Origin of the sequence: Schlesneria sphaerica (genome assembly GCF_044336245.1) — a bacterium.
GTDB lineage: Bacteria > Planctomycetota > Planctomycetia > Planctomycetales > Planctomycetaceae > Schlesneria > Schlesneria sphaerica.
In genome coordinates this window covers 773,700-889,042 of the sequence record NZ_CP172346.1, presented here as the reverse complement: position 1 = coordinate 889,042, position 115,343 = coordinate 773,700, and the positions used below count along the sequence as shown (strand labels likewise).

At 54.9% G+C, this 115,343-nt stretch carries 86 protein-coding genes, 34 tRNA genes and 2 pseudogenes (1 of these 122 only partly in view); 78 read left to right on the top strand and 44 right to left on the bottom strand.

What is annotated here, in order from left to right:
- A protein-coding gene (gene serS, locus ACGY09_RS03445) for a serine--tRNA ligase (RefSeq protein ID WP_397570477.1) crosses the window boundary here: on the top strand, positions 1 to 466 show its 3' end. 812 nt of this gene lie to the left of the window's left edge; only the last 466 of its 1,278 coding nucleotides appear in the window; its start codon lies beyond the left edge, outside the window; it ends in the stop codon at positions 464 to 466.
- A 258-nt stretch (positions 467 to 724) separates the two neighbouring features.
- Here the strand turns inward: serS and ACGY09_RS03440 are convergent, their stop codons facing one another.
- Positions 725 to 1,621, bottom strand: coding sequence for a lipid kinase (locus ACGY09_RS03440; RefSeq protein WP_397570476.1), 897 nt, complete (start codon positions 1,619 to 1,621; stop codon positions 725 to 727).
- Positions 1,622 to 2,138: 517 nt separating this feature from the next.
- A complete protein-coding gene (locus ACGY09_RS03435; RefSeq protein WP_397570475.1) occupies positions 2,139 to 2,420 on the bottom strand; it encodes a hypothetical protein in 282 nt (93 codons plus the stop codon).
- 391 nt (positions 2,421 to 2,811) lie between these two features.
- Between ACGY09_RS03435 and ACGY09_RS03430 the strand changes: the two genes are divergently transcribed.
- From ACGY09_RS03430 to ACGY09_RS03415, 4 genes are all read left to right on the top strand, one after another.
- Positions 2,812 to 4,272, top strand: a complete 1,461-nt coding sequence (locus ACGY09_RS03430) for a sigma 54-interacting transcriptional regulator (protein WP_397570474.1) — start codon at positions 2,812 to 2,814, stop codon at positions 4,270 to 4,272.
- 554 nt (positions 4,273 to 4,826) lie between these two features.
- A complete protein-coding gene (locus tag ACGY09_RS03425) occupies positions 4,827 to 5,081 on the top strand; it encodes a hypothetical protein (protein WP_397570473.1) in 255 nt (84 codons plus the stop codon).
- 489 nt (positions 5,082 to 5,570) lie between these two features.
- Positions 5,571 to 6,866: an O-acetylhomoserine aminocarboxypropyltransferase/cysteine synthase family protein gene (locus ACGY09_RS03420; RefSeq protein WP_397570472.1), complete on the top strand. Its 1,296-nt coding sequence runs from the start codon at positions 5,571 to 5,573 to the stop codon at positions 6,864 to 6,866.
- A complete protein-coding gene (locus ACGY09_RS03415) occupies positions 6,833 to 7,366 on the top strand; it encodes a CoA-binding protein (protein WP_373651594.1) in 534 nt (177 codons plus the stop codon). The genes ACGY09_RS03420 and ACGY09_RS03415 overlap by 34 nt, the downstream gene beginning before the upstream one ends.
- 230 nt (positions 7,367 to 7,596) lie before the next feature.
- Here the strand turns inward: ACGY09_RS03415 and ACGY09_RS03410 are convergent, their stop codons facing one another.
- Positions 7,597 to 8,355: a DUF1559 domain-containing protein gene (locus ACGY09_RS03410; protein ID WP_373651595.1), complete on the bottom strand. Its 759-nt coding sequence runs from the start codon at positions 8,353 to 8,355 to the stop codon at positions 7,597 to 7,599.
- Between the two features lie 1,403 nt (positions 8,356 to 9,758).
- Here ACGY09_RS03410 and ACGY09_RS03405 point away from each other — a divergent pair.
- The 4 genes from ACGY09_RS03405 (at position 9,759) to ACGY09_RS03390 (ending at position 13,761) form a co-directional block, all read left to right on the top strand.
- On the top strand, positions 9,759 to 11,243 hold the full coding sequence (locus tag ACGY09_RS03405; RefSeq protein WP_375314909.1) for a leucyl aminopeptidase: 1,485 nt from the start codon (positions 9,759 to 9,761) through the stop codon (positions 11,241 to 11,243).
- 65 nt (positions 11,244 to 11,308) lie between these two features.
- Positions 11,309 to 11,914: an imidazole glycerol phosphate synthase subunit HisH gene (gene hisH / locus ACGY09_RS03400; protein WP_373651597.1), complete on the top strand. Its 606-nt coding sequence runs from the start codon at positions 11,309 to 11,311 to the stop codon at positions 11,912 to 11,914.
- A 71-nt stretch (positions 11,915 to 11,985) separates the two neighbouring features.
- A complete protein-coding gene (locus tag ACGY09_RS03395) occupies positions 11,986 to 13,233 on the top strand; it encodes an MFS transporter (RefSeq protein WP_397570471.1) in 1,248 nt (415 codons plus the stop codon).
- Positions 13,234 to 13,281: 48 nt separating this feature from the next.
- The gene (locus ACGY09_RS03390; protein ID WP_397570470.1) at positions 13,282 to 13,761 is read left to right on the top strand and encodes a response regulator; all 480 of its coding nucleotides are present in this window, start codon (positions 13,282 to 13,284) and stop codon (positions 13,759 to 13,761) included.
- Between the two features lie 219 nt (positions 13,762 to 13,980).
- Here ACGY09_RS03390 and ACGY09_RS03385 read toward each other — a convergent pair whose 3' ends face one another.
- Both ACGY09_RS03385 and ACGY09_RS03380 read right to left on the bottom strand, forming a co-directional pair.
- A complete protein-coding gene (locus tag ACGY09_RS03385; protein ID WP_397570469.1) occupies positions 13,981 to 15,339 on the bottom strand; it encodes a carboxymuconolactone decarboxylase family protein in 1,359 nt (452 codons plus the stop codon).
- 208 nt (positions 15,340 to 15,547) lie between these two features.
- Positions 15,548 to 16,501, bottom strand: coding sequence for a DUF1559 domain-containing protein (locus ACGY09_RS03380; RefSeq protein WP_373651601.1), 954 nt, complete (start codon positions 16,499 to 16,501; stop codon positions 15,548 to 15,550).
- Between the two features lie 1,353 nt (positions 16,502 to 17,854).
- Here ACGY09_RS03380 and ACGY09_RS03375 point away from each other — a divergent pair.
- Positions 17,855 to 19,882 (top strand): TolC family protein, encoded by a 2,028-nt coding sequence (locus ACGY09_RS03375; RefSeq protein ID WP_397570468.1) that lies wholly within the window; start codon positions 17,855 to 17,857, stop codon positions 19,880 to 19,882.
- A 148-nt stretch (positions 19,883 to 20,030) separates the two neighbouring features.
- Here ACGY09_RS03375 and ACGY09_RS03370 read toward each other — a convergent pair whose 3' ends face one another.
- A complete protein-coding gene (locus tag ACGY09_RS03370; protein ID WP_397570467.1) occupies positions 20,031 to 21,521 on the bottom strand; it encodes a DUF1501 domain-containing protein in 1,491 nt (496 codons plus the stop codon).
- A gap of 75 nt (positions 21,522 to 21,596) precedes the next feature.
- Positions 21,597 to 24,317 carry a DUF1553 domain-containing protein gene (locus tag ACGY09_RS03365; protein WP_397570466.1) on the bottom strand — a complete coding sequence of 907 codons (2,721 nt, stop codon included), beginning with the start codon at positions 24,315 to 24,317 and terminating at the stop codon, positions 21,597 to 21,599.
- Positions 24,318 to 24,484: 167 nt separating this feature from the next.
- Here ACGY09_RS03365 and ACGY09_RS03360 point away from each other — a divergent pair, with 167 nt between their 5' ends.
- Entirely contained in the window at positions 24,485 to 25,204 is a 720-nt protein-coding gene (locus tag ACGY09_RS03360) for a hypothetical protein (protein ID WP_397570465.1), read from the top strand.
- Between the two features lie 189 nt (positions 25,205 to 25,393).
- Here ACGY09_RS03360 and ACGY09_RS03355 read toward each other — a convergent pair whose 3' ends face one another.
- From ACGY09_RS03355 to bioD, 5 genes are all read right to left on the bottom strand, one after another.
- Positions 25,394 to 26,341, bottom strand: a complete 948-nt coding sequence (locus ACGY09_RS03355; RefSeq protein ID WP_397570464.1) for a cobalamin-binding protein — start codon at positions 26,339 to 26,341, stop codon at positions 25,394 to 25,396.
- Between the two features lie 127 nt (positions 26,342 to 26,468).
- Positions 26,469 to 28,913, bottom strand: a complete 2,445-nt coding sequence (locus tag ACGY09_RS03350) for a DUF4159 domain-containing protein (protein ID WP_397570463.1) — start codon at positions 28,911 to 28,913, stop codon at positions 26,469 to 26,471.
- Positions 28,914 to 29,346: 433 nt separating this feature from the next.
- Positions 29,347 to 30,417 carry an EF-P lysine aminoacylase EpmA gene (epmA, locus tag ACGY09_RS03345; RefSeq protein ID WP_397570462.1) on the bottom strand — a complete coding sequence of 357 codons (1,071 nt, stop codon included), beginning with the start codon at positions 30,415 to 30,417 and terminating at the stop codon, positions 29,347 to 29,349.
- Between the two features lie 4 nt (positions 30,418 to 30,421).
- A complete protein-coding gene (locus ACGY09_RS03340; protein WP_397570461.1) occupies positions 30,422 to 33,982 on the bottom strand; it encodes a glutamine synthetase adenylyltransferase in 3,561 nt (1,186 codons plus the stop codon).
- Between the two features lie 442 nt (positions 33,983 to 34,424).
- On the bottom strand, positions 34,425 to 36,293 hold the full coding sequence (gene bioD / locus ACGY09_RS03335; RefSeq protein WP_397570460.1) for a dethiobiotin synthase: 1,869 nt from the start codon (positions 36,291 to 36,293) through the stop codon (positions 34,425 to 34,427).
- Positions 36,294 to 36,640: 347 nt separating this feature from the next.
- Between bioD and ACGY09_RS03330 the strand changes: the two genes are divergently transcribed.
- Positions 36,641 to 36,961, top strand: a complete 321-nt coding sequence (locus ACGY09_RS03330; protein ID WP_397570459.1) for a carbon storage regulator — start codon at positions 36,641 to 36,643, stop codon at positions 36,959 to 36,961.
- 123 nt (positions 36,962 to 37,084) lie between these two features.
- Here the strand turns inward: ACGY09_RS03330 and ACGY09_RS03325 are convergent, their stop codons facing one another.
- A complete protein-coding gene (locus ACGY09_RS03325; protein WP_397570458.1) occupies positions 37,085 to 37,984 on the bottom strand; it encodes a sigma-70 family RNA polymerase sigma factor in 900 nt (299 codons plus the stop codon).
- Positions 37,985 to 38,638: 654 nt separating this feature from the next.
- Between ACGY09_RS03325 and ACGY09_RS03320 the strand changes: the two genes are divergently transcribed.
- The 9 genes from ACGY09_RS03320 (at position 38,639) to ACGY09_RS03280 (ending at position 49,571) form a co-directional block, all read left to right on the top strand.
- A tRNA-Ala gene (locus tag ACGY09_RS03320) sits at positions 38,639 to 38,711 on the top strand.
- Positions 38,712 to 38,825: 114 nt separating this feature from the next.
- The gene (locus tag ACGY09_RS03315; RefSeq protein WP_397570457.1) at positions 38,826 to 39,926 is read left to right on the top strand and encodes a tyrosine-type recombinase/integrase; all 1,101 of its coding nucleotides are present in this window, start codon (positions 38,826 to 38,828) and stop codon (positions 39,924 to 39,926) included.
- Between the two features lie 214 nt (positions 39,927 to 40,140).
- Complete coding sequence (locus ACGY09_RS03310) at positions 40,141 to 40,434, top strand: DUF1580 domain-containing protein (protein ID WP_397570456.1); 294 nt, start codon at positions 40,141 to 40,143, stop codon at positions 40,432 to 40,434.
- Positions 40,435 to 40,525: 91 nt separating this feature from the next.
- Positions 40,526 to 41,071 carry a hypothetical protein gene (locus ACGY09_RS03305; protein WP_397570455.1) on the top strand — a complete coding sequence of 182 codons (546 nt, stop codon included), beginning with the start codon at positions 40,526 to 40,528 and terminating at the stop codon, positions 41,069 to 41,071.
- Between the two features lie 110 nt (positions 41,072 to 41,181).
- Positions 41,182 to 42,144 (top strand): hypothetical protein, encoded by a 963-nt coding sequence (locus ACGY09_RS03300; RefSeq protein WP_397570454.1) that lies wholly within the window; start codon positions 41,182 to 41,184, stop codon positions 42,142 to 42,144.
- Positions 42,145 to 42,485: 341 nt separating this feature from the next.
- Positions 42,486 to 44,873 (top strand): DUF3987 domain-containing protein, encoded by a 2,388-nt coding sequence (locus tag ACGY09_RS03295; protein ID WP_397570453.1) that lies wholly within the window; start codon positions 42,486 to 42,488, stop codon positions 44,871 to 44,873.
- A 650-nt stretch (positions 44,874 to 45,523) separates the two neighbouring features.
- Complete coding sequence (locus ACGY09_RS03290) at positions 45,524 to 47,830, top strand: hypothetical protein (RefSeq protein WP_397570452.1); 2,307 nt, start codon at positions 45,524 to 45,526, stop codon at positions 47,828 to 47,830.
- 210 nt (positions 47,831 to 48,040) lie between these two features.
- Positions 48,041 to 48,709: a hypothetical protein gene (locus ACGY09_RS03285; RefSeq protein ID WP_397570451.1), complete on the top strand. Its 669-nt coding sequence runs from the start codon at positions 48,041 to 48,043 to the stop codon at positions 48,707 to 48,709.
- Positions 48,702 to 49,571, top strand: a complete 870-nt coding sequence (locus ACGY09_RS03280; protein ID WP_397570450.1) for a hypothetical protein — start codon at positions 48,702 to 48,704, stop codon at positions 49,569 to 49,571. The genes ACGY09_RS03285 and ACGY09_RS03280 overlap by 8 nt, the downstream gene beginning before the upstream one ends.
- Before the next feature lie 32 nt (positions 49,572 to 49,603).
- On the opposite strand, the gene ACGY09_RS03275 is transcribed toward ACGY09_RS03280, so the two are convergent.
- Positions 49,604 to 49,834, bottom strand: a complete 231-nt coding sequence (locus ACGY09_RS03275; protein WP_397570449.1) for a helix-turn-helix domain-containing protein — start codon at positions 49,832 to 49,834, stop codon at positions 49,604 to 49,606.
- Between the two features lie 125 nt (positions 49,835 to 49,959).
- Here ACGY09_RS03275 and ACGY09_RS03270 point away from each other — a divergent pair, with 125 nt between their 5' ends.
- Positions 49,960 to 50,346 carry a hypothetical protein gene (locus ACGY09_RS03270; RefSeq protein WP_397570448.1) on the top strand — a complete coding sequence of 129 codons (387 nt, stop codon included), beginning with the start codon at positions 49,960 to 49,962 and terminating at the stop codon, positions 50,344 to 50,346.
- A 411-nt stretch (positions 50,347 to 50,757) separates the two neighbouring features.
- On the opposite strand, the gene ACGY09_RS03265 is transcribed toward ACGY09_RS03270, so the two are convergent.
- A complete protein-coding gene (locus tag ACGY09_RS03265) occupies positions 50,758 to 51,087 on the bottom strand; it encodes a hypothetical protein (protein WP_397570447.1) in 330 nt (109 codons plus the stop codon).
- 334 nt (positions 51,088 to 51,421) lie between these two features.
- Between ACGY09_RS03265 and ACGY09_RS03260 the strand changes: the two genes are divergently transcribed.
- From ACGY09_RS03260 to ACGY09_RS03240, 5 genes are all read left to right on the top strand, one after another.
- The gene (locus tag ACGY09_RS03260; RefSeq protein WP_397570446.1) at positions 51,422 to 51,631 is read left to right on the top strand and encodes a hypothetical protein; all 210 of its coding nucleotides are present in this window, start codon (positions 51,422 to 51,424) and stop codon (positions 51,629 to 51,631) included.
- 274 nt (positions 51,632 to 51,905) lie between these two features.
- Positions 51,906 to 52,586: a hypothetical protein gene (locus ACGY09_RS03255; protein ID WP_397570445.1), complete on the top strand. Its 681-nt coding sequence runs from the start codon at positions 51,906 to 51,908 to the stop codon at positions 52,584 to 52,586.
- Positions 52,583 to 52,849 carry a hypothetical protein gene (locus tag ACGY09_RS03250; RefSeq protein WP_397570444.1) on the top strand — a complete coding sequence of 89 codons (267 nt, stop codon included), beginning with the start codon at positions 52,583 to 52,585 and terminating at the stop codon, positions 52,847 to 52,849. The genes ACGY09_RS03255 and ACGY09_RS03250 overlap by 4 nt, the downstream gene beginning before the upstream one ends.
- Complete coding sequence (locus tag ACGY09_RS03245; RefSeq protein WP_397570443.1) at positions 52,846 to 52,980, top strand: hypothetical protein; 135 nt, start codon at positions 52,846 to 52,848, stop codon at positions 52,978 to 52,980. The genes ACGY09_RS03250 and ACGY09_RS03245 overlap by 4 nt, the downstream gene beginning before the upstream one ends.
- A gap of 919 nt (positions 52,981 to 53,899) precedes the next feature.
- Complete coding sequence (locus ACGY09_RS03240; protein ID WP_397571922.1) at positions 53,900 to 54,277, top strand: hypothetical protein; 378 nt, start codon at positions 53,900 to 53,902, stop codon at positions 54,275 to 54,277.
- 81 nt (positions 54,278 to 54,358) lie between these two features.
- Here ACGY09_RS03240 and ACGY09_RS03235 read toward each other — a convergent pair.
- A pseudogene (locus tag ACGY09_RS03235) lies at positions 54,359 to 54,604 on the bottom strand (UvrD-helicase domain-containing protein); the annotation flags it as partial.
- 319 nt (positions 54,605 to 54,923) lie between these two features.
- Between ACGY09_RS03235 and ACGY09_RS03230 the strand changes: the two are divergent.
- The 3 genes from ACGY09_RS03230 (at position 54,924) to ACGY09_RS03220 (ending at position 57,445) form a co-directional block, all read left to right on the top strand.
- Positions 54,924 to 56,216 (top strand): tyrosine-type recombinase/integrase, encoded by a 1,293-nt coding sequence (locus ACGY09_RS03230; protein ID WP_397570442.1) that lies wholly within the window; start codon positions 54,924 to 54,926, stop codon positions 56,214 to 56,216.
- Positions 56,217 to 56,309: 93 nt separating this feature from the next.
- On the top strand, positions 56,310 to 56,753 hold the full coding sequence (locus ACGY09_RS03225; protein WP_397570441.1) for a helix-turn-helix domain-containing protein: 444 nt from the start codon (positions 56,310 to 56,312) through the stop codon (positions 56,751 to 56,753).
- On the top strand, positions 56,750 to 57,445 hold the full coding sequence (locus ACGY09_RS03220) for an IS630 family transposase (RefSeq protein ID WP_397570440.1): 696 nt from the start codon (positions 56,750 to 56,752) through the stop codon (positions 57,443 to 57,445). Before ACGY09_RS03225 ends, ACGY09_RS03220 begins: the two co-directional genes overlap by 4 nt.
- Positions 57,446 to 57,818: 373 nt before the next feature.
- On the opposite strand, the gene ACGY09_RS03215 is transcribed toward ACGY09_RS03220, so the two are convergent.
- Positions 57,819 to 57,971: a hypothetical protein gene (locus tag ACGY09_RS03215; protein WP_397570439.1), complete on the bottom strand. Its 153-nt coding sequence runs from the start codon at positions 57,969 to 57,971 to the stop codon at positions 57,819 to 57,821.
- 241 nt (positions 57,972 to 58,212) lie between these two features.
- Here ACGY09_RS03215 and ACGY09_RS03210 point away from each other — a divergent pair.
- The 38 genes from ACGY09_RS03210 to ACGY09_RS03025 all read left to right on the top strand — a co-directional run bounded on the left by ACGY09_RS03210 (position 58,213) and on the right by ACGY09_RS03025 (position 66,458).
- Positions 58,213 to 58,284, top strand: a tRNA-Phe gene (locus tag ACGY09_RS03210).
- 49 nt (positions 58,285 to 58,333) lie between these two features.
- Positions 58,334 to 58,406 (top strand) — tRNA-Glu (locus ACGY09_RS03205).
- Positions 58,407 to 58,490: 84 nt separating this feature from the next.
- A tRNA-Ile gene (locus ACGY09_RS03200) sits at positions 58,491 to 58,561 on the top strand.
- A 61-nt stretch (positions 58,562 to 58,622) separates the two neighbouring features.
- A tRNA-Lys gene (locus ACGY09_RS03195) sits at positions 58,623 to 58,694 on the top strand.
- Between the two features lie 9 nt (positions 58,695 to 58,703).
- Positions 58,704 to 58,775, top strand: a tRNA-Ile gene (locus ACGY09_RS03190).
- A gap of 18 nt (positions 58,776 to 58,793) precedes the next feature.
- Positions 58,794 to 58,866, top strand: a tRNA-Lys gene (locus ACGY09_RS03185).
- Positions 58,867 to 58,877: 11 nt separating this feature from the next.
- A tRNA-Thr gene (locus ACGY09_RS03180) sits at positions 58,878 to 58,950 on the top strand.
- A 38-nt stretch (positions 58,951 to 58,988) separates the two neighbouring features.
- A tRNA-Gly gene (locus tag ACGY09_RS03175) sits at positions 58,989 to 59,059 on the top strand.
- Positions 59,060 to 59,119: 60 nt separating this feature from the next.
- Positions 59,120 to 59,193: transfer RNA gene (locus tag ACGY09_RS03170), tRNA-Pro, on the top strand.
- Positions 59,194 to 59,203: 10 nt separating this feature from the next.
- Positions 59,204 to 59,284: transfer RNA gene (locus ACGY09_RS03165), tRNA-OTHER, on the top strand.
- 10 nt (positions 59,285 to 59,294) lie between these two features.
- Positions 59,295 to 59,381, top strand: a tRNA-Ser gene (locus tag ACGY09_RS03160).
- Positions 59,382 to 59,397: 16 nt separating this feature from the next.
- Positions 59,398 to 59,469 (top strand) — tRNA-Gly (locus ACGY09_RS03155).
- Between the two features lie 7 nt (positions 59,470 to 59,476).
- Positions 59,477 to 59,548, top strand: a tRNA-Asn gene (locus tag ACGY09_RS03150).
- Positions 59,549 to 59,555: 7 nt separating this feature from the next.
- Positions 59,556 to 59,629 (top strand) — tRNA-Gln (locus ACGY09_RS03145).
- Positions 59,630 to 59,675: 46 nt separating this feature from the next.
- Positions 59,676 to 59,769 (top strand) — tRNA-Gln (locus ACGY09_RS03140).
- 12 nt (positions 59,770 to 59,781) lie between these two features.
- Positions 59,782 to 59,867: transfer RNA gene (locus tag ACGY09_RS03135), tRNA-Ser, on the top strand.
- A 20-nt stretch (positions 59,868 to 59,887) separates the two neighbouring features.
- Positions 59,888 to 59,958 (top strand) — tRNA-Ala (locus ACGY09_RS03130).
- A 10-nt stretch (positions 59,959 to 59,968) separates the two neighbouring features.
- Positions 59,969 to 60,040: transfer RNA gene (locus ACGY09_RS03125), tRNA-Val, on the top strand.
- A gap of 12 nt (positions 60,041 to 60,052) precedes the next feature.
- A tRNA-Leu gene (locus ACGY09_RS03120) sits at positions 60,053 to 60,125 on the top strand.
- A gap of 13 nt (positions 60,126 to 60,138) precedes the next feature.
- Positions 60,139 to 60,212, top strand: a tRNA-Leu gene (locus ACGY09_RS03115).
- A gap of 14 nt (positions 60,213 to 60,226) precedes the next feature.
- Positions 60,227 to 60,300 (top strand) — tRNA-Asp (locus ACGY09_RS03110).
- 7 nt (positions 60,301 to 60,307) lie between these two features.
- A tRNA-Leu gene (locus tag ACGY09_RS03105) sits at positions 60,308 to 60,382 on the top strand.
- 102 nt (positions 60,383 to 60,484) lie between these two features.
- Positions 60,485 to 60,557: transfer RNA gene (locus ACGY09_RS03100), tRNA-Glu, on the top strand.
- Between the two features lie 7 nt (positions 60,558 to 60,564).
- Positions 60,565 to 60,648: transfer RNA gene (locus tag ACGY09_RS03095), tRNA-Leu, on the top strand.
- Positions 60,649 to 60,832: 184 nt separating this feature from the next.
- Positions 60,833 to 60,908: transfer RNA gene (locus tag ACGY09_RS03090), tRNA-Leu, on the top strand.
- Between the two features lie 4 nt (positions 60,909 to 60,912).
- Positions 60,913 to 60,983, top strand: a tRNA-Val gene (locus ACGY09_RS03085).
- A gap of 93 nt (positions 60,984 to 61,076) precedes the next feature.
- Positions 61,077 to 61,147: transfer RNA gene (locus ACGY09_RS03080), tRNA-Ala, on the top strand.
- A gap of 11 nt (positions 61,148 to 61,158) precedes the next feature.
- Positions 61,159 to 61,246 (top strand) — tRNA-Ser (locus ACGY09_RS03075).
- Between the two features lie 10 nt (positions 61,247 to 61,256).
- Positions 61,257 to 61,328: transfer RNA gene (locus ACGY09_RS03070), tRNA-Arg, on the top strand.
- Between the two features lie 13 nt (positions 61,329 to 61,341).
- Positions 61,342 to 61,431: transfer RNA gene (locus ACGY09_RS03065), tRNA-Ser, on the top strand.
- A 79-nt stretch (positions 61,432 to 61,510) separates the two neighbouring features.
- Positions 61,511 to 61,582, top strand: a tRNA-His gene (locus ACGY09_RS03060).
- Positions 61,583 to 61,613: 31 nt separating this feature from the next.
- Positions 61,614 to 61,805 carry a hypothetical protein gene (locus ACGY09_RS03055; RefSeq protein ID WP_397570438.1) on the top strand — a complete coding sequence of 64 codons (192 nt, stop codon included), beginning with the start codon at positions 61,614 to 61,616 and terminating at the stop codon, positions 61,803 to 61,805.
- A complete protein-coding gene (locus tag ACGY09_RS03050) occupies positions 61,802 to 62,197 on the top strand; it encodes an HNH endonuclease (RefSeq protein WP_397570437.1) in 396 nt (131 codons plus the stop codon). The genes ACGY09_RS03055 and ACGY09_RS03050 overlap by 4 nt, the downstream gene beginning before the upstream one ends.
- Positions 62,198 to 62,315: 118 nt before the next feature.
- Positions 62,316 to 62,389: transfer RNA gene (locus ACGY09_RS03045), tRNA-Thr, on the top strand.
- A gap of 263 nt (positions 62,390 to 62,652) precedes the next feature.
- Positions 62,653 to 62,724, top strand: a tRNA-Cys gene (locus tag ACGY09_RS03040).
- A 900-nt stretch (positions 62,725 to 63,624) separates the two neighbouring features.
- Complete coding sequence (locus tag ACGY09_RS03035; RefSeq protein WP_397570436.1) at positions 63,625 to 65,262, top strand: TROVE domain-containing protein; 1,638 nt, start codon at positions 63,625 to 63,627, stop codon at positions 65,260 to 65,262.
- Between the two features lie 357 nt (positions 65,263 to 65,619).
- On the top strand, positions 65,620 to 66,066 hold the full coding sequence (locus ACGY09_RS03030) for a transposase (RefSeq protein WP_397568161.1): 447 nt from the start codon (positions 65,620 to 65,622) through the stop codon (positions 66,064 to 66,066).
- The gene (locus ACGY09_RS03025) at positions 66,060 to 66,458 is read left to right on the top strand and encodes a transposase (RefSeq protein WP_397568160.1); all 399 of its coding nucleotides are present in this window, start codon (positions 66,060 to 66,062) and stop codon (positions 66,456 to 66,458) included. Before ACGY09_RS03030 ends, ACGY09_RS03025 begins: the two co-directional genes overlap by 7 nt.
- A gap of 62 nt (positions 66,459 to 66,520) precedes the next feature.
- Here ACGY09_RS03025 and ACGY09_RS03020 read toward each other — a convergent pair whose 3' ends face one another.
- Complete coding sequence (locus tag ACGY09_RS03020) at positions 66,521 to 67,279, bottom strand: HNH endonuclease (protein ID WP_397570435.1); 759 nt, start codon at positions 67,277 to 67,279, stop codon at positions 66,521 to 66,523.
- Between the two features lie 579 nt (positions 67,280 to 67,858).
- Positions 67,859 to 68,467: a hypothetical protein gene (locus ACGY09_RS03015; RefSeq protein WP_397570434.1), complete on the bottom strand. Its 609-nt coding sequence runs from the start codon at positions 68,465 to 68,467 to the stop codon at positions 67,859 to 67,861.
- A gap of 278 nt (positions 68,468 to 68,745) precedes the next feature.
- Between ACGY09_RS03015 and ACGY09_RS03010 the strand changes: the two genes are divergently transcribed.
- Together ACGY09_RS03010 and ACGY09_RS03005 are read left to right on the top strand one after the other, a co-directional pair.
- Positions 68,746 to 69,534: a hypothetical protein gene (locus ACGY09_RS03010; RefSeq protein ID WP_397570433.1), complete on the top strand. Its 789-nt coding sequence runs from the start codon at positions 68,746 to 68,748 to the stop codon at positions 69,532 to 69,534.
- A 16-nt stretch (positions 69,535 to 69,550) separates the two neighbouring features.
- Positions 69,551 to 70,294 carry a hypothetical protein gene (locus ACGY09_RS03005; protein ID WP_397570432.1) on the top strand — a complete coding sequence of 248 codons (744 nt, stop codon included), beginning with the start codon at positions 69,551 to 69,553 and terminating at the stop codon, positions 70,292 to 70,294.
- A 171-nt stretch (positions 70,295 to 70,465) separates the two neighbouring features.
- Here ACGY09_RS03005 and ACGY09_RS03000 read toward each other — a convergent pair whose 3' ends face one another.
- Positions 70,466 to 70,933: a hypothetical protein gene (locus ACGY09_RS03000; RefSeq protein ID WP_397570431.1), complete on the bottom strand. Its 468-nt coding sequence runs from the start codon at positions 70,931 to 70,933 to the stop codon at positions 70,466 to 70,468.
- Between the two features lie 394 nt (positions 70,934 to 71,327).
- Between ACGY09_RS03000 and ACGY09_RS02995 the strand changes: the two genes are divergently transcribed.
- The 6 genes from ACGY09_RS02995 (at position 71,328) to ACGY09_RS02970 (ending at position 80,315) form a co-directional block, all read left to right on the top strand.
- Positions 71,328 to 73,346: a hypothetical protein gene (locus ACGY09_RS02995; protein ID WP_397570430.1), complete on the top strand. Its 2,019-nt coding sequence runs from the start codon at positions 71,328 to 71,330 to the stop codon at positions 73,344 to 73,346.
- Positions 73,343 to 75,985: a HEAT repeat domain-containing protein gene (locus ACGY09_RS02990; protein ID WP_397570429.1), complete on the top strand. Its 2,643-nt coding sequence runs from the start codon at positions 73,343 to 73,345 to the stop codon at positions 75,983 to 75,985. Before ACGY09_RS02995 ends, ACGY09_RS02990 begins: the two co-directional genes overlap by 4 nt.
- A 388-nt stretch (positions 75,986 to 76,373) precedes the next feature.
- Positions 76,374 to 76,847 carry a helix-turn-helix domain-containing protein gene (locus tag ACGY09_RS02985; RefSeq protein ID WP_397570428.1) on the top strand — a complete coding sequence of 158 codons (474 nt, stop codon included), beginning with the start codon at positions 76,374 to 76,376 and terminating at the stop codon, positions 76,845 to 76,847.
- Positions 76,848 to 76,978: 131 nt separating this feature from the next.
- A complete protein-coding gene (locus tag ACGY09_RS02980; protein WP_397570427.1) occupies positions 76,979 to 78,523 on the top strand; it encodes a recombinase family protein in 1,545 nt (514 codons plus the stop codon).
- Positions 78,520 to 79,416: a ParB/RepB/Spo0J family partition protein gene (locus ACGY09_RS02975; RefSeq protein WP_397570426.1), complete on the top strand. Its 897-nt coding sequence runs from the start codon at positions 78,520 to 78,522 to the stop codon at positions 79,414 to 79,416. Before ACGY09_RS02980 ends, ACGY09_RS02975 begins: the two co-directional genes overlap by 4 nt.
- Positions 79,413 to 80,315, top strand: a complete 903-nt coding sequence (locus ACGY09_RS02970) for a plasmid partitioning protein RepB C-terminal domain-containing protein (protein ID WP_397570425.1) — start codon at positions 79,413 to 79,415, stop codon at positions 80,313 to 80,315. Before ACGY09_RS02975 ends, ACGY09_RS02970 begins: the two co-directional genes overlap by 4 nt.
- An 87-nt stretch (positions 80,316 to 80,402) precedes the next feature.
- Here the strand turns inward: ACGY09_RS02970 and ACGY09_RS02965 are convergent, their stop codons facing one another.
- From ACGY09_RS02965 to ACGY09_RS02855, 23 genes and pseudogenes are all read right to left on the bottom strand, one after another.
- Positions 80,403 to 82,418 carry a hypothetical protein gene (locus ACGY09_RS02965; protein ID WP_397570424.1) on the bottom strand — a complete coding sequence of 672 codons (2,016 nt, stop codon included), beginning with the start codon at positions 82,416 to 82,418 and terminating at the stop codon, positions 80,403 to 80,405.
- The gene (locus tag ACGY09_RS02960; RefSeq protein ID WP_397570423.1) at positions 82,402 to 85,749 is read right to left on the bottom strand and encodes a tetratricopeptide repeat protein; all 3,348 of its coding nucleotides are present in this window, start codon (positions 85,747 to 85,749) and stop codon (positions 82,402 to 82,404) included. The genes ACGY09_RS02965 and ACGY09_RS02960 overlap by 17 nt, the downstream gene beginning before the upstream one ends.
- Positions 85,742 to 86,581, bottom strand: coding sequence for a hypothetical protein (locus ACGY09_RS02955; protein ID WP_397570422.1), 840 nt, complete (start codon positions 86,579 to 86,581; stop codon positions 85,742 to 85,744). Before ACGY09_RS02955 ends, ACGY09_RS02960 begins: the two co-directional genes overlap by 8 nt.
- Positions 86,582 to 86,630: 49 nt before the next feature.
- Positions 86,631 to 89,999, bottom strand: a complete 3,369-nt coding sequence (locus tag ACGY09_RS02950) for a Swt1 family HEPN domain-containing protein (RefSeq protein ID WP_397570421.1) — start codon at positions 89,997 to 89,999, stop codon at positions 86,631 to 86,633.
- Positions 90,000 to 90,013: 14 nt separating this feature from the next.
- The gene (locus ACGY09_RS02945) at positions 90,014 to 93,112 is read right to left on the bottom strand and encodes a DUF1156 domain-containing protein (RefSeq protein WP_397570420.1); all 3,099 of its coding nucleotides are present in this window, start codon (positions 93,110 to 93,112) and stop codon (positions 90,014 to 90,016) included.
- A gap of 5 nt (positions 93,113 to 93,117) precedes the next feature.
- Positions 93,118 to 94,818, bottom strand: a complete 1,701-nt coding sequence (locus ACGY09_RS02940) for a DUF262 domain-containing protein (protein WP_397570419.1) — start codon at positions 94,816 to 94,818, stop codon at positions 93,118 to 93,120.
- An 85-nt stretch (positions 94,819 to 94,903) separates the two neighbouring features.
- Positions 94,904 to 95,527, bottom strand: coding sequence for a hypothetical protein (locus ACGY09_RS02935; protein ID WP_397571921.1), 624 nt, complete (start codon positions 95,525 to 95,527; stop codon positions 94,904 to 94,906).
- 849 nt (positions 95,528 to 96,376) lie between these two features.
- A pseudogene (locus ACGY09_RS02930) lies at positions 96,377 to 97,219 on the bottom strand (dynamin family protein); the annotation flags it as partial.
- 209 nt (positions 97,220 to 97,428) lie between these two features.
- Positions 97,429 to 98,538 (bottom strand): YhcG family protein, encoded by a 1,110-nt coding sequence (locus ACGY09_RS02925; RefSeq protein WP_397570418.1) that lies wholly within the window; start codon positions 98,536 to 98,538, stop codon positions 97,429 to 97,431.
- The gene (locus tag ACGY09_RS02920; RefSeq protein ID WP_397570417.1) at positions 98,535 to 102,047 is read right to left on the bottom strand and encodes a helicase-related protein; all 3,513 of its coding nucleotides are present in this window, start codon (positions 102,045 to 102,047) and stop codon (positions 98,535 to 98,537) included. The genes ACGY09_RS02925 and ACGY09_RS02920 overlap by 4 nt, the downstream gene beginning before the upstream one ends.
- Positions 102,048 to 102,050: 3 nt before the next feature.
- Positions 102,051 to 102,275 carry an HTH domain-containing protein gene (locus ACGY09_RS02915; protein ID WP_397570416.1) on the bottom strand — a complete coding sequence of 75 codons (225 nt, stop codon included), beginning with the start codon at positions 102,273 to 102,275 and terminating at the stop codon, positions 102,051 to 102,053.
- Between the two features lie 242 nt (positions 102,276 to 102,517).
- On the bottom strand, positions 102,518 to 103,102 hold the full coding sequence (locus ACGY09_RS02910; RefSeq protein ID WP_397570415.1) for a DUF4230 domain-containing protein: 585 nt from the start codon (positions 103,100 to 103,102) through the stop codon (positions 102,518 to 102,520).
- A gap of 442 nt (positions 103,103 to 103,544) precedes the next feature.
- The gene (locus ACGY09_RS02905; RefSeq protein WP_397570414.1) at positions 103,545 to 104,372 is read right to left on the bottom strand and encodes a RecB family exonuclease; all 828 of its coding nucleotides are present in this window, start codon (positions 104,370 to 104,372) and stop codon (positions 103,545 to 103,547) included.
- A complete protein-coding gene (locus ACGY09_RS02900) occupies positions 104,369 to 104,878 on the bottom strand; it encodes a hypothetical protein (protein ID WP_397570413.1) in 510 nt (169 codons plus the stop codon). The genes ACGY09_RS02905 and ACGY09_RS02900 overlap by 4 nt, the downstream gene beginning before the upstream one ends.
- Before the next feature lie 91 nt (positions 104,879 to 104,969).
- On the bottom strand, positions 104,970 to 106,418 hold the full coding sequence (locus ACGY09_RS02895) for a hypothetical protein (RefSeq protein ID WP_397570412.1): 1,449 nt from the start codon (positions 106,416 to 106,418) through the stop codon (positions 104,970 to 104,972).
- A 91-nt stretch (positions 106,419 to 106,509) separates the two neighbouring features.
- Positions 106,510 to 106,716: a hypothetical protein gene (locus ACGY09_RS02890; protein WP_397570411.1), complete on the bottom strand. Its 207-nt coding sequence runs from the start codon at positions 106,714 to 106,716 to the stop codon at positions 106,510 to 106,512.
- 127 nt (positions 106,717 to 106,843) lie between these two features.
- Positions 106,844 to 107,116 carry a hypothetical protein gene (locus ACGY09_RS02885; RefSeq protein ID WP_397570410.1) on the bottom strand — a complete coding sequence of 91 codons (273 nt, stop codon included), beginning with the start codon at positions 107,114 to 107,116 and terminating at the stop codon, positions 106,844 to 106,846.
- Positions 107,113 to 108,075: a hypothetical protein gene (locus ACGY09_RS02880; protein ID WP_397570409.1), complete on the bottom strand. Its 963-nt coding sequence runs from the start codon at positions 108,073 to 108,075 to the stop codon at positions 107,113 to 107,115. The genes ACGY09_RS02885 and ACGY09_RS02880 overlap by 4 nt, the downstream gene beginning before the upstream one ends.
- A gap of 177 nt (positions 108,076 to 108,252) precedes the next feature.
- Entirely contained in the window at positions 108,253 to 109,746 is a 1,494-nt protein-coding gene (locus tag ACGY09_RS02875; protein WP_397570408.1) for an AAA family ATPase, read from the bottom strand.
- A 122-nt stretch (positions 109,747 to 109,868) separates the two neighbouring features.
- Entirely contained in the window at positions 109,869 to 110,057 is a 189-nt protein-coding gene (locus ACGY09_RS02870; protein WP_397570407.1) for a DUF2997 domain-containing protein, read from the bottom strand.
- Entirely contained in the window at positions 110,057 to 110,272 is a 216-nt protein-coding gene (locus tag ACGY09_RS02865) for a hypothetical protein (RefSeq protein ID WP_397570406.1), read from the bottom strand. The genes ACGY09_RS02870 and ACGY09_RS02865 overlap by 1 nt, the downstream gene beginning before the upstream one ends.
- Before the next feature lie 32 nt (positions 110,273 to 110,304).
- Positions 110,305 to 110,778 carry a DUF1257 domain-containing protein gene (locus ACGY09_RS02860; RefSeq protein ID WP_397570405.1) on the bottom strand — a complete coding sequence of 158 codons (474 nt, stop codon included), beginning with the start codon at positions 110,776 to 110,778 and terminating at the stop codon, positions 110,305 to 110,307.
- Positions 110,779 to 110,929: 151 nt separating this feature from the next.
- Positions 110,930 to 111,487, bottom strand: coding sequence for a hypothetical protein (locus ACGY09_RS02855; protein ID WP_397570404.1), 558 nt, complete (start codon positions 111,485 to 111,487; stop codon positions 110,930 to 110,932).
- A gap of 233 nt (positions 111,488 to 111,720) precedes the next feature.
- Between ACGY09_RS02855 and ACGY09_RS02850 the strand changes: the two genes are divergently transcribed.
- Together ACGY09_RS02850 and ACGY09_RS02845 are read left to right on the top strand one after the other, a co-directional pair.
- Complete coding sequence (locus ACGY09_RS02850; RefSeq protein ID WP_397570403.1) at positions 111,721 to 112,794, top strand: helix-turn-helix domain-containing protein; 1,074 nt, start codon at positions 111,721 to 111,723, stop codon at positions 112,792 to 112,794.
- Positions 112,795 to 113,109: 315 nt separating this feature from the next.
- Positions 113,110 to 114,510 carry a phage/plasmid primase, P4 family gene (locus tag ACGY09_RS02845; RefSeq protein ID WP_397570402.1) on the top strand — a complete coding sequence of 467 codons (1,401 nt, stop codon included), beginning with the start codon at positions 113,110 to 113,112 and terminating at the stop codon, positions 114,508 to 114,510.
- A 312-nt stretch (positions 114,511 to 114,822) separates the two neighbouring features.
- On the opposite strand, the gene ACGY09_RS02840 is transcribed toward ACGY09_RS02845, so the two are convergent.
- On the bottom strand, positions 114,823 to 115,266 hold the full coding sequence (locus tag ACGY09_RS02840; protein ID WP_397570401.1) for a hypothetical protein: 444 nt from the start codon (positions 115,264 to 115,266) through the stop codon (positions 114,823 to 114,825).
- Between the last annotated feature and the right edge of the window lie 77 nt (positions 115,267 to 115,343).

Sequence of the window (115,343 nt, the reverse complement as noted above, 5' to 3'; positions counted from 1 at the left end):
TATCTACCGCGTCCATCAGTTTACGAAAGTCGAGATGTTCGGCTTTACGGCTCCGGATGTCGCGGCTTCTGACGCGCTTCATGCCGAGATCGTGCAGATCGAAGAAGAGATCTTCCAGGGGCTGGGAATTCCCTACCGCGTGCTCGACATTGCATCGGGTGACCTGGGAGGATCAGCCTACCGCAAGTTTGATCTCGAGGCCTGGATGCCAGGACGAGGGGAAGCGGGTGAATGGGGCGAAGTGACCTCGGCGTCGAATTGCACCGACTTCCAGGCTCGTCGGTTGGGAATCCGCTGCAAATCGCCTGACTGGAAGGGAACTCGATACGTCCACACACTGAACGGAACCGCCATCGCAGTGACGCGTGCGATCATCGCGATTCTCGAGAACTACCAGCAGGCAGACGGCAGCATCGTCATCCCGGAAGTCCTGCGTCCGTGGGTTGGTAAAGAGAAAATCGGCTAGAGTCGCTGCACCTGCCTGTGTCTGATTCCATCTCGATTCGAACAGCGGATGGAAAGCAGAGGAGGGAGGAGCTGAGTCTCATTTCCATTGTCGGGGGGCAGAGCATGTCGTGCTCTGCCCCTTCGACTTTTCGAGAGTTGCGATCCCATGAGAGGCAGGACAGAATCAGTGTAGAAACTCTGCGAGGTCACACTCCCGTTCACGGGGTTCGGATTGGGAATCCAGGTTGAGCACGGGACCCGACAACACTACCGCAAGTCACGACTTTGATTCTGCGATCACGCCGTTAGGAACGAAAACGCGAACCGCCTGGGAAAGGACGCGAAATTCTGCCGGTGTCTGCGTCGTGATCTCCCCGTCCGTATTCAGCTTGCGAGGTCTACTCGTTTCAATCGTGAACTCTGTTCCCCTCAGCGTCCGAGCATGAGGCGATCGCGACAAGTCACCCCGATACATCGCCATCAGCAGCGGAATGATCTGCCACCAGCGCTGAATCTCGAGACTGTAGAAGTCCAGTCGGTTGTCGACGATGCTGGCATCGTCGGCAATGGTCAGACCCCCGCCGTAATAACGTCCGTTACCAACCGCGATTTGAATCGTTCGTACCTGTATCGATTCCATCTCCGAGCGAATGGAGGCGGTGAAGGGCCGCGACGCCACGATGACCCGTGCAGCGGTCAGCAGATACGCCAGAATTCCCCAGCGACTTTTGGAGCGTTTGGAAAGCTGCTCTGTGACTTTGACTGAGACTCCCAGACTCGCAACGTTGAAGTAATGTTTTCCATTGACCCACCCGACATCGATCGGGTGCATTTGACCTTCAAGAATGACCTGACACGCCGCAGCGGGGTCCGTAGGAATTCCCAGCGTTCGTGCCAGATCGTTGGCTGTTCCCGAGGGGACGATTCCCAGTGGAACCGAGCATTCGACTAGACCATCGAGGGCGGCATTCAGGGTCCCATCGCCCCCCACGATGATAATCTGATCAACGTTATCACGGTGCTGCCGGATGAGTGAAACAAGCTGATCGACGTCTGGCGGAGACTCTTCGATAAGTTCGATGCCGTTCTGTGAGAGCTCCTTGGCAGCCGCATCAAAAGCGGATGCACCATTGCGTGAGTTACAATTACCAAGCAACAACGCGCGGCACTTCATCGTTCGATCGTCCCCGTCTCATTCAGGCGGCAAGAGACCAATGACCGCTCGGGCTTACCTGATTGGCAGTACGCGGCCATGGGGACCATTAAGCAATTGTGTTGCCAATTGGTGGCGCGCGGAAATCAGGCCCCATTCGGGTGCGGTGATCGCTCAATTCAGCCCACCAGTGACGCGTTCGCATCCTGCGCGGAGGAAAATCCACCACACAATTCATCAGCGGCGAACTGTCAACATCGTCGACCGGTAAACCGTTGCGTGGGGGATGTACCTGATATCAGAATCGGGAGGCCCCGCACATCCCGTCCAGAGGGAGGGAAATACGCTCGATGGTGCAAAGACGGGGCTCTTCAATCCGTGCGAATCTTCGACGTCCGTAACGGGACCGAACAATCAGGGATCGGACAGCGATTGTGGCTCAGCCTTGATCGATGTCCGTCGTCGTCCGTCGTACAGATCACAGGACGAGCGAACGATGCAGTTCGGAATTACGGACATCGTGATCACCCCAATTCTGCTAGGGCAACTTGGTGATCAGTCCTTTGTAGGCACGCGTGGTGTATCCGTTGCAGTAAAAATCTGGACTCCGCTCACCGTGGGAGGAATGGAAGCCGTTCGCGGGGTGTTCTGCCACTGGCCACTTCAGCGGCAGCCAGGGTGCACGATTGGTCTGCGTCACCAATTGAGGCCGGCTTCGATTCCAGGTGCGTCCTCCTGCGGCCGCAGGACGGCAATCGGTCGTCAAAATCAGTCCAAGAGCGATCATGGTGCTCAGCAAAACCGGTTTCCGATTCATCATTTTGCCCTGGATACGCACGAGGAGGACTGACTTCGAACAGACCTTCCCTCCATCGGCAGAATCAGCAGGTGGACCTGATCAATTATTCGCACGTCATCAAATCGCTTGCAGGAAATTGTGCGTGCCGGCGAACGATCCGTGTGGCGAAAAGTCCACGTGCCGCAGCGCGCGCGTGGGGATTCGGCTACGTGCGATCTCCTCCTTTACGGCCGGGTGTTTGCATTTAAGTGGCTTGATATCAATGAGTTGAGAAGAGTTTCGAGGGCGATTTGTCCTTCGGCACTCGATTTGTATGAGGGTGGGGCTGGGCTGCGTGCGAGAGCCGATTCTCCTGCAGGAGTTCGTCTTACGGTTCCCGCGAGGGAGTGCCTGGATTCTTGAGTAGAGCGAAATGACAAAGCCACTGATTGTCGTCCTGAGCAACGACCAACTCATGGCGTCTGAACTTCCCGGCCTCTTTCAGGGGCGGGCAGAAATTCGCGCGTGTGGATCCTCTGAGGAATTGCTCCATCTCGCGTCGACCACGCCCCCCGCGGCGATCGTCGCCGACTTTCGTAATGCTTCCAGTGGCGGGCATCGCGAAGTTCAGATCCTGGACCAAATCATCCAGCGATTACCTGCAGTTCGTCTCGCTGTCGTCACATCCGTGCAGTGCCCCGAACCGCTCCGTCGACGTGCGGCAACGACAGCAATCCTGCTGCTGGTGGGACGCCTGGATCGATCAGCGCTGCTCGAGGCGTTTGCGCCGCTTTTTTCTTCTGACTCTGCAGTGATGAATCACCACTCCAGTGCTCAGACAACCTTGTTGGGGCAGGGGCTGAACATTGCTGAGACTCCGCCGCTCGGAGCGTTGATGGGGATCAGTCGTCGTTTCGAAACGAATTCACCGCAATTGAAACAGATGCTGGCCGATCTTGAGATTGCTGCCCGGCACGACGTGACAATTCTACTGATCGGCGAGACCGGCGCAGGCAAAACGTTCCTTTCGCGCCTGATTCACGAGGTCTCCCCTCGCCGTCACGATCCATTCCTGCCCGTCGCCTGTGGCGCGCTGCCGAGCGATCTGATCGAAAGTGAGCTTTTCGGCCATTCCAAGGGCTCATTCACGAGTGCTCATCAGGACAAAGAAGGAAAATTCATCGCTGCGCGCCGTGGCTCGATCCTGCTTGATGAGATTGACGCTTTGCGGCCGGAACAGCAGGTCAAGTTGCTGCGTGTGATCGAAACCGGCGAATTCGAACCGGTCGGATCGAATGAGACGCTGGTCTGTCAGGCCCGCTTGATCGTGGCCAGCAATCTTGAACTTCAGCAACTTGTCGAAGCCAATCGATTTCGTCCGGATCTGTACTACCGCTTGAACATGTTGAAGTTCGTCATTCCCCCCCTGCGGCGGCGTCAGATTGACATTGTTCCGCTCGCGAAAAAGTTCATCCGGCAATTCGCGATCCGGCATGGCGTACGGATCGAAGAGATCGATCCGGGGTTGTTTGACTCGCTGCTGGAGTATCCCTGGCCAGGCAACGTCCGCGAGCTCGAACACGTGATTCAGCGGGCCGTGATCTATTGTCGCGATGGCCTGTTGGCGAAGTCGCACCTCCCTTCGCATATCCTGTCCGGAAACGCGGGGCCGACGAATGATCCTACAGTGGAACTCCCCCGGACGCCGTTCGTCGATAAATCGATCGATAGTACGCTGGGACGCCGCGTCGCCTTCAATGAAAAGGAAATCATTGAGCAGTCGCTGTTCAAGAACAGTTTCAGCCGAACGAAGACAGCCCTGGAACTCGGTATCAGTCGCGTCACTCTTTACAACAAGATGAAGAAATACGGTCTGCAGCACGAGAAGCGTTGAACCGTTCGGTCTCGGGAGCGGCGCGTGACCCCTTATGCGGGCCGGATGGTCACGGCGCAATTTCCGGCCAATCCCTACGCTGTTTGCTGGTCCTAGGATGTCGGCATGACCTGACCCTTTTGCGCCGCAGTCGATTCTCCAATCACCCGCAGGGCCGGGAAAGCGGCGCAGAGCGCGACGCCATGTGGTCCGTACTTCCCGAGCAAGAGCCCACTCGGATGAGCAACTCGGGACGCGACCTCGTTCTGTTGAGAAATGGCCTGCGGGGACTCGCAGGCGTGGCGTCTCGGCGTCTGACCTCGAACTGACCGACAGTTCCCCGGCACATGACGTGGGCGGACGCTGCACAAGCCCATCCTTCCTGCGAGTGGGGGGCCTGCATGAATGGCGTATCCAGCGAAAATTGCAAACGTCGGCCGCGCTCATTGCGTGACGATCCGCCGCAATGCCGATAAGCTGCTCTGTTGAAGGCGAATCAGGTATGCAAGGACCTGGGTCTGTGGTTCGACCACTGCGGTCAATTCCCTCACATTGAATGAAGGATCAATTTTGTCATGACGGGTTACACAGTTCACACGGGGTCGACGAAGAAGTTTTCAGCAAGCTGGGATCGCATTTTCAGCGGTTCACCAACGGGCAAAAAGACCGGCGAACAGGCGGAATCCAAGAAGGCCCCTGCCAAGGTGGCCAAGAAGTCAGCCGCACGGAAAGCTCCTGCTTCTGACATGAGTCTCCCGGTGAAGAAGTCGGCTCTGAAAAAGGCCGCAGTGAAGAAAGCGGCGCCCCGGAACAGTAAACGAGGCAGTTGAGTCAAGTTTTAGCGATGATGCCTGTTATTCCCGACATCAGCGATCTGAGCCCGGTTGCGACGCTGTTCTGTCTCATCTGAAGCGAATCGTTCGCCGATAGGAATTGTGTCGAGAATCCTCTCCCGGCGAGATCATCGAAGCAGAAGCCCCCACCGCTCGCTTTGGATGGTTTTCCCCGGTTGAATTGTGACACCTTCCCGATCGCACGATTGGCCAGGCTTCCCACGGACGGTGACGAACCGAGCCGTTTTCATAGAACAGCCGTCGGCAGAGACTACTCTGCCGACGGCTGTTCCACTTTACCGCTTGAGGGTCAGGGCCACGTCGCAAGCGAGCGAGCACCCGCTGCCAACTTCCACGACTTTGAAACGGCCACTTGAAACGCACAATTTCAGCGGTGTTTTCATCGGGTCTGTTCACTCCATGGCAAAAGACCTGATACATTCCTGACAGCTTTTGTTTCGAGATTTCACCGAGGAACATTTATCCATGTCGTCGGACGCGAGCCGCAAGTTCGGATTTGAAACCCGCATGCTCCACGCAGGTCACATTCCCGACCCGCATGTCGGCGCGCGTGCAGTTCCGATCTACCAGACCACCTCGTACGTATTTCAGGATGCGGACCAGGCAGCGGAACTATTCGACCTGAAGCTTTACGGCAATATCTACACCCGAATCAGCAACCCCACGACCGCCGTCTTCGAAGAACGGCTGGCGTCACTGGAAAATGCGACAGGCTCGGTCGCACTGGCGAGTGGCATGGCGGCACAATTTGCCGTATTCATGACGCTGCTGGAACCCGGGGACGAGATTGTCGCCTCTTCGCAACTCTACGGCGGCACGGTTACCCAACTGACTCACACGCTCAAGAAGCTGTCGGTCACCGTCCGGTACGTCGATCCCAGCGATCTGAAGGCGTGGGAAGCGGCGATCACACCGAAAACGCGCTGTCTGTTCGGGGAAACGATTGGTAACCCCGGCGGTGCGATCCTCGATCTGGAGGCATTAGCCGCTCTGGCGAACAGCAAAAAAATTCCGCTGATCGTCGACAACACCTTTGCAACGCCCTACCTCTGTCGCCCGATCGACTGGGGGGCAACAATCGTGACGCATTCGGCGACGAAATTTCTGGGGGGGCATGGAACGAGTATCGGCGGCGCCGTCGTCGATTCGGGCGAATTTAACTTCTCTCGCTTTGCAACGATTGCAGATCCGTCACCTTCTTACCATGGCCTGCGGTTCTATGACACTTTCGGTCATTACGGCTTCCTGATGAAGCTGCGGACGGAAACGCTGCGGGATACCGGGGCCTGCATTTCACCCATGAACGCCTTCCTGCTCATTCAGGGACTCGAGACCCTCTCCCTGAGAATGGACCGCCACGTCAGCAACGCGATGGGTGTGGCCAGTTTCCTGTCCGAGCACCCCAAGGTAGCCAAGGTCAACTATGCGGGTCTGCCGGATAGCCCTTACCACGATCTCGCGAAGAAGTACCTGCCGAAGGGACCGGGGGCTGTCTTCTCTTTTGATCTGAAACCGATCGGTGGAGACGCCCGCGAGGCGGGACGTCGCTTTATCGAAGCACTTGAACTGTTCTCACACCTCGCCAACGTGGGGGATGCCCGCAGTCTGGTTATCCATCCGGCATCAACCACACATCAGCAACTCAGCGATGAAGAACTGACGGCCGGCAGCGTCGGACCTGGCCTTGTCCGATTGTCCGTGGGACTGGAAACCTTGGAGGACTTACTATGGGACTTGGATCAGGCGCTAGCTGCACTATAAGCCTGAATACGGCACTCACGTCCGAGCAACAGGCGATCTATCAGGATCCGCGTGTCATTCGTGAAATTCTGAGCGAGGCAAAAACCATCGCGATTGTCGGTCTATCCGCCGAACGGCAGAAGGCGAGCTACTTCGTAGCCACGTATCTGCAACGGGAAGGGTACCGCGTGATCCCGGTAAATCCTCGTGGGGGAACCATCCTCGGCGAGACCGTCTACCCTGACTTGCTCAGCATTCCCGAGAAAGTTGACCTGGTCGACGTCTTTCGTCCGGCCGGAGAACTTCCGACAATCGTCGATCAGGCAATTTCCATCGGGGCGAAATACGTCTGGACTCAGCTTCGCATCATCCAGTTCGAAGCGGCAGAAAAGGGACGTGCACACGGCCTGAAGGTGGTGATGGACAAATGCGTCAAGATGGAGCACGGTCGGTTCTCGGGCAGCCTTCACTGGGCCGGGATGAACACCGAAATCATTTCGGCCCGCCGCGCCAAGCGGTGATGCTTCAGAGATAGAAAAGAGCGTGAGAGATAGAAAAGAGCGTGTTGACCCATTCCGGGGACCACAAACCAGGAAAGTTTATCCCTGAATGGGGCCTCCGCCACGCCCCCGCAAGTTCCTGCTGCTTGCGTGTTCACGCGGTATGAACGGCTGCGTTGCTTCCCGCGATGTCTGGGTTGCAACGCACTGCAGGTCTCTCTTTGATTACTGCGAACGATCGTTGTCAAAGATCACTGTGAATACGTGCCATCTTCCGTCAGAACCATTTTGTCGGGGTACATGTCGATCACGGCCTTATCGAATGTCGTGGTCCAGACGTGGCCGTCCATGTAGAGATAGTTTGCTGCACCGTTATGGCGTTTGTGCGCCATCCAGGGCTCAATGATCTCGGTTCCCAGCCAGATGTCATAGTCATCCTGTCGGGGATCATCCCCGGCCGGTGGCGTAAACGCGATCGCATTCCGCTCGGAGAAACAGGCAAAATTTGAAAGTCCAATCTGGACCTGAAATCGTGAGAAGGTCCAGAAGCCGTATCGCCTGCTTTTATGACTGAGGAGCGAGTTCATCAGATAGCTGGTCCGGTGCATGATTCCGTCGACTTCGTCTGTCTCTGGCGAAATGAACGGCGCCGGTCTGGAAGTGTCAGTCGGGCATCGATAAATGGCATTCGAGGCGACATTGATCCCTTTGTTTGCCACCTCCTCTTCCGATTCAGCGGCACTGCCAATGAAAGGCATAAGCTTGTCGGCCCAATAGATTTCTGCAAACGAGTCTGACATCCCACTGTTGGAATCGACATCGGAATCGTATGGATGATGTAAGAAGAAATATCCGTTGTTCAACTCGTAGTATTGATGCACGGCCAATCCAATTTGCCGAAGATTGGATTGGCAACTCATTTTACGTGCTGCTTCGCGTGCCTGCTGGACAGCGGGCAGCAGCAACCCGATCAGCACGGCGATGATCGCGATCACGACCAGAACTTCCACAAGGGTATATCCTGTTCGATCCCTCTCGAGTGCTTTTGGAGACACGAGTTTCAGTTGGACCATCTTGCCGGGATCTCGCTTTCATTCAGGATCTCGCTCTCAGCACCACGACTCTGCCAGCGACGTTGCGGCATCATAATACCGTTCGGTCCGAGCGATACGCGTTGCTTTATTTCGCGCGGTAACGAGATTTGCAAGGGGCTAGCAGAATGGCTGAATCACAGAGAGGGACTGCCAGTACCGTCCCCGTCGGTCTCGATGCGGGGCGTCACACCAGACGACACATTGGCGTCGTGAAGCGGTTTGGAATTCAAACCTCGCTGTCCGGTTTGAGAGACGGCGTCAGTTCGCAAGTTGGCGAGACGACGCCGACATCTGAACTTAAGCATTCCGTCCTCTTCTTACCGAAGCGGTTGCGACAAATAGTCTTGACGTAATGGTGAGTGTTTTTTATATTGTGGATGGGCAGTGCCTTGATTCCGACAACGTAAACGTTCCTGCATTGTCTCCGCTACTTGGTTTTGTCCCTGAACGGTGTGTGAGTTCCTCCCTCCGGTCCGGTAGGTCCGTGTTCGTGGGATCGAGGTTGACGCTGAGAATCCGCGCGGGTGCAGGGTCGCGGGCCGTGCTTACTCATGAAGCGACAACGCCTGCAGTCGGGGCGTTCCGGAAAGCTGCCGAATTCAGCTTCGACCTCGGTTGTTCTGGTGCAACCGCCTGAAGGAAGAAGACCTGAGGCAATGAACGCCCTCAGGGGATGAAGATCGTTTGCTTTGGGGTCACGTTCGCACCGCAGGGCGAAGTACAGCGTCCGGGCAAAGCGTCACCCCCCGCGTAGGAATTTCATTTTGGTGAGCCCATTTTGAGAACGGAGAAGGCAGGGATGGGTGTGGTTCCGGCAAGTTCTGGGTGTCGTCCGGTTCCCCAGCGGAGCGGCGCACCTCGATTAGGTGCTCAAGATGCTCAAGGTGCGCAACCTTGAGCATCTAATCAAAACTCTGGAAAAACAGAGGTTTGGACGAATAGGTGCTCAAGGTGTTCAACAGCGTGCAGCGCGCATTTCGTCGGCCTGGCTGGGCTTGTGAAGTTGAAAGAGGGAAGACTGAGCGAACAGGGGGGACTCTCTCCCCGAGTTGAGGTTTGTTCAGAAACCTGTTTCAGGTCTCTGAACTGTGTGATGGAGACCAGGTCACCGTCGTCTCTGCTTTTTCACAGGGATGGACGCAGCGGCTACAGAGGTCTGCCGGAACGCCTTTTCGATCGACGCAAACGGCGTGACCTGCTGCCGTGACAATTCGCTTAGGCGGTTGGGTGATGGGACTTGTGTAATCCGCGCCTTTCGCATTGAATACTCGCGATGCTACATGCTCGCCCAATTCACTCCAAGAAGGACATCTGACGCGATGGAGATTCGCCAAACTAACCGACCGTTGACACAAGTGGAATCGGATTGGTTGGTCGTACCAGTCGTTGAGTCGGCCGAACTGCCTCAGTCACTGGCCGAACTCGATCAGGCTCTGGGCGGGCTCTTGACGCGATTGAAGACGGTCGGCGATCTGACGGGGAAACTGGCGTCCACCTTGGCACTTCGGGGCCTCAGCGGAATTGGTGTGAGCCGATTGCTTTGTATTGGTCTGGGTAAAGCGGAAGACCTGACCATTGCCCGCGTTGATAAAGCTCTGATGACGGCGGCGCGAGCTATTTCCGATAAGCCGGGGACGCGAGTCGCATTTGCCGTCCCGCACGAGACAATCGGCGCAGTCTCACCGGAGGCGTTTGCGACGGCCGCCACGACCTGTGGAATTGTGGGGTCGCAGGGACAGGATTTGTTCCGGACCGAGCGCAGCCGGCATCCGTTTGCATCGATCGAAGTTGTTTCGGCAGATGGTTCGTCACTGGGTGAAGCGACCGAGCGGGGACAAATTGTTGGTCAGGCGATTAACCTGACTCGCGATCTCGTGAACCGGCCCCCCCAGGAAATCACTCCGCTCGGGTTTGCCAGACGCGCACAAGCCGCAGCGGAAGAGGTGGGACTCCGAATTGAAATTTTGGAGCAACCTCGCCTGGAACAGGAACGGATGCGATCAATGCTGGCGGTGGCTCAGGGGAGCACCGAGCCTCCGTGCATGGTCGTGCTTGAACACAACGGGGGTGGACCGAATGCCCCTCGGCTGGCACTGGTGGGAAAAGGTGTCACCTTTGACAGCGGCGGGCTCTCGTTGAAGCCAAGCGACGGCATGTTGACGATGAAGTGTGACATGGCGGGCGCCGCGACCGTCCTGGGGGCAATGACCGCCATCGCCCGGCTGAAACTTCCCGTGAATGTCGTCGGCTATATGGGAATGGTCGAGAACATGATCAGCGGCTCGGCATTCAAGCTGGGCGACATCCTCACCGCACGGAATGGCGTGACGATTGAAGTGCTGAACACGGATGCGGAGGGACGACTCGTCCTGGCCGACGTACTCAGCTACGCCGTCGATGCGGGGGTCGACAAAATTGTCGATCTGGCCACGCTGACTGGTGCTTGCGTCGTGGCTTTGGGCGAAGACGTGTCTGGAGCCTTCACGAACGATCAACCCTGGTGTGACAAGGTTCTGACCGCAGCGAAGACGACGGGCGAAGATGTCTGGCAACTGCCGATGTGGGATTTGTATGAAGATCTCATCAAGGGGGATGTCGGCGATATTAAAAACACGGGAGGTCGCTGGGGCGGGGCGATTTCGGCCGCACGATTCCTGCAGCACTTTGTGGGGACCAAGCCGTGGGTTCACCTGGATATCGCCGGCCCCGCCTACGCTTCCTCGAACAAGGGGCATCGTGAGGCGGGAGCGACCGGCCATATGGTCAAATCCCTGATCGAACTGGCTCGTCAATTCGGGGCATGAACCTGGCCGGCCTCAACGTGTCGGATGAGTATTTCATAACTCTAGCGTGCGACAGACTTCGAATCATGATCAGCATCGTCGACTACGGAATGGGGAATCTGCGGAGTGTTCAGAAAGCGTTTGAAAAGCTCGGCGTTGCCGCGCAGATCATCACCACTCCAGAGCAGGTTGCGGATGCTCAGAAGCTTGTACTGCCGGGCGTGGGGGCCTTTCGGGACGCGATCCGTGAACTCGAACGACTGAAACTCATCCAGCCAATCCGGGAACACGTTCGCCAGAACAAGCCGTTTCTGGGGATCTGCCTCGGCCTCCAAATGCTGTTCGATGTCAGCTTTGAGGACGGCGAATGGAGCGGGCTGGGAGTCCTTTCTGGGGATGTCGTCCGCTTTCCGTCGCTGCCCGATATCAAAGTCCCTCACATGGGCTGGAATACTCTGCAGACAACCGGACATTGCCCGCTGCTGAATGACATTCCCTCTGATGCATCCTTCTACTTCGTCCATAGCTACTACGTTCGACCAACGGATGATTCCGTGATTGCGGCTCGGACCGAGTATGGTGTCCCGTTCACGGCGATGGTTCAGCGGGGGAATCTCTTCGCCACTCAGTTCCATCCGGAGAAGAGTCAGAAAGTGGGACTGAAACTGCTCGCGAATTTCTCTTCCCTCTAATCCGGGTCTCAGACGTTGCGGACCCGGTTTCCCTGTGATTGATCACTCTTTTGTTTCAGGAAACACAACGAATGCAGCAACCGCCCGCTTCTCGAACGCTTTGGACGTGGTGGGTCTGCGGACTGTTGCTCTGTGCGAGTACGATCAACTACATGGATCGCCAGACACTGGCGAATGTCTCTGAGCGGATTACCCGTGAATTCAGTCTCTCCGAGGCCCAGTACGGTTACCTCGAGACTGCGTTCGGGCTGGCGTTCGCGACGGGTGCACTGGTGTTCGGGATCATTGCTGACCGCACGAATGTGCGGTTTCTTTACCCTGCGGTGCTGTTGCTCTGGTCATTGATGGGCTTTCTGACGGGTTTCGTTGAAACATACCTGGGATTGATGTTGTGCCGTCTGCTACTGGGCTTCTTTGAAGCGGGGCACTGGCCTTGCGCCCTGAAGACGACTCACCGTCTGCTTCCCCCCGAAAACCGTACTCTTGGTAACAGTGTGCTGCAGAGCGGAACCGCAATCGGTGCGATTGTCACTCCGTTGATCATGTTGAAAATGCTGACCGATGCACCAGGAAGTTGGCGACCGGTTTTCCAGATTATCGCGGCAGTCGGTTCTGTCTGGTCGATTCTATGGTTCTTTTCGACTCGCACAGAGGATCTCGCACCCGTTCCGACGGTGACGGCCGTCGATGGTGAATCGGCCGTCGATCAGGACACCTTTCTGTCGGCAGTGTTCAGCCGTAAGTTTCTGATCATGGTCATCATGGTCGTTTCGATCAACGCGTGCTGGCACCTGTTCCGCGTCTGGATGCCAAAATTCCTGCAGTCGGGACGTGGCTACGAAGAACGTTCAATGCTCAAGTTCATGTTCTGGTACCATACCGCAACGGATGTCGGCTGTATTTCCGCCGGACTGCTGACACGCAAGCTGCATCAGTTTGGGTACAGCGTTCATCGTTCCCGAACCACGACATTTGGAATCTGTGCCTTGCTCGTCGCTTTGGGGGGATTGATTCCCTGGTTGTCTGCCGGGAATCTGTTGTTCGCGGTATTGATGCTGGTCGCCTGTGGTTCGCTGGGGCTATTTCCGTGTTTCTTAACCTTCAGCCAGGAACTGTCGACGCGGCATCAGGGGAAGGTCACGGGACTGTTGGGGACGATTGCCTGGTGCACGTCATCACCCGTTCATCCGCTGTTTGGACACATTGTTGACACGACCAAGTCCTATGACCTCGGTATGGCGCTGGTTTGCGGGTTGCCAATGCTGGCTTTTTTGGTCTTGATCACGCTTTGGCCCGCAAAAGAAGCAGAGATTCAGTAGTATCAGTTGGTAGCGTGATTCACGACGTGACCTGTGCGAGGACTCAACATGTCCCATGAAACCGTTGGCCGACCGATGGAAATTCTGTTGGTCGAAGATAGTTTAATGTTCGCGCGGATTGCGATTGGTGCTTTGAAGAACGGGCGGATTCTGCATCGATTGACGTGGCTCAGTGACGGAAGTGAAGCATTGCAGTTTCTAAAACGGGAAGGCAAGTATGCAGCCGCTCCGCGTCCGGACCTGTTGCTGCTGGACTTGAAGCTCCCTGGGATTGATGGTGTCGAACTGCTGGCCCGGGTGAGAAGTGACGAAGATCTCAAGTCGCTTCCCGTGGTTGTAATGACGGCGGACGGTGAGCAGGCTCAACTGGGCGAACTGTCCGTTGAGGCATTCCTGACCAAGCCGATGGACCTGGCCAAGTTCATCGAAATTGTTCAGAAGCTGTCGAGTTTCTGGCAGGCGGATATGGTCTTGCCCTCCACAGACCATCACGAACTGACCTCTCGCACGCCGCTTCAGGGCCGGTAACTGGATTCGCAGAAGAATAGGCTGCTGGTGAGGACGAATCGACTCGCACACCCGATGCAGCGCCCGGTGCACCATGGTTTGCTCAGCCAGCAATCAGACCACTGAAGATTCGCCGGGATGTCTCCGACAAACAGCTCGATCTGGAACTGCCCGCTCCGGTCCAGTGCCGTCGGGAGCACTGAATTCCGGAGCAGCAGTTCGATACATTCGGGCCGCAGATCAGTTTTCCAGCTGAAGCCCTGCCGCTTCGGTAATTCTGTCAAATAACGAGCGACTGGTCGTGTAGTGGATCGACTGAACAACATCGCGGGGACCGGCCAGTTCGACAGCATTCGTGACATCGGCATCGGTCAGAATGACGGGGGAAGCCGCCAGCTTTCGAGCGACGGTAAACAGCGATTGATCGCGAGGAGAGAATTCATGCCAGTCTCCATCGAGGGCATAGATCTGCTCGTCAGTCTGACCGGCATCTCGAAGCCGTTTGTAAGCATGTCCCACTGCGTACCACGCCCCATCCTGACGAGCGACAATCCATGCCAGTTGCCCTTTCAGCAAAGGAGAGAGATCGCTTTTCTCATCGGCAAGGCGGATGGTGTTCAAGTGACGTGTCCCTTCACGAGGGAAGTTCGCCAGGAGGCGTACCCACTGGGGCAGCGGCCCCTCGGGCGCGGCACCGGCAAAATTGGTTCGTGCCTCATGCTCTTCGACAAGAGGCAGTCGCGCCTTTCGACTTCGGGCCTGAGTGAGGGCGCGTTCGACGTCCGTCCGGGATTCCAGAGCGGGACGGCGACTGATGGTGTCTCGAGTGGGGGCACCTGTCGCGGTATCAAAGATGATCGGAGCGACGTTGCTGATCAGTTTCTCAAACGACGCGCTGGTAGGAGTGAGATATGTTCCACGGGGAAGCGAGAGGTCTTCGGTGTTTCGGGAGTAGCCTCCTTCGTCCTTTCTCTGCGGGACCGCAACGGCTTCTTTCCAGCGGTTACTGACATTGTTCCCGGAGACCGAAATCACCATCTCAAGGATCTGTAAATCCGTGTAAAAGCGGCGAAGCGACTGAATGTCGGCGTCGCCAATGGCATACGGTTGAAACGAGAGCTTTCGAGCGAAAGCGAACGCGGCCTGTTCAGCAGGAGTATGCCTGGACCAGTCACCGTCGAGTGCGGCAATCTGGTCTTCCGTGAGCCCTGCATTAAGCAGCTTCGATTCCTGATGGCCAATACAGTACTGGCAATTGTTGGCGCGAGAGACGATCCAGAACAATTGAGTTTTGAAGGCATAACTCAACGTCATGCCGGGTTCCTGTTCAACGTTGGGGCCGGAAGCGCGTGGAGTGCGGCGCGTTTCGACCCAGGGGGTGTAACGATGCCGAATGACCGCTTCATAGTCGTCGGCGCGATCTCCCAATGCCTGTCGATCTGCATCCGTCAGTTCGGGCATCGGGATGCGCGGTGTACGAACTTTGACGTCTTCGATCAGCCGCTTCATTTCCGGCCGGGTCAAAGGGACGGGCCGCGGGGCCGTTTCCGGAGCCGCAGCGAGAAAGATTCCAAGAGAAATGATGGTCTGGTTCAGCATGGTCGTAACTCTTTCCAATCGATATTGGATCTATGTGATGCCGGTCAGGAATGAGGGGCGCGTCGGTCACCGAGCTTTCGGCAACCGCGGCCTTGTCGCCCGTGCAGCGACAAGGCTCAGGGATGAAAGCAGCGACTTCGTTGGTGAGCATGTCAGAATCGCGGGGCTCGGTTGGAAAACCTCGCGGGAAATGTTGGAGTGCTTACGGTTAGAACTCGCCAACGATCTCCCCTTCCGCTCGAGTTCCGAGGGCTCGCCAGACGCTGATGGCGATGTTCGACGACACGAAGCGGACGGATCCATCAGTCAGCATCGAGTGAACTCCTCCCGTATGCAGGCTGTTTGCCGTTCCCGCCATGCGACTGGGAGGAAACCGGCAGGTACGATCGTTCGGCGGCAGGATATGCATATAGTAGGTGCCGTCGTTGTTGCTTTGCAGCCAGGGGACACCGACGTTGGAAACGCCCTGGAACGAGAGGTTCGTCACGTCGATCGCACGGCATTGTTCCATCGCTTCGTCAGCAGTCGCGGGATATGTCCCGGGACGAAAATCGTCGGTGGCAGGGGTGCTGACTCCATTGTTTCCATCCCCCAGTCGTTTCTCGGACATCATGACGGTGTTGCTGGCACCATCCGTGACGTCGCGGATCCCGAGACAGACATTCGTGATCATCACACCATTCTGCTGCGGCATGCCATAGTTGGTGCTGCCGACAGTCGTGCCAGGTGCACCGTTCAGGACGCCAGTGCCGATGTTCGTCCAGTAGTTGTTACGGCCGCCCGGAACCAGCGGCATGGTATCGATGTCAGAAGGACAGCGGTAAGCGGGGATGGTCTGAGCGTAGACGACGGCGTTATTAGCGTGCGAAGGGGACACATTGAAATCGATCAGGTTGTAGACATTCGATTGATCGATGTAGGGCAGGATCGCTGCATGCGGAGCAAATTTGCTTCCTCCATTTCCCATGGGGAAGACAGTGAAGGTGTCATGGTAATTGTGAAGTGCGAGGCCTAACTGCTTCAGCATGTTTTTGCACTGTGTTCGCCTCGCTGCTTCGCGGGCCTGCTGTACGGCAGGCAATAACAAGGCGATCAGTACGGCGATAATCGCGATCACGACAAGGAGTTCAATCAATGTAAACGCACGGCGAAATCGGTTCATGGCGATGCCTTGAAGAGGTTGAACTAAAAAAATGGCGAGTCGGTTAATTACGAAAATCAAAGAGAACGAAGGTCTTGCTCATCAGCGGACAGAGCTCGGCGGATCGGTCGCCGAGGGGATGGCAGGCCCCCCGACGGATCGGCAGATCGACCACGCTGTTAAGGGGGCGCGCGGACAATGCGGACGTAAAGCACTCACGATATCCCGCTGCAGTGGTGCAGCGCTGCCAGTGCGGTGCTGTTCCACCCAGGTAAGGACAGATCGTTTCCCGCAGGACCATCCGTAGATTGGCCGATGGGAGACCAACCCGTCGGTCGATGTTTTCTACCGGTCCTGGAGTCGGGTCTGAGTTGCTGCCCGATCGAGTCACGAGCTATCGCGCCAATCAGGTAGGATTGCGGAAGAACCAGTGAAACAACAGACAGAAACGTACACTCAATTCCTGAGGGAATTTGTGAAAATGCCGAGGCATCAAGTGTGTACGGAAGTGCTTAGAGCGTCCACGCGAGACAAGGGGGACGGAAGATTCCTGAAGCGGCACCCGTTGATTCTCGCTCAACAAATGTGCGCCAGAATGAAGTGAAGTTCACTTCCGCGAGGAGCGGGTGATTGGCGAGCAGGACAGCCTCATGACCGTCTAAATGGTTTGCAGCGGGTGTCGGGTTGACAGGCGTAGGAGCGTGCCGGCGACATCGGGGGCCATTGCACACAGGACGATGCGGTGAGTGATCCCTGCCGGGCAAACGAACTAGCGTCAGCACGTCCGAAGAATGTGAGTCCAATTCAGGTGCATCGCTGAACGGCTTCTCTGGCTGCATCCAATAATCGTGCGAATCCGGATTGGCGTGGGAGAGATAGTCTCCACAAGATCCGAAAACGACTTCGGACTTCAGCATCGCAATGGCTAACAAGACGCAAAAATTTCCTAAACCTTTGCGGCTGTTGGTCTGCTTCGATGATACGCAGAACCATCGCATGTCGTGTTGCCCGGACGGAAGTAGCTGTAGGGACGAATGAAATGCCCGAAGCGAGTCAGCACCTGTGGAAATCAGCTCGGACGTTATGGAAATGGGAGGTGCGAACATAATGTTTACCCCTCCCATGATCAAGACAAATCAAACGGATTTGATGTTTTTAGGATGAACATTGAGCAAGGGGTACCGTTTCAACTGGCCTGTTGAGAGTTTTCAGATTTGTCTGCTGAAACATCAGGCCGGGTAGCACCTGTGATTGATATGGACCAATTTTGACTCGTCTGGTAACTCTCGCCGCCAACCGGCCATTCTCCCGCCGGTGACACAGACCATCCAAGTCACAATTCGTTCTCCAATCACCAGCGGGACAACCAAAACCGTGCCGGACTTCGTACGAAGTGCGCGTCAGACCAGGGGCATTCTCTGCCTCGCGATCGTTGTCTGCGCATGGGTCGCGGGGTGTGCGTCCTGGCGTGGTACGGAACCGGTCATCGAGAATCAGTTCGTCGTTCACTACAACCGCCTGGCTGAGTCGATGGCGGCACCGAATCCCGAGCTTCAGCCGCAGGCTCCCGCTCCCATGATGGGGCCGGGGCGAAAGCTGGTCCCGCCTTCTTCCGAGGATCGCTGGCCGATCACTCTGGCGGAAGCAGTTCGGATGGGGGTCGAGAATAATGCCGTTATCCGGCAGAACGCGCAGTTTATGTCACCGAATAACCCAATCTTGCAAGGCCCCGACTCGGTGCCGTCGGTCTTCGATCCAGGGATTCAAAACGCCGGGGTGCTATTCGGTTCTCGCGGTGTTGATGCCGCTCTCTCTGATTTTGACCCTCGACTGACTTCCTCCATCAAATGGAACCGCTCAGAGAACGCCCAGAACTCTTTGTTGCTTCCTCCACCCGGAAATGTGCTGGCGAGCGAAGGGGCCTTGTTCCAGACTCGGTTTGATCAGCAGCTGCTGAGCGGCGGGGTGTTCGGTCTTTACAATACCTGGAACTATGCGCAAACAAACCAGCCCGCTCAGCTATTCGCATCAACCTATACGGGCCAGCTCGGCTTCGATTTCCGTCAGCCCCTCTGGGCGGGTGCCGGTCGAGAATTCTCAGCGATTGCGGGACCCTTGGATCAGCGAGCACGTGGTTTCAGCTACGTGAACCAGGGTATCGTGATTGCTCACATCAATAAGCGACTGTCCGAGATCGATCTGCAGGAGAACCTGCAGAACCTCGTTCGCGAGATTGGTGACCTGTACTGGGATCTTTACCAGAACTACCAAGACTATGAATCGGAAACACAGGCTTCGAAAATCGCGAAAGAGCTGTGGGACCGTGCCGTAGGGCGAGCGAACATCGATCCCGGGATTGAGGAGGCTCAAGCCGAAGACGCTTACTACGAATCGAAGTCTCGCGAAGAACTCGCGCTGTCGAATTTGTTCCTCACCGAGGCCCGACTCCGTCGTCTGGTTGGGTTGTCCCTCGACGACTCACGGATGCTGTACCCTTGTGATGAGCCTCGGGAGGAAGAGCTCTCGCTCAGTCGGGCGACGTGCCTTTATGAAGCACTGGTCAATCGGATCGAGTTGTCGCGTCAGAAACTGAATGTTCAAAGCCTCGAACTTCAGCTCATCGCGGCCCGGAAACTTGTTGCACCCAAGCTCGACTTTGTCGCGGGATACGGACTGAATGGGTTTGGTGACAAGTTTTACAGTACGACAACGTCCGACTCGATGAATACTCGACAAGGTTTCAACAGTGCCGTGACGACCATGTTCAGCGGGAAAGAGACGAGTTGGGACTTCGGTTTTCAGTACCAGCTTCCGTTATGGTTGCGACAGGAAAAAGCCCAGGTTCGGCAACTCGAGCTTCGGATTGCAAAAGGGCGGGCAGCGCTTGCCATGCAGGAGGACGAAATTGCTCATGAGCTCAATACAGTACTGATGACGATTGAGCGGGCTCATTCCATGTCAAAGCTGACACGCCGACGATTACAGGCAGCGCGCCGGCGCGTGATCGCTGCTGAAGCAGATTACGAAGCGGGTAATAAGAGTAACGACCTGGCTCTGCGGGCAATCTCAAGCCTGACACTGGCTCAAGCGGCTTACTCCAAGAGTATCACCGAGTACAACAAGTCGCTGCGTGATCTCTTATTCAGGACGGGGCGAATCCTGCCTGCAGATGGCATTTCTCTGCTGGGGACCGACGGCCTTCCGATGGTGCCAGATGAACGGCCAAACGATTTCTTCTACCTTGCAAACCCTGATTTGACCCCTGCCGCAGATGGCGCAGAGACTGCCGACGAGACAGATGAATCCGAAATCCCTCCTACACCGAGTCGATCAGTCAGCGGAGCGGATGACTTGGACGAAGACTTGCCCGAGTCCATGGATAACAGCGTAGAAGATGAGTGAGTTTCAATCCGACAGAAGCAACACGAATGAAGGGAAGCGTTAGCGGCTTCCCTCAATTCGATGTTCCTGTTCCTCAGATGTTCCTGTTCCTCAGATGTTCCTGTGATTCAGCAGTGCGAAAGTCCTTTTTTTGAAGGATTTGGACAACTCAGGCCACAATCTCGTCGATGGGCTTACCGAAGTCCAAGTCCAGTCTTTTGCGACCGGGAATTTCGAGACGCCGTGGGTCGAGCCCCATCTGCTGCAGCACCGTCGCATGGAGGTCAGTGACGTAATGGCGATCTTCCACTGCATGGAATCCGAGTTCGTCCGTTTTTCCGTGCGCGATCCCCCCTTTGATTCCGCCACCCGCCAGGGCGACCGAGAATCCGTAGGGATGGTGATCTCGCCCGTCGGATCCCTGTGCACCCGGTGTGCGGCCAAATTCTGTTCCGATGACGATCAACGTTTCGTCCAGCAGACCTCGCTGCTTGAGATCTCCGATGAGACTGGCAATGGGCTGATCGATCTGGGCGCACAAGGCACTGTGTCCCGCCTTCAGACTGCCATGGGCATCCCAGGCACCCGCTCCCCCGTTCGAACCATGAAAGATCTGAACGAAACGAACACCTTTTTCGACGAGACGGCGGGCGGCCAGGCATTGTTCTCCGAATGGTTTCGTGGTGGCGTTGTTCAATCCGTAAGCCTCTTGCGTTGACTGCGTTTCTTGCCCGAAGTCAACGATATCAGGGACGGCAGCCTGCATGCGGAACGCCAGTTCATAGGACTTGATTCGCGCAGCCAGAGCCTGGTCGTCCGGATATTCGACGGAAGAAATACGATTCAAGCGACTGAGAAGTCCGAACTCCCCTGCCTGCTCTTCGCGATAAACGTCAGGACCCGGCGAAGCGAACGGCAGTGGGTTCTTGGGATCAATGGCCAATTGGACTCCGGTATGTTCCGGGCCGAGGTAATTGGCGCCATGAGCACCAAGTCCACCGCAGCAATCGGCGATCGGAGTACCCATGACGATAAACTGCGGCAGATTCTCGTTCAAAGTGCCTAAGCCGTAATGAACCCATGAACCGATGGTCGGGAACTGACCTTCCAGAACGTGCCGACCTGTATGGAACTGGAGTTGTGCCCCGTGGTTGTTGTCCGTTGTCCACATGGATCGAACCAGGGCAATGTCGTCGGCATGCTGTCCCAGGTGAGACCACCAGTCAGAGAACTCCAGACCGCTCTGGCCATACTTCTTGAACCCTACCTGCATCTCGTAAATCTTGGGATGAACTTGATGCAGACCTTCGATCAGTTCGCGGAGATTCTTTTTAGAGTAAGGCGAATCGAGGAAGTGGTGATAGGGAGATTCTGCAAATGTCTTACCAGCCCAGGCATTGAGTTCGGGTTTGGGGTCGAACGACTCCATCTGACTCATACCGCCGACTAGGAAAATCCAGATGACACTTTTTGCCTTCGCGACATGGTGCCCAAGACCATCAGGAGCTTCGAAGGGAATTGTTGAATCAGCCCGCACGATGCCATCTCGCGAGAGCATCGAACCCAGTGCGAGGCCGGTAAAGCCCATACCGACATCTGCGAGAAATGATCGTCGATTTAGCGGGGAACGAAATTGAGCAGATCGAGCTGGAGGTACCATGGATGCTCCCTTAATTACTTTCCACCGCAGCCCTCAGGTTGAGGTGATCTGTGATTTATTCCGTAAATAATGTCGTCAGCGGATCGTGATAAAGTCATTGTGATTGAGGAGGACATGGACGAGATTTTCACGAACGCGCTGGTCAGGTTGATCAGAAGGAGGAAACGCCGATGCGGTCCCACCGCCGAATTTGGATAATGTGGCCTGTCCTCGCAAAGTCTCCGTCTGCGTTGCGAGGAAGTTCACGCATTCATCGAGCTCAACTTGGGCCGGCTGGCGGTTGAGAATTCGTTCGAAGGCTGTGGTAACAAACGCTTGCGCCTGAGCGTCATTGGGATATGTCGCAACTTCCTCAGAGAGCTTCCGTGCGAGTCTCCGCGATTCCGTCAATGAGAGTGGACTATTCGCCAGGGCCAATGCCTGCTGAGGAACAATGCTTTCGCTTCTTCGATAACAGTCAACGACATTGGGGCGGTCGAACGTATCGAGGAACGTCATCTTTTTTTCTTTACTGTTCCGGAAGTAAAGGCTACGGCGAGGGATTTCCATGCCCGATGCCTCGTCCAGTTCCGGGCCCCCTGAAGTCAGATCAAGACGACCTGAAACCAGAAGAGTTGCGTCACGAACCACTTCTGCTTCCATCCGACGCGGGTTGGCTCGCCACAGGTAGTGATTGTCCGGGTCGATGGACCGGTTCTGCTCAGTCGTCGGCAACACGACAGACTGCTGTCGGTAGGTGCGGCTCATCACAATCCGTTTGTGGATTGCCTTCATCCGCCATCCGTTCTCCATCAGTTCGACGGCAAGCCAATCGAGAAGTTCGGGATTCGTGGGGGCTTTCCCGTTCAATCCAAAATCGAAAACCGTAGGGACCAGGGGCTGGCCAAAGTGTCGCAACCAGATGTGATTAATCGCCACACGGGCCGTCAAAGGGTTGTTTTGACTGCCGATCCAGCGAGCTAGCGCCAGTCGTCGACCAGTGCTGGTAACGGGATAGACCGGTCCGAACCTCGTGTAATCGGTCGGCGGCTGTTTGAGAGCTTCGATTGCCGTTTCGCGGCCCTTGATGGCAGTCGCCAGGGCCGTTTCGGCAGTCGTAATGGCATTTGTGTTGGCAGGATCCTTTTTTGCTTCGGCGAGTTTCAGTTCAGCGTCGGTGAGGTTCTGTTCTGCCTGGCGAAGGTTGTAGTCACGCTCGGCCAGTGCAGCGATCCGCGTCAGGTCTTCACGATTTTCCGACGGAGGAGTTCCATAGTTCGCTCGATCAGCCTGAATGCGAGCCTGGGTCCAGAGAAGATTGGAAAGTGCCGTCGCGGCACCTCGTTCGGCGGATTGCAGGCGTAGTTGTTCAATGCCAGCTTGTTGAGCGAGCGTCGGGTCCTCGGGTTTTTGAGCCAGCTCCTGTTTTACCGCTGCAAGTTTCTCGCGTGCGGCGGTGAGTGCATTCTGGGCCCCGTCAAAGGCTGCTTGCGACTGTTGCGAAGTCTCCAACTGCTGGAACGGTCGCAATCCGGGGTAATAGGACGTTGCGGGAAGCGGAATCGGTTCAATTTTGAGATCGGTCTTGCCAAAGATTGCGGGAAGTGACGCAGGGAGAGGTTGTTCTTTGTCGAATTCCTTCTCATTGCCACGTCGGAAGAGGTAGGTTTGAGCATCGTGCCGACCGTCGTACACATGCACCAGCCCGTCTTTGCCGATATCGGGTTGTCCCACAACGCGATCGGTCCTGACATCATGCGCCTCAAAAAAGGCTCGAAACTGGTAATACTCTTTCTGAGCCAACGGGTCATACATGTGGTCATGGCACCGGGCACAATTGAGCGTTGTGCCCAGAAAGGCCTTGGCTGTGTGCTCGATTGTTGCGTCCAGCCAGACGTTGCGATTGAACGAGAACCAGTTGCGGACGAGATATCCGGTTGCGCGGCGCACTTGAGGATCTTCGGGAGCAATCTCGTCGCCCGCGAGCATCTCCTGCAGCATCTGGTCATACCCTTTGTCCGCGTTCAGCGATTCGATAATCCAGTCGCGCCAACGCCAGATGTGCGGCTTGCTCTCGCGGACTTCCTGCCCATACCCGTCCCAGTCGCTGTAACGCCAGACGTCCATCCAATGCCGTCCCCACCGTTCACCATATTGAGGGCTGGTCAGCAGTTGATCGACGACCCGTTCCCAAGCCTCAGGACTATCATCGGCGAGGAAGGCATTCATCTGTTCCCGCGTGGGGGGCAGTCCGATCAGATCGAGATAAACTCGCCGCAGCAGCACATGCTTCGGCGCCATCGGACTGGCCGTCAGGTGATGCTGCTGATGGCTTGCAGCGATGAATGCGTCGATCACATTTTCCGACCAGGCAGGGTCAATTCCCGTGGGCAATGGGGCACGGACTGGCAACTGATACGCCCAGTGCTGAGCGGGGTCCTTCTGAGGTTCTTCGTGGGGGGCCAGAGCCCCGTTCTCGATCCATCGTTTAATCAGGTCGATCTGCTCAGGCGACAGCGGCTCTCCCTCGGGCGGCATTCGAGAGACACCTTCGGTCCCTTGAATGGCCGAGAGGATTCGGCTCTGACCTGCATCGCCTGCCACCAGTACCGGACCTGTGGCTCCTCCTGATTTCATGAGGTCGACGGTATCCAGCCGCAGATCGTTTTCCTGCTTTAATGAGCCGTGACACGAGTAACAGCGACGAGAAAGAACAGGCTTGATGTCTCGGGCATAGTCAATCTCGTTCGACGCAATTGCCTCGACGGGAATCCAGAACAGAAGCGACCACGCGAGCATACTTCGAACTTCGATCACAACCATATCTCCATGAGGGAGTGCAAGCCGCAAGAGCTCGACCGGATCCCAAACTGTTCTCGTCGTATTAACCTTATTTTATTCGTGCGTCACTTGCCAGTTGGAAAGGTTCCCGCAATCGTGAAAGTAATCAACCCTCTGTTGAGTACTTTTCAGCGAGATCACTGATGCGATTTGCTTTGAGCCAACTGTTGCGTCTGAATTGGGCAGTCCTGCTGGTTGCGATGGTTCTGATGGCCGGCGTGTCTGTGGCGGAGGAACCGGCTGCGAGGCTGCTCGGACTGCCTCTGGTATTCCAAGATGATTTTGAAACCGGTGATCCGGCGACCCGTTGGGAACCCAGCGACGCCAGGGCCTGGAAGCGGATTGAGCAAGGGCCAAATGCGATTTGGAGTCAGTTTCAACACATCGAGACGAAGACGCCGGTTCGCTCACCGTTTAACCGATCTGTTGCGAAAGATGTCGTCGTGGGGAGTTGCGTACTTGATGTTCGCCTTCAATCGACTTCAGAAGATTACCCACATCGTTCTTTATGCCTGTTTTTCGGTTATCAGGATCCGGCGCACATGTACTACGTCCATCTGGGCCAACAGGCGGACGATCACGCGAATCAGATCTTCATCGTGAACGACCAACCTCGTAAAAAAATCTCAACGAAGACCACGGCGGGGACACCCTGGGACAAGGAATGGCATCACGCTCGTGTCACTCGCGATGTAGACAGTGGAAAGATCGAAGTCTTTTTTGACGACATGAGCGAACCCGTCATGACGGCCGTCGACAAGACTTTCACCTGGGGACAGGTGGGAATCGGATCGTTCGACGACACGGGCAATTTCGATGATGTCCTTGTGTATGGGAACAAGGTCGCTCGCCCTGAAAAATAGTCTGCTGCGGCTGGCGGAAGCGAGTGAGAATTCCGCTGGTTCGACCCATCCACGCGATTCACTGACCCGCTTTGACAGATCTCTCCCGACCGATACCCGGTCTCTGATGAACCATTGGTAGACAGGAGACCGGCGGAGCCAATTCCGTGGAACCAAGCGACATACTTGTCGAGCAGACCTGTTGTCCACTTAGGTACCAGTCGCAAGTGGGCCAAGTCGCGTATCCCACGTCACCTGCCGAGCGGGTTCCAATCCCTTTGGAAGCGGATGAAGCGCGGGATGCAGCGCGTGGGCGAGAATCTCGAGACTCTCAACCAACCTTGGTCCTGGTCGACTGAAGTATGCGTTTCCATCCATCAGATAGATGCGTCCATCGCGTACTGCGGGCAGATTCATGAATTCTTGATTACGGGCGAGAATCGGAAGGTCCTGGCAAGTTCGCTCGACATCGAATCCGCAACAGGCGATCACGACGACTTCGGGACGCGCTGCGACGATTTCATCCCATCCAATTGTTCTTGAAGGTTTGCCTTCTTGTCCGAGGACTTCTGCACCTCCGGCGATCCGGACGAGTTCCGGTGACCAGTGCCCGGAACTGAAGGGAGGATCAATCCACTCCAGCAACAGCACGCGCGGTCGGTTAGTGACTTGCTCTGCCCGTTCCCTGACAGCGGAGACGCGTGCCTGAAGTTGCGCGATGGCGTCTGCCGCTTGTTTTGTTGCACCTGCAGCGCGACCGACGAGATCCAAACATCCGAAAACTTCAGAGAGGGTCGTTGGTTCCAGATTCACGACTTGAGGACGTCCCGGAAGCGTGCAGATGGCGGCATTCACTTCCGACTCGGCGACGGCACAGACATCGCAGAGTGCCTGCGTCACAATTAAATCTGGTTTGAGCCGACTCAGCACTGGAAGATCAAGGGTGTAGAGGGCTTTCTCGGTTTGCAGACGCTCGCGGACGAGATCATCAATTTCACGGCTGGATGCATCCGTCGGAATCAGTGTCCGGGTAACCTTTGGCAGCGAACGAACGGGAAATGGATAGTCACACTCATGCGTGACACCGACCAACTGGTCACCCAGGCCCATCGAACAGATGATTTCAGTCGCACTGGGAAGGAGTGACACGATTCTCATGGCAGTTCGATAGTCCAGGGGATGACGAGCAACACGGTCCGTTGGTGGATTGAACCGAACAGGCGGGTCACGGTAACGGATTAGAAATCCGAATGAGCCTGACAAACGGGATTTTGCACCTTGGAACTTAAGGAGCAATCTCTCCCGGCTGAAGTCGCAGGTTCTGTAGCATCGAATAGAGGATAATGTTGGTCCCCAGTTTGACAGCGTCTTCCGGGAGGTAGCCCTCGCAGTTCCCCGATGTTTGACGTTCGAGTGCGCAACTGATGTCGTAACGGCTGTAGATCACGCTATACCGACCATCGACCTCGATTCCTTCCAGGATGGGTTCAGTGGCTCGAGTCGTGAAGTTGCCTCCCACCGTATTTTCACCCCCCTCCGCCGTACGGCGCCTCAGCAATCTGATGTCTTGCCCGATCTTTTCCGAAAAGAGTTCGTGAGTCACAGGAATTCGTTCCAATTTGCGATCGGGGTAGACCTGCTTGATCAAGTCGCGAAATGATTTGTCGAATGGCTTCGCACCGCAGCACGAATCTGCGACGAGGACGCCTCCGCGATCGAGATACAGTCGCAGTTGCTGACGCTCATCCTCGGGAGTGGTGAACCGGTTCCGGCCGTGCATGTAGAGGATCGGATAGCGGAAAATGTTCTTGTCAGACAGCATTAAATCACGGGTTTTCGTCGATGCCGCCATTCCCACACTTTCATTGAGGGAAGTCAGCAAATTGCGAAGCGCGCGCGGTGCCGCGTTCCAGGCTCCTTCATGCTTGATCTGAGCAATCTGGAGCAAACCCCGCTCGATCTGATCGAGTTCACCCTTGTTTTGTGCGACCTCTCGAACTTGAGTTTTGTCGGGTGGTTCACGACCCGTGGCGTAGGCCATGACGTTGACGCCAATCTGTGTCGCACGGACGATTTTGGCTTTGAGCTGCACGTTTCGATTGGGAGGATCAACCTTCGCCCAATAATCCCACAAACACCCCAGATCTTCGGGTGAGTACATAATCGACGTACGACATCCGAAATCAACGCCGTAAAGCTTAACGCCATCCGGCTGCAACGGGTGTTCGATCCGATAAACCGGATGATCGGGAGGAAGCAGTTTCAGCTCACCTTCTCCTGGGGGAACGATCTGAGTGACGAGCTCACGAAAGCTGGCCTCGAAGTCGTCGCCCTGACAGGTAGGGCAGGCAAAAATGAAATTGCCTTCTTCCAGATACTCTTTGATCAGTTGGGTTTCGGCGGGAGAGAACGACAGCCGGCCGGGTCCTGTGATGAACAGGACGGGAGCCTGCATCATAGAATTGATCCCTCCCGTCTTCACCGCCCGAGCAAGGTCGAGGTCCTGGGACGTCAGCAATTTCGGCCATCGAGGCATGCTGCTGATCAACTCAGTTAAGTTTCTGACATCTCGGGGATGGCGATTCCAGTTGTTATCCAGCAGCACGTTTGGGTTATTGGGATGTCGCATGCCGTACTTCAGCTTGTTGACGAGAACGGGCGACAGACCTTTAGACAGGAAGAGCAGAGCCAGACTGGTGCCACAGACAGGCCGACTTTCGTAGGTTCCGGTGCCGACCCAGTGCCCGTCGACGGGATTCTGAATGGCGAGAAGTTTGGCTGTTCCTTCACGGTACCAGTCATAATCTCCGAAGAACCTCTGTCCCGTCAGTCGTCCCGCGCGTTCAATCCCGTAGATGTAATAGAGCAGCCAGGAATGGCCGGGGCCACCGGGATTATGGTGGACTGAAAAACTCCGGCCGAGCCAGTTCAGTCCGTTTTGAATCGCCATATCATTGGGCCGTTCATTGCAGCAGGGGGGGCTACCATCCGCGGCAACGTCGGCATCGGACAGGAGCATCTGTTGAATAATCGCGAGTGAGGCGACGCCAGCGACGGTCATGCTTCCACTGCTGCGGGGCCTGCCGACGTCGCCGTCCGCGCCCCCTACCAGATAGCCCCAACCCCCATCGACGGGACTCTGATTTCTCTCCCAATAGTCACGCGCACGCTCCCAGGTCCGTCGGCTCACACTCGCACCCGCTTCGACTGCTTCTCGCAAACCAAGGATCGCGAATTGTGTGTTGCTTTGATCTCCCAGATTTTGAGAGACATTCTTTAAACCGTAAGACCAGGCACCGACGTTATTGGAGGTGATCTGCCCATTTTCCAGACGCTGTGCCAGATCAGCAATTCTTACAGCGTCCGATTTCTCTTTGGCGGCCGATAAGGCCATGATCATGAGCGACACCTGGTAGGTTTCGTTGCGTCCTCCGAAATCGTCCTGGCTGCGGGAACGAAGATACTGCAGCCCCCGGCGAATGGTCGGGTCTTGTGCGGTCATGCCCGAATTGAGCAGCGACAGCACGCACAGACTGCTGATCCCGACCTGGACTTCTGGCTCCGCAACCCAAGACCCATCCTGTGCCTGTTCCTGAATCAGAAACTTCTTACCACGCTCAATTGCCTGTTTGACTTCGTTTTCGGCGAGATCAGCGCACTCTGCCACGGGCAGGGACGAGATGAAGAGCGCAAGGACCAGACACCCGCGACCTACCATCTTAGAGTACAACGGAGTCTGCCTGACGCCGGGAACATGCGCAGAAAAAACATCTGAAACCTGCGGCCTGTTTGCAGCGCACCTGTGTGGCGAACCACCGCCTCTGTCTGAGTCCATTCTCGAATTCCGTTGCGCGGTACCGATGAAGCTTTTCAAGGCGGAATCCTTCACAAAGCGACTCCTTCGACGACTTGCGGAGTGCGACAATCGATGCCGTTGAAGCACATCCAAGCTGTCGTTACAGGATTTCCTGCCTGGTCCATGAGTGGTTGCGACCTCCGTTCGCTGGCAGCAGTCCGGGAAGATCGATGATGGCCCTCAATACAACGTCGTGACATACGCTACGGAACTGAGGGGATTTCCTTCTTCGCTCGACCCCATCCGACCGTATTGTGCCCACGAAACCAGTCCCTATCTTCGCGACAAAACCGCAGAAAGCAAATGCTCAAGCGATCTCAAAAGGAAAGGGGATGACTTCTGAGATCGTCTTCAAGCCCAGGGCAAGCATTATTAAGCGATCCACACCGAGAGCATTGCCCGAACAGGGGGGCAGGCCCTTTTCCATGACGGTGAGCAGGCGACTTTGCTGCGGCAGGGGACGCAAGCCGACCGCTTCGCGTATTCGGGTCTGTTCGCGTATTCGATCACGCAGCGTGGTGGCATCGGTCAACTCGTCATAACCGTTGCACAGTTCAATTCCGTCTAGGTAGAGCTCAAAACGATGCGCTGTCAGCCCGTCATGAGACAATCGGGCCAACGCGGCCTGACTTGCCGGATAGTCCACGAGAAACGTGGGTCTCCCTCGGCCAAGTTCCGGTTCAATCAGCTCGGCTAGCAGAAAATTGAGCCAGCCGTCTCGGTCGTCCAGGTCGAGCCCGGGAGGGGGGACCAGTTGATTCGTGCTTGCGATTCCCCAAATCTCGTCCATGGAACAGCTTAAGACTTCAGTCCCTAGTCGTCGGATGAAGGCCTCACGGTACGTGACCTGCTCGAAACCGCGTGGGTCCATGACTCGGTCATAGAGTGCGGAGGAGTCCGCTGTGGGGGTAAAGCCGGGAAGTGCGGTGGTCGCAGAGATGACTCGTTGAACGAGTTGCTCGGTGGTACTCATCAATGCCTGAAGGTCATCGCCTTGTCGGTACCATTCCAGCATCGTGAATTCCGGATTGTGACGTTGCCCCGATTCGCCGTTACGAAAGACTTTTCCCAGCTGATAGATCGCACCCGCTCCTGCTGCCATCAAGCGTTTCATGGCGAACTCGGGCGACGTCTGCAGGTATCTGGCGCTGCCGTCCGTACGCCAGTTGCATCCGAGTGGAATCCAATCCGCCACGAATGGCTCCAGCCATGCATCGACGACGGTGTCGATCGATAGTATCGGAGTTTCGACCTCGAAGAATCCTTCGTGGTCAAAAAAATCCCGCATCACTTTCAGCAATCGAGCCCGATGCCGCAGGACGCGAATCGACGCCGTGGGCTGAATGCTTTCTGACGCTCGGTTGGAAACGGCTCCCATGGCTTCACACCACCTCCGCCTGTCTGCGGACAAGATCGTTGACCACTTCGATGTGCTGGTTCAGGTCGCGATGAAGTTTTTGAGGTGACGATCCGTAGCCCAACCGACGAGCCAGAAAATGGAAATCCTGGCTCGAAGGACCGGAGACCGTCAGGTCGCGCGCATCACCCCGGACCATACGCAATGCATCGATCAGCCTGCGGAAAAAGCCATACGCGTTTCGCAGAGCTCGATAGTCTGATTCGGTCAATACCCCCGTTCGATGCATTTCGTCCATCGCGATGCGCGTATTCGTCACCCGCAGACTCGCGTGCCTTGAGCCGTGGGTAATCTGCATGGCCTGAACGAAGTATTCAATATCGACAAGGCCGCCCGGGCTAAGCTTCGCATTGAACTCGCCGGTCGCAACGAGCTGTCGGACCTGCCGCTCTCTCATGGCCCGCATTGAGGCGAAGTCGAAAGGAGGACCGTCATACAGGAACTTATCTCTGAGTGAGATCAGTTTCTCTCCAAGTCCAGGGTCCCCTGTGATCGGACGCAACTTTACCAGCGCCTGACGTTCGTAGGGCCAGGCAGCGCCTTGGGGATCAAAGTAACGCCGAAATGCATCAAGCGAGACTGCCAGTGGCCCAGATCGTCCATATGGACGAAGTCGCAGGTCAATTCGGAAGATCCCTTCTTGTCGAGCCCGGATGGCATGCACGCAGGATTCGACGAGTCGCTGATAGTACGTCGCATTGGCGATCGACTCGCGTCCGTCGGTCATCCCATCTTTGTCATAGACAAACAGCAACTCGATATCAGAAGCAAAACCGAGTTCGCGGCCACCGCATTTCCCCAGTGCGCAGACGACCATCGAAGCTCGATCACCATCAGCACATTTCGGTACCCCGTACCGATCGTGAAATTCGAGTTCACTCAGTTGCAGACTGGTCGAAACAACCACCTCGGCAACGTCAGTCAGCTCTTCGGCAAACCGATCGAAGTCTCCGCATCGTCCAAGAATGTGGCGGAGATCAATTCGGAACATTTCGCGGTCCTTGAACGCGTTCAAGGACCGACGACGTACTGCCGGATCATCGATATCTGCCAGCTCAATCGCGAGGTCACGCCAGAGCAAGGATTTCGATTTCGCTTCTTCGATTCCGGTGATGTCACGCAGGACCGGAAAGAGGTTGGCATATTGCAGCCGCAGGAAATCTTCCCACAGGAAATCGCTCACCCCAAGGACCTTTGCCAGCGCAGTCAGGACTTCAGGCCGTTCAAGCGACGAGAACTGTTCTGTCCAGTCTGGCTGCTGGAACAATTCGCCCAGGAATGAACGAAAGTGGATGAGAGCAGCCTCCGGGTTCGGCGAGCCTGGAAGCAGATGAGTGAAGTGCTTAATCAGCACAATCGCTGCCTGAAGCTCCTGCATTCGCCGTTCATCGAGGATCTTGCCACGTCGGGCAGCGTCTGTGACATAGAGAATATCCGCTGCGACATTGAGGTCAGTACTGACGAACATCCCTTCGATGGCAATTCCGCTGAGAGCTAACGCGTTCGTCAGTTCATAAAGGAAGCCAATCGTGTCTTCACCACGGATGTGCAGGACTGTAAACCGCTCATGCGACTGGTTGTCGAAGCTGACTTCCAGTGGAGCTGGCTTTGTTGCCAGGTCGGGCGAGTCTTCCAGTGCGTCTGCGACCCGTGACGCAAGGCGTCCCTGGGCTTCATGACTCAACCCGGATTGTGCGAGTTGAACTAACTCTGTCAGGTCAGATTCGTAGCAGTTCCAGACTTCGGACATGACTGCTTCGATTGAAGACCGAACGGTGAAAACATCGACAAACTTGCATTCGCGAGTTTTGGCCGCGTCCCCTTGAGTGACAGGCTCAGCAGTGGATGCGATCCCGTTGACAATGTCGAAACCGTAGACAAACAATAATCCGCAAATGAGTGACAGTTCCCCGGGGTGGTCGATCCCCAGGACTCGGACACGCCATGAACCTGCACCATCCGACTTGGCGAGAACGATGACGGGCTTCTCAGAAGTCAGCGTTTGCAGTAACGCCTGATGTTCGTGACGTTCTTCTTCACTGAAGACCGTCTCTTGGGTGAAATCAGTCGCCGACTTGCTCGTGAAATGAGTCATGACGGAGTCGCTCGTTGAGGTGCGAGTATCGCGTAGTGATCGACTGCTGATCTCTTCCAGAGGCATACCATCCGGGGCGGGGGGCAGGTACTTATTAAATACTTTACGGATGGCACTACAATACTGTCTATAATGGACGAGAAAGTGCTCGCCGTCTCGGAAATCCAGCCTGCGCGCAAGAGCGGTCATTTCCTGCGGATCAGTTGGCAGCAAGTGTTCCTGCCTGTTCTGGAGCAGTTGCAGCGAGTGCTCGATCGTCCGCAGGAAAACGTATCCGTCCGTCAGGCAGCGGTATTCGTCTGCCTGAATCAGGTCGACATCAGAAAGTCGCACCAGTGCATCGAGCGTGTTCACCGTGCGGATGTGTGGGAATCGCTGCCCATGCACGAGCTGCAGGGACTGGACGATAAACTCAATGTCACGGATCGACCCGCTGCCTGATTTAACTTCACCGAATGCCCGTCCCCGTCGTTCCAGGTCCGCTTCAATCTGCCGCTTTGAAGAACGAACACTTTTTCGGACATCTTCTTCAGAGTGTCCGACAATCAGCGGTGCTGCTTCTCTCAGTAGTCGGGCTCCCACTGAAAAATCGCCCGCTACGACGCGCCCCTTGAGCAGTGCCTGCTTCTCCCAAAGCTCTGCCTGATTTCGGATATACTGGAGGTAAGCAGGGACTTGCACGACCAGTTCACCTGCCCGTCCCCAGGGGCGGAGCCGCATGTCGACTCGGTACAGGAATCCTTCACCCGTTGCATCCTGAAGGGCTCTGATCAATCGCTGGGCAAGATTAACCGCCGTTGCGACAGTCAACCGCGCAAAGGGGGAAGAGCCGGAATTCCCAAGTTCAATGCCGTCACCGCTGCCTCTGGTCGAACTGCTGGACTCGTCGACCGGTTGGAAAAGAAAGATCAGGTCAATATCGGAACTGTAGTTCAGTTCCTCCCCCCCCAGCTTTCCCATCGCGAGAACCGAAAAACCTTTGGGATCGACTTTCATCTCGGTCGAAACGAGTCTCAAACACGCTTCGATTAACCCATCCGCCAGCAAACTTAGCTGAACTGTTGCCGTTCGAAAGTCGACCAGGCCGAATGCGTCGCAAACACCAATCCTCAAAAGCTCTGATCGCTGATATCGACGCAGCGCATCGAGCTTCCCCGCCATTGAAGAGTCGTCCTCGGCAGCTTCGAGCGCCTCGTCCGTGAACTCTTCGCGAGATTTGACGTCGGCCAGAAGACGGTGCTGAACCAGACGTCGCAAAGCGCTGGGATCACGAAGCAATGTCTCCGTCAGATACCGACTGCTGGCGAACAGCTTCACCAGCAATTCCAGCCCCCGTGGCTGCTCAGTCAGAAAATGGTAAAGCTCGGCTCGATCACTGACTCGCAGTACGTAACGTTCAAAATCGACCAGCAACTCATCTGCGTCGACCATATCGGAAATTGTATTCAGCAATCGCGACAGGCAATCAGCAGCATCAGGAGGGCCGCAAAGCGCTCTCAGACGGGAAAGGGCCCCGGGCACATCTCGAAAACCAACGCTTTCAAGATAATCCTGAAACTCCGACTGTAACGTGTCGTCTCCGTCGGCCAATGATTGCAGATATTTCCTCATACGCACAAATTACCAGATTCGCATTGGGACTGCGAAGTCGCGCCGCTTCACAAGTCTGACCCAGCAGGCCATTCACGCCCCGCTCGAATCGACAGGTTCATATGGGCGACGCACTTCCCCGGAACACGACCTGGAAGTGAGGCAACATTCTTACCCAGATGCCGAGACTTCTCACAAGATCGCGGTCTTCTACCGTACCATCTCAATGGCTCCGAAGAAGGGTTGAGCGGGGGAGATCGCTCGATATCAGGGTGGAAGTTTGTCAGACTTCTTCCTGTATTTCGTCGCTGTGGAATCGGACATCGATCAGGGTTGTCACTCCATTTCCCGTTTTGGGACCATGCCCCTTTCGAAAATGGATCCGCCAGACCACTTCACCCGAGAGATCCTCGATGCCTTCCTGGGAAGGAGCGAATGTTTCAAAGTCTTCCCCAGGAGCCAACAGTCGACCCGTTTCGTGACCGGCGATCCGCCACTCACTCTCTGCGGGGAGACGGTCGAAATGGTAGTAGCGACGTCCTTCTTTCAATTTCTGGTCGCTGGCTGGAAAAATGACGTTGAACGCCAGGACGGAGTCAGCCTCAAGTCTGAAATACATCAGCGTCGGATCGAGAGGCCTGATCGACTGGTGGGGCGAGACGTTCTCGAATCGAAACCAAAGTTTCAGCACGGGATCGGAAGGACTGCGAACCAGTACTTCGTTACCAGTGTAGTGCGAAAAATTGATCGGACCGCGACTGACTCGCAGAGGGGTCACCACGATGTCGCCATATCTGCGCGACTGGCCCAGCCGCAATTCATGCCCCGCTGGCAGATCGTTTTCGGGTAAGGGCACAGCGACCGTTCCACCCGATTGCTGCACGCTCAGAAGGTCTGGGAGACTTTCAAGTTGATGGGGTTTGCGAAAAAAATTCTGATAAATGACATAGATCGTGAGCAGGCTCGCGTAACTTGCGACAACGACCAGCCAGAACGCCAGTCGCGACTGTTGAGACTCTGTCGGATTGGCTCCAGTTTCTTTCCTGGTGACCGTCGCTTTGGACGCTGGACGAGGAGTTACTCTGTCTAACGAACGAATCTCCGTAACGGCAGGACTCCACACCGCATCTGAGGTTACGCCGGCCGTTTCGACGGCTTCCGACGGAGGGAACTCTTGTGGCTCACCAACACTGAATAGTCCCAGCGGAACCGCCGCGGAGTTGCCACCTGCCAATTCCTCGCCGCACTTGGGGCAGTTTCCGACGATGTCGTCCGTTTCGATGAGGAAAGCTTCCTGGCACCGTTCGCATCTCACTTCCCGGGCCATGAAACTCCCCTGATCGATAATGGGTTGCGTGCGAGGTGGTTCGTTGATCAGCCTCCCCGCTAATTCGTACCAGGGAATTGTGACGGTCTGTCCGTCCCGTTGCAATTCGCTTTTTGCCCCGTGGGTTACGATACCAAGCACGGGAACCTCTCCTCGGCGCGATATCTCCTCTGCATTGGTTTGACTGGATAAATCGCCGTCTGCCGGGGTCGGTTGATTGAGGACCACCCCAGCCACGGCGAGTCCTCGTGCGCGAATCGCTTCGATGGTCAACAGAGTATGGTTGATCGTTCCCAGACCGCTGCGTGAAACGACCAGGATCGGAACTCTCAGCTCCTTTGCCAGATCTGCGACCGATTGCGACTCTGTCAGAGGCGAAAGCCATCCACCCGCCCCTTCGATGAGCACAATCTCGGAACCATGGAAGCCGTAGGCCCCCAGGACCGCAGCGTCGAAATCGACAGTCGTTCCTTCGAGTCTTGCCGCAACCGGCGGAGCGAGCGGTGCAACGAATCTTTGAGGGCACACGATCGATTCCGGCCAGAACCGGTCCGTCGCGTTGCTCAATCGTTCGATGTCTTCCCAAAGTAACTTTGAACCTGTAACAGCTCCCGTAAATGACTGTGTCGTGCGATCCGTGCCCGAAAGAGCTGGCTGAACGGCGATCGCACCTGAACAGACCGGCTTGTAGGCGGCTGTGCGACGTCCGTGGGAAATCAATTGACGAGCGATGATGCAGGTCACATGTGTCTTCCCCACGCTGGTGTCAGTCCCAGTGATGAAGAGACCGCGAGGCGAGTTCGGGCGCGGTATGGCGTCAGTCATAAACATTCAATCGAAGCGGGTCTCGGGAACACGTTTTTCTCAAGTTCCCCCGCGCCGGGTTCCCGCCGACACGCGGTTGCAAACGGAAGTTACCCCGCCCTTGTAAATTCTTCCAGAACTGGTCTTGACGGAAATGGCAAATTCCAGTTGGCCTCTGGGCGTTTTCACGAGGAAACCGCCTGTTTTCATGCGATTGAACGGAATCCGCGAATAATTATGCGCATGAAATTTCGATCTGGCATCGCGGTTGCATTACACACCTCACATCAGGTTGGTCAGTGTCGATCACCTGACACTTACACTGCGTCGAATCTGAGACAGATTCGTTATTCAAAGGACTGTGAATTATGCTCGTACTCACGCGAAAGAAATCAGAATCGATCTCGATCGGAAACGATGTTGTCATCACCATCACGCAAATCGGTTCGGGGAAAGTAAAGCTGGGAATTGTTGCCCCTGATCACATTCGGATTCGTCGCTCTGAACTCGTGCGATTCGAAACCGAGCCCGTCGACGGATCGACTGAAGATTCGAAAGCGAGCACCGATGCCAATGAGGCGGTTACGGAAATTGTGGTAGCGGAAGAAAGCGCCACCGAGTGCCCCGTCGATTTCAGCACAGAGTACGCGGCGGAAATCGAAGATCAAATGTACTGCGTTCTCGCGTGAACTTGCCGAAGACCGCTGAAGGCGGTCGTGTTCTGAAAGGTGAGTCTCTGCCCACTTTGCAGAGCAGGACTCAAGAAGCATCTTGCCATTCGGGACTCATGACAGTATCCGCTGGTAGGGTCGCTAGCTCATTGCTTCAAACTCGTCATACGTCATTGACTCGCGCAACTTCGAAATGGAGTTGATTGCAATCTGCCGGACGCGTTCTTTGCTCAGCCCCGTCTGTTCGGCGATGTCTGCCAGGCTTTGACCAGCCGGTTGACCATTCAGTGCGAAGCGGGCTGTCAAAATCTGTCTCTCGCGATCTGAAAGGCTCTGCAGGAGCCGATTGACCGTTGTGACACGTAGGTCATGAGTGGTCTCATCCGTAGTGGGCAATGTTCGCCAGTCGGGAAGATTCTCCAATGAGGGAGCATCTTCACCGGGCTCAATCTCGGTGCTGAAGCGACTCCGTTTGAGCGAACGCAACATCTGATTGCGAATGGCCCATGTTGCGTAAGTACTGAAGCGGTTCCCCAGACCGATATCAAATAATTCCACGGACCGAATCAGGGGAACCATCCCTTCACTGATCAGATCGCCCATCAAATCCAGGGAATTTGTGAGCTTCTTGGCCAACGCGACAATCAGTCGCACGTTTCCTTGCACAATTCGGTTACGAACTTCCACGGCTGCATCCAGATCCGACTCAATCTGTTCAACCAGAGCAAGGTCAGGGCGTCTCAGATCAAGCCGCCGCCGATTCCGCTCTGCTCGAAACTTGAGGAAGTTCATCTCTTTAAACCAGCACTTCTCTTCTTCAGGCGATAGCAGTGGCGCATCGACCAGGCCGGATACGAAAACGATTCCCACTTTCCCATTGGCTCCTCCAGCGGACGTCTTGGCTGCCGGGGGGCAGGAGCTTTGTATTGCAATTTCGGCTCGAGGGGAGTCGAAATCGGGGTGAGGCACAAATTCAATCGACCGCTCCATCAGCTGTCGGATCCGCTCGATCAGTTCAGGAGAGACGGATTTCGGGCGCACCCGCGGTGAGATTTTCTGAACATTCCTGATCACCTCACGCCGAGGTTTCGTGACAGGCTTGGAGAGACAGCGCGACCGAGACATGAGACAATGACCTCCGGTTGATATCGCGATACAGAGCTCATCTGCACCGCATTTTCACTGATAAGCAAGCGCCTATGATCGAAAATGAGAAAGGTGAACGGTCTCTCGCTCGCATTCTGCGGTTTGCGACGCCGTCCCCCCGGCTCAATCAGCCAACCGGTGAGTCTCTGCGAAATTAACTCAAGCGCTCCGCGGAAAATTCGAAGCTCGGCTTTCGGGAATGACCGACGCTCGCGGAATCATTGTTTCACACGCCTGACAAGGCCAATTGGCCTGCTCACGCTGCGATCGAATGCCCTGCGTTCTGAAACGAACGCGTGCCCTCTGCTCGATTTGTTTTACAAAGCGGCAGATCGATCGGTTCTGTTGCAAAACACCTGAAGCTCCAGAAAATCGCGATGTGCCGAAGGAGGCCGGGATAAAAACAAAATTTCCACGAACGCCAACGCTTGACTGATTTCGAAGTCCCTGATACCGTTCCGCACCGCAGTGCCGAACAAAAAAACTGCGAAAAGAAATGAAGTTACCGACTCAATCTGCCGATTGAAACGGCACCTTCAATTCCAACGAGGGGGATTAGCTCAGTTGGGAGAGCGCTTGCATGGCATGCAAGAGGTCAGCGGTTCGACCCCGCTATCCTCCACTTGATTTAAGTTCAGACCGAATCGGTAGTTACGATACCTTGCGACGTTCGCGAGTGCGGTAAAAACGCCTTATCAATCACGGATTAATTCCGTGAAATGAAAAGGAGTCGCACGTGGGCCGCAAGAAGAATTTGATTCCGTCGATGTTCATCCACAAAGCAAGTGGACAAGCTCGCGTCAGTATCAATGGACGCGAGTATCTTTTAGGCCCGTATGGTTCGGAAGAGTCGCTTCGTCGGTATGCTGACGTTCTGTCTCGCCATGCTGCTGGCCTTCCACCTGTCGAAAAGTCCCGAAAGGTTCCCCCAGTTGATCCGGGGAGAAGCGTTGTCGAACTTTGCTTGAAGTTCAAGGATGAAGGGCTCGCACGCTTTTCAAAGTCTGAACAGCACTGCCAGCGGGCGGCGATGCGGGTATTGCGGCAGATGTTCGGTGTGACTCCAATATCGGAGTTTGGTCCCCTGCGATTGCGCGTCGTTCGCCAAGCGATGGTGGACGGTGATAAGAACCTGAAGGATGCAGACGGAAAGCCTTGTCCACGCAAACCGTGGAGCCGTCAGACGGTCAATCGACAGGTGAAGCGGATACAGGCCCTCTTTCGATGGGGTGTGTCGTGGGAAATTGTTCCCGAATCTATCGCTTCAGCTCTATCAACCGTCACAATCTTAACGAAGGGGGAGACTTCAGCCGCCGAGGCAACTCCACGCAGAGCAGTGGCGGCCGAGGATATCGCCGCCGTTCGAAAAGAACTGAAGCCACTTCATCAAGACGTTCTCGACCTACTTGGACTGACCGGAGCCCGTCCCGGTGAGTTGGTAAACCTCAGAATGAAGGATCTCGACCGAACTGGCGACGTCTGGCGGTCAGACCTCGCGGCGCACAAGACTTCCCACAAGGGGAAGAAGCGGACACTTTTCTTCAACGCGACGGCACAAGCAATCCTATTACGGCATCTCAAAGACGATCCAGAGGCACGAATTTTCCCCTGTCGCCGGGATAATTTCGGAACGGCAGTGAAGCGGGCTTGTGACAGAGCGGGAGTTGTACCGTTCGTTCCTCACGAGATCCGGCACACAACCGCCACGAAGTTGGTCGATGAAGTCGGGCTGGAATCCGCTCAGCGGCTGCTGGGGCATTCAGACCAAGCGATGACCGAGCATTATTCACGGATGGCGAGTAAGCAGGCCATTGAAGCGGTCAAGTCCTTAGGCTGACCACTACCTCTACTGCCACCAAAGCAAAAGAAGAACCCCGACTAGCACCCTAGCCGGGGTTCTTCTTTTGGCCCTCCAATTATTTCCGAAAATCTTCCGAAAAAGCGGCCAAAACAGAAAAAGTCCCGTAGCCATCACTACATTGCCCGGGCATAACCGTGTCACTATGACTCACCGGGAGTCATTACAGGTAGCCTAATCGCGAAGGGAACTAATGACTATCGACACGTCCAAGGAAGCACTAATCGCGTTCTCCCAAGCCCGGGACTGTTTCCCGGGTCGCAGGACTGTAAGCCTGGCGACACTCCACCGATGGCGCCTTCGGGGTGTTCGCGGCGTGAAGCTCGAAACTTGCCTCGTGGGAGATCGACGGTTCACGACCCGGCAGGCCATCAGCCGGTTCATCGAGGCTCAGAACCCCGAGCTGGAACCCGTAGTGATCAGCTCGACCCAACGTCGAACTCAGGCCGAAACCGCTAACCGCATCTTGGCTCAGGCTGGGATTTAACCCAGCCGTCAACACGGCAATCGGGTGTTCCGGTCGCCAGCAGAGAAAATAGGACGGCAAATGAGCCATCCAGTATCGAAAGGATTCGACGATGTACTTTGAGAAATTCCCAGGGGTTACGGTTCACCCACTGGCCAGCGAAGCCACAAAGGCAAAGGTGGCAGAGTTCGCGGCCGACAGAGAGAAGCGCGAAGAGCGGAAACGGAAGTGGTCCGCCAGTTTTGCCAAGGTTGAGCAGACCGACGATGATGTCCTGGCCGCGAAAGTGAAAACCGAATGGAAGGCCATTCAGAAAGACGATGAAGCTGAGTTCATCTCATTCGCCAAATGGATTGAGTCGCACTGTATTCCAGAGCTTCACGCTCTCCATACCGTGGAGTGTGAACGGCTGCCGAAAATTGAATCGGCGGTTGTTGAAAAGTTGGTTTCGATTGGCTTTACGCACGAAAGCCGGGGGGCCTACCCGAAGGCAGCGATTAGTCAGCACATTACCGTGCGAGACCAAAAAGATTTGATCGCTGGCATTGAAGAGACTTCAGGTAACCTTCGCGAACTCATAAAGAGTTGTACCGCAGCGTCACAGAGAATCAACGAACGGCTCGCCACTGCTCGCAAAAAGACGCTCGCGATGTTTTAAGGGGTAGCGACTCCCAAAAGGGCAAGGCCCTAGCCCCCTGATCTATCTTCATTCTTCAAACCCGAGTCAATCACCGACTTTTTTTACAGAAAGAAAATATGACATCCGTCATGAAAAAGAACCAAACATTCCCGGCTGGGAATCCCGAGATGAACTTTGAGGCCCTTTCAACAGAACTGAAGGAGGTTCCCGTGGTGATCATCGCTAGAACCCAGGGCGAAGCCCTTCACGGCTACTGGGGGCGATGTGTCCACGATTTTGCCGGTTACTTTCCCCCACCCGGACCGGTTGCTATCGACTACGCTCATGACGATTCCGATTCCATCGGCGTCTGTGAACTGTCGATCGAGGGCAATCAATTAATCGCACGCGGGAAAATCTGCCCGTTCACGGCCGATGATCAGGCTAGCCGGGTGATTTACCAAGCCTCTAAAGGAATTCCATTCCAATCATCTATCCGCATGGCAACCGATGGGCTTGTGTACGATGAAGTCGCGGACGGTGAGACGGTCGAAGTGAATGGGGAAATATTCACCGGCCCCGGCCATGTGTTTCGACGTTGGAGCGTAGAAGGGGTTGCGATCCTCAATTACGGTTCGGACGCCGCGACTTCCGTTCATTTTGACGATCCGGGTGACCTGACGGCAACAGATTTCCGGGCTCGCGGGCGACAATTCCAGCGGGCTTTCGGCAGGGAACAGGGTGCGGAGTGGTTCCTCCAGGGGTTGACGTTTGCTGCGGCCGCCAAACTCTTCCAAACTCAGCAGGCCGCTAGAGGGAAAGCTGAAATCAGCGCACTTGAAGCGGAGGCTGCCCGACTGAGGGGGGAGCTCGCGGAGGCGAAGAAAATAGCTGAAGCCGCTAAAGCAAAGCGTGGGGCGGCCAAAGAGGATGACGAAAAGGAATTCCGCCGCTGGAAGGCCGCGAAGGCAAACTTCCGGCCGGGACAAGCAAAGCCAGTCCCGGTGAATAAGCCCGCCCCTGCGAAGAAAGCCTTCAATACCTTTGGACGGACAGACAAGCAACAGGCTTTCGTTGATGCCGTCGCCGCACGGATGCCCAAGCGAGGCTAGGCCCAGGAAACGGAAGAAGGGGTCAGGCTGCGAACCCTGACCCCTCTCTGACTGCTCGAAGCAATCTTCTAAATCGTTGGGGGAATGATGCCACAAATCAGTGTTTCAGGCAATACGAGAATCAAATTATCACACGACGGGCAGGAGTTTCTAGACGTCCGCCATCGTGCTTCACATCAGGCGGCCGCACTCCGTGCACGGGCTGCCGAGATCGAAGCGGGGATAGAAATCTCTGATCGGCTGTATTGTCAACTACTCGCAAGCGATTGTGACGAAAAAGCGTGGTCTGCTCTGACTGTCGCGGTCAACAACCTTCAGAAATGTATGGAGGATTGACCCTAATGGAATTGACCGATATTCAAAGGTCCCTGCAACTCTTCGCACATGAAGCCGGATTGGTTGAGATCCGGGCGCTTGGTTGCTGGGACTGGAAGCCCGATGTTCTGTCCACGCAGAGCGGATACTTCGACGCCCAGCACCTGGCGGAAGCCGAACAAGCAGCCCTTCATCTCGAGACTTCGTTTCACGCGTCGGGGGTCTATGTCACGCTGAACCCGGCTTCACCCGACTTGCTGGCCCGGTCAGCCAATCGAGTGAAGAAGGCACAGCGGGATGGCACGACGAAGGACGGAGAAATTGTCTCCCGTCGATGGATGCTGATCGATATCGACCCCACCCGGCCGGCCGGGGTGTCATCGACCGACGCGGAACTTGCCACGGCACAAGCTCAGGCACGGGAGTGCCAAGAGTGGCTTCACGACAACGGCTGGCCGTCACCCGTGGTTGCCATGAGCGGGAACGGGTGGCACTTGCTTTACCGGGTGGACCTGCCGCCGGACGACAAGACGATTGAACTTTGCCTAAAGGCCCTCGCGGCGAAGTTTCCCCAGGTGGACACATCGACTTTCAATGCGGCCAGAATCACAAAACTGTACGGCACACTGGCCCGGAAGGGGGATTCCACCCACGACCGGCCGCATCGTCGAAGCAAGCTGGTTAATGTTCCCGACAATCTTCAAGTCGTTCACGCCGAATGTTTGAACTGGCTGGCCAATCAAGCCCCGCAGAAGCCCGGAACCAGTGGTTCCCAAGGCAGCGGGGATTCCGTTGACCTCGCCTCATACCTTCGGAATCGTGGCGTGCCGGTCATTCGTGAGGATATCTGGAACGGGGCTCGGCGATTCTTCATTCGATGCCCGGGAATCGAATCCCATTCGTCGAAGAATGCCGATTCCGATTGCTCGATCTGGCAAGACTCGTCGGGCATGCTCGCGGGAAAATGTTTTCACGATAGCTGTGGTTTCAAATCCTGGAGTGATTTCACGGGCTACTTTGGGCAGGTGAAGCCCGAGGATTTTCCGAACCCCGTGCCGGTCGTGGCTGGGGATATTCCGGCAGTTGACCCTATGGGCGGGGAGCCAGTCCCGACCCCCACAGTCACGGTCACCTCCGTGAGTCGACCAGCAGTCAGGAAGGCGCCGGTTGATCCCAATAAAATAACAGATGAATTTTTTGAGATCCCCGGCCTGATCGGAGAAATGGTCAAGCACCACAAGCAATTCGCCCCACGCCCCCAACCTGCACTTTCACTGATCGCGTCCGAAGTTCTGGTTGGAACCTTCTCAGGACGCAAAATTCAAACGGAGTCAGGGCTTCGAACCAATATCTATGGAATTGGTTTGGCGCCGTCCGGCAGCGGAAAGGAACGGCCGAGGGCTGACAATATCGCCGCTGTCACCCAGGCGGGATGCACTCAGTATCTTGGGGCCGAAAACCCATCATCGGATGTGGCGCTAATTGGAGAGCTGGAAGACCAGCCGAGTTTGCTTATGCAGATTGACGAAGTGGCAAAATTCTTCGCCACGACGCGGGGACCGTCCGCGAACGTCAGTAGTCACCTGAAGGCCCTGAACACCAAATTCCTTGAACTGACGGGAGCAGCGCAAAACCCGGCTTGGGTTCCGAAGAGTTGGGCGGATCGAAGTAAGAAAAAGACGATTGCATTTCCGCATCTCTGCATCTACGGGACATCGACGATTGAGGGCTTCTGGAACTGCGTCACAAACGCTGACGCGGCTGATGGGTTCCTGGCCCGAATGCTCGTTGTTGAAGCCGAGGAACATCACCCCCGGCTTCGAATGGTGAAGAGTAGTCCCATTCCCCAAGTGGTTGTCGACATCCTCAAGGATTGGGACCGGTTTGTCGCCGGAAAGGGGGATATGAGCGACAAGGAACCGTCCGCTGTAGTCGTCCCAAATGATCCCGACGCGTTCGAACGTCTGTCGGATCACATGAACGCGATCGAAGACCAGTTGCCCAAAGACCCGAAAGAACATCGCCCTATTTGGTCGCGATGCTCTGCTTCCGCTCAGAAGCTGGCCCTGATATTTGCGGCCAGTCGTGGACCGTTCGGTATTCGAGTCACACTTGCCGATGCCGAAGCGGCCGTCCGGCAGGCCAATTGGTCAACCCGACTGATGATCAATCGGATCTTCTCACAGGTCGCAGACAACGAGGAAGACCGGAATAAGAAAAAACTCCTCAAGATTATTCGAGACCATGGGCCAGCCCCGCTTTCAGTCATCACCCGGAAAACGCAGTTCCTCACGGGCTACGTTCGGGACGGGATGCTGAAGGACCTAATCGCTGCGGAACTCATCGAAGCCACAACCCTGCCCGCTTCAAAACGTGGTGGGCAGGGGACGACGGTTTACAGTTCCATCGCTTGAAACGACCTGCTGAAGCGTCACAAGGGGAGAGACACTTCATAGTGGAGTCAACAGTCACTCTTGAAGCGTCTTCCCCTTACGGCCACAAGGACTTAAGTAGTTACTTCAATAATATATATTCATTGTATTCTCTCCCCTTTTCCTCTGGTTTTCAGGTGCTTTAAGGACACCCACTTGAAATTGAAGCAACTGGAAGACGGAATGTCTGAAGTTGAGAGGCAGCAGGGATTCCGGCCATCGCGTCTAAGCCCCTGCCCTTCGTGCCCGATGACTGGCTCACGGAAGCACGGGGGACAGCGGCTAACGCGAACGTCGCGAACGGAATCGAAAGCTAATGGGTGGGAGTAAAAGGGTCCCACTGACGGAACTGAGCGAACCCTAACTACGTTGGTCCCCCCTGACTAAATACAGACTTTAAGCTTGCGCCGAATCCCCGGGATTTCATGCAGCAGATCCAAAAAAGCTCGCGGAAAAGTGTTTCTGTTGTCTCACCCCACCAACTCGTAAGAGGAGCTTCACCCAAACCAGCAAGAGGACCCATGAACAACTGACACCTGATCGATTTCCGACCAACACGCAATTGAACCGAATGCCCGTCAATGTTTGGCGAGCGAATTTTCTCAACTAGAAATTTTTGCAAGGACGCGCACATGCCAGCACTACGTATCGACCTGGACGACCAAGCAACAGACGGTCTTGAAGAGCTGAATGCCAAGCTCGAAGAAATGGCGATCGCTTCACAGAATGCAGCCGATGGGACCGACATTTTGACCGAAGCCCAACAGCGGCAGGTTCTGGTTTTACATGAGCAGAGAACGGGATGGTCAACCCTCGCAGACACGTCAATTGATGCCCTCGCCCGAATCGGCGACGCCGGAGCGAGGGCCTACAGTGCAACAGCCCAAGCTGCTGGCGCCGCAACGCTAGCGACAAGCGCATTCGCATCGTCAACCGTCCTTTCAATGGGCATCGTCACGGCGTCAGCAATCAAAGCCACAGGTGCGATGGCCGGTTTGGCCCGTATGGGCACCAATCTCGCAACCGGAACTGCCGGGCTGGTTGCTAATAAGATGGCATGGGACAAGATGGGTGACGCGGCGCAATTCGCTGGAATAACCGCGCTGAAGGCAGCGTCCGGCTTCGGCCCTCAGATCCTGGGGGCAACGATCGCAGTTGAAAGTTATCGCGCCGTTCTGGCACGCACTGGACTAAAAACAGTTGAACTGGCGGACGGAACAAAAGTTTTAGAAAGCAACCTTGACCGAGTGAATCAAGCCGCTGGCAAATTCGGCGGGGATATCTCTCGGGATATGTCGATGGCAGCGGAAGGAATGAAAGATCTGCTGAATGTCGTAATCCCCTTCCCGGATATCTGGAAGGAAGTCGACAAGATTGCGACGAAGTCGGCTGAAAACCTCATTTCCAACATTGGCATGCTTCAGCAGGGGTATAACGACGCAACGATGGCGAGCGAATCGTGGGTTCGTCAGTTGCTGGGAGAAGAGGCTTCCGCGATTCGGAAATCGATCGAGCTTCGACGGGAACAGTACGCGATTGATAAGGAAGCGGCGGCCAAAAAGGCAGCGGAAGCTCCATTCCAAGAGAGACTGAACCAAGTCAACGCTGAAGCAGCCGCGCGGGCGGAAGCTCGCGGAGAAGCCGAGCGAATTGCCAGCCTAAAGACCGTTCAGGCCGTCGATGCCGAAATCAAAAAAGTCCACGAACGAATGGAATCCCAAAAGACTTCGCTTCGATTCACGGCTGAAGAGGCGATGAAGTCGAATAACCAATTGATCGCCCTGGAGCGTCAACGGGAAGTTGCAGAGAAGGCGGCTTCAACGAAGCGGTCTGAGTATCACAAAAAACGGACTGAAGAGTACACCGAGGAGATGAAAGCGGTTGACGCCTTGATCTCCCGGCAACGGGAAGTCTACGACCTGGAGGTTAGTCGTGCGCGAGCCCGGGCAGGATTCCAGAAAGAACTACTCTCAACACAGAAAGATGAAACGGTACAGAGCGTGATGGCGGCGGCTGAAGCCCAGCACGAACAAGACAAAGAGCGGGTGGCCGCGAGACTCAAAGCCCAGGGGGTGACCGAGACTCAGATAAAGTCTCAACTGGCCGAGCTGGACCAGCAATTTGCGGCCACCGCCCACAGCGTCAAGATGCAGATGATCGCGGACGAGTTCAAAATCCGTCGAAACGAGCTGGATAGAGAGCGGCTGGAACTCGAAAAATCCGGCATTAATGGCATCGAACGAGAAAAACGCCTGTCCAAAATCAAGGCAGAGGAAGACAAAGCGATTTTCGAGGCCCGAAAGAAGGCGATTGCCGAGCAAGGCAACCTGGAACGAACTCAGAACACGATTACCGCCAATCAGAGGCGAGCCGAACAGCAAGCCTACATTGCGGCGGAAGAAGAACGGCGAGCCAGAGCTAAGGCCGATCGCGATGAAGCGCTGAAGAAAGCATTCCCAACGCAAGACATCTTGAACTCAACCGACCCTCAGAAGGTCCTTGAACAACTTCGAGCCGACCGAGCAACGCGGGAGCAGCAGGCCCAGGCTGAGCGAGATTCCGCCCTCGGCCAGCAAGCCATGTCGGGCGACAAAAAGGCAATCTCCCAATGGAACCGCAATCAACGGGCGGCTATTAACCGTGGGAAGAATTCCGCGAATCGCGACTTCGAGAATGGAAACGTCGGTGAATCAGAGTTTCAGCAGGCCCAAGCAGAGGTTGCCCTGCAAAGCTTAGCAGGGCTTCAGCAGCAAGGCCGAATTTCCCAGCAGGTGGCCATCGGTTTAGCGGAAACACTCAACGCGGTCACGGCAGAGGCAGCAAAAAACGCCGCCCTTCAACAACAGGTGGAACGGCTGGTTGCTGCAGCCAAGGGGATCAGTCAGGGTGCGAAACGTGCGAATGATAGTTACAGGTCGCAGATGGGATCATTGAACTGACGGGACGGGATTTCAGGGGGCTTGCCGATGGGGTAAGCCCCTTTTCTTCCCTTTGATGGCCCTCGTCACCGTGTAATCGTCGGGCTCCTTGCCCGGTTGAATGCTCCGGCTGGGGAGCTTTTTCTAAACAATGGCATGTACCATTGAGCCAACCAATTGCGAGACGAGTGTACCGGCGTTAGCCTTGTGTGCCGAAAGGTGGAACAAACGATGGCCGAGTACGCGATCACAGATTACCAATTCGAAGCCGTTACGCGTGACCAAGAGGGCGAGCTTGCGGCACTTCTTGAGTTTAGAGTCGCCGATGCTCAGTCGTCCGACTACCTGAAGAATGTCTGGGAAAAACTCTCTAATTCACTTCGCAATCACTATAAATTTCACAGCAATGATGGCAATTGCCCTTCATGGGTGAATTGGAAGCCTTACGATTGGTCGAAACAGAATTGCCCTGCTCGCCAAAAGTTTGTTGCGTGGCATGAGGGAGTCGTGGCTGGCTTCCTGAATCTTCAGCCGAATTTTCCATCCCAATTCAGCCCTGGCAAGAATGTGATTTACATGGAGCATATTGCCGCATTTCCGGGCTTCCACTCAACTCACCTTTGGCATCGAAAGTTGTCACATATTGGCATCCCAATGCTGGGTTACGCGACCCTCCAAAGTGCGTTGCAAGGATTCTCGGGCGTGATTGGGCTGCACGTCGATGGCGGCGCGATGAAGTTTTACGAAAGATTGCCTCAGATTTTGGGGTTTCCTGTTTTTCACACTGTGAAATACGGTGTGAGTGCCCCCCCACCACGGGTAGAGCAAGCGAAAACGCAAGTGTACCTTGAAACAATGGTGGAGGCTGCGGAAAAGCTATTGGAGATACATCGTGTCTAACAGAAGATTGCCAAAATGGGCAAGATCTGTCGCAGATATCAGGGATTTCGAAGACTTGGATTGCACCACTGGGGTGCAGCCGGATTTTGCGCCACGGCTATCGATCCGTGTGATTCCGACATCAAATAAAAGCTCACTGACTGCAACAACCCTCAGAGATGTCTTGGATCAAACACAGAGGATTGTCACCTATTCCGCCTACGAGGTCGTAAATGGCGTGCGGTTAGACTTCTCAGACCTGCGCCAAGTTGACACCAAGATTGTTGAATTTGCCACTCTTCAGGTAGAACCGTTTGAAGAGGGAAGCTTCATCATTCCTACAGCGATGAAAGATGCACCAACTTCAATAAAAAACAATGTGGCTGAGCGGGAGTACACATGCAATGAGGTGATCCAGCGATTCTCTGAAGTGTTTCATGGGATTGGAGACCAGAGCAAGCAAGCGTCAATTGGGCTGATCCAATCAATTGAGAGCTTAGGTGCCATTCTTAATCGAGAAGCGGAACGAATTGAATACTCCCCCATTGGAATCCCAGGGGAGTCGGAAAGGCACAAGGTGATAACAGTTGATCGCGACTTCATACACAAGGTGTCTGAAGTCCGGAAACAGAGAACAGACCCCAAGGATGTTGCCGATTCATTGAAAGGAACCCTGGTCGCTGTCGACATGGCGAGAGCCACATTCAAACTTGAATTATGGCCAAGAAAGACAATCCAAGGGACATTCTCACCGTTTATGGCAGACGTGATGGCACAATCCCTTCGGAAAAAGGTGAGTGTTGAAGGTGTGGTGCAATATGTTAATGAAACACCGAGAAGCATCCGTGCATTCTTCGCAACACAAATTGAAGGAATTGAGTGACTTCAGAGTGGGAAGCGTAGGCAGTGAGGGGTTCACTTCATATCGACGGCATTCGACTCAAGCCACGCTTCAAGGCTTGAAAGCCGATAGCGAACTGACTTGCCAAGCTTATGGTACGGTGGCTGACCTTCACGCTGAGCGTGGCGCCACTGCACAAGAGTGCCAGGAGAAATCCCGAGAAATTTCGCCGCTTCAATGCTGGAAAGCATTTCGTTCCGGGTGGCCGGAGCCTGCTCTTCCGGGCTCGATTTCTTAGACCGCATTCCGATCCCCTTCGCTGCCGTGTGAACTTGCCCTGCGAAATTATCGGCGTTTTTGAGTGAAAGAGATTGGCAAAACTGGCGGACGATTTCACAGGCCGCACGCTGCCGCGATCTGAGCGCGAAGGATGATGGTTTGTCGTCTCGTCGCGACCGGGGCTTGGAACGCATCGTCGGGGCTTGGAAAACGTGGTGCTGAGCACCACGTTTTTAGATTCACCATCCGCGACAATCGCGAGTACCGGGCCGACTACGCAACCTTCGAGGAGTATTGCAAGAAGCGGTGGAACCGTGGGCGGTGGGTAATCAACAAGCTAATCGAAGCCGCCGAGGTCGTTAACAATTTGGGTGAAAATATCACCCAAATTCAAAAGCTTCCGTGCAATGCAGGACAAGCCGCCGCCCTCGCAAAATCCACCGACACGCCAGAACAGCAAGTCGAGGTCTGGAAGGCTGTCGTTGAATCGGGGAAGCCGATCACCGCTGCGGTTATCACGAAGATTGCTCAGCGTTGACGACGCACTGATCCACTGCCGCACTTTGGGCATCGCTCAGAAAGGTCGGTCCCGCGTGGATACCAAGTTCCCCTACAGGAACTGCACGTGTTCAGCTGGCGTTTTGTGTCCTGAATCTGTGGCCGTAAGTCTCGTGGCCTGGCTGATGGGGGCGAAGGCGAATACACGTATGGGACCCGTTGAGAGTATTCCACACTGGTTGAAGTGTCTGGCAGAGGTAGGGCAGCAGCGTAGATCGACTCAAGGAATGAGTTAGACTCCGATGCTGGCGTTATGTGGGGCTGTTCGGCGATGACGGGAATCATCATTCTTTCGCCACATTCGGGGCATTTACCACGTTTGCCAGCATTGACATCGTCAGTCTGAAGATCAGCCCCACACTTGCTGCATGTCACCTTGATCATACTTCCCTCACGGTACCTTCCCCGTCTTCTTCGGCGTGAACGGTTTCTTCGCGGCGGCTTTCTTCGCAGTTTCGTTCTGCTGTTTCATCAACTCTGCGTGAGACGGGACCCCTGATGCGTACGCACGAAGCTGAGTTTTGACATCTGCCGTTGTTTTATCGACCCATTGAAGAACAGCGGGAAGAAACCGGTTCAGGGTTGTAGACCCATGTATTAAAGCGTGTGGCATTCCCTGCTCGCGCATTGCGGCGGCGGCGGCTAGCATGGCCGCTGAAGCTTCTGAAAGCTCGCGAGCGATCGATTCAAATTCTTCGGGGGTTCTCTCGTTTCTTGCCATGTAGGGATTAGACCGCCAAGGCAGGTGATTGAAAATCCGATTCCAAGAAATGAATCGGAAATGAAAATGTTTTAGTCAAAACTTGTTGACAGCCGATTCTGCCGGTTGTACTCTTTCCCCTACCACACGAAGCGAACGTCCTAAATATCCTGAATCAGTTTCAACCCTGCTGGGGCAAGCTTCGTGTGGTAACGAGCGATTCCCAGCAGGGTTTTTCTATTCCATGACCCGGTAAGCCGTCACGCTGCCAAGTGGTCAACGTCGAATCTTCGCACCAGTCCTGAACGCCCTTCCGGGCTCCCGGTGCGCCCACAACCAAAAGGAGTTTTCGCCCATGCTCTGCGATACCGGCACGCCCACACGTAACCCCGAGGCCATCCCCCTGGCTCGCGAATCACGCCAGTTAAGCTTCATCCCTTCACCTGATGAGATCGCGGCCCATTGCCTCGTCATTCAGGGTGAATGGTCGGATGAGGAACGAATGCGACGGGAACGGGGTGAAATGGTCGGCAACTTCACCGGCAAGTCAGCGAAGTTGAAGTAGCCCCGATCCCCTTCTGATCACCCCTCAAACGGAGTTGCCTCCTAATGACCTCGAACGCACTGTCACAAGCCAGCCCGACCTGCCAGTTCTGCCGAACAAAACTCACTTGGCACCCCCGCCAATGGAATTCCGCGTCGTCTGTTCGCCTGCGAACCTGCTGCAGTAGTGCGAAGTGCAAGCGGGCAGCACGCCAAGCAGGGTAGTAGACAACCCGCTTTCTTTCTGGTTCTCAACTCTCCTCTTTCTGACCGCCACTTAAAAAGGAACCGTTCCGATGTATGCAATGCTGACCGCCTATCGCGAAACCGTCTCAGTTGAATCTATTCCAGCGCTCGATATGGATCGCGGCTTTGAGTTGACTGCCAAGGGGCAAGCCTACCTTGATCGCCACTTCGCTGAGCGGGAGGGAAGGCCACTCACACTGGCTGACGATCCTGTTGACGTCGAACGATGGAACAAAAAGCCAGAGTTCCAAGCCAACCTAAAGCCATACGAGTTTTCCAGCCTGGACGAAGTCACAAACGCCCATTGGTTTGAAATTTACAGGCGTCTGGTCGGTCACTCGGTGAGGATGATCAAGAAGTTCGGCGCTTTCGACTTAGTCCCCCAGCACGTGGCGGCCAAGGTCATCGAGAATCTTCAGGACGGAACCTACGACTGGGATTACAGGATTCAACCCAACCTGCTGCAGCACACGTTTTCAGTTGCGAGGGGGGTTATCAGGGCCTCCGCCCTGAAGTCCGCAACACCAGCCAACGAGGGACCTGTGCGACGCCATCGAAGACGTGGATCTGGCATCACTCGGAAGCTTGCCAGAGTCGAGACGGTGAAAGGCGTCATTGAGCAATTGCCGACGATTGCGCTACTCGTTAGCCGGTTGAATGACCTCCTCAACCCGGTGGCCGAGCCACAGAACCCGCCCACCATGTCTCCAGTTGGGAGGATCGCACGATGATCGGTAAAAAAGAACTCGCCAAGCGAAAGGCTGAAGCGGAACAAGATCGACAGCATGCCGCCAACTCGAAAGCCGAGGCCGAGCGTGAGATGTTCTGGAAGGACCTCATCCGGTGGGACCCCCGCTGTTCGCACTGTCAGACAGGATTGTCCACCCACCGGAATGAATCCGTATTGGTGATCGACCGGCTTTCATGCCTCACCTGCGTCGAAACCGTCAAAGTGGCCGCACTGGCCGACAACCAGAAAGGGCTTGAAGTATGACTATTGAGGAAATTGAAGAATCACTGGCTCGCGAGATCCGGCGGCACGAGGCCCTAAAACGAATCGTCCAGATTCTCGACGACCTGGACGAAGACGACCGGGAATGGGTTTTGGAAAAAATGGCAGAGTAGCCCCATCGTCGTAAGTTGATGGTTGTCAATATGTAGAGGAGACATTCACGCTGAACCGCTACAAATTGTGTTTTTTCTGCTGGACAATTCAGCTGCTTGGCCTACGATCAGATCAGAGCTGCAATTTCGCAACTCAGGATTCGGGCTTTTTTTAAGGAGATTGGCATGAGGCCCACAGGAGTAATTCCCACGTTCAGGCTACGGGATATTGAGGTTGGACGGGGACCGTTAAAAACTGGCCTGGGTGGTTTTGTGTTGGCAGTCGAAAGTTATGCCACGATTGGAATCGCGAGTCTGAGCGGAGTCGACTACTTAGGTCAGTCGACGAGGCCACTGACGCCAGGAGTAGCAGGCGGGACAAACGAGGTTATTCTAAGGTTTCAGGCGAACCACCGAGGCCCCGCTTCAATTGTGTTGACGGAAAGCGGACACAGCTACGAAACCGGCCTTCCGGTCGACGAGCGTGAGATTGCTGTCGATGTTCATATCTGCTGAACGTTAAGTTAGAAATCGGTGCTGTCATGGATGACATGAGGACGCCCGCCAGACGTTTTGTTTGGGGGCGTTGATTTTTTTTATGTGACAGGCAATCAAAGCTTTCATTTCACGGAATGACCTTCGATTTTCCGTGAAATCGCCGATATTCCGCATTTCGAAGCTACAAAATGAGTCTCGATGACACTTGACGATTCACCACATAAACGCGAAAATACCCCTAGAAAATAGGTGTTTTTGCTAAAGTGACCATCGATTTTAGACTGCATGGCATGCAAGAGGTCAGCGGTTCGACCCCGCTATCCTCCACTTGTTCTAAAGTAAGTCTGAATCGGGATTTGTGATTACCGGACCATGTGGTCCGTGCGGCTTCAAACGAATGGGAATCGGTGCAATGGTGCACCAAAACCCAGGAGAGTTGAGAGTGCCGCGTCCACGAAACTCGATTCCAAAATTCTCGATTGATCGCAACGGCCGCGCCTTCACAAAGGTTGACGGCCGTTTTGTTTCTTTGGGCCGTGGTGATAACCCGGAGTCGAGGCGGCGATACGCTGTCCTGCTCACCGAGCATACAGGTCTGGCAGCGATTGCATCCCCAGCGACTGAGAAGAAGCCTGCAGTCACGGTCAACGAACTGTTGCTGCGGTTTGTAACAGAGGAACTTCCGCGATACTCCACATCAGACCGTTGCAATGTGCTGAGCTTGATGTTGAATGCCGTCTTTACAGCGGTGGAAGTCGATGACACCGACATCGTCGTTTACCGAACGATAGCCACGTTCTTCCCGCAGCACGATTTCTGATGCAGCGATGATGTGCTGGCGGCTGCGGTAGTTGAGCCGGAGGGTCACGCTTCCTACATCGCCTCTCCTCGAAAGAGTCCGCAGCAACTCCGGCTCCGCTCCAGTGAAGCCAAATATGGACTGATCTGGGTCTCCAACCGCGAAGAGACGAGTCGCGGGACCTTTGGAGGGAAAGCACAGCGATAATACCAAGCGATGAAGCGGCACCCCGAGGTCTTGGTACTCATCCACGACCAGGATTGGAAAGCGTGCCTGAAGTACCTGTCTCACCCAGGCGTGCTTCTCAATTAGCCTCCTTGACCGAGTCGGGACACGCTTTGCTTCCACGCTTTACGATGTTGCCCGCAAGCCGCTGAGCGTAACGTCCTTTTCCGATCTCCTCCATGTCGCTGAGAAATCGTCCTTCGTCCAAAGATTGAGGGGTCGTTTTCCAACCCTGGCAGCCTGCGGTATCACACTGCCGGGGCACTCGGGAAGGGGGAAAGGATCTGGATGTTGGCGAAGCTAAGCACGCCTATGTCCACGGACGCGACTGGATCGAATACGTCCTGAACTCTCAGGATCGTCGGAACAGCGGTTCGTCGGATAAAACCATCTGACCTGGCTCGTGAACGCCATCCTTAAAGATTGCGGAGGGGCCTGCCTAATGGCCAAGCGAACATCCAGCTCAAAGTCCGTCCCGAAGAAGGTGCCGAAGGTCCGAATTGTCCGACCTTCCGGGCGACCGTTCCAACGTCGGTATGACTGCCCCGTCGAAAAGCGAGAGATTCGCATCAGTACCGGAACGCGGGATGAGGACGAGGCCGAACCCCAGAAGGCGGAATTGGAGGCCCGACTTCTCTTGGGGCTGGAAACCACTCCCGATCGGAAGCCAGTGCTCGGTCCCGAGATGGATTGGTCGGACTTCCGGGAACAGTATCGAAGTCTGCATCTGGTCACCGTCCGAGACCGAACTGCCGCCGCTGCGGAAAGCCGGCTGGACATCGCTGAGCGGATTCTCAAACCTCGCACGCTCGGGGATGTTGCCGACTCCGTTGCTCTCCAAAAGCTTCAAGCAAATCTCTTGGCGGGTTTTCAGAGCAAAGGTCACAAGCCCCGTTCCGCTCACACGGTTAAGGGGTACATGGCACACGTTCTGGCCGCTCTCAACTGGGCCTACGTTCAAGACTGGCTTCCCAACGCTCCGAAGGTCCGCAAGATCAAGACCTCGAAGCAGAAGGTCATGAAGGGACGGCCCATCACGACCGAAGAATTCCAACGGATGTTAGATGCGGTGCCAGGCGTCGTCGGCGAACTCGCTGCGGCATCTTGGAAGCACGTGCTGCATGGACTCTGGACATCAGCCCTGAGAATCAACGAACTGATGAACGTCTCTTGGGACCAGCCGGGGACGATTCGCCCCAGATGGAAAGCCGGAGTTCATCCAGTCTTGGAAATCCCGGCGGCGATGCAGAAGAACGACTCGGAAGAGGACATTCCGCTGTTACCGGCATTCGAGGCGTTACTGCTGGAGACGCCTGTCGATCAACGAACCGGCGGGGTCTTCGAGCCCCGATCACTTCAACCGATTCTTGGACGCGGGGTTCGTCACTCACGGCCTGAAGGTGACTGGGTGGGGCGAGTCATCAGTCGCATCGGCAAGGCCGCAAGAATCGTCGTGGAGGAAGGGAACCCGAAGACCGGACGATCTGAGAAGTACGCGTCGGCTCACGACCTGCGACGATCCTGCGGCGAGCAACTACGGGAAGCTGGCGTTCGCCCTCTGGTGATCAGCCGAGTGATGCGGCACGCTTCGTGGGAAACGACGCAACGGCACTACGCACCTGGTAACGTGCAGAGCGATGCGGAAGTACTCACCGGTATCCTGAGAAAGCCGGATAGAACGGGAGCGACGGCGAAATACTCCGACCGTCCGGACAACTCAAAATCAGCCCCCTGAGGAAAAATGTACCTAGTGCATTGTCACCCATTGAAACAGGGATTGCCACAATCCGTATTTTACGAGAATCTGCAGGGCACAAGGAGGTGTGCGATGCAGAAGAAGTACATCGTTCGGTTGAACGACGAAGAACGTCAGGTCCTTCGGGAAGTCATCGGCAAGCTGAAGGGATCGAGCCAGAAGGTGAAACGAGCTCAGATTCTGTTGAAGGCCGATGTCGAAGGTCCGAACTGGTCAGATCGTAAGATTGCGGAAGCGTTCAACTGTCGGACGCAAACGGTGGAAGATGTTCGCCGTCGATTAGTGGAATGCGGTTTCGATGAAACATTGTGTGGTGCGAAGCGTGAGACGCCAGCGACGCTAAAGCTGTTGGATGGTCACCAGGAGGCGAAGATCATCGCCTTGCGTTTAGGACAGCCGCCGAAAGGCTACGCGAACTGGACGCTGCGATTGTTGGCTCGTAAAGTCGTCGAGTTGGAGATTGTCGACTCCATCAGTCACGAAACTGTCCGTCGTACACTCAAAAAAATGGTATGACTAACCGCAAGATTCAGTACTGGGTGATTCCTCCCGAAGCCGACGCCGAATTTGTCGCGGGCATGGAGGATGTGCTGGATGTTTATGGGAAACCCTATGATCCAAGCTGCCCGGTGATCTGTATGGACGAGCAACCGGTCCAGCTTTTGAAGGAAACCCGTGCATCAATTCCCGCCACGGCGAAGCACGCTAAGCGGGTTGACTATGAGTACGAACGGGCTGGCACCGCGAACATTTTCATGTTCACGGAACCACTGGCTGGGTGGCGCGAAGTGACCGTCAGACAGACCAAAACGAAAATCGACTGGGCTCTGGAAATGGCTCGTTTGCTCGAAGGTCGATACGCGACGCACGAAAAGGTTATTCTGGTCTGCGACAATCTGAACACACATACGAAAGGTGCGTTTTACGAGGCATTTGAGCCGGACCGCGCTCGCTCATTCGTCCGACGCATTGAGTTTCACCACACGCCCAAACACGGCAGTTGGTTGAACATCGCTGAGAATGAGCTCAGTTCTCTGACTCGACAATGTGTCTCAGGTCGACGCTTCCCTGATATCAAGACCCTTCAGAGTGAAGCCACGGCTTGGTCTGACGACGTGAACTCAACACAACGAGGGGTGGATTGGCAGATGAAGATTGACGATGCACGAATTAAACTAAAATCCGTCTACCCACGTTCTTTGATGTGACAATGCACTAGGTACATTTTGAGGGTACATCGTCGTAAGTCATTACGCCCGGGAGGATTCGAACCTCCGACCGACGGATTAGAAATCCGGGGAACTCTTGCGAATGTATAGACGAAAAATGCGATTTTCAATCCACTGGCCCCAACACTGGCCCTGGCTTCTCGAGTTCCGTTGGAATCGCTTCACCGGTTGATCCAAACTTAGCGAGAATCATCGCCGCATGGCCGAAACTTGCTGAACCGCTTAAGCAGGCCGTGATGACCATTATCGAGAATGTATTAACGTGATCGCACGTAGTATGGAATTGAAAGTTTTTGCAAATCGGTAATTCCAAGATTCTCGGCAATTCTGAGATTTTTCTGCGAACTTATTGCTAGGCTCGATCATCTAAAGGGCAACGGCGATGGCGTTCATCGTCGCCGACCAGCAGTTTTAAGGAAGAAACAACTTCAAAGGTCTTGCGGATCATGATGTTTTCACAGCTGATGTCCGATTGCAGACAGAGCGATACCAGGCGGTTTGCCATACCGGCGAACCTCTTCGGCACGCAACCCGTGCGCCCCCAGATTCGGCAACATCTTGCCGGTAATCCGGGGAATACAGGTTTGCGAAGCGAAGAATCCTCGTATCCCCTGCGCTCGTGACATCGGCCCTAAGCCCCCGCAAGCTCTCAAAGCCCGGTGTCACACAGAGGACACCGGGCTTTCTGTTTTGGCGAAGCCAAACAGCCAATACGGTGCCGAAGGCAAAGTTCCGAAAGCATATCCGGGCTGGTAGCTGAGACGGTTTAGCGCCTGGCTGAAGACCAGGAGAGAAGGATTCGAGCGCCTTCCGGCCCACATCAATCAATCGTTCCGACGATCACGGAGATCGTGCGCAGACAGACAAGGCCCGTTCGACTTCTGGTGAGGTTGCCAGTCTTTCAAGCTGGTTAGGTTGGGTTCGAATCCCACACGGGTCAATCAACATTCGGGGTGAGGGGCACCGGTCGCCCGCGTGTCTTGGGCACACGAGACAGTCAGTTCGATTCTGACCATCCCGACTGCGCTTGGTGGTGTAACGGAAGCACGTCGTTCTGATAAGGCGACAGCGGTGGTTCAACTCCACTCCAAGCGATTGAACAAGGAGCGAACTATGGAACGAGACATTACGAACAAACGCAGCCACGCCCTCATCCGGGGTCGTGGTGTAACGGCAGCACAGCAGACTTTTAATCTGCCCGGCGGGGGTTCGAATCCCCCCGGCCCCACTGACTTCTGGGCCTGTAGCTCAACGGTGAGAGCAGGCTCCTTATAAGGGCCAGACGACGGTTCAACTCCGCCCAGGCCTAATGAAAGAAGTGAATGACGGGATCAAGGTGTTAGCGGCAGCACACTCGGTTCTTACCCGAGCAAGTGACGGTTCAAGTCCGTCTGGTCCCATTTGAAAAGTTGCACTGGTCGTTTTAGCGGCGAAGACTCCGCACCCGTAATGCGGCGACGTGGGTTCGAGTCCCACCCGGTGCTCTGCAGGTTGATCTTTAACAATTCGGCCAGGAATTCACGCACCCATGACGTAGCGGCAGCGTACCGTCTCGCCAGGGCGGAGGTGCGGGTTCAACTCCCGCTGAGTGCTCTTTCGTTCGCGTGGATGATTCGTCGTGACAACGACGGTCGATTCGCGATGAACGATTATCAGCGTGTGGGAAAGTTTGGAAATCCGCGTGCCTCGGGCGCACGAGAACGTCGGTTCAAATCCGACCACGCTGACTGAAAACATTGCGGTGGAGTCCGTGCTGGTACGGGTCCCGGCGCGCCGGGATTAATCGTCACGACACAGGTTCGATTCCTGTCGCCGCAGCTTGATAAACGGAAGTCATCCGGCTGGATGAGGAGCCTGCCTCGAAAGCAGGTGTCCCGACGAATCGGGATTGTGGGTTCGAGTCCCACGACTTCCGCCTTAAAGAAAAACATGTGCCCTTGGCCGAGCGGCAGAGGCATCAGCATTCCAAGCTGGACAGGCGGGTTCGATTCCCGCAGGGCACTTTTGATTGGGTCGGTAGCTCAGCGGCAGAGCAGGTGCTTGTTAAGCACTCGCGCGTGGGTTCGAGTCCCACCCTTCCCTCTTGTAGTGCGGGGTAGTCGCTGTTGGCAGCGATGCTGGGCTTTGACCCCGGAGGCGCAGGTTCGATTCCTGCCCCCGCAATTTGTGAACTTCTCAAACGTCGACGTGTCATTTGACGCATAACCATTGCGGGATAGTCGCTGCTGGTAGCGATGCTGGGCTCTGAACCCGGAGGGACCAAGCCAAGGGCTCGGTGCCCGGTTCGATTCCAACTCCCGCAGCTTGCAGATTAAGGAAGTCATCCGGCCGGATGAGGAACCTGTCTTGAAAACAGGCGGCGAGTAAATCTCGTTTGTGGGTTCGAGTCCCACGGCTTCCGCTTGCTGGCGACGAACATTCGGGCTCATGGTCTAACAGGAAGACATCGGTCCTGCAAACCGAGGATTCGGGTGCGATTCCCGATGAGTCCACTTTTAATTTGATCCCGTGGTCCAGCGGCGACGACGCCTGGCCTACACCCAGGTAACGATGGTTCGAGTCCATCCGGGATTACTTTGTTGAAACGCCCAGGTACGCCAACAGGTGAGCGACTCGACTTAAGATCGAGTGTTTGCGGGTTCAAATCCCGCTCTGGGCATCAAGACAGACATGGCTCGGTAGGCAATCGGCAGACCACCTTGGCTTAGAACCAGGGATGCTGTGGGTTCGACTCCCACCTGAGCTATTAGAAAGAAATACGTCCTCGCGGAGCAGCCTGGAATGCTCGCTACCCTGTCACGGTGGAGACGTGGGTTCAAATCCCATCGAGGACGCTGATTCGGCACGGTACGCAATCTGGCAAAGCGGCGAAGCTCAAACCTTCGTGGTCTGTGGGTTCAACTCCCACCCGTGTCATTTGATTGGGTCGTGTTCCCCACGGCGGCCTGTAAAGCCGTTGTCACAAAACAAGTGCGGTGGACGACGAGAGGTTCAATTCCTTCACGACCCATTAACTATGGCCCGTTCTTCTAGCGGTTCAGGATGCTGGCCCCTCACGCCGGCAACGCGGGTTCAAATCCCGCACGGGTCAATGACATGGCCAAGTGGTGCAACTGGTAGACACGCGACGCTCAGAACGTCGTGCCCTTACGGGCTTGGGAGTTCAACTCTCCCCTTGGTCACTGCAGGCAGGACAGGTGTCCGACTGGCTTTCATAGGGCCGAGATGTCCGGATCGTTACCGGGGTCTGCAACTGCAATCGATTATCGCCGGTGGGCCAGCGCTCAGCGGAGTTTCATAAGCTCCGACCGCCAGGTGCGACACCTGGACCGGCTAATTTCGCCTCAAGCAGTGATGAAACGAGACGACCGAGTACGCAAACTGGAAAAGCGATCAGGTCGAGAGCCTGATGATTTTGTGGGTTCAATTCCCATCTCGGTCAATTTGGTCCCGTGGTCCAACGGTACGACACCAGCCCGACATGCTGGCGACGATGGTTCAACTCCATCCGGGATCAATTGACGAACATGGTCTGTAGGTGTTGCGGCTGCACGCGTTCTTGGTAAGGACGAAGCTCGGGTTCAATTCCCGGACGGACCTCTTGAGATATGGGCTCATGGTCTAACGGCACGACGCTAGCTCGGCAGGCTGGCAATCCGGGTTCGATTCCCGGTGGGTCCACTGATGAATACGGAAGGTAGCCGGATATGGTTGGCCGGATCGCACTGCTAACGCGACTCTCCCTCACGGGAGATGAGGGTTCGAATCCCTTGCCTTCCGCTTGTTTTTGGCCTCGATGGTGAAATGGAAATCATGCTCTGCTTCTAACGGGGAGTTCTGGGTTCGATTCCTGGTCGAGGTATTGAAGTCAAAACGGAAGGGCAACCCGAATGGTGACGGGAACCGGTTGGAAGCCGGTCGAGCATTTTTAATGTGCCTTGCGGGTTCAACTCCCGCTCCTTCCGCTTTCGGATGGTGAAATGGAAATCACGCCCTGGTCCTAACGGGGAAATCCGGGTTCGACTCCTGGTCCGAGAATGCATGGTGTTCGTGGTGTAGTGGTTTGCATGTCGGTTTGTGAAGCCGAAGGTGACGGTTCAATCCCGTTCGGACACCCTTATTAAATAGGAGAAAGATCGTGGTCGCGATGTTGAGTCGACAAACACTGGTACTAAACCGGAACTGGCAGCCGGTGGGCGTGGCTTCGGTGGCACGTTCAATGACGCTGGTGGCTGCCGAGCGGGCGCGGATCGTCGATCCGACTGACTATCAGCAGTACACCTGGGCCGATTGGGCGAAACTGATTCCTCAGCAGGATGAATTGTTCGTCCAGTCGTGACGTTTCGGATTCGGGTGCCGGAGGTAATCACGCTGACCGAGTATGACCGAGTTCCCTCGAACGCGGTCACATTCAGTCGCCGGAACATCTACAAGCGAGACAGGTTCACCTGTCAGTACTGTGGTGGCCAGCCGGGGAGCGAAGAATTGACTCTCGACCACGTGCAACCGCGGTCGCGAGGTGGAACCAGCACATGGGAGAACTGTGTCTTAGCTTGCTTGGAGTGCAACAAGCGAAAAGCTGACCGTACGCCAACTGAAGCGCGCATGCCGCTGCGGAAGGCGCCGGTTCGACCAACGTGGAAACCACTCTATGCACGGCATGACGTGCGAATTGAAAGCTGGTCCAAGTTCCTCAGTGAGGCATACTGGACTGTGGAACTGGATGAATGACGACCGCCGCCGAGGCCCTTCGTTAGAGCTCGGCGGCACACACGAGTGATGCTCCTGGGAGAGCTGGCAGCCTCCAAAACTGCTGGATGGGGTTCAAATCCTCACGCTCGTGCTGACTGCCGACGTGGCTCGATCGAGAAAGGCGTCCGCCTTGTAAGCGGAATCATGCTGGTGCGAATCCAGTCGTCGGCCCTGTTTGTCCCGATGTTGTAGCGGATTGCATTGGACTCTCCGAAGGTCCAGGCCCTGGTTCGATTCCAGGTCGGGATATTGATGAATTGATGTGATGCCCTGCGAGTGTGGAGGATGCATGACTGTTTTCGAAGCAGTCGGGCGAGGTTCGATTCCTCGGTGGGGTATTTTGATTGTTATTTGTCCTTGGAGTGTGGTGGATGCACGCGACCCTGCGAAGGTCGTAGACCAGGTTCGACTCCCGGCAAGGACACTGATTAATTGACGCTGAAGCCACACGGCGTGGCGGCGGCCTGCAAAGCCGTATCCAATGGGTTCGACTCCCATCGGCGTCTTGACACAATCAACTGCCGGTACGGACTACATCTTGAAAATGTGCAACGTCTGAACCATCTCCTCGTTGAACGTGTCATTGATAAACCTCAACTGCCTGTCGGGACTACATCAACACCCTGTTAAGGTGTGCCTCACGGCACGATGTCTTGGCGATTCTTCGTTGAGGTCTTTGTGAACTGATCAAACAAACGAACGATCCAACTGCCATTTGGGACTACACGTAACTGACGGCCTTAAAGTAGCGACGTCGGGCGACCGACTGGTGATGCGGTTCGAGTCTCATGAAGATGAAGCCGCGCGTCCACTGCCGAACCATCCTGGTTCGATAAGGAAGGCGTCTCAACAAACCCCTCGGTTGGATCTTGGACTATAAAAACTTCCGCCGCGAGGCGGAGGTGGATTGACTGCCGGTTTGGAGCACATGCTTTGAGAGCCGTATGTCGTGGGTTCGAATCCCACCAGCGTGGCAACTCGCTGTGGCGGAGTGGTCAAACGCGGACGTCGCCTCGCAAGAGGCGTTCTCTGATTGAAACTTCGTTGGGACATGCCTTTAACAGATCCTTTAGAGACACACTCGACTGCCGGTTTGGAGTACATGGTTTAGCTGGTTCGAATCCTGCCCGGGCCTCTTGCAGAAGGTCAGTCTCGGCCCGGAACTCTGGCCATAACTTCGTCGAGTGCTTTTGAAACAACGATCCAACTGCCGTGTTGGAGTACATGCCACCAACTTAGACGGTGGGGCAGGCATGCCTCAGTCCCGAATGGGATCAGGTCGCTCTGAACAATCTTCGTGGGATCGCCGTCACATTTCGTCGGGCTCGGATTCGATCCGTTATGTCACAGGAGCGGTGTGCTCCTGGCAGATCGATCTGTCTCGACTGTTCAGGAAGGAGGCCACGATGGCCAACAAGTCGTTGTTTTCGAGTTTGACGTCACTATTGCCGCGTGCAACTTCGCAAAATGACGCGGGCGGACCGGCGTACGCGTTGGATCCGAAGCACGCGCTGGCGCAATTGGCAGCGACAGGTTGCTTTAACGGGACCTTCTACGCGGATGCCGACAAGCAGCTTGATACGCTGAAGTTACTGGTGACCCAGGTGAACGACAACGTCTTCCTGGCGAAGCTGGCAATCTACAGCCGCGAGCGGGCGTACCTGAAGGACATGCCGGCCGCGCTGGCAGCAACATTGGTTGCACGCGATGCCGTCCTGTTCCACAAGGTGTTCGATCGGGTTGTTGATAACGGTCGCGTTTTGCGGACGTTGTTCCAGATGATCCGTTCGGGTCAGTTCGGCAAGAAGAGCCTGTCGAGTTCATTGCAGCGTGCTTTCCAGCGCTGGCTGAACACGGCCTCGCCAGAGAAGCTGCTGTCGGCATCGATCGGTCACGATCCGAGCTTGCGGGACATCCTGCGGCTGGCGCGGCCGACACCTGTGGACAATGGTCGGCGCGCACTATTCGGCTGGCTGACAGATAAGGAGCAGTCGAAGTGGGCACCGGCTGGTGAAGTCGATTTGCCGGAGCAGGTTCAGTTGCTGGTTGCGTTCCGCACGGTGGAAACAGCCGAGCAGCAGATCGCGCTGTTGGATCGACTACACGCTCGCTGGGACTTGCTGGCCGATACGGCGAAGGGTTCCAAGGTTTGGGCGGCGATCGCACAGACGATGGGACCGCAGGCGTTGCGGATGAACCTCAACACCCTGCAGCGGCACGGTGTGTTCGAAGACATCGCGATGGTGCGGACGGTGGCTGACAGGTTGGCGGATGAAAACGAAATCCGTCGATCGCGGCAGTTTCCATATCAATTCTTCGCGGCGTACCTGAATGCATCCGATGAGGTGCCTCAGGTGATCAAGTCTGCCTTGCATAAGGCGACGGAGATTGCGTGTGGTAACGTGCCGGAGTTGCCGGGACCGGTCGTAATCGGTCTCGACGTTTCGGGTTCGATGCAGTCACCTGTCACGGGAAACCGTGGTCGCGGTGGAACGTCGAAGATGCGGTGCGTGGATGTCGCAGCCCTTGTGGCAGCGGCCATCCTGCGGCGTAACCCGGACAGCATCGTCGTGCCGTTCGACACACAGGCATTTGATGCCAAGGTCGATCCGTCCGACTCGATTTTGAGCCTGGCGGACCGGCTGGCGAAGTATGGTGGCGGTGGAACGGATTGCTCGTTGCCGATCCGCAAGGCGAATGCGACCTACGCAAAGCGAAAGTTCGCAGGAGTCGTGTTGGTCAGCGACAACGAGAGCTGGGTCTACCAGGGTCGTCCGTACTTCTATGGTGCAAATGGCTCGACAGGCGTTGTTACGGAATGGCAGCGGTTCGTGCAGAACCAGGTTCGACTCCATGGTGGCGACATCACGGGGCCAAAGCTGATCTGCGTTGACCTGCAGCCGAACGCAACAACGCAGACTCCGGAACGGAGTGATATCCTGAACGTCGGCGGCTTCAGTGACGCTGTGTTCGAAGTGATTTCAGCGTTCCTGACCAGTGACGCCGCTCGCTTCGTCGCTGAGGTTGAAGCAGTGACGTTGTAGATGAAGTGCCGAAAGGCATTCGAAAGAAAGCCCGGTAGGCTGGCGCGAGCTGGTTTACCGGGTTTTTCTGCTTTTTGTGCGAAATGGATTCTGTTTGCAAACTCAGCGAGGATTCATGCAATCACATGGCCAACTCGCTATTGGTCGACACCCTGCAGCGGCACGGTGTCTTCGAGGACGTCGCGATGGTACGCACGGTGGCTGAGCGCCTGACGGATGAATACGAGATTCGTCGGTGGCGGCAGTTTCCGCTGCCATGCCCGTAAAAGACGTAGAGGCAGTTTCAAAACCCCTTTATTGCAATAACGATTCTGGCAGGCAATTTGCATACCGGTAAGGGAGAAAGGAGTCCCTTACATGCGAATTACCCTGTCCATGTGGCCCCAGCGACGGCGGCCGAATACGACAGGGTCCAGGACGGTCCCGAAGCCTTTTCTTGATGATGCCCAGTGGAATTCCATCAAAGATCTGTTTGCAAACCCTCTTCCATCCCCACTGGGAGGCCGACCACGAGTCGAGCCTCGACCCTGTCTGGAAGGAATTTTGTGGGTCCTGAAGAGCGGAGGACGATGGCAAGATTTACCAGAGCGATACCCGTCTCCTGCAACATGCTGGCGAAGGCTCAAGGAGTGGACGGAGAGAGGAATCATGGTCAAAACGTGGGAACGTCTCCTGAAGTCCCTTGATCGACAGAAACAGCTGAACTGGTCGCAGGCAATGGGTGATGGCACCTTTTCGCCTGCAAAAAAGGGGGCGCCGAGGTTGGTAAGACCAAGAAAGGTAAAGGAACGAAACTCATGCTGATGACGGACGGTAACGGCGTCCCCATCTCGGGGTTCACCATTTCTGCACAGGTCGCCGAAGTCAACACGATCGAGACGCTGGTCGACATTCAAGTTGCTGGCCAGAAACCCGAGAGGCTGCTGTACGATAAAGCGGCTGATGCCGATTGGATTCGTGATACGCTCAAACTGAGAGGCATTGAGCAAATCACACCCCACCGAAAAGGCCGGAAGAAGCCGTCTCGACAAGACGGGCGAAGCCTGAAGAGATATGCGAGTCGCTGGAAAGTGGAACGCACGATCAGTTGGCTAGGCTATCAAAGAAGGCTTCTTGTCCGGCATGAATACTACCCACATCTCTTCGAAGGCTTTTTCCACCTCGCCTGCGTAATGATATGCTTGAACCGGTTTTGAAACTGCCTCTAGCCCTTCGAGCCTGATCGTTATGCAGTCCGCACTTTTGCCAACAATCATTTTCAGTCAGTATCATCCCGCGATTCTGCAGTGAACCCATCTGCGCTGGGAAATAGAGTTTGGCCTGAACTTTCAATTCCACTGAGTAGAGACGCAAGAAACTCTTCTTCACTCTTCGCATTCTTTTTTAGGTTGCATAAAACGCAAGCGGCGGTGAGGTTCTCGATGTCATCGTTCCCCCCAACGACAACGGGAACGATATGGTCAACGTGCATCACGTCTCCGTCAGGGCTTTCCAACTTGCATTTGCAATACCGACATTTCCTTTCGGACTGAATCCAGATCTTCTCCCGCTCCTTGTGGGTGAATTGTCGACGTTGCTGTAAACGAAGATTTGCTTCTCGATCAAATGCTGATTCGCCGTCGCTGTGGCGCTGCTTAAGGATCTGAATATCTCGATAAAAATGTCTTCGGACAGTGACTATTTTTTTCGCAACACGTCGCAGATCGCGACCGGCACGGTACATCTCTATCGTCCCGGCATACACTTCTTCTGAGGAATACCATTCCTCCTCGTTCCAAGTTGGAATTGATTCTGGTACTGCTGCGCAATCTTGTAGAAACTTGTCCATGAATCCCGATACCAGCGTAGCGGAACCGTCCGAAGCGCGCCTGAACAATCGTTCGAGGTACATAAGTTGGCCGGTGAGTTTGTTCATCATCACGCGGTATTGCGCGACAAGCTCTCTGAGTTCCTTGATCTGTTGATCCTTTGGCAACTCAGGCTCTGGAAGATCGAAGAGTTGACCTTGGTGGGACATGAGTTCTCAATAACAAGTTCAACTTCGCAATAAATCACATCGGGTTATGCGAGTTCGCTGCCGTCGAAAAGCGTGCAGGACAGAACCGATTAATTCGACGGAAGTATGTAGCCGATTTCGCGAAGAATCAAGGAGTTTCAAGTTCGACGAGTAGAAACCGCCATTGTGGATCGAGTCAATCACCGAGTAGTTTTGGATGAACCCTTTCTCTGTTGAACATGACATTTACAAGCCTCAACTGACTGTCGGGACTACATCAACACCCAGTTAAAATGTGCCTCACCGCATTTTGCCTTGGCGATCCAGCCAGTCAAGTGCCATGACACCAAGCTGTAAGCACGCATGACACCCGTACAGTCCTATGTCTTGTCTTTGTCAGTCTGTGTCTTGCAATGCACCCCCTGGTTGCTCCGTGACGAATCCAGCGCGTGTCTGATGTCCACGAAGGTAACTCCGACAGAATAGTCGGCAATCGATTGTGTCTGGAGTTCCTCAAGTGTTGTGATCTGACGGGCTTGATACGCATCCATGTCTTGGACCATCGACGCATACCGATGTTCGACGGGCACGCGGCATACTTCACGTGACACCGAGCAATCGCCCCAACACATTTTGCAATCTGGCAAGCGCAGCCACAGAGTCCGTGATTTCCTTCCGTAACTTTGACCGATTTTGTTCGTATGTTGCCAACCACTCCAGCGTCGATTTGAGCTGGTTGATTTCACGGTTGACGCGCCAGATGGCTTCGGCACGGCTGTTAGGTTCTCGGCGTTTGCGCCCGGCTCCGGACCGCTTGCTGGTCCAGTGGACGGTGTCACGAATTTCGGCCCGCAACGCGAGGCACGATAGATTCCCTCGCAATGTTTTAGCGGCGAACCTTTTGCGCTGACGAGCATTCGGTAACCGAATCAGCTCATCCAGATGGCTCAGAGTGATGTGGCGACCACCTACCTGCATTCGGCAGAGTTCGAGCAGTTCTGGGCTCTCCTCTTCAAACTCCGTCGCGAGCTGGATCGACTTGTACCAGGTTGCCGACGTCGGCAGCAGCCTAAACTCGGCGGCCAAGCCTGCGAATTCATTTTCCGTCACAAAGTCCATGCGTTTGAGCTTACTACCTAGCCGGAAATACCGTATCGCGAGATGGTCTCCGGGCGTATTTGATGGGATGCCTTTTCTTTTGATCGCCATAAATTCAGTTCATCGAAATAAAGGTACGAACAGGCGATTCATTCGCAGTGCGCACTCCCCAGGCCCCCACTTGCATGGCCCACCGGCACTCCGTCGTTTATTTACTGAAGCGGAAGTCACGCCAGTTTTATTGGTAACAATAAAATCTAAGCATGGGCGGGTCTGGCTTCAAATGAAAAACTTGTCGACAATCCCACGTTTTCCTCTTCCAGAGCGGCGCGCAAACGTAGTACAAACGCGCTGAGAACAGCGGTCTTGGGGCCTTCCGGGGCGCGAAAATGGAAAAAAAGACGTGGAAACGGCAGAGATTTGTTCAGTTGAGCCCGTGTCCGACACCAGATCTCCTTTGGAAATGCATCCAGAACACCGATCTGCCGTCACTTCTGCAGGTCGATGAGGCATTTGTTGCCGCTCGCGCGATTCACGAAGGCGACGCTTTCGTGCGGGACGAACTCGAAGCGCGCGTCCTAGCAAACCAATCGCCGGCCGAAATTGCCAATCGGATGCGCATCCCGGCGGAGGTCGTGACTGAGTATCAGGATTATTTTTTCGACGTCCGCGGACGATTCCATATGACAGGATGGATCGCACACGAGGCGATTCGACGGCACCCCTCGGGAGAGCTGCTTGCCGGTGACGTCGGGCCATTTTGGCGCTGGGTCGGTTTCAATTTTGGTCCAGAAGCCTTGGAATCTTTCCTGACAGCGGTCAGCGTGGATGTACTTCGAATTCAAGGACTTGACGCGTATTGGCAGCGAGGTCTGCCGATCAACGTCGATCTCAAGCTGCTTGTTTTGATCTTACGACTCCCGTTGCCGACAACGCGAGCGGAATTGGTTTCGTGGCTTGAAATGCAGGAAGAGTTATTCAGCCTGCAGAGCCTACCGGTCGACGATCTGTTGACCCCGTTGCGACTGGAAATGCATCCATTCGGTGAGCCGGAACTCGCGGTTTCGACATTTGAAGTGGAAGGCCGGGGAGCCGAAGATGAGTTTAAGGTATTCCGGTTATTGAAAACCATTTTTGATGTCAAACAGCGCCGCGTAGAACAGGCAAATGTGGCGTAGCACAACGGAGGGACTCATGGCTTGGGAAACAAGGAAGAATGGAAGGCGGTACTTTTACCGTTCAAAGCGAGTCAAAGGCAGCGTGAAGAAGATTTATTTCGGATGTGGTTTCCAAGCCGAGATGGCGGCTGAACTGTTCGAGGCTGCTAAGGAGAAACGGCAAGTCAATCGTGAACGTCTTAACGCCGCGAAAGCCGGATTGAAGCTCATCCCCCGGCAGATGGAACAGCTCCGAAGAGGGACGTTTGACGCCGCCGATGAATCCGCACACCAACGTGGAGAAAGAGATTCTCCCCCTCCGCTACCTACCCCGGAGACCGTCATGGTCCGTGCGCAGGCATTGCTCGAAGCCTATCGGTCCGGTGACCGGAACGCTGAGACACAGTTGACGGAACTGATCGATCGATATCCGGGTCTCATGCATCGTATGGGAGATGTCGCTTCGCTCGCGCGTGCCAATTGGGTCTCGCTGATCGTGGGCAAAGACAACGTCTTTCGGGCGGCCACCGTTAAGAAACTGGAGCACATGCGATCCCAATATCCTGTAAACGACGACCCGGTCCGTCAGCTTCTGGTGGAGCGAATCCTTGCCACTTGGCTGCAGCTGAACTACTTAGAAGCAAAAATGGCTGCCGTTCGTACTGAAGACATGAAGAACTTTGAATACCTTTCTCGGCTACAGCAGAAGGCCCAAAAACAGCATCTTGAAGCCATCCAATTCTGGCAACAATGGCAGACAAATCAGGAACTCAAGAATTAAATGGTTTGTTCTGACGCAACAACCGTCGTCGTTTTAATACGCATCCGCGCGTCTCAGCCGCGATGTCGTACCGCCTTCAATTAACCTTCGGAGCGAGGTTGAAATGAACGTGGTGGGTCAATTGGCACCGGCTACGCTGACAGTTTGGACCGGCTCGCGTGCGTGTGGCTGTTATTTGGTGTTCTGAGCCCCTTGCATCGATTCCGACAGTACTACAAGTGGCGGTTCCTGTAGTGTATTGTTCTGTTGCTGACTCACCTGGTGGACCGTGATTCGTTGTTCGAATTCAACGTTCTGCTGCATTTTCATCCCGACCTCCAACAGCAGTTTCGCGGCCGCAAGCCGCGTCGCATCGTCCCTGGAGTCACGGCAAATTTCGTCGAGAGTTGCGACGGCGGTGAGCATTTTGTCGGACACCGAAGCGCGAACCCGCTGAGAAATTTCGCCGCGAATCTCACTGATTCGATGCACGAACATGCTGTCGGTACGCAGCCACGTTTTGATGATCTGTGACGCAGTACCAGTTTTCTTCGCGGCTTCGTCTTCAGAGAAGCCAGTCGCGAGCGCCAGTGCGGCGGCCTCGCGAATTGGCCCTAAAACATCCGCTTCAGTCCTGATTGAAGATTTTTTGGTTCGCATAGAACACCTCCCTGCATCAAGACAATCAACCTGCCTGCGTTAAACGGCTCCTTATGATGGGATAGTCTTACTATTCACACAAATGAATGTAAGGCGTGATTCCAAGGGTTTTCAAAAATGCTCAAACAGCCAACCGTTACGCGGAGTTTTGCCCGGACGCCGAATTGATCGAAGAAGACGTTATGAGGCGGGGAAATGCAGATTTTTTTTGGGGGGGATCTACACTCCGAGTTCATTGATCATCCGTGTTTGGACTAGCTTCTATCAAGTCACCATTGATTATCGACCGAACACAAGTGCTGCTCGATCTATCTGGCGCCGAGTGGTAGGATTCGGCCCACACTTTTTTAAATGGAAGAAGTGACTTTTCGCAATGATTTGATGGAGGTGGGTTATGTCAGTCCCTGCCGGTGGCCCGGCGACGATCAACGGAATCCTCTACCAGATGCTCTGGTCGTTGCTCCGCGCCGTACGGCTCTACACCTTGGACTGCGACAAAGATTCTAAAAGCGGTAGTATACAACGAGCGCTCCTCGTACTTGAGCCACTGAGAGGGGGCGGCGATCTCCAGCAGGTGCGGGGGCCAGCGCGCATCGTCGAGCAGTTGAAGGCGCGCTCGGATGAGGGGACGTGGTCACTGCGAGAAATCATTGAAGAAGTACTGCCGGACCTCTATCTTGCATATGACTCGTCAAAGCCCGAAACGGAATACCGGTTCGTGACCGAGGGGAGAATGGGTGGGTGGACAGATGTGCTCACTTTCTTTCGAGGACTAAAGAAGCGGACTCCTCCGACCGGAGATGTACTTTCTGGGCTTGATAACAAGAGGCAACTAAAATTTCGTGGTGGATCAACTGCTCCGGTATCGCCCCCTCCGCCGGGTACCGTCCCTCCCAAACCCTTTTGGGACCAACCCCACTACACTGAACGATCTTTATTCGAGAAGATCGTGTCCGAGGTAAGAAAACGCAAGGCCGTTCAGGACCGCGAGACGGAGGAGTCCACGCGCCTCGGGGTCTGGCACCTCTTGGCAAACTTCTCGATTGACCCGGGGCAAAGCATCGAACAGGTACAGAAAGAGGTGGATTCATTGCTTTTGGCTCTCGTAGACTCGGATGTTTCACTTCGGGAGAAACGAGGCGCGATGCTCAGTCGACTGGCAGAGCAAGCCGCATTAGGTGGCGCTTTGATTGAGGCAGAATCGTTTCTTCGAGAGTTCGGCATAAACTCTGTTCCGTTGACCAATTGGGCGCGGCTTCGGATGAACGCCCGCAGAAATCTCGATAGTCTGCTACAGCGGCGCGGCTATGAATCGTCAGAGGACGTCCGAACCGAGCGAGGAAAGAAACTCTTGTCCGAGTGGCAACCGCAGGTACCGCTGCTCGCCTTCGCGGGTGAGAGCGGCGAGGGTAAGTCGTGGCTGTTGAGTACGCTCGCTCGTCTCTCCGCAAGCGAACAACAACTAGTGGTCCTTGTTTCAGGGAGCGGCGATGCGGAGCGGGACTGTAAGAATGCGGCTGACGCGTTTTGGCGGCATATCAAAGGGAACGACCAATCCCTTCCGCTAGACCGGATCGCAGCCCGCAGGCGTGAACTCTTTCACGACCGCGTCGATAACTGGCTCACACTTTTTATCGACGACGTGCAATCGTCCCAGGAGGTCCGGCATCTCGTGATGCAGCCGTGGGAAGAGTGGGGCATTCGGCTGGCTATCTCTTGCTCTCCGCCAGTCGCCCGCACATTCCAGCAGTTGGCGGATAAGCGAGGAAAAGTAATACAGGTCGGTGACTTTACAGTACAGGAACTCCGTACCTATCTCACGTTGCGGCTCGGTGACGGTGGAGGTGAGATTCCGTACGACGTTTTGTCCACCCTTCGACGCCCACTTCTTTCTCGGCTCTACTGCGACATCGCCAAGCCCGGAACTTGGAAGTCGATAAACGAATACGGACTGTACGAGCGATACTGGCTCCGCCTGTTCGAGAATGAGCAGGGTGAGTCACCCCTCGACGCAGTGCCACTTCGGAAGCTTGCCCTTTCAACCGCCCGTGGGGCACCGTACCCGTGGACCGGAGAGCAACTTAGCGCAGTCGGGCTCGACAATTGTGCCATCCAACGCCTATCTCGCGTTGGATGGCTTCAACTAGCCGGTACAGACAGGTATCGCGTCTGGCATGATCGGTTGCTCAACTGGGCAGCGGCCGAAGCGCTGGTCTCACAGTTTGACGCCGGGCTGATCTCAGCCGAAGACCTCACGGCGGAAATAAAGCGGATTTTTATCTCATCGGGTGGCGGTGGGGCCGTCACATTTGGCTACGTGCCGATGGACGTACTCTGGCTTCTTTCCGCCCCTGACCGATCTGCATCCGCGGTGGTCGATCACATAATTGAAGCAATGGAGAACGGGCCGTGAAGCACCATACCATTCTCTACGGCCAACTTCTGCCAACACTCGGTAGTCGTATTGTACCAGCATTGTTTCGAAGGCTGGAGGCAGTTGCGTTTGGTAACGATGTGATCCTGATTGAGGACGTCGCTAAAGCTATCGGAAGGATCATTGACGGAGAGACCGGGCCAAGTGCCACTGCGATGCTCGATCATTCCTCGCCGTTCGTCAAGCGAGCGGCCTTGAAGGTGCTCACCCTTCGCCCACATGCCCCCGCTTTAGATCGGCTCTGGGTCATTCATCGAGAGATCTTGGCCGATCGGAGTCGGTTCATCCGCCCACACGAGCATCCAGCGGAGGCATCCGCAGATTCGTTCGCAGCGTTGAGGGAATGCGTTAAACTTAACCCCGCGTGGCTTCCCGAAACAATTTCCACCGCCACGGCGAGTGATCCGATTCACGTTCTCGCCTCTCTAGTTTCGACGACCGAATACGAAAACTTGTGGCATAAGTGCAAGGCTGAGTTGTTCGCGAAAGTGAGTTCGGAACATGAACTTCCGTTAGTCGTCAACATATTTCACTACCGAGATTCTCAGTACGTCGATTGGCTGCGCGAGAGGATCGATCGGCCTGCACAACTGGTTGGGCCTTGGGCACTTCGTGCTCTTGCACGGCTTGCCCCGGATGCGGCTATCGCCGAGTTGCCGCGTCTTCCCATTCAATTGCTTTCGCCTACTAAGCGGTGGTGCTTTTCCGAACTGCAGCGCCGTCGCCCGGAACCGGCGAAACATTACATCCTAGAGTTGCTCCGTCGCCCACAGCCTGAAATTCGGGCAGCAATGGTCTACCAGCGGCAGGAAGCAGCGGTGGACACCGAAACGTTCACGGTGCTCCTCGAACTTTTAGAACGGGAGCTCGACGTAGAAATAGCAGCAGCTCGTGATAACTCATCACCCGATTTCTATTCTCTATTAAACCTCATCAGCGATATGCGGTATCCGCACCACCTTGCTGAGTTTCGCGCGAAAAAGAACAGTTCGCTGGCAACAAAGCTCACCGATTGGCTGTTGCGCCGGGGACCGATTCCAGGCGAATTCGCTCGCCCCGACCAGGAGTTCGGATTATCCATACTCGAGCGAATCGGTGGGGACGGTTTTACCCGAGTCGTAAACCTCTGCCTTGCTTCGGAGAATCCCATAGCGCGCCGCGAGGCATCGGTCCTAGCCTTCCGTCGGCCCGATACAGAGACGAGAGAACTCCTGAAGTTGATCTCGCAGCGACCTGATCTCGACCGAGGCGTCCCGATCGAACAAAGCATTGCAACCCATGCACTGGCTGTAATGGGAGAGTACCGGCTGGTCATCGAAGCCGTGATACGGTGGGGACTCGATATCGTTTGCATTGACCTCTCGCAGCAACTCACTGGCGAGGCATTTTCTGACGCGGACGTGGCTCCCGCACTTGAGGGTGTTCGAGAAGTGAAGGTACCGCCGGGGGTGATTCTTGCGCTCGGCATTGCGGGCAGGCGCGAACAAACAGACGCGATTCGGCGGATCCTTCTCGAAAATGAACCTACTTCAGACACCGGCTACGCCGCACTTATCGCCCTCACAGCACTCGGGGACAAAGCTAACGACACTGTGACCCTCATGGCCCGCCACCTCGCGGTGGCGGAACACAGAAATACTGCGATAATGGCCCTTCGCCGGATTGGCACCGATGCAGCTTTGGAGGCGCTCTTATCGCACGTCGAGTCGTCTTATACGGATGCCCTAGCGCTTTCTCTCCTTTCCGACAAGCGAATCGAAGGCCGAACGGGACCTCTTCTCAAAGGCCGTTTAGAGCAGCTTGACGGTCCTGAGAAGACTGAACTTCTCGCCAGGCTCGTTCTCTCGGTGCAAGATCCGAAGGTGCTCGCCACGGTGCTCGACGAGCAGTTGTCTCAAAAACTCTTGTATGACGCAGCCATCGCACCAGATCAGCAGATGATCGTGACGGGGGCAAAGGCTGCGAGCATCCGTGCATTAGCGAAGTTCGATGCCGACACTGCATTCGATGCAGCGAAGATGGCTCTTCAGTCGCCAACCGCTCGCGACCGCGATTTCTACCCATCTCTGTTGGTCGAGATCGATCCGTATGCAGCTATATCATTCCTTCTCCTGATGGCCCAAACCGAGAAACACGCCGCGATCCGTCGTGCGATCGGGCGAGCGTTGGCCGTGCTGCAGCCAATGCAGTCCGACCACTTGCGGAAGACACTGAGTGACTGGCTGAAAGACAGTGATCCTCGTCGCCGAAAGGCGGCGATCGAAGTGCTCAGTTACGTTTGCGCGCCGGGCGATCTACGCATCAAGATCATTAGGGAGCTTCTCGATGATGCGAGCCAGGATGTTGTGCAGGCCGCTAGCCGAGCCCTCGATTGGACGATGTCAGTTGAGGCAACGTCGGAACTCGTCAAGGCCGTACTCCAAGAATCAAATCTTTTCCGGAAGTGGGTCTTGCTAGACGCCTTAATTGGGATTGCTGACCCAGGAGATAGGCATCGAGATCCGCCTGATTGGTTCCGTAAGATTCGTGCGACGCTCCCCCTCCTATGGAAAAAGTACCTGGACACTCGCGTGGCAGAACGCAGGAAACGGCTGCTCGCGGCCGACAAAGACGACTAATTACATCTCTCACGCGAGGACCGCCCCACATTCAACGATACGAAAGATGAGAACAGCCTTGATAACCCAACGGTTGGTTGTCTCTCAACTCCTGCTGTTAGCGGAGCACTTCGGCGGTCTGGGCCGCTTTCCCAGGGGTAAAGTTGCGTCGACCACATCAACGAAACATCGACTGATTCAGTAACTGCCCCCTAATGATCCTCTGCAAACATGCACGGAATTCGGTTTAGCTGCCGAAGATATCAATACGGCTAACGTGCAGGTTTCTTAACCTAAGAGGCGCTTCTCGCTATTCGATTCAGCGGATTCCTCGCGCAGCCTTCGCGAACGTGTCCCAGATTTCATGAAAGGGCTCAAAACCTATCCATGAATTTCCGGGGACTGTCTAATGATCACCACGCGAGAACAACAACTGAGGGAATCTCTGAAACGCTTGGCCGCGATCCACGCGGCGGAAATCTCGATTCTGGAAGAATCGGTCGCGATCCTGCAGTCGGAGCTGGATGCTCTGACGCATCCCAACACGCCGGTCGCACAAGGTCCACTCACTCCGTCGCAAACGGCCGATCCTCGGATTGATTACGGTTTAATGTGTGTGGAGTTTCAGGGGAGGCATTGTTTTCTCGGGAATACCCTGATGCTCAAATTCTTCGGGCGATTGGCACGCCGTCCCAACTGCTACCTTAGTTACGAAGTCCTGCTGAATGACGTCTGGAACGCCGTTCGTGAGTCGTCCTCGGTTCGCAGTGTCGTGAAAGAACTGCGTGGGAAGCTCCGGGCGGCAGGCATGTCGAAGTTGTCAGACGTGATCGACGGCAGTGTTGCTCGGCACTACGGGTTGATGCTAAATCGCCTCGCGTAACCAAATCCCACAGCTTTCCCACAGCTTTCCGCCGCGCAATCCCACAGGTCCGTGGCAGAATGTTTGCATGTTCAATCACCTGCATGGAAGGCATTTCCGCGCCCCTTTTCCCTTGATGAAAGCCTTTGGCTATGACTCCCCCACAGGAACCCCACAGCGTGCCCGCCGCACAATACGTGCGGATGTCGACGGAACATCAGCAGTATTCGACCTCTAACCAGGACGACATCGTTCGGGACTATGCCCTGAAACGCGGCTATGAGATTGTCCGGACTTACGCCGATGAGGGAAAAAGCGGTTTGAACGTCGCCGGTCGGGAAAGTCTGCGACGGATGATCGATGACGTACAATCGGGCAATCCTGGGTACCGAGCGATTCTCGTCTACGACGTCAGTCGCTGGGGGCGGTTTCAAGATGCCGACGAAAGCGCCTATTACGAATACCTGTGCAAACGAGCTGGCATCGAGGTCCACTACTGCGCAGAGCAGTTTGAGAACGACGGCGGACCAACCTCCACGATCATCAAGAGCGTGAAGCGCGCGATGGCGGGCGAGTACAGTCGCGAGCTATCGTCAAAGGTCTTCAAAGGACAGTGCAGACTGATCGAACTCGGATATCGCCAGGGAGGTGCTCCCGGGTTTGGGCTCCGGCGCATGCTGATCAATCAATCGGGCGAGCCCAAGGGAGTCTTGACTCGTGGGGAATACAAAAGCCTTCAGACGGATCGTGTGGTATTGGTGCCAGGCCCCGAGGACGAACTTCAAACTGTACGACGGATCTACCGATGGTTTATCGATGAAGGTAGACCTGAGTCGGAAATCGCGGCAGAACTCAATGCCGAAGGCTGTCTGACCGACTTTGGTCGACCCTGGAATCGAGGAACCGTCAGACAGGTGCTGACGAACGAGAAGTACATCGGGAACAATGTTTACAATCGGACGTCGTTCAAACTCAAGAAGGCTCATGTCGAGAATTCGCCCGAGATGTGGGTCCGTAAAGACGGTGCATTCCCGTCGATCGTAACACCAGAGCAGTTTTTCGTCGCGCGGGGGATCATTCAGGAACGGAACCGCCGACTCTCTGATGACGAGATGTTGGCCAAGTTGAAGGCGTTGGCAGCCGACCATCCCACCCTTTCTAGCCAGTTGATCGACTCTACTCAGGGCATGCCGCTCAGCGCTTCGTATCGGTCGCGGTTTGGAAGTCTGCTCAAAGCGTACCAACTGGCGGGTTACGTTCCGGCTCACGACTTTGAATATGTTGAGATCAATCGTCGGATCAGGTCCAAGCAGCCTCCGATCGTTTTTGACCTGGTGAACCGACTCACACAAATTGGGGCCACGGTTTCGCGGGACGCCAATTCCGGCCTGTTGGTCATTAACGGCGAGTATAGCGCGGCTCTTGTGCTGTCGCGGTGTCTCCAAACTGCTGCTGGCTCGCTTCGATGGCAGATCAAGTTCGCCGGAAAAATCATGCCTGACATCACGATTCTTGGGCGGATGGATGAAGCAAACCAGCAACCTGTCGACTATTACCTGCTCCCGGTCATGGACATTTCGGTCCCACGACTCTTGTTGTGCGAGACCAATGGTGCATTCCTGGACACGTATCAGTTCGACAATCTGGAATTTTTTACGAACTTGGCAGCTAGACATCGTCTGGAGGTGGCAGCATGAATTCCGACTTTGACCCGCAGATCCGACTGATCCCTGTAAAACAAATCGTGGTGCTGAATCCGCGTCAGCGCGGAAAAACCAAGTTCGCCCAAATCTCTGCCAACATCGCAAAGCCTGGCCTGAAGAGGCCAATTACAGTGTCGCACGTTGAAGGCAAAAATGGCCATGCAGTCTACAACCTCGTATGCGGGCAGGGGCGATTAGAAGCGTACATTGCCCTTGGCGAACAAGAGATTCCCGCCGTTGTGATCGATGGATCGAAAGAAGAGCTTTTGCTGATGAGTCTCGCTGAGAACATCGCTAGGCGGCAGCACTCGACGGTTGAACTCGTGCGTGAAATCGGTGGACTTAAGGAGCGGGGATACTCGTTCTCTGAAATAGCCACCAAGACCGATCTCGACATCAGTTATGTCCGCGCCATTCTCCAGCTTTTGGCGAAGGGCGAAGAAAAGCTGTTGCAGGCGGTCGAAAAAGGTCAAATTCCAGTCAGTATCGCAATCACGATCGCCACGTCGGACGATGCAGGAATCCAGCGTGCATTGACGGAAGCGTATGAGCGGAATGATTTGCGAGGAAAGGCGCTACTTCAGGCCCGGAGACTGATCGAAAACCGCCGCAGCAAAGGCAAACGCGTCCGGAACGGAAAGCGTCCGCCAGCGATTTCACCGGTTTCAACGAACGATCTCTTGAAAGCCTATCAGAAGGAAACCTTTCGGCAGAAGCTGACGATCCAACGTGCCAAAGTCTGCGAAACACGCCTCTTGTTCACGGTAAATGCATTGAAACAACTCTTTAAGGATGAACACTTCGTCACGTTGCTTCGAGCTGAAGGACTGGACTCGCTGCCACAATACCTTGTTCCCCATGTGCTGGGGGCGGAGTCCAATTTATGACACATCGCGTACGTATGGCATGCGAATCATCCATCATCATGGTCCCGATCGACCGCATCCTGCCCACCCGTAAGATCGAATCCGGAACCCGGAAAACGACAAAATATCGATGCATCGAGGCCTCCATCCGCGAACTAGGTCTCATCGAGCCACTCGTCGTATACCCCGAGCGCAAGACGGCATCTCGATACCTCTTACTCGACGGACACGTTCGGTTGGAGATACTCAAGCAACTGGGCCATGACGCAGCAAAGTGCCTGATTTCCGTCGACGATGAGGGGTTTACGTATAACCACAAAGTGAATCGGCTCTCTGCCATCCAAGAACACTTCATGATCCGCCGCGCGATCAAAAACGGCGTCAGCGAAGCCCGGATCGCTCGGACACTGAACCTCGATCTGGCCAGCATCAAACAAAAGCGCGACCTACTTGACGGCATCTGCCCGGAAGCAGTGGAATTACTTCGCGAAAAACGTGTCAGTCCGAGCGCCCTCCGTGAGTTCAGAAAAGCCAAGCCCATGCGGCAGATTGAAATGGCCGAGTTGGCATGCGCATCCCACAACTACTCGTTGGGCTATGCAAAATGCTTGATTGCGGCGACGCCGCAGGATCAGCTCAATGAATCTGAACAACCCAAAGATGTGAACGGCCTTTCGGCTGAGGACATTTCTCGAATGGAACGAGAAATGGAAACGCTTGGGAGAGACTTCAAGCTGATCGAGGAATCGCACGGCAAGAATACGCTTCAACTGGTCGTCGTGATCGGATATTTGAAGGGGCTCCTCGATAACGCCAGGATTGTCAGGTTCCTATCCCAAAATCACCGAGAGCTGTTGTCGGAATTTCAAAAAATCGTCGAGTCTCGGGTGCTCCAGGATACGCTAGGCGACGGAACATAAAAACAAACAGGTTCGTCTTAAGTTGCACGTTCGCCCAGATTCGAACCTCACTCCCGAAAGTATTTTCGCAGATGGTTCCGCTTGGTTTCACAGGTGATTCTCAATTGTTCCAAGAAGTCCACGGACGCGTGCTGCAAGCCACGGCTCAGAACCACGCGCGATCTCTCGTGTCGTTTGCTGCCAATTGTTAATGAGGCCCGCAAATTCAGATCGCTGAGCCCCCGCAAGGAGTCTGACGATCGGACTTGCAATGTCCGCTGCCATCGTGCTGACAAAAGTTCCAGCCAACAGAAGTTCTTTACGATCGGGCTCGGCAGCCTTTTCACATTCAAACGCGAAGAAGTGCGGGAGTCGGACCAGCCACTCGTCGTCTTGTTGAAGCTGCCAATCCGTCAGAAACGAGACGAGATTGTGGAGTGATGCCAACGGAAGCCGCTGAAACACCGTACGACGCCATTCATCGTCATTCAGCAGATCACGGACGGTCGATTCCGTGAAATTTGGTTCCATCACCCAGCGACAAAGATTTGCGCAAACGAAGCCTGACGGTCCATCGGAAAGTTCTCGAAGTTCCGAAAGAATGTTTGTAACTCCGTTCCCTTCTTCGATTGCAAATCGAGCAGCGAGCATCTGCCGCGCAGCTTCGATATCTTTATCATCACTCGGAGAAGCTGGAAGTGCTAAGTGTGACGGCGATACCGGGAGCTCAAATGCATAAACTGAGTCGCGGCGTCCAATCACTCGCAAAGCCCCTGCGCAGGTCGCAGAGGTCAGCCTAGTGAGTAGAAACCTCCCGTACTCCGCACCGTTGTCGCACTCGGGGAAATCGCTGAATCGTCGCACGGCTGTCGCCAGAAGAGCGTCACTCCAAATAAATGGGTTGTAAAGACTCGCGATTCGGAGTGGTGTCGGTGCCATTCGGGACCGGGCCATCGACCAACGCCGCTGGGATATTGGAATTACGTTTGCTCGCAGAAATGCACATCCCTTCATTATGTGAGAAGAATCTCCGCGAAATAGCTGAGCGACTGTTTCAGTCATCCAGCAGGCCGATGTGGCAACAACGTCGCTATTAAGTCCTGGTGCCAATCCCTCAAGATGCATTTGAAAATGCTCGAGCAGGTTCGCTCGTAGCCTTAGGAGGCAGGACTGTGTGGAATTCGAGTCAGCTTCTGGGCTAGAAATGACACTGCGGACAACAGTAATCAACCGCTCAATTTCCTCTTCGCGAATCCATTGTGGATGCTCCAAGAACGCATGAGCAGCATGATATTGAGCCAAAACACTGTGAATGGAATCAGCCCAACCCCAAACTGCCTTCCACAGATCGTGCCCTGGGTGAAGCGCATCCCATGCTGCAATCAGCGAACCGGCTGACAATTCACCCGCTAAGGGCAAGTAGCCACAAAATGCGAGATATCCATTCAGCGCGCTATTCAGATCGTCAAGTGACGACAATTCGTTGAGCTTTGTTCGAATCTGCTGAGATTCCTCGATTGGATTTATGATGGTGGGCCTATCGTGTTCGAAACAGTTCGCCCTCGGCCAAATAACCTTATTGAGGTATTTCTGGTAACTCTGATCAAACCCTTCCTGCGAACTCTGATGTACCCCAGCGCAATTTGCGCGGAAATCGAGTTCAATAGCGTCCCGCAGCAATAGGCCAGCAGGTATCCAGATCGACTCATCAGCGTCCATCAGTGCATCTGCGTTCTTCTGAAGAAGGTCGAGAACATAGGCAGATACCCAACATTCCTGGTTAGATTGCGCAGAGAGAAAGTGTTGGTAGGCGGCTCGCCGAATGTTCACATCTTGTGAAAGCAGATGTTCCGACACTTCAAGAATTCCAGCGTTCTCATTCTCGACAATAACTACGAGCGGTCCATCTGGAAGTGGCAACCGCTGGGGGTGATCAGTTTGGGTCAAGATTCGAACGATATCCCTGGGGGTCGTCTGTACGATCTCTTTCGTCCATTCCCCGAGCTTCCGAAAACGCATGATGACGTGGCCAGCGACCGATTGACCGACGCGATGACATAACGCTATTCGTTGAATGCGCTGGCGAAAGGCCATCGCGATCTCATCCTCAGTCATATCGTCCATCGGCTGCTTCCGCTGCGGCCTCATAAAACTCGTCCTCAGTCATTCCCAAATGGGCCGCCATGAGGCGAAGCGCTTCATTTGCCCGTTGAAGTGGTTCAACAGCGGCAAATCGAATCATCGCCGTCAATAGGAACGCCTTTGGAGTTAGGTTTGCCAGCCGTCTTCCCACTGGGGAATACAGCATTCCTCGTGGAACGGCTGGAAGTAAACTTCCAACACACCAGACAGTAACCGCCCTTAATTGCTCAGCTGTAAACTCCGGATCACTCCAAAGCGATCCAAGAAACTCCACGCAGAGCTCCTTCCACGCCATGTAATACTTGAATGCTACTGGAGTAGGGAGGTCTGCATTTTCAGGTCCACAGAACAAACCGGGGTCTCGCATGGATTCTTGAACATACGCGGCAATATCGCGGAGTTCTGGACCAGGAAGATTATCGCGCGACCGGAGTGCAGCGATAATCAGGTGCCGCGAATCTGGCAAAAGGAAGCGGTATCGCCAACGCATCATTTTGATAAGATCTCCGCAGACGTCCTCGGCAGTAAGACTGCCGCTTGATTCAAGCCCGAGAATGAGAAGATCTGCACCAAAAGCCGCGTCGGACACTTCTGGGTTTTGATTCAGGACCGCCGACTGTAACAAGCGATCATCAGCCAATAAACGAAGACGCTCGTCCATTGCTAAAGTCAGTGCGTCTAGAAATGGGGAGGGCTCCTCACCGTCGTCTTCGGAATCGCGATCGTGGCTTAATGATCGAGAATCGCGGTATTCCAATTTGCCATCAGCTCGGAGCTGATTAATTTCCTTCCACATTCCCTGATGCGAACCAAGGATGGAACGCTGGAATTCATAATCCTGGAGTTCATGTAACTCATTGTCGTAATCGTCGCGTGCCACACACCAGTCGACGGTCGGGAGCAGTCGTTCAATCCATGGGTATCGTGCCATAGTGCGCAATGTGCCAATTGCGAATAAGATTCTGCGGTCAAGCGGCAGTTCCCGATTACTTTGAGTTGGTCTGTGGCAAACGCGAGCAAAGTCGTCAAGTTCTTCAGATGTGAGTCGCTGTGTTACCCGCAGAAGTTGTGCGACATCGGCCATCGCAAAGCGTTGATTCTCCGCGTCATCGTGGTATTCATCGACAAGTGGGATTTCCCTAGTGGTATCGCCATCTCCAATCACCGTGATCAACCGTCGTTGCACGAGATCCTGAATTAGTCGAAGTTCCTGCTCACGCGATGGCTGATGCGGTGCCAACCGCTGAGCATCGCGAACTGGTAAATCTCCGTAGGAGGTGGGAAGAACTAGCTTTCCAAAATAGTCTGCCGCCAAGTTCAGTCGGCCCAGCCGATGAAGCGTAATAATGGCCGAAATGTCGGCCACAACTGCCTCGCCCGACCGCGGTGATCCGATTCGCAATACTGACGGACGGCCGTTTGAATCCCTCTGCACTGAAAAACTGTTGGTCGCATAAATGGTCCACTCGCCTCGTGCCGAAACATCGTCGGATAGCCAGCGGAGCCGTTGAGTGCGCCGGTACCAAGCCTGGTCTGCGACTGCACCCATCAGTGCTTCTGCGGCGAGCCATGGAAGCTTGCCTTTGGCCACTTCGCTGAAAAGCGATTCGCGCTGACGAAATCGCTGGGTGCCCATCATCTTGAGGTCATCAAGCGAAATCGGTTGAAATAAAGGTTCCTGGAGCTGACCGTTGTGCTGCATGGACATCAGCTGGTGGAAAGCTTGATGCGCTTCCCCATCTCGGCCGGCTCGGTACGAGACATCCATGTAGAGGACGAGGAATCTGACATTGCTCCAAAAGTCGTCGCGTATTCGTTGCAGATCGTTGAACGCATCCGCTGGACGGTTCAAGCTTTTGAGAATTTCTGCACGTAAGCCGATAATCTGAAGTTCCGGATGTTCGAAATCAATTACGGTGTCGATTGACGACAGCGCTGATTCTGGGTCTCCGCTTCGTACCTGACAAAGCGCTAGATTTACTCGATTTCTGGGTTCATTCGGATTCAGTCGAGCCAGTCGCTCGTACAACATGCACGCGTCTGAGAAACGTCCCAGCCGCGTATGCGCAAATGCGAGTTGCTCGAGAATTCTTGTATCATCGGGTGACTGTTCTGCTGCAAGGGTCAAAGCGCGTACCGCCTGATGGAATCGGCGCTGTTGCATACTCAACCCGGCGAACCGCGTCAGCAGGTCTGGATGAGGCATCAGTTGGCTGACCCGCTCCCAGCATTCCGTAGCCTTGTCAACGTCGTTCAACAACTCGTGAGCTTTCGCAGCAATTTGCCACCAGACGGCATCATCATCTTGTGGGTGCGCATTCAACTCCTTTAACGCTTCATCAGGCTTGTTCTGCTTTAACAACGCTACCGAGTCAAAAAGCAGGCGATATCTATTCGGAGTTCCCAGCAGTCGATCTACTGTCGTGCGAGTTCGAGCTAAAGCAGCCATATCCAACGCACTTGCGGTTTCAAAGAGCGCCTGACACAACTGCTCAACGGCCTCATCTCCGCGGTCGCGGGCCATCTGCTGAAGATCGATCATCGAATCGAGCGACGGTCGAATTCGGTCGTAAACCTCGCGGTCCAAAAGTGCTGCCACAAAATGGGCTGAGAAGCTGTTGGGGTGTTCGACCCGAATTCGACCAGAAAGTCCGGATGGCGGTTCACAAAGCTTCCGAAGCACCAGTTGAGCTAAAAGCAACGGCACGGGGCGACACTTAACCATCGGCATGACGAGGTCTGTAATCTGAGAAAGCTGTCCCAACAGCCCGTATACGTTCGCCGCAAATTCGACCGCGACGCGCTGCACGGAACTTTCAACTCGCCCGGACAACCGTACCGGTGTTACAAGTGGGTTTAGCGTTGCAATGACAAACTCAAGCAACAAACGGTCTTCGTCCGAAAGCCCTCCTTTTAGACTGAGTCCGGTGTGTTTGGCGTCTTGCAGGATCTCACTGAACACTGCGTCCGCAACTGCAATCCGGCACCTATTCAAAACCCAAGATTCTTCACAGTAATCTAGAGCAAATGCCAGAAGCGACTTTGCCGATGCCACATCCCTCAATGCGACATTCGCATACACCGCCAAGTCGATCCACTTGCAATGAGGTTGCTGGCTGGCCGCGAGATCAACGACGTCTTGAAAGCGATGATTTTGGACCAACAACAGTATGGCTGCGTGTACCCGTGCGGGATTGTCCAAAACCCCAATTCGGGCCAGGCCAGCCTCAACTCCTATCCTCATTGAGGTCTCGAATGCAGTCAACGACGCAATTCGAATTGCATGATCACTCCCCCGCTCAAGTTCAGCCATCCTGAAGTTCCTTGAGCAACTGTTGCAATTTGGAGAGGTCGGCCTCACCTCCACTTGCCCGCAATTCAGAGATTTTCCCCCGTTCGTATTCAGCGAACAGCAACAGTGTTTCAGTACGTAGAGATTTCGACCATGACTTTCCTGAATTCTCGAAGCTTTGCGTCAATTCAGCGATTAGTTTTACAACGTCTTCCTGCTCGAATCTTCGTCGCGCATCTTTGATGCTGTCGACTAGTCGCCACACGAGATCCTCGTCGACCTGGCGCGGTCCGTTGCCGACTCCTTCATGAATCTGTGGTGCCATCAGACGAGCATCAATTACCGCCAGAAGCTTCTCATCCAAGACTCCCTGATTGATGATGATATTCCCGCCTGCGGTTAGTCCCGAGATAGCGTACGGGCTATTGATGAAACTCAGATTTTCATTCTTCGCGGTGATCCCTGACCTCGTCATGAAGAGTCCTTGCTGGCCAGCGTCGATCCAGGCCAGGAACAGCCCAGCTATTAAGAACCCTAGAACGACGACTGAAGATGTCTCAGCGACGAACTCGAAGGCTCCGATCTCTACGAAATTGGCCTTGGCTTCGAAGCTCGGAACAAACGCCAAAGCCCCGGCGACTCCAAAGCAGATATTCGCGCGACGCCAGTATCGATAGCGTGGATTGAAGTGCAGGACGGCGACAAAAAGCAGAGCGCCCCCCGCAATTAGCCACACCAACTTTGACGTCGGGAAACACCACAAGAGAACAACGAGAATTATACCGACGATCGAGACGCACAACGCGACGATCCACCAACGATCGCTTTCTGATTTATTAACTTTAAATTCCACAAAGTTACCTTAGGCTTACTTCTTCAGTGAGATTTTGCCGGAATTCATGTCATTCTTCCTCGAACCCATAGTCCGTGAACTTCAGCGTCCGGCAGTTTTCGGTTACGTCGCGGACGAGTTTGTCGCTGACTCCGTCCGGGAATTTGGCTTGGATTTCGAGGGTGATTTCGACTTCGGCTCCGGCCAGTCCGGTAAGGTGCTGAATCACTTCCTCAGCAATTTTCGCGGCATCGCGTCCCAAACGTAACGAGTCCAATTGGGCGGAAGCGTGGAAGCGTGTGATCTTCGGCGGTTCGGGAGGCGGGACGGTTCGACCAGTGCCGGATAACGTCAATGTGCCGGAACCGGTCCCGGCGGGAACGACGGCGGGGCCCGGCTTATGGCTTGTCGATCCGCCCGTAACAGAATCGGCTTGTGCTGCTGCAGCGGCCTCACAGTCTTTTGCGAGCTGAGTTGCCGCCGCGTCGGGTTTTACCAATAGCGTCCGATCATCAACAATTACACGGATCGACGTCCCGCATTTGAGGCCCTGATATCGTTTACGTTGCTCGTCCCATGCTTCAGCGTATGCGAACGATTCTTCGTTCCAAACCAGGCTAGAGACACCCTCTTGAATCGCAGCGATCAAGACCTGTTCATCACGCAGACGGGGCAGATAGAGGTATCGTGCCGTGTACTCTGTGAGCTGCTTTATGCTGACGTGATTGTCGGTCCAGAGAGGGATGCGGTCGAGTTCCGTGCGCAGACGCACGGCCCCCATTTGAATCAGAAGTGATTCTTCGTTCTTCAGCTTTTTGGAGGCTCGCGTGGCGAGGCTATCCTGACCTTGCAACTTGAGGTCGGTCCAGTCGACATCGCCTTTAGGGTCTGGTTGCCCCGGTACCAAAAGCCATTGATACGCCTCGACAATCCGCAAATCGACGGCCTCATTGGCGCTCTTGCGTTTGGTTTCCGCCTGGCGGGACTGAAACTGATCAAGGTTCAACGTGGACTTGTCGTCAAAAATAGACGACCAGGCGAGAAATTGGCGAACCGCCTCTTCAAGTTCCCTCAGGCGATTAATGTCGCCTGCCAGAAAAACGAGAGTGTTCTTGTAGTTTCTGGGCGACGATCCACGGGATTCGAGAATGGCCGCAGCTTCCAGTCGGGCGGGGCTGCTTGCATCTTTACTTGTATGGGCGAACTCTGGTCCCAGGATGACGAGCCGGGCCTCTTTTTCGTCTGGAATGTCGCTGCTGGGGGCACACGCATGGACTTTCGAGAAATCGGATCTCGTGCGAGCTTCTTCCCGAAGCCGCTTGACGATCTCGTCGGACACTTGATCATCGCTCAGTTGACTAGCGCGATCGTCTGCCAAACGGGCAACTGTGGGTTGAGTTGAGTACCAGTAACGCGTTCCATCCACGTACAAATAGGTGGCCCGATCAGTGAGTCGGCGGAGTGCGTCTCCGAAGGTGGCTACCGCCTCGCCAGGCTGGACGCAACCGAGTTTTACCTGCCGCTCGTCGATCCCTTTATGGGCGGCCCGCAGGGTAGGTGCCGATCCCATGTAGATTGTTCTGGAAACACGTCGGGCTGCGGAGTAGCGTCCCAGGTTAGGATTATCCCGGTCGAGCGCCAGCGGCAATGAATTCGCGCCGTCTACGTCTTTTTCGAGGACCGGCACCCAATGGTCATCAAGATATCGCGTCAGCTCGAATTGCACGATTTGATCTTCAATAGGCACGGTTCCAGGCATGATCAGCAGATTTCCGTCCTGGCGCTCCCAGAGGGAATGGATTACCGCCGCCATGAGCCGCAGGACACCGCGCGTTCGCTGGAATTTATCGAGAGTTGACCAGTCGTTATACAGGCGGTCAAACAGTTCTGGATGAATGGGATATGCCATTTTGATCCGACGTTCGTAGTCCGCCTCGCGGCATTCCGTGGGGAATTCTTGTTGCTGTGCGCCGTACGTATCAACGAAGGCGCGAGCGACAGTATCGCGGGCGACGTACTGATCGCCGGACAGTGGTTGGAACAATCGGCGGCGAACAATTTCGAATCCTTCATCGGGACTGGCGGGGCGCCAGGACGCTTCAACGCGACCGATTGCGTTTTTGAGTCGAGCTAACGCTTCTCGGCCTCGCTCGCCGCCGACTTCAATATCGGTGACCCCACGTCCTTCTTTTTGATGTGGACTTTCGGACGCTGGGATGCTTACCACGAGCAGGGTGTTCTTGGCGGCCTTGGCAGCTTCACTCAATGCCTGGGCGAACGTGAAGTGCGTCTCGAATGAACCAGCGGGTAGATCGGCGGTCGTATGCAATTGCCGGGCGTAGGCCACCCATTCGTCGATCAATATGAGACAAGGGCCGTATTTAACGAAGACTTCTTTGAGCGAGTTACCGGGATTGGTAGCCTTTTCGTCATCTTCCTTAATGAGTTTATAGCCTTCTTTGCCGCCAAGCTGCCAAGCAAGTTCACCCCATACTGTCCGAACAACGGTGCCATCCGGCTTCTTGTGCGGTTTGCCTGGTGAAATCTGCGTCCCAACAAATACAGCCCGGTGGACATTCTTAGGGAGTGAGTGGTTAGATTCTTTCACCAGTTCCTCAGCTCCCGGCAGGTCTGCCGGAGATGCGCCCGAAAACAGGTGATAGAGCGCCAGCATTGAGTGGGTTTTGCCGCCACCAAAGTTCGTTTGCAACTCCACAACTGGATCGCCCCCATCCCCATTCAAGCGAAGGATTGCTTGGGACAACAGTCTTCGAAGTCCTTCGGTGAGGAACGTCCGGCGGAAGAATTCGGTTGGGTGCTTGTATTCGTCCGAACCTTCACCCTGATACACCTGCCACAAGTCGGCTGCGAACTCGGCTTGTTGATAACGTCCGCTGGCCACATCGGGATGAGGCGTGACGACTTCTCGCCACGGCTTGAGACCGCCCTGCGGCTTGCCTTCGGTTGGTTGGAAGGACTTCTTGCGCATCTCCTGCCGACGTTGCTCGTCGAACAGCGATCGCATTAGGTCCATCCGCATTTGCCCGACTTCTGTGGCGGCATCGGCGGCTGACACTGCATTTAGCAAGCGTTCCATTGAGTCGAGCGCCCGGATCGCATCGTTGCTGCCAAATTGCTCATTATGAGCCCAGTTGTTTCGAACGTCACGTAATTCGCTAACAATACTGCGTTCACCGTGGCCCAGTGTGTCCTTAAACACTGCATTCCACTGATCCCAAAGGACGCCGAGTAATGTCTGTGGATCATCTAAATTGACCGGCTTGGACTTGGCTCGACCTCCGCGCGGTCCATTATTGGGCAAAACCGATTCCCAGTTGTCGCCGAGTTGTGACTTCAATTCGCGTTCAACGAATGGGCGCAGACCGGCCGCCAAAAAGTCCAATCCCTTACCTACGCGTTCACGATTAGAAATTGCCATTTCTCAGCGGCCCATCAGTTGAAGAGTTCTTGTTGTGTCGAAGTTTGCCGGGTCTTAGTAGAACGAGCGAGCTTTGTCAGTTCCGGCCAGGCGACCACGAGGCTGTTGTAGGCCAGCGCGTCCTGCGCCCATTTCTTGCGTTCACACGTGGAATAGAGGCGGTACGCAAGATCACGGGATATCTCTGCGATGCCCCCAAGCTGACCGACCAATTCGGCCGCTCCAGTCTCACCTCGCCGGTCGAGACGATGAATTAAGTGTTGTGTGACTTCCCACACGGTTAGACGCTTATCGGTCGCGGGATTCCAATCCACGGGGAGTTCGTCGCGTTTGACGAGCCGTACTTTGCCCGCTCTGGCAGAGATGATCCCGGCCTCTTCCAATCCGTTGACGGCGGTGTTCTTGGCCTTACTCAATGTCTCTGCGTCTCCGAAGGGGCCTTCTTCCATACCGAATTGCTCAAACCACGCCAGCGCCCAACGAGTGTCGCCATCGAATTCCCCCTCCTGTTCGGCGAGGACCTCATCAAGCGACTGGTTGATGAGCCCCAACGCAGTACGGACGGTCATCGGCGAGCCATCACTCTCGAGAACCTTGGTGTAGCGTGTGAAGATGGCCATTCCCGGTCCAATCGCCGCCTGCGCCAGATCTACTGGCGCGATATTTCCACGTTGCAAATTCCGCAGTGCTTCCGGCAACTCATTTCGCAGCGTGGTAATGAATTCTTTACGTGTGGCTAGTGGGGCGGTGGCGGGGCGGGGCCGGCACACGAGAACAATAGAAGAGGCAAGTGCGTTGGTACCGATTCCAACACTACGCGCTGTTCGCTCAGTTCGGACTGGCCAAGTCCCAGAGATCGCAAAACCAGAATGAATCAGCCCCCCCAACATGGTCTCCCAACCCGTTGAGGCCGTTTGAATAAGGTCAGCCTCACCCCGCGAGTCATTTTCGTCATCTGTTTCGGCTTGTTTGAAAGCGTAATAGACCGTAAGGGGGTATTCAGATGACTGAACAGCTCGCATCCTTACGAATGCCTCACCCAGTCCGTGCTCGAAAAACTGTTGCGCCTTGCTTCTGTTACCTCCGTGTCGAAACGGAGTTGCAATCAACTCCTGAATTTTTGGTGTAAGCGCCGTCGCAAACAGCGACGGGTACACCGTGCGAAGCGACTGTCGAAGCCAGACGTAGAAGAAATCCGACAAATCAGCATAGCCAATATTGTCGTAATACGGAGGATCTGTGGACACCATGCACGGCTGCCCAATCGACAAGTCAGATGTCGCGTCCAGCTGTCTCACTTCACAAGAAGGTCCCTTGTGTGACGCAGCGAGGACTTTGGCAACGAAGGCAAGATTTCCAGTAAAGTTTCCGCCAGACTCACTGAATGGATTCGCCTCAGCAAAATCCCACGTGATTGGTAGAGCTTGCTTCGTAAAGGCGTGCCCTACCAACTCATTCTTTGGTGCTGGACTCCAAGTAGCGATGGTACACCAGAAATCGGCGGATCTACTAACTCCAAATGCAAGATACGTAGCAACGGCATCTGCATACGGCATGCTCTTAACAGCTGCGTTGTCCGCGCTCTTGCCTTTTGATAATAACAACTGCTCATCGTGGTCGATTACTTTTCGCACGTCGCCAATGAGGCGCGACAGTGTCGTCAGGGCAAGAAGCTGTCGATTCGTAAATAGTTTGAAGTGTTTATTCATTCCGTAGAGCTGCACTCGGAATCCAAGTGCTTGATCAGGAATGTCTGTTTCGGGGACATCGTTTGGGATAGCCGAGAGAGCAATACGCTCTTGCGCTTCGGTGGGGCAGAAGTAGACACGTTCGCGAATTCCTTCACATGCGACGGCCATGAGTCGGTGGTGAAGGCGGCCTTCTTTCCCCTCGGAGCGGACGTATTCCAGTGGAATTGATTCGCCGCTCAAGAGACATGTGGCACCCGTGCGAACGACTGTTCCCACGTCGGGCATGAAGCCATCCTTGGGCACACCCATCTCAACGGTGAAGTGATATGTGTTCCTTTCCCTGTCTACCACTGGCTTCACGAATACTTCTTTCCCAGGCTTCTTAGCGAGCCAAAATGACCGCACAAGTGGGACATGCATCCCAGCACAGGCAGGATTCGGGCTAGCCACGGTGCGTGCCCAGATCCATGCAATAACACTGAGCGAACGTCCGATGTATGGAAGCAAATCGGGTCGATTCCTAGCCATCTCGGCCGTGACTTCGATCTTCGGATAAAAGTGTCCGATGCGCTTCTCAGCTTCATCCCGAATCCACTGTCCGTAGTACCGCACGTCCTCGGCAAGACCCGTTGCCCCCGGCCATTCTATTTCGACGAGAGTCTTAACTTTCTTAGGTTTTCCTTCAGTAGATGTCAGCTCGCCACGAGCTTCCGGATTCACTGGCGATCGTCCCGCGAACTCCGGAGGGATCTCAATGAGCGCCTTGTTGATTAACACTGGAACTGGATTCAAGTCGCTGGCATAAGCTCGCAGCCCTAATCGCTGGGTTTCGAGCGGAATCGAACCTCCCCCGGCAAAAGGGTCAAGCACCGGTGGCGCATGCTCCACCAGGAACTGATTCACGACTTCAGCAGGCGGAAGTCCTGATACGTCGAACTTGAAACGAACTCTTCCGACCTTCGTGTCGAGGCCATTCGGTATAGGCCGACAGTGCCCGCGAGTCACAAGGTTGTAGATTGTCGTGCCTAAACCAATTGTTGCGTCCTTCTTCAAAACCCCAGTCTCTATCAGACGTGAAGCCACGCATCGCGCAATCTCGGCTCGCGCGGTGCGAATCACGTCCGCGTTATTGGAATTCTCCCACATCACTAGTTCTTCGATGAGGTTGAATAGATCCGCCCGTTTGATTCCAGCCGCTTCTTCATCGACCGATCCATCAGGTTTCAGATATTGCGGATCGCTGTCCGGGTCATCGACCAGCGATGAAAACAGCACAGCGCGACAAGCGGCCAACGGACGCCGCGCCCACCAGAGGTGCAACGTGCTGGGATGTCCGTGCCGAATTGACTTCTCCCGCGCTGACTCCGTATTGATGGCGGCCAGCGGGAGCGCAACTTCGATCAACTTCTTACGATATGTCATGCTGCTTAAACTTCTTCCGCTTCGAGGTCGGATGCCTCAGTTATTCCCGTGACTCGTTTGATTTCTTGCCACAGGCGATTTTGCCGCCAGGACAGAAACGTCTCATAGTCGTCAGTCCAGAAAGGTGATGCCTCACCAGTGGGCAGACAGTGCGAGGACAGCACTGCGTCGAATGGAAAGCCCGGCGTTTTTTGGATGTCGGTCAGATAGTCCGAAGGTGCCCGATTGCTAATCATCTGGTTGGTAGTGCGATCAATGAGTGTTCGGTTGAGAACGCAGTCGCGTGTTCTTGCAAGTGATACACCCTTCTTTGCCAAGAAATCGTCCGGAAAGACATGGTGATCATCGATGCCCAGTTCGCTCATCAAGTTGCCGGTAATGACCGCCTGTGTGTGGAAATCGCGAGCGCCGGTACCGCTACCCAGAATCAGGCAGATCGTGCCGCGGTAAATTGATCGTTGTCGCGGAGTGACATCTCGCAGTGACTTCGGATCGAATCGAACGGACTTGACGGACTCTGGTGGCGGACCGCCTGCAAGCCACGCAATTAACTCACCAACGTCCTTGGCCGACTGGCTGTTCGGCGCACTTTCGTAAGCCTGCCCGAACACGGAAGACCAGAACCATCGTTTCAATTTCTCACGATGAGCACCAGCTTCCGCGTTCTTCGGCATCCCCGATTTGGCCAACACCGCTGCAAACGGAGCCAACATCGTTTGATACGGTAGCCACTTCGGCAACATGACTTTGCAGTCATCCCGCAGAATTGTCAGCGTCAACGCCATTCCGGACACGACCGGTTGCCACCATTTGTCGATGTCTCCTGGAGCAAGATTCAGAACATCACTGCGCTTGCACGAGGGAGCCTTACGACTTGCTAAGGCGATCGATTGAAGCATGTAATAAGGGTCAACTTCGAAATCTCCGATGATCGGCTGCGTGTCGCAGGCAGCCTGCCAAAGTTCTCGAAGTTTGATTTGGTGTGGCCAGAATCGAGCCGTCAACAGCTCAAAGACACTGAGCTTGACCCCAGTGCGGTTCAGGGTCTCGAAGATCGTGCAGAGGGCATCCGGCTCAGTCTTGTCCGAGAGTGTGACCACAGGGAAGTGATAATCATCGATTGTTTTGATCCACTGATCGTTGATCTTGGTGAGGGCGTCCAGCATTTTCGTGCGTTCGTCCGGCGGCATTGGATTTGTGACTTGCAACAGCCATTGAAGGAAACCTCCAGCGCCGCCCTTCAGAACACTCAGTGGAAGAATTAGCTCCTGAGCTTGCAGGTCGATGCTCTCGATGGCCTTGGACCACTTAGTCGAGGCACGCACGTGAAAGATCGATTCCTCGAAGTCACCACCGTCCAGCAATGTTTTCAAACGGAGATAATACCGATGCTCGCCAACACCGTAGAACGCCTGATAGAGCGAGGTGAGCCGCTGCTGCCCATCCAGAACCAAGAATGTATGCTTTTGCCCGCCAAGACTCGGCGCGCCTTCGAACTCTCGAGCAGCAAAGACGCGTTTGGCGTCACGCACGCGTAGAAGGCTGCCGGCCGGATAGTTGTTCGCAATCGAAACAATCAACTCCTGCGTGGCCCCCGGTTCCCACACGAAATCACGCTGGAAATCGGGTAGCACCATCGTGCGCGAATGAACTTCGGCCAGCAGGTCTTTTAATGCTCTGGGATTGGTGTCCTCAAAAAGACTCATGCTGGCTCCCGTAAATGCGTCAGCGATTGACCTGTCCACCATACCGGTTGAGTCGCCGAACCGTGGAAACATCGCAGCGTATGATTCAACATTGTTCCTCCTCGAAACTGCCTATTAATGCCATCAGATCAGTGAGAATGGCTTGCTCTGCTTCGATGATCTGCAATGTCATACGTGGGCCCTCCGCGACCAAATTGTCGGCTGCAAGTGACACATTACGACGAACGGCTTCGATCATTTTGTCGAACTCACGCGCTAGCCAATCGTTCAGCCCCCGCACACCACTCAAGATGGCATCGCGCGCATCGTCGAACATAACTTGAGCCACACGGTGTGCATGGGTGGCTAGCGTCTCCACCATCCGTTGTTTCATTCCGGAACCGGATTCATTAGCAGCGTCGTCGAAGGCGGCCTGCATATTTGCCTTGACCCGGAGTGGAACCGTTTCATAAAGCGTTCGCTGTTCGTGTTGGATCTTGCCCTCCATATTCAGCTTTGCCTGTTCTAGAATCTCACGAACGATGCGTTCCGTTGTTTCGAGAATCCCGTCGAGGCTGCTCGTCATTGATGGCGACACTTCAGACGACTCTGAAAGTGATTTTGCGAGTCGACCGCGACAATCATCAGCACTCCGGACCAGGCGATCCGTCCATCGCTCGAGCGTTTGGATCAGCCGTTCACCGAAAAAATCGGACCAGGCGAATGCCACACCGTCCAGTACTGGCTTTGATAAGTCCGATGGGAAATCATTTCGGCCGTTAGCGCCAACATGCGTGCCACCTCGACGGCAGACCGCTCGAAGTGTCCCCCAATGTATCCGGCTCCAGCGGGCAATCGTCTGATCGAGTTCAATTCTCGCCCGATCTACAGCGCGTCTCACTCTCTCCGACAAAAGCGACTGATCAGCGTCCAGAGCTTGAACCAAGTGTTCTTTTGTATTTTCGAGGTCTCTTTCGAGAAACGTCTGAGCGGCTTTGACGGCCGCCCTCACTTCCTCTTGGCCACGCTCACTAACTTCAGCTTGTGACTTCAATTGCGTTTGCTGTGATTGCGCTTCTCTTCTGATCTCGGCATGCAGATTTTGGAATTGGCGATAGAGTGACGCGCAATGAGCAGAGCGGCCGTATGCCCCACAGATACTTCGCATATGGTCAACGAGAGCTGGAATTTCTGTTTGAACGACGTCGTGAAATCCCGCGGATGTTGTGTTGGCAAGTCCGTTGAGTCGCAGAAACTCTCGGGAGGAAACCGTAAACATCTTTGAGGATTTGAGGCGCGTCGCAAGCTTTGTGGCAGTCGCTCGATCTTCCCGAGCCATTTCTCCAAGCCGAAAGGCCAAGTCGTCTAATTGGCTAGAGACGACATTCCGTACCGCTTTGTTTCTTGCGGCGACGACCTCCGTAACCTCTGATATTTCATCCAATCCGAACTCTTCGATGCCCGTTTCCAGATCGACATCGTCAGCAGCAGTCCCAACGAACGTCAGGGCATCTGATCTTCCGTCCATAACCACTTGCCGTAGAAAGTCGTCCGACTGCATCAAGTTGATTGCATCTCGTGTGAGGGCTCGTTTGATATTGAAAACCAGCCAAACAAAGCGGCATGTTTTCAGGTGAGTTTTGGTGACTTCCTCGCGTGCCTCATTGGGATCATTAATTCCTGGCAAATCGACCAGCTTGGCACCATCGCGAAGGGGCTCAAATCTTCCTCGAATGGAAACAGTTTTGACGATTGGCCAAAACCGATGTTGAGAATCCAAATAGCGCGCGACCAATTTGCGAAATTCCTTCAGGTCCGGCGAAGCGAATTCGGTGACGCCGGTATCGAGCGCTTCGCGGATCTCCGCAGGTTCGCAAAGGTTAAAAGGGTCGAATGTGCTTGCCGAAGAATCGTCGTTGGAACTGTAGACCGCCAACAGTTTATCGCGAACAGATCGGGACATCTGATTCGTAAGATCAAACCCATTCTGTTCCGGAGAATCAGCCAGTGAAGTTTGCAAGTCACGAAGATCCGCCAGGAGCAGACCGACCTCTTGTTCCCAGGCGTCACGCGACACGAATTCAATTCGGGCGTGAAAAGGCCCCTCGTCGAAGCTGACTTCGCAAATCGCTGCGGTACATGCGCGCATATTGCTGACTGGTAAAACGCGGGCGCCGATCAATGAATTCAAGAGGGTGCTTTTACCAGCACCTGTCCCGCCCACAAGTGAAATTGCGACTTCGGGGCGCAGCTTTGTCCCCTCAAAAATCTCGTGAAATCGCTTGTTCCACTCAGGCCATAGCGAACGCAACCGTTCATTTCCTCGCGATTCCACGAATGCCCGAACAGAATCGTATGCAGATTTTATGCGAAGCTGCAGTTCTTTTGGTGCGATCGGTTTGGTTGGTGGAGATTGTGTCATGGGTCTCATCTTTGAGTCCGTACGTCATTCACAGTTGGCTGCTATTCAATAATCGACATCATTAAGGAACGATTGCCTTTTCAAACAATTGGCACGCGGCGTAATCTTGGCCGTCAATTCAAGGTGGTCCCGTACTCGTTCCTCCGGCGCCTGTGTTTTCATGGGTGCTGATTCGCCCTTCGTCGGCAGACGGCGCCGGTAGGGTGTGCTCATTTTTTGCGTCCTTTCATTCGCGTCTTGACCGGTTTCTTTTCCTCAATGGCCGGTAGTTTCGCCTGTTCGTTGGCCAGTTCGTAGAACTCGTGGAGCTTGGTTTGGAGCAGTTTCTTGTCAGGTAACCGAGTCTGATATTCTGAGACCAGTGACGGCGACATCGACCGACTCAATGCATATTCGACGACTTCGTGGTTCTTCGTCGCACAGAGAAGCACGCCGATGGATGGCTGTTCATGTGGCTTTTTCACGTCCCGGTCGAGAGCCTCCAAATAGAACTGAAGCTTTCCCAGGTGTTCTGGCTCGAACTCAACAACTTTGAGTTCAATGGCGACCAGGCAATTAAGCGCGCGGTTGAAAAAGAGCAGATCGAGGGCAAAATCCCGCCCGCCGACCTGGAGTGGGTACTGGCTGCCGACGTAGCAGAAGTCACGACCGAGTTCGATCAGGAACTTCTTGAGTTGTTCGACCAAACCTTGTTGAAGGTCGGCTTCGGAGTACTCGGGCGGAAGGTCGAGAAACTCGACGAGGTAACTGTCCTTGAAGACGGTTGCTGCGTCAGGGTGCAGTTCTCTCAGCGGTGGTGAGAGTTTTGTCGGCGAAAGGGCCACACGCTCGAACAAGGCTCCTGCGAGTTGCCGTTCCAGTTCCCGGCTGGACCATTTCTGGGCACACGCCATGCGCAGGTAGAACTCACGTTCCTCAGCCCGTTTTGACTTGCCCAAGATCAGTAAATTGTGAGTCCAGGACAATTCTCTCAGCAGCGCTGAGAGTTTTGGCTGATCGCGGTAAGTCTCGAAAAACTGCCGCATCCGCCATAGGTTTTGAGCGGAATAGCCCCTGACTGACGGAAAACGCCTTTTGATGCAGTCGGCAAGAACCGCGACTGTGCCTTGCCCCCAACCATCGTCGGCAATTTTCCGAGTGATGTACTCGCCGATGCTCCAATACAGCTCGATCAACGTGGTGTTGACGGCTGCAACAGCCCGTGTCCGTGCGGCATCGATCAGCCGAATGACGACATCGAAGTCGGCTGGGGACGGAGGACTCGCCGTGACCTGCCGTGCGAGGCTCTTCTTTGTTCCCTTCTTCGGTGCCTTGCTCATGCAGGCTCCTTTGCCAGAGCCAGCAATCTGACGAGGTCATAATTGACGCTGGTTGCCTTGAAGTCGGGCTCCTGGTCGAATGGATTGCGAACGTATCGCACCTCTTCTCCATGAGGATCGAGCAAAACCACGGCCAGGATGAACTGCTCTGGTTTGTTGAGACCCGTCAGGATTTCGTTCTTGGTGATCGTAATGGTCGCCGCGCCGCGAACCCGAGCTTTGACCTCGATGAAGCGCAGCAAACCCGTGTCCGGGATGGACGACTCCATGTCATAGCCAAGATTCTTTTCGCTTACGTCTCGCGGGATGAACCCAAGTTGGCGTTCGGTCTTCATGACGGCTTCCATTCCGCGACGCTCGGACTCCTCGGTACTCAAGGCGAAGGCCGGTGGCTGGGATTCGCCTTTTCCCATCGCCTTTCTGAGCAAACCAATAGGGACTATCATCGCGCCACCAAGCACCACCGGCGGTAGCGGCGAGAGCTTGCGCTCCTGGTCTAACTCGGTCAGGCGTTTTTGTAGTCGCCCCGTTAAATCGTCAGCACGCTCACGTGCCTTACCGGAATTAAGCTTGGCATTGACCTTGCCCGCGAGTTCCTGGTCCTTAAGCATCGCAGCCCTGTGATCCCAGAAATTGATCTCTTTCGTCAATCGATCACGAACTGCCGCTTTTGTTTTATCGATAATGTTCTCTTTGCGAGAACGAACTTCTTGCAGGTGATCAGGCACAAGATGCAGCGCCGCATGGTCCATAGCCTGCGATTCAAGATTGGTCCGCATCCATTCGGCAGTCACCTGCTTATTAATTATTTCGACTTCATCACTCGTTGGGGGGCGATAGTCGAGATATGGCGCCGGGCCAGCGTTACGTGTGTTGCCTTTTTCATCGACTTCGACGAACTGTAGACGCTTTGAAACAACCCTTCGGTTTCCGTTTCGGTCGGTTCGCGCATCCTGAATCGAATGTTCCAAGTACAGCAAAGCCCTCGGGCATTCACTCACATCGGACTCGTCAATCAGGACAGCGCCACGCTTCAGCAAATCACGATGGCGTTCAATAACCAAATCGAGTGTCGCGTCCAACAAGGGATGGCCGGGGCAGACAAACGCCGCCAGCGGCTTTCCAGGGACGTTGATCAGGTTTTTGTCGAAGGTGATGCGTTCGTAACGCTGGAGAACAGGAGAACTCCGCCCAATTTCGCGATCCCGATTTCGAATGACTGCTGGGACGTGTTTGACTTCATAGCGTTTAGGTTCCCGCTCGTGAACAGTGCCCCCCAGCAACTTGAATGCTTCCATGAAGAACGAGGCGATGAAATGCGGTTGCAGTCGCAGAGCTTCCGCACGCTCCATCTCTTCACGGATGGCGCGGACACGACTGACATCCATCGAATCATGCGTCAGCGCTCGCCCTTCGATTAATTCCCGCAGGCGATCGCGTTCTGCGGCGTTGTCGACCGCTCGAAAGAACTCGGCTTTCCGCCCCGCATCGTCGCCATAACGAACCGCTTCGACCAACAGTTCGCGGAGCGGACGATCGTTGAATGTTAATTGACCGAGAACATCGAAAACCTGCCCTCCCAGGGCGGTGCGCGCTTCTTCCAATTTTTGCAGCAATCGACAGTAGACTTCGCCCTCACGAGTTTCATTGGCGACCAGATTCCACAAATGGCAGACTTCCGATTGGCCAATACGATGAATTCGGCCAAATCGTTGTTCCAGCCGATTGGGGTTCCACGGCAGGTCGTAATTCACCATCAAGTGAGCACGCTGCAAATTGATACCTTCGCCTGCTGCATCAGTGGCGATCAGGATTTCAACTTCCTTATCGTGCTTAAAGGACTCTTCCGCTTTCCGACGCTCTTCACGACCCACTCCGCCATGAATGATGGCGACTGTCTCGGGACGGCCGAGAAGTGCTCTGATTTTCTCGGTCAAGTAATTCAACGTATCGCGATGCTCGGTGAAGATGACAAGCTTTCGGCGGTGACCAACCGCATCGAACATCTCAGTGTTGTTCTGCAAGAGTTTTGATAACTCGTCCCATTTCCGATCCGTGCCAGACTGACGGACACGCAATGCAGTTCGTTCGAGATCCTGAAGTTGAGTAATCTCAATTCGGAGTTCTGCGATCGTCCTGGCCGCAGAAGCCTGGTCAACAATTTTTTCCTCGGTTGCTTCCAGCTCTTCGTCTGGCGCATCATCAAGATCGTCAAAATCTTCGGAGGTGAGCTTTGGCAAGTCAGCAAACAGGTCAACACCGGCTTCGGCACCGCGTTTTAAAAGCTGTTCCTCGCGAAGTCGCTTTTCAAGCCTTTCGCGACGGCGGCGAAGCGACTGATAAATCGCCTCCGGGGATGACGCCAGGCGGCGTTGCAGGATCGTGAGTGCAAAGCCCACTGTCCCCATGCGGCCATTATTTTCCAGCGCCTCGGCCCGGTTGAATTCCGTGCGCACGTAATCCGTGACATCCTTATAGAGGTCAGCTTCCCCATCCGAGAGCGAGTAATTGACAGTGTAAGCGCGACGTTCGGGGAACAACTTCGTTCCATCGAATTTGAGCAACTGTTCTTTCACGAGTCGCCGCATCATGTCGCTGGTATCCTGAACATGGATACCGTCCCGGAATTTTCCCTCGAAACGGTCGCCGTCGAGCAAAGCCATAAATAACTGAAAATCGGCTTCTTTCCCGTTATGCGGAGTCGCGGTCAGCAATAGAAAATGCCGCGTCAGTGTCGAGAGCAACTGCCCCAGGTGATACCGCCTCGTGTATTTGACTTCATTCCCAAAGTACGTCGCGCTCAGTTTGTGAGATTCGTCACAAACGATCAGATCCCAGTCATCAGTCTGTGCCAACTTGGCCTGAACGTCTTCGTTTCGACTCAGCTTGTCCAGACGGCAAATAGCCAACGGGTTTTCGCTGAACCAGTTGCCAGTGCGCGCCGCCTCAAAAGCATCGTTCGTCATAATTGAGAACGGCAAATGAAACTTGCTGTCGAGTTCGTCTTGCCATTGCTCCACGAGGTTGCCGGGACAAACAATCAGACAACGCTGGAGATCGCCGCGTGCCACCAGTTCTTTAATGAACAGGCCCGTCATGATTGTCTTGCCCGCGCCGGGATCGTCAGCCAGCAAGAACCGGAGCGGCTGCCGCGAAAGCATTTCACCGTAGACCGCTGTGATCTGGTGTGGGAGCGGTTCAACTAAAGAGGTATGAACTGCCAGCATCGGATCAAAAAGGTAGGCTAAACGGATGCGATTGGCTTCCGAAAGCAATCTGAACTGTTCGGGATCACCGTCAAAACTCCAGGGCCGCCCACACTCCACAACTTCGAGCGTTTCCTCGCGGTCTCGGTAAAGCAACTCGTTGCCGAGTCGTCCGTTGCTATCCTTGTACGTCACTTCGATGGCAACAGTTCCGATCCAGCGCACATCGCTGATTGTGACGTGGCCATCGGGCAAGATGCCGCGAACAGCCGCGCCTCGTGTGAGTTGTTCAAGTGTCGCCATGCGTCAATCACGCTCCCGATTCTTCTTTACGGTCGACTCACCTGTATCGTTCGGTTTCGCTTTCGCCAGCCATACGTACCGCCAGCCCTGTTTGGTTTTTTCCGAGCGGATTTCGTGCCCCAGTTCTCGCAAAGCAGCCACGATGCGAGAAATCGTCGGGATCGAAACGCCAACGGCTTCCGCAAGCGCCGGGGTGGAGTACTTTCCAGTACGAACCAACCGAAGCACCGTCTCAAGCCTTTGGTGTATCTCTATTGTCTGTCGATAACGCATGTGCGTCGCTCCGTCATTGAAGCGAACAGCCTATCCCTCCGTGATAGACTTCACAAGCGGGTGGAGGTGTGGTGCCTGTATGTTCAGCACCATGCTCGGCGATTTCTAATAGCTAAAAGAAGACTGACCATGGGCTGCCGCAAGGGCAGCCCATGGCTTTTGCTGTTTAGAAATCAATTGCCACAGCCGTAGCCGCTTCATTCCCATTCGACAGCCACATTCCATTCAACAAGCTCGTAGATCGTTTGGACCAATCTTTCGGCGTGCTCACGGGCGGGTTCGTGATGGCGTTCTGACGAGGCCGCGGTTTCGATCAACTGTTGGGCGTGAAACATTGCTGCGTCCCGCATGATTCCTTGATCGCCCCATTTCCAAGGTAACCATGTTGTTTTCTCAACCGACCAGGTTTTGGTCTTGTCGTGATTAACCCGCGCCGAAACAACCCGTAATTGTGGTAACCGAATCGTCGCCGATTTGGTCTCGGTGTCGACATCGAAAAGCGTGGCCTTCGACATGTCGCACGACAACAGCGCATCGCCACTGATTAACCACACTCCGCGGTGCCCAGTCCCCTCCGCATGAAGGACGTCCGTAATGTGAACCCGAGTGGCTGCAAGTTCGCCGATCTTTTCCAGTTGTGTGACGGTCGGCATTGTGGCATGGGTTTTGATCCATTCAGGCGATCGTTGCTGTAGCCAAATCCAGAATGACATGCCTGCAACGACAGTCGCCAGGATTGCAACCAGCCACCAGAGGACCGGCGTGATGATTCGTTCAGTCAAGCTGATCCCTTTCATGAATAAGTTGTTGATTGGGAGTGATCGTCGTACGACCGTGATATTCATTGTCCAAGCCCCGAAAACGGATCGCCCGACCGGCATTGACCGGTGCGGGTGGCGTTTTCGAACCACCCTCGCTGGGTTCAGTGGACTTTGAGGCCACAGCCTTGGTTTCGACGGCAGCGGGTTTCTCGGGGCGTCGACTACAGCCGGGAAGCAAAGGCAGGACGAGCCATGCAATCGAAAGAAGGACTGCCGAACAGGCGCGAGCCGTTTTTGACTTGGACCTACGAAGCCGATGGGCGGAGCGAACAAACCTGCGGTGAAACGCTCCGCGAAACAGAATTCGCTTCCAGCGAACTCGTCTGTATCGTGACATGAGTGCTCCTTATTGATGGAAGTCATCGCACAGAGGGTGCAGCGGGAATGGGTAGATCGCACGGCGTCACCCCACCCAACGCGAACACCGATCGCGGTATCCGCACGTGGGGCAATTCATCACGTTCGGTACCGGATAAAAAACACCTGACTTGATGCCCAACCAGACATTCTGAATCAGCCGCCGAATCCGCTCGATCTTTTGTGATTCGGGAACAATGGATTTCAGTTCGATGGTGGGCTCCTTGGTTTTGGTGATGACGGCAAACTGCAGGCGAACCGGTTTGTTGGCCAGCTCCCGCACGAGTTCGTGGTAAATGAGCAGTTGGCCTTCGCTCGCCGTTGCATCGTTTTCCGACCAGCGTGAGCGAGATGTTTTGAAATCCGTCACCACCAGTGAATCTGGGTGCTCGATCATCAGATCAATCCGCGCCTGAAGGTCCGGGCATCCGTCGATCACTGGTGCCTGCAGTTGCTCTTCGATGCCGAGAATCGAACCGTCCGGACGGGAAACCTGGCTGTCGAGAAATGCCCGGAACATCCGCTGTGCCAACTGTTCATGCCCAATGAGACTTTCGTCCTTGCCAAACCGAACATTCGCCAGATCCGTCGCGATCCAGGTCTCGTGATAGACGGCCATCAAGGCATCAATTCCCAGTGATTGGCGGGCTACGAGTTGTTCCCTGAAAAATGCCTCCAACGAGGCGTGAACGGCAGAACCAAACACGAGGTTAGACGACACGAACGCCTCGGGAAGTTGATCCAGATAATGAAACTGGTACCGGAGGGGACATTTGAGATACGAGCTGACGGCACTCCAGCTGAGATAGTTCCGCCCCGTCAATTGCTTAGCGATTTCAGAAGCCGAACAAGCCGGTTGATCGAGAGTGATCATGCCTGCCCTCCCGGCTTGGTCGCCGCCACGGAAGTCGATTGATTGAGATCATCAATCAATCGGCTGGCCTGAGCGATCGACAGATCTTCGGCGCGGAATACCTGGTATTGGTCTTTCAAGCGGTCTGCAAGTGCGAAACCTTGTCGGGTGGCGATGGCGTGGAGGGCACGTACCTGACTGGCCGTGGCGGCCCGTGACTTGCCCGTGACCGCATGACGGTTCGAGCCGGACGGCGAGTCTGGAGTTCCAACTGGTACTTGCCCGTTTGTTTGAATGGCTTTTGTTGTGGATGGTGTTTCCGATTTTCGGGTCTGGCCCGCCAGTTCATCGTTGACGGCCTGTCGGCAGGCCAAATAGGCCTGCTGGATCTTTTCATGCAACCCGGACAGGTCGTGAAATAACATCGCTCCGTCGAGTTCCAGTTCGATGTCGCAACTGGCACCCAGCGAACCGAAATCGGGCTGACCGAGTTTCTTGGCCAGACCGACTTTGATCGTCATCGGCATAACAACTCTCCTGTGAGGGTGAATGCAAACAGCCTGCCAGACTCGATCGGAATCTGGCGGGCTGGCGGAATGGTTTCTTGAGGCATGTGGCTTATGCGTCGAGCAGCCTCAGTTGCTGCAGCGATCTCAGCGTCGACTGAACGAGCAGGCTTTGCTTTCGTTCCTGACGGATTTGCTTGGCCAGCGACGACACACTCCGCAGAAGGATTTGTAGTTGGTCGCGCAAATCGATCACTTGCTGAAAGGTATCGATTGGGACGACGACCGCCGGATCGGGATTACAGCGACTTCCACCCGCACCAGACTTAGCATCCTTCTTATGCAGCAAACGCTTCACCCGATTAATTGGCGGGTTGATCGTCGAGCCCGTAGTCACGGATTGAATCGTCTGCTGATCGTTGGCCACTTCCGCACGCGTCCGAATCGCACTGGATTCCAGTCGAATCGCTTCTGGATCTGTTTCCAGAGCTCCCTTATTTTCCAACAACATCCAGACGTAGCTACGCGTCTCATCCTGGCAGAGACACGCGGCGTCGGGGCCAGCGAATCCGATTTCGCGGAATCCCATCTCCAACGCGCGTAACAGGTAGCCGCGGTTCGTTTGCAGTCGCATTTGATCGCCCCTCCGTTCAGAGCGATTCAGTAAGAGTTCCATCAGTGGGGACTGATTGTCCTTGCGGGCTCGCACGACGACGGAACCGTTCAATTCCAGCGTGACTGGTCGCTCGGATTGATCATCGGCAGGCAAACGGTCAGCCGTTTCTGCCAGGAATTTGGCATCGGCCTCAGGAATGCTTAATCTGGTCCTGATGGCAGAGACCACCGGGATCGCGCGAGCGATCTCCGGAAATTGTCGATCTGCCACGATCGTGTGATGGATCGTCCAACAGCCAATTTTCACCGTGACGCCCTGATCGGTCCGGCCGATTTCGACTGCCAGGTCCGTGGGCAATTCACGGCAGCCATACAATTTGGTGCTCGGAATGAGCAGTTTTTCGGACCACGGAAACTGAAAGCCTGACTGCACCAGCAGCTGCCGACTATCGGTGGCGGCGATCGATCCTGACGAACCATCGAGCTGCAAACAGTCCAAGGCATAGCGAGTGGAATTGGATTCCGTCGTGGACATGGCGTCACGGAGCGCGGCCAGCAATTTCGGCGAATTGGCGGCCAATTGTGGCGCAAGCGCGGGCATCTCAAGATCTTCGGTTACCTCATAATCTCGCTGTTGAGGAATGCCGCGATCGGTCCATGTCACGAGAATTCGGTCATTGCCATTCCGTCGAATTGTCACCAGATCAGGATTCTTGGCTTCACAGTCTGCCAGGAATTCGGCGGGCACTGTTACTTCAGCAGGTCCAAATTGGCCAGAAGCTTTCAACTCTGCCGACACCGTGCCGTTGGTCGTCTGAAGTTGAACCGTATCGGTCGAGGCGAGAATCCGCACCGAACCGCTTTGCCGCGTCCCTGGCTTACAGAGACCAGCCCGACGAGTGACGGCACGGAATTGATGGATTAAGGAACGAGGTATCGAAATCATCAGCACACTCCATGAAGAGATTTGTGGAAAAGCAAGTAGCCATCACGCGGGACCAATCCCGGTGATGGCTGGGTTTGATTCTTTTTAGCCGTCAGGCCGCTTGATGCGACTGGCGATCACGAAACATGGCCGTCGCCTGCTCGGCCTGGATTTGATCCCAATCAATCATCAGTGCTTCCAGGTCGTCGCTTTGCAGGGGCAACTCGTCGTCGACCAGGCTAAATCCCCGATGATCAATCAAATCGTAATCCTCACCGGTCGCTCGTGAGACAGCACGGTTGAGTTGGTTCTGGGTCATGAAATACTCACTGTTTGTGAAATGCAAAAACGAAAGCAGCCGCAGCGGAACGGTTCCGGAGCGGCTGAAACAGAAAATTCGGCAGTCGGCTGTGTTGCCGATGCCACGGTATTTTTGGTTTAAGAAATCAGGTCGAAATCACTTTCTCGTGCGAACCATCGTCTGGATGCAGCAACCGATTTTGAGTCAGCCAATCGACTTCTGCCGCCAAAGCATCGCTGCGTCTGGCAAACGGCCCCAGGACGGGTCCATCGATGATGTGTGCAAACCACTGTCCGTCCGCGTCCGGTTCGACTTGACTGGCACGAGTGATCGTTGTTGGCCCCAGGATTCGGAAATCTATCGTTTCGGCGTAAATCGCCGTCACGGTACCATTCGGAGCAACCACGAGATCCATCATGCTTGCTCCCGTGATGGTCGGATGATGGAGCGGCGCGGCCGGTCGACCATCAAACCATCGAGTGTTGCCTGCACTCCTGCCAGTTGGGATGCGACTTGCTGGCGACGATTCTCGCTATCCCGCAATTGCTGCGGTTCCACACCTCCGAGGATACGTTGCGCCTGCTCGACCAACTGGTCCAGATCGCCGTTGGAGCGGATATTCAGTTGCTGAAACCGCGAGAAAAAGTCCCGGAGATTTTCCACGGCACTATCGCGAAACACTTTCGGTTTGCCGTCTTCCTGACCAGACAGTCGTTCGGCCAGGTGGTTCACCAAGCGATTCAATTCGGCAACAAAGGCTTCTTCGGCCAATTGCACGGCTTCATTAAAACGGGATGTCACGCGCTGGCATTCTTGCTCGTACAGCTTGGGGCTCAGTCGTCGCAGGTACTCAGGCGGTTCCACACTCGGGTAGTCCCACATGATTCCGAACAACCCCCGAAACGTCAGGGGATAATCGGATGGGTCGTAGAGTGAGCCCAGACGCTCCCGCGCTGACGCACGGAGTTCGTCGAAGTGCCGATTAAGAATGTCGACCGCCTCATCGAGTTCCGTTCGAAACGCTGTCATCTGCCGGTCAAAACTGGCCACATCCGCCTGCCGAATCAGTCGCAAGCCTGGTTCCGGGAACGGCAGGGAAATGCTTTTCCAGTGGCTCACGATACGGCCACGGATCGCCGTGACGGCCTTGAAAGCGGGATGAGAGGAATCCAGCAGCTTTTTTCCAGCCGACAAGTACTGTCCCTGAGCGCCAAACGACTCGGCCGCCTGTGCCTTCTGATCGGCATTCAAGCTTTTACGCGTGCCGAACCAGGTGAAACTGACGCGCACGGCGGCCATGTTGGTTCTGAGCTGCCGAGCTGGATCGAGATCGGCGGGACGAACGGTTTCGGTGTCATCAAGTAACAACGAGGGCATCGGATTTTCCTTCTAATGGAAGATTCGTAGCAAAGTTCGCCGGATGCGGAGCAACCTACGGCGGTCAATTTGGCGGCAAGTGCTAATAGAGTCTTATTCTTTATTGTTGCCAATAAAATGTGAGGATTAGAACTGGCGCGGACAGAACGCAGATCCGTTTTGGAAAATGGCCAGTTGTTAGTTTTTCGAGGGATCGTGCTTCACCTTACGCCGAGTACCGGCGGTGGAAGCCAACGTGTACTGATACAGGCCCGTTTGATCAGCGGAGAGGCATCGCCCGCTGGCCCACTGTCGGAGCCGAGAGACCACCTCTGCGGCCGTTTGCGCGACCGGAACAATCAATTGGGCAGCTTCCGATAATGGAATATCCAGAAGTGCGCTCAGCCGCGCACAAGATTTGATCTCGGCCCCGGACCAGTTGGTATCGGCAGGAATGGGCTGATTCGGAGCCACATCGTACTCACGGCGGTAAATGTCCCAAATCATCTGGCGTTCTGCATCACCGGGAAGATCGATGAAGAACACGGCATCCAGACGCTCGGCACGAGTGAATTCCGGCGGCAATCGGCTGATGTCATTGGCAGTCCCGACGAAAAACACGTCCGACTGATGGTCGGCCAGCCAGGTGAGCAGCGTCCCGAAGAGTCTGGTCGACACGCCAGAATCGCCGGTCCCTCCAACCCCGGAAAGTCCTTTCTCTAACTCGTCGCAGAACAGAATACAGGGGCTCATTGCATCTGCGATCTTGAGTGACTGTCTCACGTTCTGCTCCGTCTGGCCCACGAGCCCGCCCAACAGAGCCCCGATATCCAGCGTTAAGACCGGGCGTCCCGTTTCGTTGCCCAGGGCGCGACAAAAAACGGACTTTCCGCAACCCGGTGGTGAGAGCAACAGAGTGCCTCTTGGTTTCACCTTCCGGCCTGGTTGTAAGGCTCTCACACAGAAATCCTTGAGCGCGGTCAGTCCACCCAATCGAGCAAAATGTTCCTGTCCGCGATGGAGCGTCAGCAGATTTTGCTTCTTGAGCGTTTGAGCTTTGAGATCCCAGATCTCTTCGGGATGTAACCGGTCGTGACGTGCCAGTGATAACGCAAATGCCCCCTCGGCTTCCGCTCGTGTTAATCCAGATGCCGCTTCGAGTAACCCTTGCCAGGCTGTCCCTGTTGGCCGGATGTCTGGTTGATCGGCCAGTAATTCGGTCGCGATCTGGCTCAATTGTTCCGGCGTCGGCAGGGCATGTTCGATGATGATGAACGATCGTTCGAGTTCCAGCGGAATTTGCACCACGGGAGACAAGACGACGACGAAAAGTCGGCGCTGTTTTCCTGTCAGTAGCAAGTCGAACAACGTCTGTACGATCTCGATGCCGTTGAGAAACCGGTGGAAGTTGGGCAATACCAGCAGTGTCGTCTGGGGATTCTGATCCCCGGTGCTTCCCATGCTCGGCAAGGCCCGCAGTACCGCGAGTGGATCGTTGAGTTCGGGGGCGGTGGCGTTCGGGTCTCCCGGAAACTTCATCCCCCGGGCGATATCCCAGGTGATTACTTTCCACTGCTGAGCCCGAGCGTGGTCGGTCAATTCGCGTTCCGCTTCTTCTGGCTCAACGGTTTGAACCCAGATTCCGCTGAAAGCCGCGTTGATGTAGTCGGATAATAGGTTCACAAGGCTCATCGGTTTGGTCCTCCGGGGCTGGTGGGTTGTTATAAAGGGCGGTTTTGACCACGAAACGAAAAGCCCCGCGACACGAATGGTGGGCGGGGCCTGCGTCGGAGAACTCTGACTGGCGAGTTCGATTACTGACGGACGGTCGATTGGTACTCGACGGCTGAGTGGCATTCGCTCGTCAGTCGCTCGGTGAGTCGCAGTCCGAGAGCGGCTTCAAGCTGGCGGCTGGCCTGTCGGCAGCTCTCGCCTGTGAAACCCTTGGTCTGTAGGGTTGTCTCGCCTTTCGGCGAAACCGTGATTTCGATGATTTGGCTCATTAGAATTGCTCCAGATTGCGGATCTGCCGTTGGATGGCAGTGATCTTGCGCTGATGTTTTTCAAAGGAGTGAAGCGCGCGTTTGAGTTTCGTGGTCCAGGCCACGAGTGCCGCCTGTTGACGTGCCAGTTGTGCTTGTAATCGTGGTAAACGTGTCGATGCGGGGGCGGTCGCGGGACTCACTGGACGAATGACGCGCCGACGTGGTTGGGTCATATGATTTCCCCGTGATGTGCCTGGATGGTCATTTAACCAGCGACGGCGATCTGAACACGGATCGAGCCATCCGCGAGTTGTTGCTCGGTAACGGAATGCCCTTGCCGACGCGCCTCGATTTTGGCCTTTTCAACAGCGTACGCTTGAAGGAACCGATCAAGTTCTCCGCGGTCACCCCAGCGGCCCCCAAAATCATCGTATTTCAGCTCTCCGGATTCGGTCTGGCAGACGACCGGATATTTCCAGCCAGGCAACTGGACTGCGAGGCCGGTCTCCTGGGCGGAAAAAAGCCGCACGGTACAGTTGATCGGCGCAGAGAGCTTGAGCCGAGTACAGGCAGCGATCACAGCAGCCGGATCACGTACTTGCGCTTGAATTGAAACCAAATGCGACACGGCGGTCTCCTTCAATAAAAAGTTGGAATAGAACGCGACTTTCCGGTCGTTGAGACGATCGGACGCGATCCAAAATTGCGGCCCAGATGATGACGAGCCGAACGAGACCACTGAATGCCGATGGCTAAGTGATCTCTAATAAGGTATGACGCCACAAACCCAAGAATTTAGCGCACAGCGTGTCAGTGCGTGAATTTCGAATTATTTATGTCGACACCATGACATCATTATTCTCTGACAGCCTCGCGCATAACGAGGCGGACTATGCGACGGTCGTATCATCTTGAACAACACACTTGATCATAGTCACTGGCGGCTTAATCATGCATTCCCAAATCGGCTCTCCGCCGTCAAGTGCCTTACCTTCCCAGTAGGCTAGAAGGTTTGCTTGGGAATAATTCGTGTACGTCAACAACCGCATGTCTCCGCGGTGAGAAATGCTTTCCGCCTCCACTTCCCAAATCGAGCCAGTAAGCCCGCTCTCCATCAGTGTTGCTTGTCGGAAGGCGAGCGCTTCCTTGAGGGTAGCGACGCCAAAGAATGCTTGGTAACGAGATAGTATGTGCGGAAAGTATTTCAGTCGAACTTTCTCGCATTCCCATTCGAGACGGAGCTTCGGCTGCGGCACCTCTCCAAACGGTTGTTCGGGTGTCATGTGCCGATACCCGAAGACAGACAACCCCGAGGGGAACGCACGCCTCCATTCTTCGTAGGCTTCTGCGTGTTCCGCCCCGTCTGCAATTTTGATTGGTAGCAAGTCAAAGATATACCCAGTGGTGCAATCCTTGCAGCCGTGGTTCAGATGATAGAGTGTGACCATCGATCAGTCCTTCACTATGGGATCTGCTGACTTTTTGTGCTGGCGGGCGGAGATGAAGAGTTTCGCCAGCTTTGAAATAGCGTTATCGAAGAGCGTGCCCGCGCACAAGTGAAGAGTTGTGCGCGAGATGCTCAAATCGCTGTACCACGTTTCTGATGGCGTGACACTGGTTACTACGTGCCGTAATCTGTGGCCGTTTTGAAATCGGCTCTGCGATTGGATGACGCAACAAAATGGGACAGGTTTTAAAAGCGTCGGACGTTGGTGCGATACGCACTGGTTTCGTACTTGGAAACTTTTTTGCGGTCACTAAAGGCACTGATCTGGAGATCCTCGCCAACGCCACTTCTCGGTTCACTCCCCTGCGAATTGGCATTGATAGACTGCCTTCGATTATGGCGACGGCGGCCCTGGAGCCACATATTTCCCAAAGAATTCAGTCAACAATCGACTCGATCAGGGACGAGCTAGATCATGCGACAGAGTTGATTGAATTCGCCGGTCTCGAAAGATTTTTCAACACCATTCTCAATCATCTTCTTGCGCTATGGAACGATCTGAAGTGCTCGGGAACTGAACCGTTCAAGACTTATTTTTCCCTGGGGGTTACTCTCGGGTACAGTCAATTCGAACCGTTTCCACAAACCACGAATCCGGACCCTACAGAGCGAGAATTAATACAAGCGTCTCTACGTTCAAGTCAGTGGCGCTTCATGGCCCCTCATGATCTCGAAGCCCACCTTGATGCAACAGGCTTTTCGCTCGAAACGTTTTTACCAGCCGACCAAGTGAACCTCGTGAGAGAGAACGGGATCGAAGGGATTCTGGAGCGTTATTCACTTTGGGCGGTAATTGAGACCCGGATAACCCAACTATTTTTATCGATAGACGACACCCATCACCGCGCCGGGAACCAGGCCTCAGTCAAACGGATTGCGGGAATTGAATTCGGAACCGACTTTAGCGTACCAGTTGTGAGGACCGTTGGTGGGCGCAGAATGCAAGTGGACCTGACGGAAGCAGAGTTCAAATTACTCAAATTGTTCTTTGACGCTGATGATCACAAGGTCACAAAAAAGGACCTCGACGAAGCTTGGGCAGGGATAACTAAATCGGCACAAGAACAAGGCAAAAACACAATCAATGCGTTCATCAGCAAGTTTAACAAATCCAAGTTGGACCCGATCCAACTGAAAATCAAAGCTATCCGAAAATCCGAAAACCCTGTGCGCCAACTGGTTGATCTTCCGAAAGCAGATAAAAACGTAAAGAAGCCAATTAAGCGATCAAACACGTCCAGAAAATAATCTGTGCCGGCTTAAGGCCTGAATTCACGGGTGCAAGCGAACCACGATCTCCCCCGTTCGCCAGACGCGCATTTGCAGTGGAACTGTGTATCGCCGTGCCCCATTGTCCAACGAATGATGACATACGTGTCGAAAACTCACCTTATACTCACCTGAAACTCACCCGATCCTTGAACTTTTGAAGCGCCCTCCTAATTGCAATTTGTCGTTTTCTGTACGACCCTGGAAATTGTTACGACCATCAATCGACGGTCACGGTGACCGGGATGATCCGAAGCTGGATTGCAATATTCAGCTCGAGATGCAGGGACGACAATGACAGTTACGACCAACATCGCGATGTCAATGCGACTCGAAGTGGATTGGATCCGCTCCGCAGTTCTTTACCGTGATGAAATCTACACGTGGCGAAATGGAATTTATGCGCTCGTGAGTCCCGAAGAATGTGTTCGAGCCGTCGCGGCGCACATTGAACGGAATCCACAGCTGCTTGGCGACGGTCGAACGGAACCTGCGCCATGGCTGCTGAGCGCCGTCCTCGCGTTCATCAAGTCTGGACTTCGAGATGTCTCTCACGTTCCCTGGAATACGTTTATCGAAGAATCAGCGCGACGCGAGCATGGTCCGTGCATCTGTGTACCCGCTGGGATTCTGAAACTCTCGGACTTCGTTCCTGTTCACGAAAGACTGTTACCACAAACCTCGGATTTCTGGTCGCGCGTTCAACTGGCTGTGACTCCGGACTTCACTGCATCGTGTCCGAAATGGCAGAGCTTCTTGCAACGAACATTCGCCTCTGATCACGCATGCATCGATCTCCTGGCAGAAATGTTTGGCTACGCTCTCTGGCCGACATGTGAGTTCGAGACGTTTTTCGTCTTGTTCGGGCCGTCGAATTCTGGAAAGAGCTTGATCCTGAAGACTTTGATCGCCCTAGTTGGCTCGAACAATGTGGCTAGCTTTCCGTTGTATAAGCTGAGCGATCGATTCTCCCTTGGTGAAATCGACGGCAAACTTGCCAACGTCGTGACTGAAGAGTCATTTGAAAAGAAGATCGATACCACTTTGCTGAAAGCTTTGGTGTCGGGCGAAAGGGTCACGGTCGAGCGGAAATATCACCCACCACAATCGATTCCTCTGACGGCGAAATTCGTGATGGGCACGAACGAGTTTCCAGTGTTGCGGGACGAATCGGGCGGTATCTGGCGTCGCTTGTGCCCAATCCCATGCCCCCACGTCGTTCCTGAAGCCGACCGAAATCGCAATTTGTTTAACGAACTCATGGAAGAGTCGCCGGGGATTCTGGCCTGGGCGGTACTGGGCCTGGCGCGGTTGCTCAGGAATCAACGCTTTACTTGTTGCCAAAGTAGTACTGCTCAGATCGCCAAAAGCCGCCTCGCCTCAAATCCGATCGCCCAATTCATTGAAGAAAAATGTCTCTTGGTGCGGGGGGGGCTCTGTAATCGCCAACACCTTTTTAACGTCTATTGCGAATGGACACATACGAATAAGTTCCGACAGATCAATCGCTCCGAGTTTTATCGGTCAGTCGAATTGATCGTCGCCCAACCAGTCCGTCCACGGCGTGAAGGTCGCGGCGGCCCTCGGTGCTTTTGCGACATCTCGCTCAACGACGCACCACACCCGGCACAAACAACACCCATCTCCGATGGTGCCGTTATTCATCGTCGGAACATCTTGCAGGAGAGACAATAATGACCAAATACCATCGAGCCGTACCACGAGCACCACCTAGTTTCGACCTTTTCTTATTTACAGAGCTTTGGAACGAAGAAAAGTAGAAACCACCTGGTGCAATAGGTGCGCGAGGTACATTTTTCACGTCACTTTGAAAGGATCACACAAGTGACCAATATTCTGATGGCCCGCGAAACGGGTGCTGATACGGGCCTCTTGGCCTCCACGTCGGTGTGGAACCCTGGTGTTTTGTTCGCATCGATCTTTACGCTGGAATGCGAGGTGTCGCAAACGCACTTCACGAAATCAGAAAATCGCCGGTATGTTTGCCTAGGCAATGGCTGTCCAGCGTGTGCCGCAGGCGAGCGTTCCACGAAACACACGCTCATCCCGATCTTCAATCTGAAGAGCCGCAGGGTTGAAGTTCTGATTCTCCAGATGACCGTAGATGGCCCCCGCGACCGCGTTGTTGACTTCCTTCGCTCTTATGAGAAGGACTTGGCAAACAGGGTGGTGAAGATCACGAGTTCGGGTAGCGGAGAAATCTCCGTCACCCCCCTCACTCCTAACGCAGATACTGACCGCGGCCCGGTCGCGTGCCAACGCTTCGCTGAACGGCTCTCCAAAGGGGAGATCCAGCTTCACAACTGCTTTACGTCGCTCACCCTCGATGAGATCCGGCAGCTCCCTGAGGTTGCTGCTGTTGGATCTCTTCCGATTGCAGGCGATCAGCAACTGGACTCTGCCGAACACGACGGCAGCAAAACGGTTCAAAACGACCCTGCGGCCGTGCGTACGGACGAGACCAATCGTTAGACACAAGTCAAACCGAGCTTGATGCTCAGTCAGTT

Excerpts from the sequence above, each read along its gene's own strand:
- ACGY09_RS03295 (WP_397570453.1), top strand. The coding sequence starts at position 42,486 with ATGGAATTGACCGATATTCAAAGGTCCCTGCAACTCTTCGCACATGAA.
- ACGY09_RS03395 (WP_397570471.1), top strand. The coding sequence starts at position 11,986 with ATGCAGCAACCGCCCGCTTCTCGAACGCTTTGGACGTGGTGGGTCTGC.
- ACGY09_RS03010 (WP_397570433.1), top strand. The coding sequence starts at position 68,746 with ATGGAAAAAAAGACGTGGAAACGGCAGAGATTTGTTCAGTTGAGCCCG.
- ACGY09_RS03000 (WP_397570431.1), bottom strand. The coding sequence starts at position 70,933 with ATGCGAACCAAAAAATCTTCAATCAGGACTGAAGCGGATGTTTTAGGG.
- ACGY09_RS03055 (WP_397570438.1), top strand. The coding sequence starts at position 61,614 with ATGTTGAGTCGACAAACACTGGTACTAAACCGGAACTGGCAGCCGGTG.
- ACGY09_RS02845 (WP_397570402.1), top strand. The coding sequence starts at position 113,110 with ATGACAGTTACGACCAACATCGCGATGTCAATGCGACTCGAAGTGGAT.
- ACGY09_RS02890 (WP_397570411.1), bottom strand. The coding sequence starts at position 106,716 with ATGACCCAGAACCAACTCAACCGTGCTGTCTCACGAGCGACCGGTGAG.
- ACGY09_RS03005 (WP_397570432.1), top strand. The coding sequence starts at position 69,551 with ATGGCTTGGGAAACAAGGAAGAATGGAAGGCGGTACTTTTACCGTTCA.
- ACGY09_RS02900 (WP_397570413.1), bottom strand. The coding sequence starts at position 104,878 with ATGCCGATGACGATCAAAGTCGGTCTGGCCAAGAAACTCGGTCAGCCC.
- ACGY09_RS03275 (WP_397570449.1), bottom strand. The coding sequence starts at position 49,834 with ATGCGGTCTAAGAAATCGAGCCCGGAAGAGCAGGCTCCGGCCACCCGG.
- ACGY09_RS02875 (WP_397570408.1), bottom strand. The coding sequence starts at position 109,746 with ATGAGCCTTGTGAACCTATTATCCGACTACATCAACGCGGCTTTCAGC.
- ACGY09_RS02940 (WP_397570419.1), bottom strand. The coding sequence starts at position 94,818 with ATGAGTCTTTTTGAGGACACCAATCCCAGAGCATTAAAAGACCTGCTG.
- ACGY09_RS02925 (WP_397570418.1), bottom strand. The coding sequence starts at position 98,538 with ATGAGCAAGGCACCGAAGAAGGGAACAAAGAAGAGCCTCGCACGGCAG.
- ACGY09_RS03425 (WP_397570473.1), top strand. The coding sequence starts at position 4,827 with ATGACGGGTTACACAGTTCACACGGGGTCGACGAAGAAGTTTTCAGCA.
- ACGY09_RS02905 (WP_397570414.1), bottom strand. The coding sequence starts at position 104,372 with ATGATCACTCTCGATCAACCGGCTTGTTCGGCTTCTGAAATCGCTAAG.
- ACGY09_RS02850 (WP_397570403.1), top strand. The coding sequence starts at position 111,721 with ATGGGACAGGTTTTAAAAGCGTCGGACGTTGGTGCGATACGCACTGGT.
- ACGY09_RS02950 (WP_397570421.1), bottom strand. The coding sequence starts at position 89,999 with ATGGCAATTTCTAATCGTGAACGCGTAGGTAAGGGATTGGACTTTTTG.
- ACGY09_RS03265 (WP_397570447.1), bottom strand. The coding sequence starts at position 51,087 with ATGGCAAGAAACGAGAGAACCCCCGAAGAATTTGAATCGATCGCTCGC.
- hisH (WP_373651597.1), top strand. The coding sequence starts at position 11,309 with ATGATCAGCATCGTCGACTACGGAATGGGGAATCTGCGGAGTGTTCAG.
- ACGY09_RS03245 (WP_397570443.1), top strand. The coding sequence starts at position 52,846 with ATGACTATTGAGGAAATTGAAGAATCACTGGCTCGCGAGATCCGGCGG.
- ACGY09_RS02865 (WP_397570406.1), bottom strand. The coding sequence starts at position 110,272 with ATGACCCAACCACGTCGGCGCGTCATTCGTCCAGTGAGTCCCGCGACC.
- ACGY09_RS03305 (WP_397570455.1), top strand. The coding sequence starts at position 40,526 with ATGTACTTTGAGAAATTCCCAGGGGTTACGGTTCACCCACTGGCCAGC.
- ACGY09_RS03420 (WP_397570472.1), top strand. The coding sequence starts at position 5,571 with ATGTCGTCGGACGCGAGCCGCAAGTTCGGATTTGAAACCCGCATGCTC.
- ACGY09_RS03390 (WP_397570470.1), top strand. The coding sequence starts at position 13,282 with ATGTCCCATGAAACCGTTGGCCGACCGATGGAAATTCTGTTGGTCGAA.
- ACGY09_RS03340 (WP_397570461.1), bottom strand. The coding sequence starts at position 33,982 with ATGGTCGACGCAGATGAGTTGCTGGTCGATTTTGAACGTTACGTACTG.
- ACGY09_RS03330 (WP_397570459.1), top strand. The coding sequence starts at position 36,641 with ATGCTCGTACTCACGCGAAAGAAATCAGAATCGATCTCGATCGGAAAC.
- ACGY09_RS02970 (WP_397570425.1), top strand. The coding sequence starts at position 79,413 with ATGACACATCGCGTACGTATGGCATGCGAATCATCCATCATCATGGTC.
- ACGY09_RS03230 (WP_397570442.1), top strand. The coding sequence starts at position 54,924 with ATGGCCAAGCGAACATCCAGCTCAAAGTCCGTCCCGAAGAAGGTGCCG.
- ACGY09_RS03035 (WP_397570436.1), top strand. The coding sequence starts at position 63,625 with ATGGCCAACAAGTCGTTGTTTTCGAGTTTGACGTCACTATTGCCGCGT.
- ACGY09_RS03270 (WP_397570448.1), top strand. The coding sequence starts at position 49,960 with ATGATGGTTTGTCGTCTCGTCGCGACCGGGGCTTGGAACGCATCGTCG.
- ACGY09_RS02980 (WP_397570427.1), top strand. The coding sequence starts at position 76,979 with ATGACTCCCCCACAGGAACCCCACAGCGTGCCCGCCGCACAATACGTG.
- ACGY09_RS03300 (WP_397570454.1), top strand. The coding sequence starts at position 41,182 with ATGAAAAAGAACCAAACATTCCCGGCTGGGAATCCCGAGATGAACTTT.
- ACGY09_RS02870 (WP_397570407.1), bottom strand. The coding sequence starts at position 110,057 with ATGAGCCAAATCATCGAAATCACGGTTTCGCCGAAAGGCGAGACAACC.
- ACGY09_RS03030 (WP_397568161.1), top strand. The coding sequence starts at position 65,620 with ATGCGAATTACCCTGTCCATGTGGCCCCAGCGACGGCGGCCGAATACG.
- ACGY09_RS02965 (WP_397570424.1), bottom strand. The coding sequence starts at position 82,418 with ATGGACGATATGACTGAGGATGAGATCGCGATGGCCTTTCGCCAGCGC.
- ACGY09_RS03020 (WP_397570435.1), bottom strand. The coding sequence starts at position 67,279 with ATGTCCCACCAAGGTCAACTCTTCGATCTTCCAGAGCCTGAGTTGCCA.
- epmA (WP_397570462.1), bottom strand. The coding sequence starts at position 30,417 with ATGGGAGCCGTTTCCAACCGAGCGTCAGAAAGCATTCAGCCCACGGCG.
- ACGY09_RS03355 (WP_397570464.1), bottom strand. The coding sequence starts at position 26,341 with ATGAGAATCGTGTCACTCCTTCCCAGTGCGACTGAAATCATCTGTTCG.
- ACGY09_RS03370 (WP_397570467.1), bottom strand. The coding sequence starts at position 21,521 with ATGGTACCTCCAGCTCGATCTGCTCAATTTCGTTCCCCGCTAAATCGA.
- ACGY09_RS03215 (WP_397570439.1), bottom strand. The coding sequence starts at position 57,971 with ATGGCAAACCGCCTGGTATCGCTCTGTCTGCAATCGGACATCAGCTGT.
- ACGY09_RS02975 (WP_397570426.1), top strand. The coding sequence starts at position 78,520 with ATGAATTCCGACTTTGACCCGCAGATCCGACTGATCCCTGTAAAACAA.
- ACGY09_RS03360 (WP_397570465.1), top strand. The coding sequence starts at position 24,485 with ATGCGATTTGCTTTGAGCCAACTGTTGCGTCTGAATTGGGCAGTCCTG.
- ACGY09_RS02945 (WP_397570420.1), bottom strand. The coding sequence starts at position 93,112 with ATGACATATCGTAAGAAGTTGATCGAAGTTGCGCTCCCGCTGGCCGCC.
- ACGY09_RS03250 (WP_397570444.1), top strand. The coding sequence starts at position 52,583 with ATGATCGGTAAAAAAGAACTCGCCAAGCGAAAGGCTGAAGCGGAACAA.
- ACGY09_RS03015 (WP_397570434.1), bottom strand. The coding sequence starts at position 68,467 with ATGGCGATCAAAAGAAAAGGCATCCCATCAAATACGCCCGGAGACCAT.
- ACGY09_RS02855 (WP_397570404.1), bottom strand. The coding sequence starts at position 111,487 with ATGGTCACACTCTATCATCTGAACCACGGCTGCAAGGATTGCACCACT.
- ACGY09_RS02885 (WP_397570410.1), bottom strand. The coding sequence starts at position 107,116 with ATGATGGATCTCGTGGTTGCTCCGAATGGTACCGTGACGGCGATTTAC.
- ACGY09_RS02960 (WP_397570423.1), bottom strand. The coding sequence starts at position 85,749 with ATGGCTGAACTTGAGCGGGGGAGTGATCATGCAATTCGAATTGCGTCG.
- ACGY09_RS03385 (WP_397570469.1), bottom strand. The coding sequence starts at position 15,339 with ATGCTGAACCAGACCATCATTTCTCTTGGAATCTTTCTCGCTGCGGCT.
- ACGY09_RS03310 (WP_397570456.1), top strand. The coding sequence starts at position 40,141 with ATGACTATCGACACGTCCAAGGAAGCACTAATCGCGTTCTCCCAAGCC.
- ACGY09_RS03260 (WP_397570446.1), top strand. The coding sequence starts at position 51,422 with ATGCTCTGCGATACCGGCACGCCCACACGTAACCCCGAGGCCATCCCC.
- ACGY09_RS03435 (WP_397570475.1), bottom strand. The coding sequence starts at position 2,420 with ATGATGAATCGGAAACCGGTTTTGCTGAGCACCATGATCGCTCTTGGA.
- ACGY09_RS03440 (WP_397570476.1), bottom strand. The coding sequence starts at position 1,621 with ATGAAGTGCCGCGCGTTGTTGCTTGGTAATTGTAACTCACGCAATGGT.
- ACGY09_RS03285 (WP_397570451.1), top strand. The coding sequence starts at position 48,041 with ATGGCCGAGTACGCGATCACAGATTACCAATTCGAAGCCGTTACGCGT.
- ACGY09_RS03290 (WP_397570452.1), top strand. The coding sequence starts at position 45,524 with ATGCCAGCACTACGTATCGACCTGGACGACCAAGCAACAGACGGTCTT.
- ACGY09_RS03405 (WP_375314909.1), top strand. The coding sequence starts at position 9,759 with ATGGAGATTCGCCAAACTAACCGACCGTTGACACAAGTGGAATCGGAT.
- ACGY09_RS03225 (WP_397570441.1), top strand. The coding sequence starts at position 56,310 with ATGCAGAAGAAGTACATCGTTCGGTTGAACGACGAAGAACGTCAGGTC.
- ACGY09_RS03025 (WP_397568160.1), top strand. The coding sequence starts at position 66,060 with ATGCTGATGACGGACGGTAACGGCGTCCCCATCTCGGGGTTCACCATT.
- ACGY09_RS02995 (WP_397570430.1), top strand. The coding sequence starts at position 71,328 with ATGTCAGTCCCTGCCGGTGGCCCGGCGACGATCAACGGAATCCTCTAC.
- ACGY09_RS03255 (WP_397570445.1), top strand. The coding sequence starts at position 51,906 with ATGTATGCAATGCTGACCGCCTATCGCGAAACCGTCTCAGTTGAATCT.
- ACGY09_RS02880 (WP_397570409.1), bottom strand. The coding sequence starts at position 108,075 with ATGCCCTCGTTGTTACTTGATGACACCGAAACCGTTCGTCCCGCCGAT.
- ACGY09_RS02895 (WP_397570412.1), bottom strand. The coding sequence starts at position 106,418 with ATGATTTCGATACCTCGTTCCTTAATCCATCAATTCCGTGCCGTCACT.
- ACGY09_RS02920 (WP_397570417.1), bottom strand. The coding sequence starts at position 102,047 with ATGGCGACACTTGAACAACTCACACGAGGCGCGGCTGTTCGCGGCATC.
- ACGY09_RS03380 (WP_373651601.1), bottom strand. The coding sequence starts at position 16,501 with ATGAACCGATTTCGCCGTGCGTTTACATTGATTGAACTCCTTGTCGTG.
- ACGY09_RS02985 (WP_397570428.1), top strand. The coding sequence starts at position 76,374 with ATGATCACCACGCGAGAACAACAACTGAGGGAATCTCTGAAACGCTTG.
- ACGY09_RS03430 (WP_397570474.1), top strand. The coding sequence starts at position 2,812 with ATGACAAAGCCACTGATTGTCGTCCTGAGCAACGACCAACTCATGGCG.
- bioD (WP_397570460.1), bottom strand. The coding sequence starts at position 36,293 with ATGACTGACGCCATACCGCGCCCGAACTCGCCTCGCGGTCTCTTCATC.
- ACGY09_RS03220 (WP_397570440.1), top strand. The coding sequence starts at position 56,750 with ATGACTAACCGCAAGATTCAGTACTGGGTGATTCCTCCCGAAGCCGAC.
- ACGY09_RS03415 (WP_373651594.1), top strand. The coding sequence starts at position 6,833 with ATGGGACTTGGATCAGGCGCTAGCTGCACTATAAGCCTGAATACGGCA.